The sequence below is a fragment of the Nostoc sp. DedQUE09 genome, assembly GCF_034530915.1.
GTDB lineage: Bacteria > Cyanobacteriota > Cyanobacteriia > Cyanobacteriales > Nostocaceae > Nostoc.
In genome coordinates this window covers 1-86,214 of record NZ_JAVRCE010000026.1, presented here as the reverse complement: position 1 = coordinate 86,214, position 86,214 = coordinate 1, and the positions used below count along the sequence as shown (strand labels likewise).

The following is an 86,214-nucleotide window of genomic DNA, read 5'->3' as shown; positions in this document are numbered from 1 at the left end:
AAGTTCCGAGTTCTAAAGCTGAAGTTCCGAGTTCTGAGGTCAAAGTTCCGAGTTCTAAAGCTGAAGTTCCGAGTTCTGAGGTCAAAGTTCCGAGTTCGGAGGTTAAAGTTTTGAGTTCTGAGGTCGAAGTAATAATCTTTCCTATCAACTCTCCAGTCCCCAATTCCGCTTCCTCACTCGCTACTCCTTACTTTCCACCCTCCATCTATTAATATGATCCAGGCAGAAGAATTTGTAGAAGCTGCGCGTAATCTTGGTTTTGGGTGGTACACCGGTGTACCCTGTTCTTTTCTCACGCCTTTTATTAACTACGTCATCAATGACGTTCAACTTAAATATATCTCCGCAGCCAATGAGGGAGATGCAGTAGCGATCGCAGCTGGAGCCGCAATTGCTGGAAAACCCGCAGTAGTGATGATGCAAAACTCTGGTTTGGGGAATGCAGTTAACCCGCTAACCTCCCTCACTTACATCTTTCGGATTCCACTGCTGCTGATTTGTACCTTGCGAGGCGATCGCGTGTTGCAAGATGAACCGCAACATCAATTAATGGGGCAAATCACAGAGAAATTGCTGCAAACAATGACTATACCTTGGGAATTTTTTCCCACAGATGCAGCACAAATAGAACCCGTTCTGCAAAGAGCCACAGCCTATATGCAACAAGAACGCTGTCCTTATGCTTTAATTATGCGTAAAGGAGCGATATCTTCGATGGGCTACGCCAACGCCCCTCATGCCCTCACTCGTTCTTCTATCCCCGAACGAGAAAATAGTAATAGCGCTCATATTCAGCAAAGCTTTTTTCGCGATCGCAAAGAACAACGCATTTCTCGCAGCGAAGCATTAGCTCGGATTGTGGAACTTACCGATCCAGAAAACACTATAGTAATTGCCACCACCGGATATACGGGACGCGAACTCTTTGCTAGTAAAGACAGCGCCAATCATCTTTATATGGTTGGGTCGATGGGTTGCGCTTCCTCAATGGGATTAGGATTATCCTTAGCACGGCCAGACCTCAAGGTAGTAGTAATTGATGGCGATGGGGCAGCATTAATGCGAATGGGTAATTTTGCTACCATCGGCACTTATGGCGGTGCTAACTTGACCCATATTCTTTTAGATAATGAAGTTCACGATTCCACAGGCGCACAAGCCACCGTTTCTGCGGGTATATCCTTTGCCAAGATTGCGGAAGCGTGCGGTTACGGCGTGACATTAGCCGGAGATGACCTAGCGATTTTAGATGCCTTATTTACCGCAGATAGCGACACTAGACCTAAATTCGCTCATCTGAAAATCCGTCCCGGAACTTTAGAAAAACTACCCAGACCCAACCTCACCCCGGAAGCAGTTTTACAACGCTTTATGAACCATATTGGTTCTAACTGGCAACTCCTAACTCCTAACTCCTAACTTTGGTAATGATTTTACTAAATCCCGGCCCCGTCAATTTGAGCGATCGCGTCAGAAATGCGCTGTTGCGTCCTGATTTGTGTCACCGTGAGGTGGAATTTTCCCAACTTCAAACCAGAATCCGCGAACAGCTACTTCAAGTTTATGGTCTTGGAAGCGGCTGGGCAGCAGTTCTCCTCACCGGTTCTGGAACCGCCGCAATGGAAGCGATGATTAGTAGTTTAGTACCCACAAACGGGAAATTACTAGTCATTGAAAACGGTGTATATGGCGAACGACTATCCAAAATCGCTAAAATTCACGGCATTGATTACATCACACTTTCCCATCCTTGGGATGCCGAAATAGATATCAACGCTTTAGTCAAACTCCTGGATGAAAACACCGACATCACCCACCTTGCTGTCGTCCATCACGAAACTACTACCGGTCGCCTAAATAATTTAGCGGAACTTGCACCAATTTGCCAAGAACACCGCATCAAACTATTAGTAGATGCAGTCAGCAGCTTTGGTGCTGAGGAATTAAATTTTGCAGATTGGGGAATCACCGCTTGCGCTGCGACAGCGAATAAATGTCTGCATGGTGTCCCCGGAGTGTCCTTTGTCATCCTGCAACGGGGTGCACTGCCATCAGTAGATGCAATTCCCCGCACCTTATATTTAGATTTAGCAACCTATTACCAGCAGCAAGAACGAGGCGGCACACCTTTTACCCAATCAGTACAGACATTTTATGCCTTAACAGAAGCTTTGCAAGAAATGACAGAAGCAGGAGGTTGGCGTGCCAGATACAGCCATTATAACCAACTTGCTACCTTAGTCAGAGACGGGTTAGCCTCAATCGGAATTAAACCCTTACTTCCTCTTGGCAGTTCATCCGTTGTCTTGAACGCCTATTACTTGCCAGACGGTTTCAGCTATGAAGAATTTCACGACCAACTGAAAGTACGAGATTATATAATTTATTCTGGACAGGGAAATTTAGCTCAATTAATCTTTCGAGTCTCGACAATGGGAGCCATTACCCAAGCCGACATGGAACGCTTTGTTGGCGTTGTTAAACAAATCATTGGTAATTCATAATATTCTCTCGTTCCCATATTTCAGATGGGAACGATGAACGAGGAATAATTACGAATTACGAATTACGAATTATTTTAACAAGGCATCAAACCATCAAATCTCCCTATTACTGCCATATCTTCTTCATCTAACTCCGCCGGAATCCCACTGCGAATCAATTCCGAAAAGTCTTCATTGGGAATCATCACAGTCAACGTGTACAAGCGAGTAGAACCAGTATTTTTAATCAAATGAGTACCAGTGGGAGGCACTAATAAACTATCTCCAGCTTTGATCGTAGCACTCTTGCCGTCACATATAGCGATCGCTTCCCCTTTGAGGACGAAAAACATTTCCACCGCCCACTGATGGCGATTTGGGGGTGTTTGCCCACCAACATCAAAAATTTCTATGCAGCAAGTCAAAGAAGTATTAGCATTTGTCGAATCGAAGATAATTGCTAATCGATTCGAGGCGTCGGGACTGATGCGATATACTTGGTAATCTTTGCTAGATTTGATAACCGGAATTACACAACGAGTAGCGTACATTTATTTATCCCCTCTGAAGTTATCGATGGGTATGAAAATTTCTAAAATCCGAGTCCTGAATATTAACTCCTCACTCTTGTACAGACGCGATTAATCGCGTCTCTTATCACTCCTCACCATTTTGCAGCGCTGTTAAAATTCCTTGCGAGTCAGTGACAAAACCAAAGCATTGTTTAACATTATATAATGTCGCCAGCCAACAAAATTCAGGAGAAGTTGTCGCGGTGCAGTCTTTAACCAATACGCAGTCATATCCTAAGAAGTTGGCATCACATAAGGTAGTTAGCACACATTGATCGGCATTAACACCAGCAAAAAATAATGTTGTCCTTCCCAAATTCCGCAAGATACTATCTAAAGGTGTATCCCAAAACCCACTCATGCGGTATTTATCCACACAAATATCTTCGGGTATCTGTTCTAGCTCGTCTACTACTGCCGCAGCCCAACTACCTGCCATAAGTACTCTAGCACCATTGCTTGGTAGTGGATCGCCCAATCCCACACCTTCCCCTGTGGGATTATAGACGTGGCGCGAATTAGCACTAATATTGAGCAAGTCGGGACGATTCCCCCAATTTACCCAAATGACTGGAACACCAACCTCACGCAGTTCGGGAAGTAAGTTGTTCAAAGGTTCAATAGGCTGACGCGTTGGAGTTACGTCTACACCGATATGCGCTAACCAGCCATCAGGGTGACAGAAGTCGTTTTGCATATCAATGACGAGGATAGCAGTCTTTGCCAAGTCTAGGCGCAGGGTTTTAGTTTCTGTTGATAAGATAACGGGTTGTGGGGTCTTTTGAGGACGAGTGATATCTGCGATCGCATCATTCACTGTCCACGCATTTGGCGCAACTCCCAATGTCCGTAATGGTAAATTCATAAAATTCCAGTACCCAACACCATTTTCTATTTTGTAACTTGAAATTCCAGTCAAAATACAATTACTTAATCAAGGTTAAATATGGTGAACTACCTACACTTACCCGTAAGGAAAGTATAGGCTTCCCAATTCATTGGGGATTAGTAGGAGTTTGCCCCTTATCGTCCCCTTAATTCAAGATGAATCTCTCACCGCAGGTATGGTATCTGGGGAATCAACCCAAAATCATCTCGACGCAAATCTTGCTGATAATTATAATGTTGCAGTTAATGTGTATTTGGCAACTCTTGTGTGGAACGGTATAAAGCGCGAAGTCGCAGTACTGAGGATGGATACGTCGTCCGCTCATTGGAAGGGTACTACTTGAGGATTATCATCTCAGCATAGACTTTTGTGATGGATATTTTGTAGTCCTGAGTAAAAGCTAATTAAATCAAACTTGACTATTTATGAATGAAGAAAACAATCAGAATAAAATAAACCAACAACCACCAGTAAGCGATTCTAGCAAAAAAGAAGATAAAAATCGCAGAAATTGGTGGATTGAAATTGTTTCAGTAGCGGCAGTATGTTATCTGATATTTAGCCTAGTTAGCCCAATATTTATCGAACAAGGAAAACAACCAAGAAAGATAGAAGCTCCCGATATTATACTCATTGCCATTGTTTTATTGTTCAACTCCGGTTTGCTCAATCGACTAGAGGATTTTGGAATTTCTAAAGATGGCGGGTTTACAGCTAAGTTTAAAGAATTAAAACAAGAGGTCAATGAACAGAAAAAACAAATCGATGAGCTTCAAGCCCAACAGCTAGAACAACTAGGAAAACAGCAGAAAAATTTAGAACAAACACAAGCTTTTATGTTTGGTTTTTTGCTTGCCAAGAAGGATTATGAGAAGATCGATCAGCTTTATAAGCATTCTAAAGCAAAGACGAGTTATGACTTTTATGTATCAAACAATGTAGGTGATGAGTTAAGACGGTTACGAGATTTTAAATTAATTAAGACGAACTCTGGTTATATCAGTGATGTGGTTCAAGCGAGTAATTATGGTAAAAACTCAATAGATTTGACTAAATATTTTCATGTTACAGATTTAGGCGAACAGTTTTTGTTAACCCGTGAAGCGCTACAGTCTAACAGCCAGCAAGAAATTAAAAATGCTCAGGAAACTCCAAAATGAATAGAGAGAGGCGATCGGTGTTAGCTTTAAGAGCGAAGCGTTGCATGAGAGCAATTCACTATGTCGTCAGCAGCAATTACCACCGTGATCAAAATGATGGAGTCTTTACCCGTTGAAGTACAAGATCGGATTGCAGAGCATCTGCGGGAATACATTGACGATCTACAAGATGAAATTAGATGGAATGAATCGTTCCAGAGAACACAATCAAAACTTATTGCTGCTGCCAAACAAGCTAAACAAGAAATTGCAGAGGGACAAGCCACTGCAATGAACTACGACCAGCTATGAAGTCAGCAGTACTTCCTTCCTTTTGGTTTGAGTATCGACAGTTGAGCAATGAAATTAGGCAAAGTGCCAGGAAAGCATATCGGCTTTGGGCAGAGAATCCATTTCACCCGTCTTTACATTTCAAGTGCATCAACAGTCAGGAGGGGATTTGGTCAGTAAGGGTAACACGAGGCTATCGAGCACTTGGAGTTTTGGAAGGAGATACAGTGACATGGTTTTGGATCGGTAGTCATGACAATTATGAGCGTTTCTTTGGGTGAGTCTGTATATTTAGTCCGATTTTTTTATGAGTTTACCCAAGAACAGCATCGCAAGTATAATCTGCCAGCCGATTCATGTTGATGAAGATCCTGATGAACCCAATGCTAGCTAACAAATCACTGCACCCGATCGCCTAGAAGTTATATCCTGGGTATTCAATATTATCTGCCACCAGTTATCTTGGTCGTTATGTCGTTGTGTGTATCTTTACATAGTGAGTACATTTCAAGATTGGTTCTGGGAAATCAAAGAGTGCGGACAAGGCCCTCATTACTATTTCAGTGCCACTTTTGCTCCGTCTGATGCTGAACGCCTTGCTGCTTTGCTGCGCCAGCATCCACTGTCAGGTTTTGAACGTTGCCACTTTGTTGGCAAATTAATCAATGCACCATGCGGAAATTCCAATACTCCAGGTTCTTACGATTTGTATGTTGACCAGAGAAACTATGCTGAAGTAGTGTCGGGTATACAAAGAGATGAACCTATAGTTACTGTTGCACACTATGTCTGGCAAATTATTGGTGTTTGCGATCGCAATTTTGGCATTGAGTCTGGTTATGGTGGGATAACTGGCACAGATAACCAAACTGACACCTCGCTGATTGTAGCGCTGGCGCAGTCACCAGAACTCACCTTAGTTGATTGGAGAGTCGTTTCTGGGGGAGACGGTTACGCATCGGTGTTTTTTAGAACTGGCACATCAGCCGCAGAATTGCTGGCTTACTTGCAGATGCAGCCAGAAAAGCCTGACTTTGTACAAATAGAAAAAGAGTTACGTTTAGCTTTATCAGATCCAGCATTGTCTAAAATTTATCGTTTGGGCGAGTGTAAAATCAATGGTTGGCAGCTAGAAGCGATCGTTTTGCATAATATTGAAAAAACCACAAGCTATGGTGGCGAAGGATGGGACATGACACCACACACCAGTGAGCTTTCTAAAGTCGCCCAAACTGTTAGCGATAAGTGCCAGATTCCGGGTTGTGCAGGGGGTGCTGCACACGCGCCAAATGACTTCTACACACTCATTGGTAGCCATCTTAGCTTTGGCTACCCGCGCCAAGAGGGGTAATTTTAAATTGGAATTTGAATCACAAATTCTGTACCCTCTCCCTGTACAGAATTAACATCTAAAGTACCGCCATGTTTTTCTACAATAATTTGCCGAGCGATCGCTAATCCTAATCCTGTACCTTTACCGACAGATTTAGTTGTAAATAAATGGTCAAAAATCTTTTGTTTGACTTCATCAGACATTCCCATCCCATTATCTTGAATGTAAATTAAAACATGATGTTTGTCTTCACTAAAACAAGTTTTAATCTCGATTTTATTATTAATGTCGTGAAAATTATGTCCAATATTGGACTCCTCTAGAGCATCAATGGCATTTGCCAATAAATTCATAAATACTTGATTCAGTTGACCAGGAAAACATTTGACTAAAGATATATCTCCGTATTTTTTTACAACTTTAATCTCTGGATGTAATTCTGATGCTTTTAAGCGATGCTTCAGAATCAAAACTGCACTGTCGATACCATCATGAATATTAAAAGCAACTTTGTTTTCTGTATCTGCTCTGGAAAAAGTTCGCAAACTATTGCTAATACTCCGAATTCGATCTATTCCTAATTTCATCGAAGAAATCATTTTTGGCAAATCTTCTCGGATATATTCTAGGTCAATTGCTACAATTTCTTCTTCAATTTCTACACCCGGATTTGGGAACTTTTCTTGATAAAGCTCGATGAGGTGAAACAAATCTTCAACCAAATCAACAGCAGGTTGGATATTACCTGCAATAAAGCCTACAGGATTGTTGATTTCGTGGGCTACACCTGCAACTAAATTACCTAATGCTGACATTTTCTCGTTTTGCACCAGTTGTAGTTGCATTTGTTTTAAATCTGTAAGTGAGTGTTCTAATTGTTGGGCATTCTCTTGCGATCGCTGATAAAGAGAAGCATTTTCTAAGGAAATGGCAGCTTGTGAACACAATAGATTTATTACTTGGAGTCTATCATGAGTGAATACTCCAGCAATGAGATTATTTTCTAAGTAAAGTATGCCGATTAACTTCCCTTGATGGAGAATAGGGGTACACAGCAAACTCTTGGGTTGTTGTCGGATAATGTAGGAGTCAGAGGTGAAGGAATTTTTCACAGTCGCATCATCAACTACCAATGTTTCTAAAGTGCGTTTGACATAGTTAATTGCGGTTAGAGGGATAGCTTGGCTAAACTCAATGGGAATAGATTGCAGAATAGTTGGCTCTTTCTGGAATGTTGCGATTGCTTCGATCGCCCAAATATTATCCTTGAGTAAAATTAAAACAGATTTTTTGGCTCCGGTATTCTCCATCACCACTTGCATTAATGTTGACAACAACTTTTCTAAATGAATTTCGCTAGATAGTGCTTGAGAGGCTTTGAGAACACTTGCTAAATCTAAAGCTTCGGAAATGCTGGTACTAGTGGATGAAATTGTCATACCAGCATTAAAAGTAGACAGAGGCATTTGATTATGGAGGGTAGATGCTATTTCTGTGGGATTGACGCGAATTGTTTCCCATTGGAGAATCGGTGCGAGTAATTGAGGATAACGTTTTTCTAAGTCATAAACTTTGGCTTTTGCGCCCCAACGAACATAGCAGTAGTAAGCGTTTGTCAGATATGTTTGGGCAATTTGTTCTTTACCCCATCCTAAATAAAATTTGGCGGCGAGTTCCTGAGCGAGAGCTTCTTCTTGGATATATTCGTTTTCTTTTGCTCCTTGAATGGCGCGATCGTACATTTCCATTGCTTGGATATATTCGCCAAGAATGCGATAGCGTTCAGCCTCTACTAGGTGAAACTTATGTAAATGATTCATCGGCGCATGATGCGCCCAATTCTGCATTTTTTCCTGATTGGTTGTAACCCGTTTTAAAATAAATGCTTGCTCATCTTCAGAAGCATTATAATACACGGCTAATTGGCTCAGAGAATCATAAAAATGAAATAAAGGAACAATAATACTGCCAATCAGACTATCTAAATAATTCAGTGCTATTTCAGCATTTTCAATCGCATGAGTATACTCACCAAATAAATAGCAAAGAATTAATTTATTAAAATACAATGAACAAATCATGCTTTTGTCATGACTTTGGTAATGAAGTGGTAACATGATTTCTTCATTGTAAGCGTCACCGATTAAACGGCAAGGATTTTCATTTTTTGAGAGCAAGTTAAGTACTACCTGCCGATACAGTTCATTTCTAAGTAACGATGGTTCTTGATGAAGTTGTGCAAGTGCTTGACTATAATTCGCTATTATTTGTAGTACACAAGATAATTCTTTACCAGCCAAATATGAATTCAAGCAATAAATAAATGCACAGTAACCAGCAAATTCTAAATCTCCTGTTTCTAGTCCGGTAGAATAGCCTAATTGGATAGGATGTAAAAGTTCTCTAACGTGATTTTTCCAAGAATTCAAAGAGCCATAAACAACTGCATAAGTCTTAGCTATGAATTCTTTAGCATTCAGTTTATCTAATAATCTGAGAGTCAGTTGACCGAATTGATAACCAGATTCAACATCTCCCAGAAAAGTATACAGAATCAGTCCATAACATGAATATCCATAGAGAGAATTAGCAGTATTTCCATACTTGAGGGATAAAATAACCTGTTTGAACAATATTAGGGGATAGAGTTCTGGGATAACTAAATAAGCAGCAGCAGCTATATTTGTCAATATATTCATAGCCGCTAACTTATCTGGCTCCGTCATTATTTTTAACTCTAGTAAGTCTTCAATGGATTTACCCTCTAAAGCTAATTGTGTCTCCTGTAGTCCACGAGAAATATCTTCTGGTTTTGGCTGTTCTGGTAGTTCTATGTCCAATAATTTGAGAACTTGGAGTCCCGTTTTTATCGCCTCCCACATTCTATTTTGTGCTACCTGAGATAATATTTTTGTTTCGTAGGCTTTGACTTGATCGCTCAGTGTTTTGCCATTTTCTAATATTACTTGTACTAATTGCTCCATTTGTTCAAAATTACCATTTAGATGAGCTAACTCGGCAGATGTCGAGTACAGTGCCAAAGCCAAATCATACTGATATTGCCAACAATCTTCTGTGAGTAACCTAATACCAAAATTTGTATATTCTATAGCGGCTTCATAAGCAGTCGAAATCTTCGCTTTATGACTTGCAGTTAGATTTAATTTTGCCAGTTCTTCTCGTTCTTCTGACTGAGTAACTAGTTCAACTCCCAAATTTAACTGATTAACTAATTTAAAGAGATATTCTTCGCGCTGTTCAAGGGAAATATTCTTCAAAATTAATCGTCCAATTTTGAGGTGTACTGTCTGTTTTTGGTCTTCGGGAATTAGAGAATAAGCAGCTTGTTGAACGCGATCGTGCAAAAACTTATAGGAACAGGAGCCAGAATCTAACATCCAAAAATCAGAAGCAATTAGAGATTCTCCTGACTCCTGTTGATAAAACTTGTAAACTTCAGTTGTGGGGATGACCAAACCTTCTTGCAAAGCTTTCCATAGGTCTGCTGCTGTCTCTGATAGAGATTTTTCATGGACAATTGCGAGAGTTGCTAAGTCAAACTGATTATCAATAGAAGCTGCAAGCTGCAAAACTTTTTGAGTTGCTTCTGGTAACTTCTGCAACTGAAGCACCATAAACTCTACCAAATCATCAGTAAATGCTAATGCTCTAACCTGAGCAATATCACATTGCCAATGACCCATATCAAAGTTATAGTTAATTAACTTCTCTTCGTGCAAAGATTTGAGAAATTGATTAGTGAATAATGGGTTTCCTTGAGTTTTCTGATATATTAAATCTGTGAGAGTTTGGGTAATTGCTAAGTCACATTTAAGAGTATCATTAATTAGATGATTTACATCTGTGCGATTAAGATTTGTTAATGCAATAGTATTAAGACAATCTCTAGATTTATTAATCTCTTCTAATGTCAATATTAACGGATGCCCTGGATAAACTTCATTATCCCGATAAGCACCAATCAATAACATATAGTGAATTTCAGCTTCATTCATCAGCAATTGTATCAACTTTAAAGATGCTGAATCGGCCCATTGTAAATCATCAAGAAACATCACTAAAGGATGCTCCTTGGTTGTGAAAACTTGGATAAATTTCTGAAACAGTAAATTGAAACGATTTTGTCCAGCAGTCCCTGGAAGTTCAGAGGCTGGCAGTTGTTGCCCAATAATTTTTTCTAGTTCGGGAATAACTTCGATAATTACCTGAGCATTTTCACCTAAAGCTGTTAAAATTGCGGCTTTCCATTGTTCAAGTTGAGCATCGCTTTCACTAAGTAATTGCCCCATTAAATCTCGAAATGCTTGTACAAAAGCTCCCAAGGGAATGTTGCGTTGGAATTGGTCATATTTCCCTTTGATAAAATAACCCCGTTGTCGCACAATGGGTTTATGGACTTCGTTAACAACGGCAGTTTTACCAATACCAGAGAAACCTGCTACTAAAATCATTTCTACCCCCCTTAGTCCCCCCTTGCTAAGGGGGTATTCTGGGGGGTGAGCTACTCTATCAAATGCTGCGAGTAAGCTTTCTACTTCTGCTTGCCGACCATAGAGCTTTTCTGGGATGATGAAGCGATCGCAAATATCTCGCACTCCTAACTCAAAAACATCAATCCTGCCAGTTTCTCGCCACTGACGCCAGCAAATTTCTAAGTCATACTTCAACCCCAATGCACTCTGATACCTATCTTCGGCATTTTTCGCCATCAGTTTGCTGATAATTTCAGACAGAATTGGGGGAATCTCAGGATTGAGACTATGTACCTGTGGAGGAAGCTTTGCTAAATGACAATATACCAACTCCATCGGTTCATCAGATTTGAAAGGTAACTCTCCGGTGAGGAGTTCAAAAAAGGTGACACCCAAGGAATAAAAGTCGCTGCGGTAGTCAATTCCCCGGTTCATTCGTCCGGTTTGTTCGGGAGAAAGGTATGCTAATGTCCCTTCTAGAATATTTGGATTAGTCAGAGTTTGCGTTTCTCTGGAAAGTAAGGAGGCGAGACTAAAATCGATCAGTCTTATATCTTTTGTGGTGGGGTTAATCAAAATATTGGCGGGTTTAATGTCTTTGTGAATCACCCGATTGTGATACAATCCATCAAGAATTGAGACAATTTGCAAAGCAATGTGAAAAAATGTCTGCAATCCATCAGCAGTTCTCCCCATCCCCTTATCTTCCCACCTGGCCATCTCTGCTTGGAGAGAAATGCCACCCAAATCTTCCATAACTAAGGCATAGCTGTTTTGATAGTTCTCTAGACTATAAGTTTTGATAATGCCATCAATATCTAGATTTTTCGCAATGGTGTACTGATTGCGGAATCGCACGAGTTCATAAAATGTGGGATACTCGCGCCGCAACAGTTTAATTACTACCGGCTTTTGATCTGATTCTCTAATACCACGATGCACTAGGGTTTTAGATCCCGAATAAATTAGTTCATGTATTTGATAACCGGTTAGCGCCACCATAGTTCTCTTTTCCCTACAAGGTTAATTTTTTCCTGTTTACATTGATTGTTCCTATTAATACAAATGTGCTTAAGGTTTGGGAAGACTATTTTGTAACAAGATATGAATGTGCAATCGCTAAATTCTTATTTACAGCATCAAAACTCTAGTAATTGACTACAAAACCACAAATAAAGGCAGATTTTGTGTATGCTCTGTGACTAAGTGCCTTAACAATACCTTTTCAGGAGTAAACATGGAACGCGCCATCTCTGCATTGGGAATTTTAGTTTTTCTCAGTATATGCTACGCCTTCTCTGTTAATCGTCGTGCGGTACGTTGGCGAATAGTGGCGTGGGGTTTGGGATTGGAGTTTGTGTTTGCACTAGTGATTCTTAAAACTGCTTGGGGTTTAAATGTGTTTAAATCTCTGGGAGATATTGTTGGTCAATTTTTAGCATTTTCTGATGTTGGTGCAAAATTTGTCTTTGGAGAAAATTTTAAAGATCATTTCTTTGCTTTCCAAGTGCTGCCGACAATTATCTTTTTCTCTGCTTTCATCAGCGTCTTGTATTACTACGGTATTTTACAGCGAGTCGTAAATGTGATGGCGTGGGTAATGATGAAAACGATGAAAACTTCGGGTTCTGAATCTTTATCCTGTGCAGGTAATATCTTTTTGGGGCCAACAGAGTCGGCGCTGATGGTAAAACCTTACATAGCGAGTATGACGCAATCGGAACTCCATGCCGTGATGACGGGTGGTTTTGCCACAATTGCGGCGGGAGTACTAGGAGCATATCTCTCCTTTGGCATCCCAGCAGAACACCTAATTGCTGCTTTTTTTATGACTGCTCCCACATCATTGGTGGTATCAAAATTACTTTACCCTGAAACAGAAATATCAGAGACGGCTGGTAAAGCAAAAGCATATATAGAAACTAATTATGTAAATGTAATTGATGCTGCTACTACCGGAGCAATTGACGGCGTGAAGCTAGCGGTTAATGTTGGGGTGATGATTATCGCCTTTTTGGGGTTATTAGCTGCCCTGAATGCACTTTTAGGATGGTTAGGGGCATTTGTGGGCTTACAGCAACTCTCATTACAGTGGATTTTGTCTTTTCTCATGGCTCCCGTGGCGTGGCTAATGGGCATACCTTGGGCTGATTGTCGGCAAGTTGGGGCTTTATTGGGTACAAAAACAATTCTCAATGAGTTTATTGCTTTTTTGGATTTGAAGGCACTAATTGAAAGTGGCAAAATCTCTCAACGTGCAGTAATTATTACAACTTACGCATTATGTAACTTTGCAAATATCGGTTCAATTGGCATTACCATTGGCGGCATTGCAGGGATAGCACCTAATCGGCAGCATGACTTAGCTCGCATGGGTGTAAGGTCGATGATTGGCGGATTGTTAGCGGGTTTTATTACCGCTTGTATTGCTGGGATGTTGATTTGAAAAATGTTAGAGAGACGCGATAAATCGCCGTCTCTACAGGGAATTTATCCATCAATTATTTATTGACAGACTACTATTCATCTGTAGAGTAGAACTGTTGGGCGTAAAAACGGGCATACCGTCCTTCCTGAGACAGGAGGGAGGTGTGAGTACCAGCTTCAACCACCTCTCCTTGTTCGATTACGAGAATGCAGTCAGCCCGACGAACGCTGCTCAAGCGATGGGCAATAATAAACACGGTACGGTTTTGCATCACTCGTTCTAGTGCTTCTTGAACTAGTGCTTCTGATTCAGAATCGAGGGCAGAGGTGGCCTCATCTAGGATGAGAATTCGCGGATCGTTGGCAACTGCTCTGGCGATCGCTAATCTTTGGCGTTGTCCTCCCGATAGGTTAACTCCACGTTCGCCCACCCAGGTATGATAACCCTGAGAAAACTGGGTGATAAAGGAGTGAGCGTTGGCAATCTTTGCTGCTTCCTGAATCGCTGCTAAATTTAATTCTTCTTGACCGTAACCGATATTTTCAGCGATCGTTCCCGAAAAAAGCGTAACATCTTGGGGAACAATGCCAATTTGATGGCGCAAGCTGGTAAGTGTGACATCACGGATATCAATATCGTCAACCAGAATTTGACCCCTCTGAGGGTCATAGAAACGAAGTAAAAGGTTAATTAACGTCGATTTGCCGGCTCCAGAAGAACCAACCAAGGCAATGACATCACCAGGAGAAGCGTTTAGGCAGAGATCCTTAAGCACTGGCTGGCTGGGATTGTAGGCGAAATCAACGTGACGATACTCTACCTTGCCCATAACTCGTGGCATTGCCTGAGCATTCGATTTTTCGCTGATACTAGGTTCTTTCGCCATCAGTTCAAAAATGCGTTCAACAGAAGCTTCGGTCTGTTTGTACTCGTTGTAATTGCTAATCAGCATGTCGATTGGCTGAATCAGTATAGCCACAGCAGCTAAGAAACTGATAAACCCTTGAGCTGTCAGCTGATTCTGAGAAATCTGCCATCCTCCTAATAAAAACAGCAGTATAATACTAACTGCTTCCAAAAAACCGACAACGGGAAACTGAATGGATTTGAGTTGTAGAGCGCGATACTTCGCTTGGCGATTGATTTCTGCTTCTTTATTGAATCGCTTCACTTCATATTCTTGGGCTGCAAAAGCTTGAACTACACGAATCCCGCTAAATACTTCAGTTAGCATCGCCGACAAATTGGAAACCTGGTTTTGGCTCTGGCGAGATAGCACAAGCAATCGCTGACCAAATTCCCCGATTAACCAAGCCATTAAAGGAGCCAAAATCAAACCCGCAAGAGTGAGCGGCCAATTCAAGTAGAGCATGTAAATGGGAATTGCAATTAACTGCAACAAATTGGAAAGAAACTGATGGGATAACTTGTCCACAATTTCGCCAACGCGATCAATATCTTCAGTTAGGCGATAAGTCAGGTCTCCTGTCTGTGTGGTTTCAAAGTAATCTAATCCAAGTTTGTGCAGGTGAGCATAAACCCGCTTACGCAAGTTTAAAACCATATTCAGGGCAGCAGCGATCATAAAGACATTCTGCCCGTATTGACAAAGCCCTCGAACCAAAAATACTAAAGTAGCCAGTCCGAGCCAGTAGGCAATCTGGTTTACATTTCCCTGGCCAAGATAAAAAGCGACCTGACCTGCTAAATAGGGCACTGCTAGGGTGAATAACACAAATCCTAGAATACAAGCCAATCCCCGAATTAACAGCGACCATTGGGGCCACAGATAAGGCAACAGTTGCCAGTAACTAGAGCGGACTTTCATAGGTAAGTAAGAATTCAGGAGTCAGAAGTTTGGAGTTTGGAGTCAGAATTCAGAATTTAGAATTCAGGAGTTACGAGCAAAGCCAGAAATGCTCCGCCTCCGGTCAGAATTGAGGTGTATTACGGCGTTAGCCTACCACACCATGTTACCCAACCGTGCCGACTCCTGAATTCTGACGTAATATTCTACTCAGTTTCTCCTAGAGAGTTTAGTAGAAAGCGGGCAATTCTCTCAGATGCGCCGGGTGGGCCAAATCGCTCAGGGCCATTTACTTTGCACTTAGCGAGGTAGTCTGAATCTTCTAAAGTTTCGACTACTCGTTTAGCTGCTTGCTTGAGAATCTCAGGGGTTGCTGGCTTAGTGCCGATGGTTTGAGCCGAAATGCCCGACAGCCGCGTTTGCGCTTCTGCAAATTGATAGGTAAATTGAGGGCCCTCTCCGGGAATCTGGATGATCGGTTTCCCCATCGCTACAGCTAAATCCACTGCCAACCCTGCCATGCCAATTACGAGGGTAGAGTAATACAAGATATCACTGAAGGCATCTGAGTAACATCTCACTTCTACAAGCGGTGATTCTTCAGCAGAAGTTCCTGGAGGAAAATAACTGAGTATGCCTTGATTCAGTTGCCAACCTTGACTTTTAGCAATGTCGTCTAATTGCTCCATCAAATTTGGTACTAAGGCGGCGCGAAACTGGAATCCTGATTCAGGCATCACTTTGGCGATTTCTACTACCAGTTGCAACTGCAAACTGAAATTTCGCGCGGCTTCCGGCATCCGCGATCCTGGTAAGAGTGCGATCGCAGGAATATCCGGTTTCAGGTACAAGTCTTTGCCAGTGGGGACAACGCGATCTAAAGCCGGAATCCCACCAAACCTAGCCTTAGCTATACCTTGCCGTTGGAGATCGGAAGCTGTATAGGAATCTCTAGTAAAAACTGCCAGACATCGAGAAGAATTAAGGTCGTGCCACAGCAGTGGATTGATACGCAATTGCCCTTCATAGAGGGCAGAAAGACAAGAGATAAACGAAACGAAGGGACGCTTTGTTAAGTAAGCAAATGTTTGGGAGACAAAATCCCCAGTAGACATAATTAAATCGCAGTTAGGAGCATACTGCAACACCGCTTGTAATTGTCGCCACGTTAACCCAATCAATCCCGATTGAAAATCTTTGAGCATATAGAGGCGCTTCATGTAAAAGAATCCGCCAGAGGGCATTGTTTGTGTGGGCCCAATTATGGGAATATCCAAGCTGCGGTAAGCTCTTCCTTCACCCACAATCGGCATTGCCGCCATCTCAAGAGAAGGACACAATTGGCGCAGGGTCTGAATAACATGAGAGGTATGGTTGTCCTCTCCGTGGCCGTTACTGATAAACAAGATTCGCTTAGAAGGCATCTTGGGGTTTGGATAAATCTAAAATGTTTGTTTGGTGAGATTTTTAACCTACATTGGGTGAGTAGGCTAAGAGATTGATAGTATTTTTACTATTGAGAGTTTGTAATTTTATAGACAAATCTACAAAGTTACTTTTTCTGTTGTAAACCGGAATGGAATTACTCCTAATCCCTGTTTTGCAGACGCTAATCTATCAGAGAATACAGTATTAGGAGTACAAGCGCTATGGGTGAATGGCACTAAGAAAAGCCCAATGGCTTATGTTGTCTTGTTCCCAGCCTGGAGGCTGAGAATGTATTTAAAAGAGCCTCTGTCTATTAGACTTCTTGGCATTTGTCGGGAAAAGGGGAATGGGAAAGGGGGAAAGGTTTGTTATTTTCCCTTTCCCCTTTAACCTTTACCCTTTTCCCCTCTCTTGCAAAAGTGCTTTTTGCAAGAGACTCCATGAGCTACGCTCACAAGGAACAATGAAAATGTCTTTTCCTCCTGCCTCACTTCGACTACGCTCAGTGGCCACCTGCCTTCTGCCTTATTTTCAAGGCAGGTCTATTGTCAAGCTATTGGAGACGGAGCCTTCCAGAATAGGTTCCCAGCCTCCAGGCTGGGAACCAGGCAAAGCAAGGGCAGTATTTTAGTGCTATTCCGCTATGGGTACATTGATCTGAGTTCAATTCCAATATGCAGTAATTGCTGCAACTTCTAGATTATGTAACTACTTGGCAAATATCGGTTAAATATTCTATTTTGTTAAAATTCAAATTCTTTGTAGATACTCAGGTGGCACGCGATCAACTAACCAAACACCATTAGCAGAACAATAGAAGATGTAACCTGCCTGATGCATTGCCGCAGTATTTACAGCAAAAACCACTGGTTTTCCATGTCTTGCACCAACAGTTTCTGCTGTTTCTATATCCTTTGATAAATGGACATGATGTCGCGACATTTTGCAAAGTCCTGTTTGCAGAATTGACTCTACAGATTTGTGTCCTGTGCCGTGATAAAGCTCATCTGGAGGAACTACAGCTTCTAGTTGTAAATCGACTTTTACACTATGTCCTTGGTTCGCACGAATAAGATTACCTGTAGAATCAAAAGAAAAGCGTTGCTTCTCGTTGGATTCAACTACCACCTGTAATTCTTGGCGGGTAATCGGAAACTTATTTTGAGCGCAAGCGGTAAGTAAGTCATCAACAGCAACCCAACCACCAGGAGCAAGTTTAATGCCAATAGCATCCGGTGTATGTCGCAGATATTTGCTGAGATATTTGCTGATTTTGACCAGTCGAGAATCACTCATTTGATTAAGTAGTCATTTGTCATTTGACTCTCGTGTTGCAGTTTGATTGTAGTTAATATATTTATACTACAGCTATAGTTTTTTGTAGCACATAATTTTTATTGATGGTTTTATTTGGTGTAAATTGACAGAATTTGTCTTCCGATCATAGCTAATGCCACTCCAACGATCGCAATGAGTGTCACCTTGCCGCCAGGAACAAGTGGTTGATTTGTGCTATCTGAGTTTTCACGTTGCTTCCAACTCATTAACGCCGGAATAATTCCACCTAAAACTGAAATACTAAATGTTCCAGTGTAATCTAGGGCAGTAAAAAAGATGCTGGGGTTAAGCGTTCCGAGAGTCATCGGCGGGAAAAGAACCAGGGAATAAAGGGGTAAGCGGCTAGAAAGTTGCCACTGTGTAGGTAGGAAAATATCTTTGAACAAATCCAGTAATCCGTACACAAATCCAATGAATGATGTGACGATCGCAAACTCTGAAAAAATGGATACTAGCACTCCTAACCATTGCCCCGCGCCACCTGCTCGGAGAATCTGTAGTGGATCAAAAATACTTGTACCATCAGAAGTGCTATGTAGAATATCGGGACTGACGCTTCCTAAAATTACGGCATTCCACGCTAAGAACATAATTAAAGGAATCACAGAACCAATAAAAATGGACTGACGAATTTTGCGGGCATCCCCTTCGAGTTGCGTCACAACTAGCGGCACAACGTTTTGGAAAAACAGCGCTACAGACATCACTGAAATGGCACTACCAAGGGCACTCCAGTTTTGAAATAATAGTTGGGCACTCTGAATATGCCTTCCTCCTATAAATAATAGTCCTAAGAAGGAAACGATGACAATTCCGACAAAGGCGCTGTTTAATTTCTCAATAAACTTTTCTCGCCCAAGATACATAATGCCACCAAATAAGAGCGTGAAAGTCGTTGTACCCACCCACGTAGGCAATATCTGCATACCCCAGACTTTTGCCGCCGCCGCTCCTAAAATCTCTCCACCTTCGGTGATGTATGCTACCAAGAGAGCATAGTGCATAAATAAATATGCACCGCCAGCAATACGCGCTCCCACCTTACCAAGGATCTTCTCAACAACTCCTAAAAAACCTATACTTGAAAGCCCTTCTGTTCGCATCGTGTTTAAGCTAACTTCTGCAACCAATAACCCCGAAACTAGAGCATAGAGCCAAACTGCAATGAGTCCAGATGTGGATGGTACAATCCCAGATGGCAGCGTAACGGCTGGTAGAGCGAGAATCCCAGCCCCAACGGTGGTTCCTGCAATCAATGCAGTACTTCCAAAGACACTACCCGGTTGATGATTGAGTTTTTTTCCATCAAATTCGAGATGAGAAAACAACCGAGTGACTTGCTCTGAATTTTTTAGAACGGTCTTTATGGGAACCATACTGAATATCCGTACCTAAACCAAATAATATTAACATATGTAAATATTATTCGTAAAAGCCCTGATATTCTTGGTTTCTCAAGCAGATTTTTTTGCTAAATAAGCGATCGCTCACATCAACCCCATTACCAGAAGTGCAATTGCAGTAACTATTTATACCAAATATTTATAAAATCAAACTAATAGATAAATTTATAGCTAGACTTATAGCTAATAGATAGATTTAAAAAATAACAGAGCTAGATGATGCAAATCACTGTTGAGGTATCTGAAAATTAATTGAAGAACTTTCTACTATAGTTTTAGCAGAATTTGATGCCCATACAAGATTTAAAGCAATGGCTGCAACTGGCAACCCAGAAGAAGGCTTAAGAATACTAGCTAAACTTGATGGTCTGACAGAATAGAGCTTATAGGGCGATTATGCAAACACTAACCGGAGGCGATCGCTCACATCAGCCCCATTAGCAAAAACGCGATATGAGAGTATGAATATAAAGCTTTTATCCTGCTATTAGTGTTGCTGTCTTACTCGTCGCGGTAAACCTCTTGACGATGCCCTACTTTCACAACACTAACTATTAATACATCATCAAAAATATTGTATATAACTCGGTAACTGCCGACTCGGATTCGATAACCATTGTCCGAATCTTCTAGCTTAACAACCCCATTAGGGCGGGGATTATCAGCTAGCTCGTCAATTTTTGTTTGTATCCTTGTCCGTACTTTTATAGGTAATTTTTTAAGTTGTTTAAATGCAGCATTAGAAAATTCAATTTTATATTGATTCACTAGCTAATTCTCGTTTAACTTGCTCCCAAGGAATAGTACCATTTTTGTTAATATCTTCCCGTCCTTCATGTAAAGCTTTAATATCCTCTTGGTCTTCTGCTTTACGAATATCTAAAAGTTCTATGACATCCTCTAAAGTATCTTCATAAGCTTGTTCTAATCGCTCATAAATAGCTTTGATTAAAGCTTGTTTTCTCGTTGTAGTTTCCATTTTTACCTCAATTCCAAAATATAGTGATTTTAGCTTCAATAAAGTTACTATAGCCTATCACTATAATTTTACTGTATCAGCCGATCCAATAGCCGTTTAACTGAATAAATGCCCAATTTGCATAGAAACTTTGCTGGGAATTTAACTTTTCAATCCAATCCCACAGAAAACAATTTACCAACTTGCGCCAAATCTACATTTCCACCGCTGATGATGACACCAACTCTCGCCTCTGGTGCTGTCACCACACCTTCGAGTAAGGCTGCTGCTGCGAGTACTCCGGTAGGTTCAACGACAATTTTCAGACGTTCCCACAAGAAAAACATGGTGCGAAGAATCGCTTCTTCCGATACCGTCACCATATCATCGACGTAATGCAGCACTAAGGGGAAAGTAATTTTACCAAGGCTGGGAGTCCGCGCACCATCAGCGATGGTATTAGGATTTTTGACAGTTTGCAGGGTTTTGGTGTGAAAAGAGCGGGTAGCATCGTCGGCAAGGGCTGGTTCTACGCCGATAACTTTACAATTGGGTAAAAGTGCTTTAGCTGCGATCGCACATCCTGAAAGTAATCCGCCACCGCCACAACAAACTAATAATAAGTCCAACTCACCAACTTCTTGAATCAGTTCTAAAGCAGTTGTTCCCTGTCCGGCGACTACATGGGGATGATCGTAAGGAGGGATGAGTGTCAAAGAGCGCTCATCTGCTAAATTTTGGGCTAATTCTTCTCGGTTTGTTTCTTGGCGATTGTATAAAATTATCTCTGCACCATAACCACGAGTAGCAGTTTGTTTCACAGCAGGTGCATCATCAGGCATGACAATAGTGGTGGGAATATTGAGTAATTGTCCAGCTAAAGCGATCGCTTGGGCATGATTTCCCGATGAATAGGTGAGAACGCCTGTTTGTTTTTGAGCTACCGATAGTTGGGCTAAGGCATTGTACGCACCTCTAAATTTAAATGCCCCCGTGCGTTGAAAGTTTTCGCACTTAAAGAATACTTGGCTATTGGTGCGATCGTTAACGATTCTAGAAGTCAGCACAGGTGTACGGTGAGCAATCCCCAAAATTCGCTCTTGTGCTGCCTGTAGGTCAGTTATAGTAACCAAATTGTGCTGTGGCATTGATGACGAGATTAAATATTCTTGCTCTTGTTTATATAGATACAGATTTTTATATTTGCGTCTAATATCCTGGATTGAAGTATACTCGTTTCAGGTAGATAGCATCATTTATTGTCTGTATAAAAATAGCTACAGCAAAATTATATATTGCTGTAGCTAAATTTATAAAACTTAAATTAATTAACCTACATTCGCCATTTTTTTAGCATGAATAAAACATCTGAAAGTCGGCAAAAAAAAACTGCTCTAATTACAGGAGCGGCTAGTGGGATAGGCTATCAATTAACCCAAATTTTTGCTCGTCATAGTTATAATCTGGTATTAGTAGATAAGAATGAAGAAAAACTTACTGAAATTATAGATGAATTCCCGCAAAAGTTTGGCATTTCTGTGAAAATTCTAGCTAAGGATTTATCTATCCCAACATCACCAGAAGAAATTTTCACAGAACTACAGCAAGCATCCATTAAGATTGATGTGCTGGTTAACAATGCTGGCTTTGGTACTTATGGAGCATTCAGCGAAACAGACCTCAGCATTGAACTGCAAATGCTCCAGGTAAATATGGTCAGCCTGACTCACTTAACAAAGCTATTTCTCAAGGATATGGTCGAGCAAGACTATGGAAAAATATTAAATGTCGCCTCAGCAGCTGCTTTTCAACCAGGGCCTCTAATGGCAGTTTATTTTGCTACTAAAGCTTATGTCTTATCATTTTCAGAAGCGATCGCTAATGAATTACAGGGTACAGGTGTTAGCGTGACTGTTCTTTGCCCAGGGCCAACAGCATCAGAATTTCAACAAACAGCAGCAATGGAAGATTCAAAGATTGCTAACGTTAGCAGAATGATGGATACAGCAACCGTTGCGAATATTGGTTATCGCGGCTTAATGAAGAACAAAACTGTTGTTGTTCCTGGTATGAGAAATAAGCTATTGACTGAAAGCGTTAGATTTACACCCAGAAATCTAGTAACAAAGGTTGTGAGAAGTATGCACGAACTCAAAAAAAATAGGTAGTTTGAGATCTGGCTTTTCACTCTTATTTAGCTTTCACATCGTAAGCTCCGCACCATAACTATACTCAGTTTAGTGTCGGAATATAAGACGATTAATTACGAAACGCCCTTAGCTCGACTTTATCCATTTTTTTCGCAACGCGATACTCCTGCGGAGTCAATACTTTTCGGTTAACGGGGAAAGGGGAAAGGGAAAAGGTTTGAATTCACCTTTCCCCCTTGCCCTTTAACCTTTTCCCAGGCAAAAAGAGAGATTGTTAGGCTTATCCGAAAAGCATTGCCTGCGGAGTCTTTGCACAATCGCTTAAGCTGAAACTTTTGTAGGGCAGTAGTTTTACTTTTTTAACTTCATCTATAATCTGTGACGTGGAAAAAGTATTTGCCAAAACGCTAGGGTTTTTGCCGGATAAAGAAAGCGAGTTCTTAATTTTGGAAAAAGTCGAGCTTAGAAAATGTTTGAAAAACTTTTTACTGTTTTTATGTTGTTAATGAATTTGGGTAGCTCTGTTTGGAGCGTGTATTGAAATAGGAGATGCAGATGGTAAGACTTTAAAAGAAATTATTTAAGTATTTCGCTTAACCTATGAATCATTTCGCCCCGTAAAGTTTCCTGAAGCCGAGCGGTAAATTTCTGTTGCATTTTACTCAACTGCATTTTGTTTTTCACTATACTTCCTAACAAATAAAGCTAATCTGCCTTCAAATTGTACTAACTGTGCGCTAAACCCTAATCCTATGGCACTCAAGCCGGAATTTGGAATCACGATTAGCTTAGTCCTTTTTGTTGAAGAGGTGTAAAATGGCTGACTATCGAATTTATGATTCTGATCGCAATGATCCTCTAGCAGTCTTTCAATACGATACTAAGATAACGGGCACACAGTTCAATAATCGTCTGCAAGGTACTAATTCTAGCAACCTTATCGTAGGAGGTGCGGGAAACGACACGCTTCTTGGTGGTAATGGAAATGATATCTTAATAGGCATAGGTAATTATAATGAAACAGGCAAAGATGTTTTAACAGGAGGCGGAGGAGTTGATATATATGTGGCTGGCGACGGTTACGCTAACTACTACAACAATCCTGCTGGAGATGCCATAATAACAGACTACAACTCGTCGGAAACTATCGTCATAAATGGTGATCGTGAGTTAACGTTTGTGGCTAAATCTGTTGCAAATGTTGGAACCTCATCTCCTGATCTGATAATATCTGCGCGCAATTTGTCTCAAGTTATTATTCAAGACTTTGGAAGTAGCAATAACCTAAATTTCTTTAATACAGACTACGCAGGGGAGAACGATCTTGGTGGTGTCTTTTTAGTGTAGATAAACTTCTTCCTTTCTGCATACGTGCAGGGTTATACTCAGTTCATTTGCGAAGAGGAAGATTTGCACGTGAGGCGAAAATTCAATCGCGATCGCCTATACTCTTTTTAAGAAAACCTGATTAGCAGATTCTTTATTATAAAAAATCTGCTAATCAGGTTTAGCCATTTGCAAAAATCGGTCAAGATTACGTCTAAGTAGGTGGGCGGGAAAATTTATAAGTATGTCATTGCGAGTGAAACGGAGTGTAACAAAGCAATCGCAAGAACTTTGACGATTTTACCTTTTGTGACCTACTTATTTAAGAGTTCTGGCGTGGAGAGAATGCGGCTTTCACCAATCTTATCAAATGCAGGTGTAGACCAGCGATCAACTACTTTACCTAGAATTGACATTTCTTGAACTAAGCGGTCAAATTTATCAGGGGTGAGAGATTGGGGGCCATCGGATAAAGCTTTTGCTGGATTGGGGTGAACTTCAATCATTAAAGCATCTGTACCAGCTGCGATCGCAGCCATTGCCATCGATGGCACATATTCAGACCTACCTGTACCGTGGCTAGGATCAATCATAATTGGTAAATGGGTAAGCGATCGCAATACCGGAAGCACCGATAAATCTAAAGTATTCCGGGCATATTTGCCATCAAAAGTTCTGATTCCCCGCTCACAAAGAATCACATTGGGATTTCCAGATGCCAAAATATATTCTGCTGCCATCAGCCACTCGTCAATTGTGGCAGACATTCCCCGCTTCAGTAGGACGGGTTTATCTTGAGCGCCTACCTTTTTCAGCAACGAGAAGTTGTGCATATTTCGCGCTCCGATTTGGATTATGTCAGCTGTTTTCGCCACTGCTGATAAATCCGCAGCATCCATCAGTTCTGTGACGATACCTAAACCTGTAGCTTCTCGCGCTGCTGCTAATAAATCTAAAGCGCTTTCACCATAACCTTGAAACGCATAAGGTGAAGTGCGGGGTTTGTAAGCTCCGCCACGTAGAAACTGCGCTCCTGCTGCCTTTACCCGCTTTGCTGTTTCGACAATCATCGCTTCATTTTCAACGGAACAAGGCCCGGCTACTACTACGATTGGATGATTTTCGCCGAAATAGATATCACCGTTAGGTGTTGGTACAACAACTTCGCTGGCTTCTCCATGTCGGAATTCTCGACTTACCCGTTTGAAAGGTTGTTGCACTCGTAATACTTGCTCAATCCAAGGGCTGAACTCTTGAACCTGTAATTTATCGATGCTAATGGTATCACCAATTAGCCCCAGCACAACTTTATGAGTGCCAACGCTTTTTTCTACCGTGACTCCCCAAGTCTCACTTACTTCTTGGCTGATGCGAGTAATTTCTTCAACAGGTGTACCGCTTTTAAGTATGATAATCATCTTTTTTTCCTTCCGTATAGTTTTTGGGTGTAATATATTGACCCCTCTCCAAACCTCTCCCCGAAACGGAGAGAGGCTTAAAAACCTTATTTTTTCATTGCTCCTCCCTCTCCTCGTAGGAGAGGGAGGCTGGGTGGGAGAGGTTCGTCTAGTGCAAAAATTCAGCAAGTTGTTCTAGTTTTGTCCAAGCCGCGCCGCTTTGCAGAATTTCCTTGGCAAGGGTAATACCTTTAACACAACCTGCTAAAACATCAGTTTCGCCATCAATGGCTTCACCAACTTGCAGTGCGAGGGCTGTATTTAAAGCGACTACATCTTGCTGCGCTTGAGTGCCTTTACCTTGGAGAACTGCCTTCAAGATTTCGGCATTTTCTTGGACATCGCCACCGCACAACGCCGCAGTCGGTGCAAAACTCAAACCAAGTTCTTGAGGATTGAGCGTTAGAGAACGCACTTTTTTATCCTGGAGTACAGCTAAATCAGTGACATCTGCTAAACCAGCTTCATCTAAACGTTCCCGTCCGTGAAGTGCGATCGCTTGCTGACATCCCAATTGGGATAAAGCTTGAACAATCTCCTCTAATAAAAGCGGATCGTTGACACCGATAATTTGCCCTGTCGGTCGCATGGGATTTACTAGCGGGCCGAGCAAGTTAAAAACAGTCCGCACCTTCAAAGTTTTTCGCAAAGTTGCGATCGCTTTGAGTGCAGGATGCCAACCTGGAGCAAACAAAAAGGTGATTCCGATTTCACCTACTGCGGCTTGCACTTTTTCTGGAGTAGCGTTGAGATTTATACCCAAAGCTTCCAGCACATCAGCCGAACCAGTCTTGCTAGATGCGGAACGATTGCCATGTTTGGCAACTTTTACCCCGGCGGCGGCGGCAACAAAGGCGACAGCAGTGGAAATATTAAAGGTTGAAGCGCCATCTCCACCAGTTCCGCAGGTGTCAATTAGAGTGCTGAGTGGTGAGTGCTGAGTGCTGAGTGGGGGACTTTGGGATTGTAAAACAGTGGCCATGCCGACTAATTCTTGGGCGGATACACCTTTAGCTTGAATTGCGGCTAAAATCGCTCCTGATAGAACATCAGGAATGGCATCTGTGAGCCAACCCTGCATCAGATCCGCAGCTTGGGGAACCGTCAATGATTGCCGATTCAACAACTGTTGCAATAAACCTGGCCAGTTGTATAACTCAGAAGGGATGGAGATTTTATCGGGTGGAGTTTGGGTTACAGCGATCATATTCATTGGTCATTCACGAAGGACAAATGACAAAGGACAAAGGACAAATGACAAGAAAATTAAGGAATTAGGACTTTGGCGACGGTTTGCACATCCTTGTCACCTCTGCCGGAACAATTAATGACGATGCGGGGATTGCCTTCTAACTGAGGACAAAGGGTTTCGAGATATGCGATCGCATGAGCAGTTTCTAAGGCTGGGATAATTCCTTCTAGTTGCGAAAGCCTTTGCAACGCTTCTAACGCTTGTTTATCGGTAACACTGTAATACTCAGCGCGACCAAGATCCTTTAAATAACTATGCTCAGGCCCAACGCCGGGATAATCTAATCCGGCACTAATTGAATGGGCTTCGATGACTTGACCATCATCATCTTGCAGTAAATAGCTCATTGCACCGTGCAATACACCTATCTTTCCTTTTGTCAAGGTAGCAGCGTGTTTTTCTGTATCTACACCTTCACCCGCCGCTTCGACTCCGATTAGGCGCACCGAAGGTTCATGGACAAATTCATTGAATAACCCGATCGCATTGGAACCTCCACCCACGCAAGCCAGTAGAATATCTGGTAATCCTCCCCATTTCTCCTGGGCTTGAGCGCGAGTTTCTATACCAATTACCGCGTGGAAGTCACGGACAATCATTGGGTAGGGATGAGGCCCGGCAACAGAACCCAGGATGTAATGGGTTGTTTCTACGTTTGTCACCCAATCCCGAATTGCTTCAGAAGTTGCATCCTTGAGAGTTCCCGTACCTGCCTCTACTGGACTAACTTCTGCTCCCATTAACTTCATGCGGAACACGTTCAGGGCTTGGCGTTCCATATCCTGAACGCCCATGTAAATCACACATTTCAAACCAAACCGCGCACATACAGTTGCAGTTGCTACGCCGTGTTGTCCTGCACCTGTCTCTGCAATAATCCGTTGCTTGCCCATACGTTTAGCTAGCAACACCTGAGCCAAAGCATTATTAATTTTGTGAGCGCCTGTATGATTTAAATCTTCGCGCTTCAAATAAATTTGCGGCCCTGTGCCATCTGGTCTAGCGTAGTTTGTTGTCAGGCGTTCAGCAAAATATAATGGGCTGGGTCGTCCCACATAATCGCGCAGTAAGTTTTGCAGTTCTGCTTGGAAACTCGCATCGTTGCTATATTGTTGAAACGCTGCTTCCAACTCACTTAATGCAGGCATTAAGGTTTCTGGGACGTATTTACCGCCGAATTTTCCAAACCTGCCCAAAGAATCTGGTTGAACAGTTGCAGTCTTAATTTCTTGTATGCTTACCACTGGTTAAAATCCTTTTATGTTCGAGTATTTTTTACTTTCTTTACGCCGTGTGTGACTTTCTGTCAAACCTAACCCCCAACCCCTTCCCTTCAAGGGAAGGGGAGTAAGAATCAAAGCCTCTCTCCCTGTGGGGGAGAGGAATGGAAGTGGGGTTCCAAGCGTCTCGTTCTAACTTTTGAGAACTTATGCTACTAAAATCTTCTTTGCGTATTCCTTTCGCGGGTTTCGTAGCTATAGCCCAGTTTTCTGTGATTCAAAACGTCTATAGGGCGCACCAAATCGCTAGAGTCAAAATTTGGTAATAGAGATAGTAAATCTCCTAATGGCGTAGCTTTGGGGGTAGACATACCGCCATCCCAAGGCCACATTAGGTCTTTAAGATTGTGTCCGTAAGCCTGACCATTAGCAGGATAAAAATCGCTACCTTGATGGCCGTTCTCTTGCCATTCAGCCCAGAGGCGGTCTGCGTTTGCATGATTCAACCAAAATACTGGGTCATAGGGCGAACTTGGTATATTGCTCATGGTACCTAGACCTTTAAACTTTACGGGTCTTGTGCTTGCGTCTATCTGTACTCCACCGACAAAACCATGAATATAGTTATGTAGGAATCCTCCTGGGGTGACTTTACCCTGCTCATCTACAGAGATAAATCCTTCCAAAGCGGGGCGAAATAGAGAATAGTTATTAAGACTCAGGGCACGCTCAATATCTTTTTTGGACACAGGGTAATCAGTCGCAGGAGGTGCTTGTAGAAAGCGAACAAGTGATGTACCTAATGATGTCCCAGTATCTTGGTCAATGTTTAATACTGGATTCATAACCCAGCCATTTGCAGCAGCAAAAGCTCCAGATTTTACAGGCCCGCCTGTAAAGTTTCCCTGATTTGGAATTTTGATGGTTACTCCTTGACCGTTAGAACCAAGAAAATCATCGTTAAAAATTACATCAAGTGCTTTGGGGTCAGTCCAATCCCAGTATGGCAGAGTAACAGTTGGGTCTACTGCTTGCAGTGCTTGTTCAAATCTGCGGATATATTCTCGATGCCAAGGGAAAAATGCGGCATTTTCATGAGCAAGTTCTTGGACGGAAGCATTGGAATGCCCTTTATGATTATGAATTAAGCGTGTTGCCCCTATATGTATAGCAACGAATTGGTCGTAAATACTGACCTTGCTACCTGCGGGAATTGTAGTTTTTAAGGTTTTGATAGCCTTGACGAAGGCTGTTTTCTCTGCTGATGTCAGGTCAGTTACGTTCTTTCTTACAGCTAAATGAGCGTATTGCCCTGGAAGATTATGATTCCAATGGTATTTGTATTGTCTGTGGTCAATGCGATCATTTGCAAAGACTGTAATAGCAAAGGTGCTAACTAGAAGTACGCTATAAATTAATATTTTGACAGATTTCAGCAGGGATTTCATTATCTTAATGGAAGCAGAGGGGCAGGGGGCAGAGGGGCGCTAGGTGTTGTATACAAGTCTGAAACAGTTTACTCACCTGGTTTTACCCCACCCTAACCCTCCCCTTATAAAGGGGAGGGAACTGGATTTCTTGTTTCCCCCCAATACATCGGGGGGATTAAGGGGGGTAATTCGACTTGTGTATACACCCTAAGTCTGCGGATGGATTTATCTCACCTCTTGAAGAGATGGACTTTCACGCAGACTTTCTGTAATGGCTGTTTTAAGTTCTTGGCATAGTTGTTCCAGAGCTTGCAGTCCCTCTGCTGGGCTACCTTCTGCTAATCTTTTAACGAAGGCACTACCAACAATCACCGCATCTGCACCCCATTCTTTTACTTGATGTGCTTGTTCTGGCCCTGAAATACCAAAACCAACGCCGATAGGTTTATCGGTGACGCTTCGCAAATCTGTTAATAAATACTTTACGCGGTCTTGGATTTGAGCGCGGACACCTGTAACGCCTGTGACACTCACCAGGTAGATAAAACCTTGAGATTGACGAGCGATCGCTTCAATTCTATCTCTAGAACTGGTAGGAGCTACGAGTAAAATTACCTCAATTCCGAAAGAGGCAGCAGTTTGGATTAATTCTTCTGCTTCTTCTAAGGGTAAGTCTGGTACTACTAATCCCTGCACTCCAGCAGTGGCAATTTGCGCCAAAAATGTCTTAATACCCCGGTGCAAAATGGGATTGTAGTAAGTAAATAGAATTATCGGCGCTTTTAGGCTAGGAATCACTACGTGTAACATCTCTAGCACTTGCTCTAATTTTGTGCCTTTTTGCAAAGCGCGGGTTGCTGCTGCTTGAATCACTGGCCCATCTGCCAGAGGATCGGAGTAGGGAACACCCAACTCGATGAAGTCAGCACCATTGCGATCTAAGATGCGTAAAGCCTCGGCAGTGGTTTCTAAATTAGGATCGCCTGCTGTGATAAAAGGGATTAAAGCACACTGTTGGCGATCGCGTAAAGTTTGAAAGGAATCAGAGATAGAAGTCATTCTGAAAAATAGTTAATGATTGGTTAATAGTTTTAGAATAATTTACACTTAGCAATTAGCGATGCCCATGCTAAATTTTTTGTTAACGAGTCTTTGATCCTCGTGAACGAGGCTTTTATCTCCGTTAACGAGTCTTTGATCCTCGTGAACGAGTCTTTTATCTCCGTTAACGAGTCTTTGATCCTCGTGAACGAGTCTTTTATCTCCGTTAACGAGTCTTTGATCCTCGTGAATGAGGCTTTTATCTCCGTTAACGAGTCTTTGATCCTCGTGAACGAGGCTTTTATCTCCGTTAACGAGTCTTTGAACTCCGTCGTCGAGTATCAAAGCTTCATTTTTGAGGTTTACCTCAGCACTCAAAATCTCAGCACTCAGCACTCAGCACTCAAAATCTCACGCACAGCTTGTTCGACATCGCTTTGTTTAACTAAAGACTCGCCAATCAAAACTGCACGCGCGCCAGCCTCAGCAACAAGAGATAAATCAGCAGGTGTATACAGTCCAGACTCGCTGACAACGGTGATATCTAAGCTTTGTAATTGTTGTTGACGCTCTGCTAAGAGTTGCTGTGTTGTTCCTAAATCAAGGGTAAAATCTTCTAAATTGCGATTGTTGATTCCTACTAAACTTAGGTTATCAAGCTTTAGCACTCGATCCAGTTCAGTTAAGGTATGGACTTCTACTAGCGCAGTCATGCCCAAATCGTGAATTACTTGCAAAAAATCTTGGAGTTCTCGATCTGATAAAATAGCTGCAATCAACAATACTGCATCTGCACCTGCTGTCCGTGCTAAATAAATTTGATAGCGGTCAATGATGAACTCCTTGCATAGTAAAGGTAATGCAACTTGTTGACGCACATTCCGCAGATTATCAAAACCGCCCTGAAAGAACTTTTCGTCAGTCAAGACTGATAGACAAGCTGCACCGCCTCGTTCATAAGCTTGAGCAACAGCAACTGGGTCAAAATCTGCGCGGATAATCCCACGGCTAGGCGATGCTTTTTTAACCTCGGCAATTAAGCTAGGTTGATTGGGGTTTTCTTGTAAAGCAGTCAAGAAATTTCGCACAGTCGGGGCTGTATTTAACTGTTGTCGCAAGGAAGCTAAAGGCAGTTCTTGCTGCATTTGTGCAACTTCTTGCCTTTTATACAACACAATTTCTTCAAGAATATGGCGGGGAAGGGCAACTTGGTTAGTCATAAAATGCTAGAGGGATTAGGGAGCAGTAGGGAGCAGCACTTCGGCTACGCTCAGTGACCGGGGAGCAGGGGAAAATAATTAATAACCAATGCCCAATGACTAATGACCAATGACTAATGACTCTTTGACTTGCGTATATGCACGCACCACATTTTTAATGATTTTCAGACCGACTTCTCCACCTAGAGTCATGATTGATTCTGGATGAAACTGAACGGCGGCGATGGGAAGTGTCTGATGTTCAATGCCCATAATTACGTCGTCATCAGAAATCGCTGTTACTTTGAGTTCTTTTGGCAAACGTTGCGGTAGGGCAAACAATGAGTGATATCTACCCACTGCAAAGGATTCCGGTAAGTTGTTGAAGGTGACAGAATTGGAATCGGTGACGAAAATCCGTGAAGATTTGCCATGTTGAGGATAGTTGAGAACTCCCAATTCGCCATCAAAAGCTTCAACGATGCCTTGCAGTCCTAGACAAACTCCAAAAATCGGAATTTGGCGATGCAGAAGCGCACCGACAGTCTCGGAAACTCCAAAATCACTTGGTCTACCAGGGCCAGGAGATAATACAACTAAGTCAGGGCGTTCTGTATCGAATAACGATTCCGAGAAACCATGACGCAGTGTAGTAACGCTTGCACCAGTTTGGCGAATGTAATTGGCTAGGGTATGAACAAATGAGTCTTCGTAGTCTATTAGTAAGATGCGTTTGCTAGATTTTACACCTGGAATCTGTTTACTTAATTTTAGAGAACCAGACTCATCAATTTTCTGACTCGTTTGCTTTACACGGCGAATCGTTTCAAATAAAGCAGCAGCTTTGGTAATTGTTTCTTGTTCTTCTGCTTGAGGTATGGAGTCATAAAGGACAGTAGCCCCAACTCGGACTTCGGCGATGCAATCTTTTAATCGAATTGTCCGCAGAATTAAGCCAGTATTTAAATTTCCGTTGAAATTTAAATAGCCGACTGCTCCACCATACCAACGTCGGGCGCTCTTTTCGTGCTGTTCAATAAAATCTATTGCTGCCCTTTTGGGTGCGCCGGTGACTGTAACCGCCCATGTATGCGAAAGAAAGGCATCTAAAGCATCGAATTGCGATCGCAGTGTACCCTCAACATGATCTACTGTATGTATCAGGTGGCTGTATAATTCAATCTGGCGACGACCAATGACTTGTACCGAACCAGGCTCGCAGATTCGAGATTTGTCATTGCGATCGACATCAGTACACATGGTCAACTCAGCTTCATCTTTGTGAGAGTTGAGTAACTGACGAATTTGCACCGCATCATCAAGAGCATCTTGTCCCCGGCTAATAGTGCCACTAATTGGACAAGTTTCTACCCGCCTACCTTCAACCCGCACAAACATTTCTGGAGATGCACCAATCAGATATTCGCCACCTAAATTAAAAATAAACCCATAAGGACTAGGATTTATTTCCTTTAAGGTATTAAATAGTTTGCTGGGTTCGTCTTCATAGCCTTCAAAAAAGTTTTGACTAGGAACAACTTCAAATAAATCGCCTCTGCGGAAATAATCGAGTGCGACCTCAACTTTTTTCGCATATTCGCCTACTTTATGGTCAGCAGTTTGATTTGGTAAAAGATGTTTGCCGCGATAATCTACAGACTCACCTGTTCTAGGAAGATTCTTGGTGTTGCCGTGCGCTGTTTTAAAATCATATTGTAAACGAAATGCACGTTGTTGATAGTAGTCAACAACAATCAATTCATCTGGCAAATAAAGCACCAAATCGCGCTGATCTGTAGGACGTTCCAGATGTTGGGTAATTGGTTCAAACTGAAAAACTAAGTCATAACCAAACGCACCATACAAGCCTAAATGCTCGTCTTCTTGGCTAGAAAAAGTATATAGAATTTCGCGGACAACTGTAAATGACGAAGGCTGTTTACTACGTTCTTCTTCAGTAAATAATTTTTCGGAAGGTTTAATAAAGCCTACAATACAGTTATCTTCTTGGGTAACGTTCTCAAGTTGTTCGGACTGGGATAGTCTCTTTAAAAAGAATGGCAAAAGTACTTGACCGCGTTCATTCAACGCTATCAAAGTGAAAGCATTATCCTGTGTAGTCAACTCTAATGGTGGATTGACAAATCCGATCGCCCATCTTTTGTATCTGCCTGGATATTCGTAGCTACTCCTTAGCAACCCTCCACGCTGAGAATTTAAATGGAACAGAATATCTTCCAGGGCAGTGTCCATCTTAACTTCAGTGATGGAACGAGAAATAGTGACACCACCAAGAGTATTGTAGGAACGTGAATCAAAAACCATGAGTAATTTCTCTAGAATATTTGTTAGTCAACCATTAATCATTATTAGTAGTTATTTTCAAACCTAGAAAGACTTAGATAATTTTCTATCAATCTAAGTCAACATATTCTTTTTAAAAGGTGTAATCAAAAACTTTTTGCTTCTTATTTAAGAATACTAGATATCAAGCAGATAATACATTGAATAATTTTTCGATTGGGTGTCAATTTATTCGCTTTTTATACCGCTTTTCTAGTACTTTTACTAACAACCATATTTAAAAAATCCGCCTCCCCCAAAAGTAGTAAATAATGTCATAAAATCTCTGCATTCCTACGCTAGGAGATGCTCCGCGTAGCTTGCTTCCCCGGAGGGGTACGGCAAGCCGCAGAGCATCTACTTCTGCGTTTAAAATTCCCCCCTCAATTCTCGCAACAGCGATATTGCTTGCTTATACAACAACAAATTCACCTCATGAACCTCGATTCTTTTTCCAATCCCTTTTAACAGCGTCAAAGTCAACTCTCCCCCTAAATGTTCGCGGAATTCAGTCAAACCCCGAAACAAACAATTAGGATCTTCCAATTGTGATAACTTATCAGCCAGTTCTGGCACATACAACGTGAAACCCAACGCTGATAAAGTATTTAATATCCGTTGCCACTCCGAACAATCCAGCAATCCTGCCAAATAAGAATAAGTGCTATCCAAAGCAATACCGATCGCAACTGCTTCGCCATGACGCAAACGATAATTTGTCAAATGCTCCAGTTTATGAGCCGCCCAATGTCCAAAATCCAGGGGACGAGACGAACCCATTTCAAAAGGATCGCCGCCATTGGCAATATGTTCTAAATGCAACTGAGCGCAACGATAGATAACCTGTTGCATAGCATCCATATCTCGCCGCTTCAAGGCTGTGGTGTGAGAGTGGATAAAATCAAAAAATCTAGCATCCTTAATCAGCGCCACTTTGACAGCTTCTGCGATTCCAGAACGCCAATCGCGATCGTCTAAAGTTGTCAAGAACGCAGAATCATTTATAACTGCATAAGGTGGCGCAAACGTGCCGAGAAAGTTCTTTTTACCAAAGGCATTGATGCCGTTTTTGACGCCAACCCCAGAATCGTTTTGCGCTAACACCGTTGTTGGAACCCGAATTAGACGAATTCCTCGGTGAGCAGTTGCGGCTGCATATCCGACTAAATCCAATACCGCCCCACCCCCGATCGCTAATATGTAAGAGTGGCGACATAATCCGGCAGCTTCAATCTGTTGCTGGATTTCCTCTACTAAAGTGCGATCGTTTTTAGCTGCTTCTCCCCCCGAAATTATCATCGGTTCGGCTGCGATCGCTAGTACTTCTGCATAAAACTTGGTATACGCGACTAATTGCTTTGCCAATTCAGGTTGATACTTTAATATTCCTCCGTCTACCACTGCAAATATTTTCTTCGGCTTTGTCTCCTCATCCGCACCAATCACTTGGGCTAAGGTAGGATTTTTCAACTCAAATAAATTTTGGGTGAAGTAAACTTCGTAGTCAAAAGTAACCGAAACACGTTGATGAATTAATCTACTTTTTTGCTTGATGTCAACTATCATATTTTTGCAGGTATATCTAAAAGTGCAGCACGATTCAAAGTTTCCAGGAATACCTCTACCGAGTGAGAACCATTTACCTTAACTTTGTTATTGATAACGAAGAACGGCACACTGTTGATGCCATTTAACCGAGCAAATGTTGATTCAGCAATAACTGCATCACTCACCACACGATCGTTTAATTGCAACTTTAATTCGCTAGCATTCATCTGATACGCTGTACCGATGGCAACAATAACGTCAAGATTTCCAATGTTCAAACCGTCTTCAAAGTAAGCTTGATAAATAGCTTCGACAACATCGTTTTTTACCTTTGCGGGTGCAAGTGCAATCAGTTGATGAGAAAGCTTAGTATTGACAGCCAAACGGATTTTGTCAAAATCTAGCTTAACCCCAGCCGCCTCACCTGCGTGTCGCGTATTATCAAATATCTGTTGTATTTCTTCCGCTTTCATACCTTTTCTATTTTGCATAAAGCTGCGGAATTCGTATCCTTCCGCAGGAATAGTATTGTCTAAAAGAAAAGGATGCCAGCGGATATGTACTTCTTGTTCTTGCCGTTGTGCCAGTGCATCAAACAGATGTTTTTTCCCAATTCTGCACCAAGGACAAACGGTATCGTGAAAGATGTCTATCAGCATATTTATATTTATTTAAATGCTAATATTTGTGTGCAGCTTTGGTTGAAAATCTCGTTGAATAGCAATTGTATTTAAAGGCTGTATAAAGCTGTTAATTTTCTCTTCAAAAAAGCTTTGCGCCTTTTCAAATTCTTGAATTAATGCATCTCTATCTTTCATCGCTACTAGTTTTGCTAAACGACTGTAAGTATCAGCTAAAAAACTAATCGCATCACATCTTTCTTCTGTAGCTAGCATGATATCCACACATAAGTGAGGGTTTTGGGAAAACAAACGTTTAACAATGTCAATTTCTTGACGGTAATTAGGGGTTGACATTGTTAAAGTCTGCTGTATATCAATTTTTGTTTGGGCTAAGAAAATACCAAGACTAAATCTACAGAAATGTTGCGTTGCTTGAACAATCACCATCATTTGATCGTGTTCTTCAGGCGTACAAAAAATTAACTCTCCACCTTGACTTTTAATCAAGTCTAAAAACCATTCAAATGAATCATCGTTTCGACCTGGACACACTACTACTTTTTGCCCGAAAAACGATTTGATATTTGGCCCAAACATTGGGTGTAAACCCATAACTGGGCCAGAATGGTGTTCCAGCATCGCCTGAGTTGGCTGAGTTTTGATGCTCGTGATGTCACACAAAGCTGTATTTGGAGCGAGGTATTTAGCTGCCCGCTTAATAACATCAACTGTATGTTCAATAGGAACACTGACTAAAACTAATTCTGTCTGACTTAATAGTTGTTCTGCGTATTCCCAATCTTCATATTCGAGGACGCTAACATTATTACCTACTAGCGAAAGTTGCTCCTTAAATAACTTTCCCATCCTACCGCGTCCACCGATGATGGTAATTTGTCGGGGAGTGACATGATTTGTTGCATATTTAGGAATTAAAGTAGCATGACAACTGTTTAGCACACCTGCCCAAACAGACTCAGGAATACCAGCTTGGGCGAGTAGAGGAGCGACATCAGCCAGTTGCTCATCTAGAGAAGGTTGTTCTGATGCTGCTAATAATGATATGCGATCGCTCAATAAGGCGATCAACCTTTGGTCAGTTTTTTTCAGCCGATCTGAATTTTTCATTTGTCATTAGTCTTTGAGATACGACGCGCATAAGGGGCAAGGTATGTACCAAAAGCTCTTGATCAACAAGTGATTCCTGAGAACTCAATTTGGGCAAGATATCCAAAGTCGTTGCTTCTTTGGCGATCGCATCATAAAATAACTCTTCATACCGATCTAGCGCTTGCTCAAAGGAGTAGTTTTCTACCGCAAATTTTCTTCCTTCACGCCCTAATTTTGCTGCTAGTTCCGGTTGATTATATAAATCTAATACCGCAGTGGCTAAAGCATCTGCTGACTCTGGCTTCACGATAATACCGCCGCCACTTTCTTGAATAGCCTTGGCAGCAGTACCAGTGGCAGGAACTGAACCGACAATTGGGCGACCACTGGCTAACAACAATGGTATTTTAGAAGGCATATTGAAGGAAATCACATTGCTCTTTTGCACAATCAACCCGACATCAGCAGCTGCTAACATTTGCGGTAGTTTTTCTCGCGGTTGCAATGGTAAAAGCAAAACGTTATCTGCACCACAAGCAAGACAATGTTTTTGCAACCTTTCGAGAGCTTGGGATTCGCCAGCTACGACAAAGACAATATCATTAATATGGCGCAAGCAAGCTGCTGCTTCTATTACTGTCTCCAAACCTTGCGTCAGAGCAATATTACCTGAATAAAGCACTACAAATTTACCATCGAGTTGATGGGTAGCTCTCCAATAGTTATTCTTTTTTGGTAAAGGGCGGATAAAATTTAGATTTACCCAATTTGGAATGCAGGCAATTTTATTAACAGGTACACCTTTATTTATTAAATTATCTACAAAGCCATTAGCAATCACACTAATGGTATGTGCTTTTCGGTAGGCAAATTTCTCTAAAGCTTCTAAAGCCAGAATCATCAACTTATTTTTAATTAGCCCAACACGCACAGCCGCTTCTGGCAGGATATCTTGTACATTCAGGACTACTGGACAGTTGTATAGCCAACTTATTAAAGTTGCAGGTAAGCAAACGAGTAACGGTGGCACTGTTAAAAGAATTAAATCAGGTCGCTCACCCTTGAGAGCTTGTGGCAAACTTGTAAAGACAAAGCTCAACTCTAGCAGTAGCCGATCTAGAAGGTTAGGTTTAGACTTAATCCGCAGGTAACTACGCTGAATTTTGACACCATTTTTCTCTTCAGTAACGTATAACTTACCCCGATAGCGATCGTAAATCTGACGCTGAGGATAGTTAGGCATACCTGTGATTACCCGCACTTGGTGCCCTCGCTTCACCAGCCCTTCTGCTAGTTCAGTCATCAAAGGTGCAATACCAATTGGTTCTGGATGATAGTTGTATGAATAAATCAGAATGTGCATTAACCGTTAATGTCCTGAAGATTTGTAGTAAGGACTTTAGTCCTTACTACGAACTTATTTACCTATTAATTTCAACTTGACTGACTACTAGCACTGTTTTTGCAGTTATTTCTCTAAACTGAAGACTGGCTTTTGTTGTCCACGTTTCCGCAATGCGATAGTAGTAGCCCCAAGTCCGAGCAATGCTAAACCCAATCCTGAGCTAGGTTCCGGTACTTGCCTTCTGCCCTCTACGTTTAACACTTGGACGCGACCTTGGAAGAAATCGCCCACATAAAGCTTGCCATCTTTGAGGGTTGTACCACCCGTCCAGTTAAATCTGCCTGGAGTGAGGTCAAGGGGATTGCCAAAAGGAGGGCCAGTTAATGCTGGAGGCGGTACAGGGTTGCCTGATGCATCTAGGGCTGGTTGACCGAAGGAAGTCAAGAAGTTACCGTTTTTATCAAACACCTGAACGCGGCTGTTGATAGAATCAGCTACATAAACATTCTCTTGCTCGTCTACTTCGATGCCAATTGGCTGAAGAAGCTGTCCAGGCCCGCTACCTGCTGAACCAAATGCCAACAGAGGATTACCATTTGGATCGAGTACTTGAACGCGGTTGTTATACTGGTCAGCTACAAAGATATTTCCACTAACGGGGGAAATTCTTACACCTGCTACACCTTGGAATTGCCCAGGTGCAGTGCCAAGAGCGCCACCAATGACACCAATTGGCTGTCCGTCTGGTGTGAATTTAAGGATTCTTTCGCCGTTAAAATCACCTACGTAAACGTTGCCAGTTTTGTCAAATGTCAAACCAGATGGGCCAAAGAAAATCCTATCATTTACACGAGGGGTAAAATCTCCGTTTGCAAAGGATCTAATAAAGTTACCCTGAGAATCGAATTGATTGATGCGGTTGTTGTAAACATCACCTGAATACAGATCCCCTGTTACGGGATTAAAGTCTACAGTTGTTGGCTCGTCAAACTGTCCAGGTCCTGTGCCACCGGAGCCAATTGCTCCAATATACTGACCGCTGGGACTAAATTTTTCAATTTTGTTACCGAGGTTGAAGTTAGGAGTGCCATCCGGGTTAACACCGCGTCCGTTAGCTATGAGGGTATTCCCTTGGCTATCTACCGCTATCCCTTGGGGAACAAACAGTTCTCCAGGGCCGAAACCAGGACTGCCGATACTTCTGTCGTAAGTTAATGTTACAGCCTTGGCTTGGGCTGCTGTTGCCAACACCATGAATCCAGCACCGAGAATGCCGATTGACAAATTTTTGACTAATCCCATGAGTTTGAAGTCCTGGTTGTATGAGTGTATACTCTTTCCTAGACTAATTTTGTTCCCACTCCCAGTTCGGGAACCCTAATATTCGGGCTGCTGCCTCTTGTTTGAAATGCAACTTTCTGTGTGAGGCAGCAGCCTATTCTATAACCATTACTTGACAGAGCCAAGGTTTTGAGGAATTAGACTATCTCTGCTTTGGGTAGCAATTCACCCAACTTGTCTTGGCGTTTGCGCTTGGCGAAAGCAGCAGTTGCGCCTACACTAGCAAGTGCTAGTAAGCCAACTACTGAACCAGATTCGGGGACTCTTTGTGTAACCAGACCATCCACCCGAACAACCTGCCCGTTTTCTGGGCCGACACCGCGATTGGTAATATAAATCTTGCCGTCAGGCCCAATATCAATTCCATCAGCCGAATCTAGCCCTTCACCTGCTGCAACGAGTGTTGTGCGAGTGCCATCAGGAGAAACTTGGATCAGAGATCCAGGTAGATTTGTGATGTCACCGTTTAACTGAGAGGTGTCACTGAACTGTAAGACCAGCAAATTGCCTTTCTCATCAAAAGTTAGGTCGGTGATGTGCGTAAACCCATCTAGAAAGACCTCTGGCTTATCATCCTTGCCGATGCGGAAAATCCGTGATTGATTTTCTGGATAAGGAAAACCCGTATATTCACCAACGTATAAAGCTCCATCGGGGCCAATTGCGCCACCTGTTGGTACTGATTGAACGGCTATTTTCCCTCCAGGAACCTGTTCTACTAGCCCTGGAAGCAACTCTACTAGGTCTGGAGGTAACTCTTGCCCTGGTGGCGCAGATGGCAACACTGAGGCGCTAAGGATTTTCTTAGGAATTGCGATCGCTTCAGAGCCACTGCCATCAAGTTTAATTTTGTAAGCAGCGTTTCCACCTCCATCAACGACATAAGCAGTATCGCCACCGATAGTCAGATCGTAGGGATTGGTAACTACATCTTGACCATCTGGATTGTTGGTAATTTCATACTTGCCAAAGTCAAAAATACTATTGAGAGAGCCGGTATTCAGGTCAACTTTGTATAGTTGTGCTAAGTTCGAGGCATTCAAAACTTTATCGGGCGCGGATGGCGGAAAAACTTTAAGTTGCGTTTCTGGGAGAGGGTATTTAGAACCAAGTTTAAGTGTTTCTTTATCGCGGTTTCCAGGATATCCAGCAAACCCAGTTAAAAGATAAGCATTTCCCAAAGAGTCAAATTGCAGGTCTTGAATACCAGCTCCTTGGTTGCCGGAGGGTTGTTCTGCGACAGACTGAAAGTTAGTAAGTAAACGCGTTTTGGTACCGTCTGGTGAGACTTTAACGAGTGAACCAGTATTGCCTGCACAAAGAGGCTGAAATATTGCACTTGGAGATGGCTGGCAATTCCCGTTTCCTCCTATACCTGGTTCTGCTATGTATAGACTTCCATCAGGGCCAAAGCTATTACCCCGTGCATTACTGATTCCATCGACAATTTTCGTTAGCGTTGCAGCTTGTACAGATGGCGTTCCACAAATAGCAGCAAAACAAAATGTCAGAGATGTAAGAGCAAATGATTTGAGTTTCATACCTTTCAAGGGAGATTAAGAGTTACTAATTTCGGGAAAGTTTTATGGTTTTAAAGAGAAGGAATTCTAGTCCCTGAAGAATGCAGGGTAAATGTCCTTGAGAGGCACTGATATTGGTTTGAAACTTTTTACTTGAGCGCCACAACTCTATCTATGAGAGGTTTAGAGTTTCTTTTCTTGTGCAACCAACCAACGCTGAAAGCGCCGATCGCTAATACACCTAAAGCAGAACTCGGTTCAGGGACAGACTTGATATTTTCAATTCTGAGAACTTGTCCAAGTCCAGGGCGATCGCCTCGATTGGTGACGTATACTGCACCATCAGAACCAATAGTCAAGGCGCTAGGCGACTCTAATCCATTCCCGCTCAGAAGAGTTGTGCGTGTCCCATCAGGAGCTATTTTGATGACAGAACCATCAAAATCACCCTTCCAAGCTGACTGATTGGCGTACTGCAAAGCATACAAATTGCCTTCAGTATCAAATTCCAAGTCTGTGAGTTGGGTAAAACCATCGGCATATACTGTTGGCTTACCATCAGCACCGATTTTATAGATTTTTGCTCCACCTTCAGGGAAGGGAAAACCTGTAAATTGGCTGACATAATAAGCGCCATCAGGGCCTTTGGTTACACTTGAGGGTACTGGTTGAGTTGCAAACTGCGATTGCACCACTTCACCTTGAGATGGAACCTGTGCTGGTTCATTAGATGGTGTACCGGAGGGTGGAAAGATGGGATTCGTCAAAATGTCTTCGGGGAAGGTGGTAATAGTTTGCAAATTACTAACGGCAGTATTGACGCTGAGTAAGTTGTTTGCACCTGCATCAGTTGCAACTAACTTATTGCCATCTATTAGGAAACCCAAGGGATTGCTACCAACATCACCACCATCGGGATTATTGGCGAGTTCATAGTTAGCTAAATCGGCAACACTTTTCCAGGTATTGGTATTAAAGTCGGCAGCGATAATTTTACCGAGGTCAGTGTTACCCAAATTGCGATCGCGAAAGGTTGGATTCGCCCCATACCCAATCAGAATATAAGGTTTACCTTGAGCATCAAATTTGATATCACGAGGGCCGGCGGCTCCAGTCCCATCTGGTAATGCTAAGGAAGAAAGTCCTGTAAGTATGCGTTCGGTTTTACCATTCTCAATTTTGGTAACTGCCCCACTTGTGCCATAGCATAAAGAATCACCTTGACCGCTTGCTGGTGGAACGCAACCTCCACTTCCCCCTATTCCCGCCTCTGTAACATAGAGATTACCATCAGGGCTAAAGCTCAAACCTCCAGCGTTATATAGACCGTCGGCGATTACTGAAAAGGATGCGGCTGAGGCAGCTTTGATCCCCGAAAAGGCGGCAACACAAAAAGTGAGTAAAGTAATGGTAAGTTTTTTCAGTTTCATGTTTTGTCCTTTGTCATTTGTCATTTGTCATTTGTTAGTTGACCAATGACCAATGACCAATGACTAATGACTATTAATTAGCGATTCTTGAATCTTTGGTAGATAGCTCATTCCTCGGTCAAATGATTTGAGGTTGCCAGCTTTGGCCTCGAGTAAACGTTTGATGTTCATGCTCTCAGCACCAAAGTCTTCAATCTGAAGTTTGCCGTGGGTGACAGTTCCATCTGTTTTCCAGAATGTGATTCGATGTAGGATGAAACCAGAGGCTTCTGGGTCAGCGAAAGCATAAGCGGTTGGAATCAGTAATGCTACAGAACGCTGATAATATTCGTAATCTGGATAAAAATGTTCTTGTTCAAGTAAGTAGTATTTACTCAAAGAATGAACTCGCACAGACACTTTTACTTTTTGGTCATATTCATCTTTGAATTCACCTGATTCAGCAGTGATCTCACCATTGGGTCGCAGTAAATGCGCCCACTCATCTACATTTTTTAGGTCTTTTAGGTATTCAATACCGATTTCAATTGGGGCATCGACATAAATGGTGTCTGTATCAATAAAGTGGCGTCCTTTGGCTGCTGAGGTCAAACCTACTTTGCGTTCCAAATTACCTTTGAGAGAACGACATTCAGAAGTGTGTACTGTATGAATTCCCTGCATAATCATCTGAGTTTGCCGTTTGGGATCGACAAAGCTCAACCAGTGAAAATACACACCTTTTTCATCTGTTCCAGGCTCGATATAATCTGTAGGAAACAGCAATACAGGGTAAACCTGAAAATATTTCTGATACTCTAATCCACAGTGCCACTCTATGCCATAGAAAAGTGGATTTTCTAATTTTTTAACATGATAATAGAGATTCTTGTGATAACCAGACGCAGTTCCCAGCCAGGTATCTTCGTCAATTTGCTCTTTCATCCGGCTATAAAGCGTCCATTCATCCAAGTTCTTTAAGCTGCAAAGGTATTCAAAAGCGCTCTCTGGTGAAGTAGCAATATATGCTGATGTAGCAAAGGTATTTTTTTCCATTTCTCACTCCTGAAGATAATAATAATTAGGCTGCGATCGCTTTAGTCTTGGTTCGCTTACTATTGTTGATTCGGTCTTCTGCTAATTGTCTAGCAGCGTCGTTAGTAGTAACTTCTTGCTGTTTCGCAATCTCAAAAATTGCTAATAGCGTGTCATAAATGTTATGCACTTGTTTGAAAGCTTTTTCTTCGTCATAACCAATCATTTCATTGTAAACATTGATTAGTCCTCCAGCATTAATTACATAATCAGGGCTGTAAAGAATCCCTTTTTTAGCAAGCATTTGACTATGTAATTGCTCATTCTCTAATTGATTATTAGCTGCACCAGCAATAATCGAAGCTTGCAGAAAAGGAATTGTATGACTATTAAGAATTCCGCCTAAAGCGCAAGGAGCAAAAATATCTACATCAAGTGAGTAAATTTCGGTTGGTTCTACAACAGTTGCGCCAAAAAGGCGTTTCACTTCTTCTGCTTTTACTGGATCTACATCACTAACAAAAAGCTGGGCATCGTGTTCATGTAAGTGACGGCAGAGATTTTTACCAACATTTCCTAAGCCTTGAACTGCAACTTTCATACCATCAAGTCTTTTACTCTGCCAACGAGATTCTACAGCAGCTTTAATTCCTAGAAAAACTCCTAGTGATGTTATGGGAGCAGGCCCACCAGATTTTTCTGATACGCCAACAACATATTTAGTTTCTTGACTGATTGTCCGTACATCATCAGGGGTAATATTGACATCTTGTCCGGTAATAAAACGCCCATTGAGACTGTTAACAAAACGTCCGTAAGCTCTCAACAAGTCATCTGTTTTATTTTCAGGATTAGCGATAATGACTGCTTTACCTCCACCAGCCGGAATGTTGGCACAAGCAGCTTTATATGTCATCCCACGACTCAGACGAAGTGCATCTTTTAAAGCAGCTTCTTCGTTGACATAAGGCAAGATTCTTGTAGCTCCCATTGCTGGGCCCAAAGTTGTGTCATGGATGGCAATAATTGCCTTAATTTCGGGATTTTTACCATGACAAAAAAGAACTTGTTCGTGACCCATTTCTCTAACAGTTTCAAATAGCAGCATTTTGACCTCTTGATATTGTTTAGGATTGGTTAGAGAAAGTAATGACCATTACAAAATGTAAATATATAGACACAAAACAACTCTCGAACATTAAGATTAGATGAAGTTAAGAAAAGACTTAGGGTTTAAAAATCAAAAATTCCAGTTGATTGGGTATAGTTATTTGGCTGGAATAAGGTTTTTGCAGCTTCTAAATTTATCCTTTGTCTTTTGTTGAATGGATTAATGCAAACTGGATTGTAAAGTCCAACTTGTTGAGATGTTTTAGTGTCTATAAAAATTGCAGGAAATTGCCAGGTTTTAAAATCAAACCATTGGGAATGAAACTTGCTTGGCTGCATTTTTAGCAGCACTTGATTTAATTCCTTGGGCTGCCAAACTTTTATTACGTCCACCAGAAGGTGCTGGGCGATCGGCGTCAATCACTACATCAATGAGAAAAGGAACATTTGATGCGATCGCTTGTTCTAACGCGGCTTCAATATCCGACTCTCTGACGACTACGATCGCTTCTGCTCCCATACCACGAGCAATCATGGCGAAGTTTGTGGGTGGGATTGTTGCATCTGCGCCCTTTAACCCTAAGATTTTCATCCCTTGATGGCACATGTTGTAACGCGCATCGTTAAGGACAATCCAGATTGCAGGAATTTTGTATTTCACGGCTGTGCTGATTTCGTTATTCATCAGCATTGCTCCATCGCCGACAATCCCTACAGCCTTGCTTTTGCTCGCCAGTGCTGCACCCAATACTCCTGTGACGGCGTGACCCATTGCGCCGACTCCGGTGCTGACTCGGTAACGATTGGCTTCGGAAAATTGGAGTAGATGAGTTGACCAAGTAAACGAGTTACCACACTCCGCCATGACTACGGCATCGCTATCTTCAACAATGATCTTTTGAATTGCTGCCATCAATACTTCTGGCCGCACTGGATAATCTACCTCTGGTGCAGGTTCGATTGCTTTGTGTTCTGGACGAGGTAGCAACATTGTGGAATCAGGAGCATCTGGTAATTGCTGCAACAACTCTTTTACAAAAGCTTTGATATCAGACCGAACTGCAAAAGTTTCAACGTGGGGATAGGCTACACCTGGCACTTCCGGGTCAATATCTACATGGACAAAACCTCCTTTTGGAACTAGCGCCGAACTCCAGAAAGAAGTCGGTTCGCCAAGGCGGGTTCCTAATACGAGTGTGCGTAGTGGAGGTTGTTCTTCCATATAAGTTAAGACGGAAGCATGACCGCCCAAACCTGTAACGCCCACAAACTGGGGATGATCTTCGGGGAAGATACCTTTACCACGGGGTGAGCACATGACGGCGGCTCCGGTTTTTTCAGCGAGTTCAAGGATTTCCTCTGCTGCGTCACGCGCACCGAAACCAACCCAGATGGCAAAGGGGCCAGATGATAATAACTCTACAGATTTAGCGATCGCTTCTTTGGAAGCTGTCATCGGAAATGGAGAAACATCTAGTTGAGGTAAAGCTATATTCTCAACTAAACTTGTCTGCACAGCAGTGGGAATGCTCAAATGAGCAACAAATCCGCCTGGTTGCGCCATAGCCAAAGCCAATTTACGAAAAATCTGCGGTAGTTGAGCCGCAGATTCAATCGTGATTGCATAGTTGAATAACGCTCCTGGGGTAAAAATTCCTCCGCTTGGCAATGTATAAGTGCTGGTTTCTTGAATAGCCCAACGTCCACGCTGCGGTGCTGAGGTGCAAGCTGACAGTAAAATTACCTTTGCACCTTCACCACGAGCCGCAAATAGTCCGGTGAGGGCGTTGGTGATCCCCGGGCCCGCTGTGGTAAAAACTACAGTGGGGCGATTATTGGCAAAGTATGCTTCGGTCGCTGCAAATGCGGCCCCGGCTTCATGGCGGAAGTTCAACACTTCGATGCTGCTATTGGATAGCGCACCCCAAAGGCTCGCCATTGCACCACCTGCAACACCAAAGGCGTAGCTTACTCCCAAATTTTCCAACATCTGAGCGATCGCATCGGCAACTGAGAGTGCTGGAGCTATTTCATCGTTTAAAAAAGCCTCAATCCCCCCATTCTTCTCTGATTCATCAAGCTGACGGGAGTCAGTCACAGATTCTACATATTTGTTCTCTGGAAGTTCCTTGTATGGCTCAGTAGTGATGAGAGGATTTGAACCAGTATAATTTTGACTCATTAGTTTAGTTTCACGTAATTAAAGTTACACAAAGGCTTTTTAGTTTACAATCACAGCTCTAGAAATATTTATTACAAACAACTCTGTTGTTTTTTGCAGCGATGAGCTAGCTTGGTCGAGAGTAGAAATGGCTGATCGCTGCTAATTGATGCTTGTGAGCGCATTACCAAAAAATTTTAAAAGCATACAACACTTAAGGCTGTGCTTCTTGTGACCAGAATAAAGGAGATGAAGACTGTTGTACAATCAAAAATCTTTTGGTGTAGATGTCAAATTTTTCGTTTCTATGGTGATGACCACAGTATTTAAGTAGATTGGTGGGGAAAAACTAAATTGTGTAAAGGTGCATAAACTGGCTACTAACCCGAAGTTAAGCGTTTCTCAGAATCTTTACAAAACTTAATATAGTTTGCTTTAATCGCACCGATCTAATTAATAAACGCCTGCCGAGGTACTTGATCGCTACAATAAAAACCTAATTTGCAATAAAAAATCTTTTGATGTAGGTGTCAATTCTTTCGCTTTTTTCGTGATTGTGCATTTACAACTTAGTCACCTGAAAGATTGATATTCTGTGTAGACGTAGTCCGCCGTAGGCATCGCAAAATTAGCACATTACCAAAGTTACAATAGGAAATCTTTTGATCTGGGTGTCAATTCTTTTGCCTTAGAACTTACACAACTTTTTATCTGAATTTAAGCATGAGGCGATTTAGCGGTCTTTATATTGCCAGCAAAAACTTTTTAAGTCAATTATTTGTAACGATAAAGACATTATTTGTTAACTTTTTATAGTTCCTTTGAGAGATGACAAAACATTCACCACGTAAATAAATTAAGAAAACCTGTTTTAAAACACGTAAACCATGAATATATACTTAGCACACGAATGCATACAGTATTCTTGAGTATAAAAAGCATCATAAGTACTTAGAAAAGCATACATTATATTGATATAAATGTACTTCTTACGACGGATGACTAAGCATATTCTTCTATAGTTAAATTCCTGAGAGACTAAGTTAAGATAAATTAAGAAAATAAGTTGATGAGTTAAAGTTTGTTCCTTTAAGCCAGGTTCAGCACTGCAAATTCATTTATGTTGAAAATCAAACGACTCTATACGAGTAGTTCGCCAAAGTCCTTGGTAGTGAAAATGTTAAAGGATAAAAATTTTTATACTTTAACCTTTCCCCAGTGGAAAACCAGGAGTTTGAGATTGTTGAACTCTTGTAGAGACGTAGTACTGCTACGTCTCTACAAGAGTTCTTGATAACGCATAATTAATTTGTTTGTAGAAATGTCTATGAATTAGTTCTGGTGCAAAGCGAGTTTAAATTTAAAATATCTTTTCTACCCATAGATTAAAAGTTCAAAACTTTAATCTAATAAGGTTGATTGGCTAATCTAGATTTTATTCGTCTCAATCTTAAGATTGCTATAAAAAGCTGCTTAAGTCCAGAATATGTTTTTAAAATATTTAGTTGTTTTAGGAATATTGGGTTCAACAATTTGCGTTTTATTGGTTAGTATGATAAGTTTTGTTAAGGTAATTAGTAATATTTCCTAGTAATATACTAACTAATTTCATTTTTTAACAGTCGAGCACTACACCAAAGATTTCAGTAAGTTATGATTATTAACTCATTAATGGACATGGTGCTGATTGATTACCAAGAGGAAGCATGAATATGAATTCTGGCGAATATACACTAGCTAGATCAAATAATCAATGGGCACTACAACCAGAAATAGAGATGAAGTTTGCTCACTTCCTAATAAATCACGCTGTAGATGCTGCCTTCTGTTTAGGAATAAACGCGCAGTTTCTTTACGTCAACGATGCCACTTGCCTGATGACTGAGTATTCCCGTGAGGAATTACTTTCTATGAGTCTACATGATATAGATGTAGATTTTTCGCTGCATGATTGGTCAGATATTAGCTCACAGGGTTCTCTTACATTTAAATCTCGCTATCGGACAAAAGGAGGTCGGATATTTCTGGTAGAAATATCCATGAACTATGTAAAACACCAAGATATGGAATTTAGCTGTGCCTTTGCTCGTGAGAAAACTGATGAAATAGTAGAATTAAGCGTACAAAAGTGGACTGATGGATTAAGAGATGCCAAAGATAATTTGCAACAAGAATTTTCTCAACTCAAAGACAAAGAAGTAGAACTAGAAACATCTCTTTCTTTACTTCGTTCTACTCTTGAGTCTACAGCCATTGGTATTGTTGCAGTTAACTTTGAGGGAGATATTCTGAGCTTGAATCAGAAATTTGTCGACATGTGGCAGATCCCAGAGTCCCTAATACTATCTAAGAAATGTCCTCGATGCAAAGCCTTTTTTGAGAACCAACTTAAAGATCCACAAACCTTTAGTCGGCTGATTTGGGAAGTCTCTAGTCAATCTGATTTCGAGAGCTATGACATTCTAGAGTTGAAAGATGGGAGAGTTTTCGCACACTATTCTAAACCTCACTTGCTTGAGGGCAAAATTATTGGGAGAGTGTGGAGTATTTGGGACATTACTGCATCGAAACAGACTGAAGAAGCATTACGACTGAACGCAACTAGATTTCGGACTTTAGCAGAAACCACAGATGCCAGCACTTTTCTGATTCAAGGCACGCGGCTTTGCTATATAAATCCGGCAGTAGAGCAACTCACTGGTTACACAAAAGAGGAACTACTAACAGGTTTTGATCTTCGCCGACTAATTAAGAGCAAAAAACCCAGGCAAGTACGTAAGCAGGATGAAGCCGCTGGCTTTGAATACCAGGAGATGAATATCTTAACAAAAAACGGCACGGAGCGCTGGCTAGCTTGTGCAGTTGCCAAGCTTGATGGAGGGCTGGATTTTGGAGGAAAACCAGTCGAACTAATTGCAGGTATCGATATTACCGATTACAAATATGCAGAACTAGGTCTGAACCAAGCTTTAGAACAAGCCAAACAACTTAGCGAACTTAGAGCGCGTTTTCTTGCTATGGTTTGCCATCAATTCCGAACCCCACTGAATATTGTTTCATTTTCTAATAGTTTACTTAAAGAAGAAGTAGACAAACGTACACAGAAGAAAATCCAACCATTACTCGATCACATTCAAAAAGCTACTGAACAATTGAGTCTGATGTTGGATGATATTTTGTTCTTTTCTAAGGCAGAATCAGCAAAATTAAATTTTGAACCAAAACCGCTTGAGTTAGTTCAGTTGTGTGAGGATTTAGTTGCACAAATGCAGATGAATCTTAGCCAAAACCCCATAAATTTTGTAAGTCAAGATAGCTCTCTAATAGCCTATATAGATAAAAAACTGTTAGAGCCGATTTTGAAGAATTTGCTTGATAACGCGATTAAGTATTCTCCCTCGAGTGAGGCAATTAATTTAGAACTATCTTGCAAAAATGAGAAATTAATTTTCCAAGTAAAAGATAGGGGGATAGGTATTTCAGCAGTAGATCAACAACGAATATTTGAGCCATTTTACCGTGGAAGTAATATCGACCATATACCTGGTACTGGACTAGGACTATCGATTCTTAAAACTCTTGTAGATTTACATCATGGTCAAGTTTCTGTAGAAAGTGAAGTTGATGTTGGCAGTACGTTTACTGTAATGCTGCCATTAATCAAATCAGAATTTAGCTGTTTTGAGTTATGAGTTTTGAAATGAAGATAGTTGTTAATTAAAAACTTAATAATCATAACTCTCGGAACGAGTTAATTAATTTCATTCCTATTTAGATACTCACCAAAGAGTCTAGTAATTAGCTCCTGCAAAAATTTATTGTAATAGAAAATTATGTATGAATCGTCTAAGAAAATTCTCGTCATTGAAGATGATAGCGTTACCCGCAATCTTTATTTAAAGGGTCTTGAGGCTAAGGGTTTTGATATGATAGGCGCTAAAAATGGTCGGGCTGGTATCCAACAAGCACAAAAAGATGTACCAGACTTAGTAATTTGCGATATCACAATGCCTGATATGGATGGTTATAACGTTTTAACTACACTACGCCAAGATCCTCTGACAGCAATTATTCCTTTCATTTTTCTGACTGGCAGTAGTACTAAAGCAGATGTTCGCAAAGCTATGGAATTGGGAGCAGATGATTATCTTACCAAACCCTCAACACTAGATGAATTGCTCAGAGCGATCGCTACTCGCTTGGAAAAGCAAGCTAATTTTCAGTACTGGTGTTCTATTAAATCCGAGAAAGCTCCAAAATCATCAGCATTTACAGATGATACTCCAGCGATCGCTGCCAGTGTTGCCGTCGCCTCTAATAAAGAAGCCAATATTCCTCCTAAGTCAATCTTTCCCAGCATTCCCCAATTAAAAGAAGTTTTCGACTTTATCGAAGCCCATTATCATGAAGGAATTACTTTATGTGATGTGGCTGTTGCTGTTGGTTACTCATCAGCTTACTTAACTAACCGAGTAAAGGAGACAAGTGGAGAGACTGTAAACTGCTGGATTGTCAAACGCCGGATGGCGCAAGCTTGTTTTTTACTCCAAAATAATAATGAGACAGTCGAGAAGATAGCGAAAGCATTGGGCTATCAGGATGTGTCTCATTTCTCCCGTCAGTTTCGCCAACATCATGGTTTACCTCCGCAAGCTTGGCGCAGAGAGCATCAGCTTGTATCGCAAAAACAGGTGAAACTGTGGTGAAAGTGGATTTCAAACAAATAGTTGTGTAAACTCATATATTAAATCCACCCTACCTTTACGTAACATGGCTGGATCTAATCTTTCTGTAGTGTTACAAGTCATCAAGATAACTAACCGTTGCTGCATCTGAATACCAGAGTCATCAATTACACTCTGATACAAAGTGCCATCCAGCAAACTCAGAATGTGTTCTGTTTTATTATTGTATTGCGCTACCTCCGAAGCACGATTTTGCGCTAGATTATCAGCTTCATTAATAACGATACAAATACGCTCTATGTAAGTCGGGGGGACAAAATTAGCGATCGCATCATGATCTAAAATAAAAATTACATACCCTAAAGGTACAAGAATTTCTTTTGCTACTGCCTGTGTCCAGACTGTTTTACCAGTACCTGGCTGTCCATGTACAACAACCGCTAACTGGTTTTGATTCAGAATCGCTTGCTGTACAGAATCAGTAAAGTTTTGGATATCTGCGGGAAATGTCCGAATGTTAAATTGACTATGAACTTTGCCTACACGACTTTGATATCCACTCAGCATCACTGCTAAGTCGTAAGTTGCTTTGTTAATTAGTGGCGCGAGATTTTTCGCCATTAAACTATATTGTCGTCGCCCGCGATCGTAGGGATCAATTTGCAACCAAATGTCATACTTAGACCAGTAAGCGTAAACAGTATTAATAACGTCTAGGCGTTCCCAGCTAACAAATTTATCTATAGGAAAGTAAAAATCTCTTTCTGAGAAATACTGGGTAATAATATCAGGATTACCCAACACACCTAAAACTCGCAGTACAGTAATTTCTTGCAGTCGATTCAGAACATAATCAATCGGAATACTACTACGACTGACAATTTGGACTATAGGCGTTTCCGTACTCAAAACATCTTTGTAGCGATGATCTGGTGATTGAGGATCTGGCGTGATGTAATTCCAAAACTTCTCAACTTCGTAACGGGTATTATCAGATACAACACTTAATAAATTAGCCCACCAAGCATAATTGTTTCGTCCTAAAACATCAGCAACATTACTCACTAAATTCAAACTTTTTTGACTTAATTCGTGGGAGTCACTGTACAATAGTTGCCACAAAAACCCCCAGTCTAATTCTCGATTAAACGGTCGCCAACCGTAAGCAAGTAAGCTTTGCCGAGTATTATTTGTAGGAGTGCCTTCATTGCTTCTAAAATAGTCAAAATCCATATTTATCGGTTATGCAGCGTTAATTAAGTTATTTTGTGTTAAGTAGGAAGTTTTTAAAATTTTTTCTCGTAATATCAGCTAATTGCGTACAAATGGTAATTATATTTCCACTGTAGTGTCGAGGAAGTCTTTTTAATCTAACTCATTACTTTTGTATTATACTGTATTACAAGATAACTACTTATGTCAACTTTTTTGACAAACCAATTGGTAAGTGAGTGTTTAGTTTTAGCGATTGATGTAACTGCACTAGTTATCCGTCTGTAGATGAGGACTGATACCGTTTCGTTTTAAGATTAGACTTCTTGGCATTTGTCGGGGAAAAGGGGAAGGGTAAAAGGGTAAAAAACTTAAAATCCTTTCCCTTTAACCTTTTCCCTAAGAGTGCAAAAATATATTTTTGCAAGAGACTCCATGAGCTGCGCTCACAAGGAACAATAAAAATGATCTTGGAACGATTTTGCGTTGTTTCAGCCTCTATTTTCAAGGCAGGTCTATTGATACAGATTCTTGCAGGGGGAGCAGGGGGAGCAAGAATAGTGATTTGTATCAATAATTTCGTGAAATGGTATGACCCCTCTTTTGTTACTTTTGGCAAAGAATAATCTGCGATCCTTGCCCAGAATTAATTTTACCCATAGAGCTTCCTTTGAAGGTTTCTGTTGAGTTTGCGATCGTTAATCTCTTGACTAAATCTGAGTTTCATCATTTAGCTGCAATTTTTATCTGCCCAGAGTAACAAAAAAGGGATGACAGCGTATTTCAAATTGACGAAATACACAAGCTAGTCTCAAAGCCAGGTACAAAGCTTGTTTTACTTCTGTTAGCGCAGCGGGGCGTAGCCCATTCTGAATTCTGACTCCTGAATTCTGCTGTATATCATGTCCGTGGAATTGCCCAGCAGAATTCCCGACATCCCAAAAATAAAATTTTCGCCCTTTTGTCATAAATCCAAAAGGGCGAAAATTTTGAGTGCAATTTCCCTCTTTTCTCTTCCTCTGCGCCTCTGCGCCTCTGCGGTTCAATTTTCATGCTGATTCTTTCGTACAGAGGCTAAAATGCGGCAATATTAACCTTACAACTATATCAATAAGCAAAAACTCCATAGATGCTTGAACACTAAAGATAGCCATCTATGGTATAGAAATGTATAGAATCTTGTAAAGATATAAAATATAGTCGTTAAATGCACACATTTCTCGCTTCTTCCTCAATGCAGCTGTCTGTACCACCAAATCACTTTCAGCCTATGAAGATTGTCGCACTGGGGGACAGCTTAATTTATGGATTCGGCGACCCGGAAAAAGGAGGCTGGATTGAGCAACTACGGCGATGGTGGATGTTGCCGGATAGTGCCGGTCATATTCTTTATAATTTAGGGGTAAGAGGCGATCGCACGCAACAAGTAGCCCAAAGGCTAGAAGTTGAATTTCGCCACCGGGGTGAATTGCGAAATCGTGTCCCCGACTTGATTATTTTATCCGTAGGCGTAAATGACTCAGCCCGATTGGCGCGTCCCGATGGTCGAAGTTACACAGATTTTACATTGTTTGAAAAAGAAATTGCGTCTTTGCTAGATTTAGCACAACAACTGTGTCCTGTGTTATTCGTGGGCATGGTGCCAGTGAATGAAGCCAAGATGCCATTTTTAGATTGTTTTTACTACAATCATGCCGACCAGTACCGCTACAAAGAAGCAACTCGCATTGCTTGCAGCAAACGGCAGATTCCCTATTTGGATATTTTTGAGCAATGGATGGAACGCGGTGAAAGTTGGCGGCTAAAACGCTTGAGTGAAGATGGACTTCATCCTAATACACTAGGTTATCAAGCTTTGTTAGAAGATGTAATCAATTGGAATGCCATACCTTCTTTACGTTCGCGCAGCGTGTCGCAGACAGACGCTACGCGAACAATGGACTTTGCTAATACAGCTTACCATTCTCAATTTGATTATCACCTAAAATCATCCTAATAATATAGATGTATTGGTGTTTTAGGGATAGCCAATATTCTCGTATTGGCCATCCTCGCAAAAGCACCACAATTTTCCTAATTTTTTAATGAAGCGAGTCAAAATATATTTATAAAAACTCTAATTTCTCTATATTATCCATTACTCCTAACTCCTAACTCCTAACTCAGCACTCAGCACTCAGCACTCAGCACTCCTATGACGCCAACTTTATTTGGTCGCTGGCAAACTCGATTATTATTACTGGCAACTGTCGGCGTACTCGTATCTTTGCCATTTGCAATAGGTTGGATTGGCCCTGGTACTAACTCGGTTTATTTTTGGATACTTGCTTATGTCGCCATTTTTGGCTTAGGTTGGGATGTACTTTATGACTATCTACAAAAATCCCGTTGGGATAGAGATTGGCCCGCAGCTTATCAACTCTTAGCTGGTATATGGGAATTAATATTTATATTTTTTGGAGTCAAAGTATTTGGCTTATTGCCAATACCTTTACCGAAAGAAGAACTTTCGCCAGGAGCTTTTTTATTGCACTATAGCATCGTGTGGCTAGCAGTTTTTATTAGTTCCCAAAGCCTGATGCGAATTATCTTCCCTCGTTGGCGTTTTCGGGGTGGAGAGTGGTTGTAAAATCTGACTTTTTACGGTATCTGGAAAACCTCTCTCTAAGTCTCTCTCCTTTTAGGAGAGAGACTTTAAATTTTCCCCCTTCCCGCGACGTGTTGGGGGTTAGAGCGTTAGGTTTTTTGTGCGCTTTTCCACATAACGTGAAAAGTCAGCTGTAAAATCTAAAATTATCAAAACTAGGTTAATTAAAAATTACTGTAATTTTCAGGTAATTAAATCGTAGGGTAGGGACACACAAATGTACGTTCCTACAGTCGATTGTGCCAATAGATGAGGTTATAAATAAATACAGTTCAGATCAGCCCAAAACCCTAATGTAGAGACGCGATTTATCGCGTCTTGAAAGACCAATTATTTACACCAATAACCCTTAACTGAACCGTATTGGGTTATAAATCGCAAATTAACAAATTATAAAAAATTATATATGGCGGTTTTAGTTTGGATGCAATATGTTGTATTGACGTACAGTCGTGTACGTTTTTAAGAACAAAATGACTTTGGAAACCAAAGCAACGCATTACCTGTTGTATCTCATCAAATTACAAACAGCTATTTTTTCTGTTTACAAAATTGGCATTTGTGCTGATGTAGTAGTCATATATGAGTAAAACAGGACAAACTTTAGAATCTGGAGAGATTCTTCAATGCAGAGACGTAAATTAAGGAAGTGCAATGTCAAATTTTGATCTGGTTATTCGGCTATTTCTACAACTCACAGTTATTTTAACCACTTGTCGCATTGTCACGATTATAGGACGCCGCTATCTTGGTCAAACCGATGTTGTTTGCGAAATGATCGCAGGTGTAATGCTAGGGCCATCACTTTTAGGATTGATTGCACCAGATTTTCAGCAATGGCTATTTCCTAAACTTCCTATCATCACTGCTGTCGGACTCAAGATACCCAATCCATCGATGTCGATTTTATATGCTATTAGCCAGATTGGGTTGGCAATTTATATGTTTTTGATTGGTTTAGAGTTTAATACCAAACTCTTAAAACATCATATTAAAAGTGCAAGTTTACTATCTGCGGCTGGGATTATCACTCCTTTTATTTTAGGAGCGATCGCATCTTTTTGGTTTTATCATAATGGCGATTTTTTTCAACCAAAAGTTATGCCTTGGTCAGCCGCTTTGTATCTGGGTGCATCGATGACAATTACGGCTTTTCCAATGTTAGCTCGTATTCTTTACGAACGCGGTCTGACACAAACTCGCTTTGGTACTTTGGCTTTAGGTGCAGCATCGGTAGATGATGCAGTTGCTTGGTGTTTGTTGGCGATTGTGCTTGCTAGCGTGAAAAATTCTCTAAGCATTGCCATATTAGCGATTGGTGGTGGCATTTGCTATGTGCTATTTGCGATTTTTCTCGGTCAACCTCTACTGAAAGAATTCACACGCATGACAAAACGCGAAGGTGTGAACAGACAAACCCTGACTTTAATGTTGATAATTTTGATGTTTTGTGCATGGTTTACCGATGTTACAGGTATCTATGCAATATTCGGTGCTTTTGTGTTGGGAGCAGTGACACCACGCGGAGAATTTGCTCAACAAATTCGCCAATATACGGAATTTTTAACTACTTCTTTTTTGTTACCGATCTTTTTTGTTTTCTCTGGATTAAATACTCAAATTGGATTGGTAAACACACCTACTTTATGGGGAGTGACGCTATTAATTATTGCGATCGCAATTCTCGGTAAAGGTGTTGCTTGTATGTTAGCTGCAAAATTAACAGGGGGAAATTGGCGTGAATCTGCAACTATTGGCGCTTTAATGAATGCTCGTGGTTTGATGGAGTTAATCATCCTCAATATTGGTCTAGAACAGGGTATAATTACCCCAACTTTATTCACTATAATGGTTATTATGGCAGTCATTACTACCCTGATGGCATCACCACTGATTGCCTTCTTGTTGCACGGTACAAGCTATGAAAAATCTTCTTCTTAAGCAAAATTAAATATTAGATTCATTAAGTATCTAGTACTTTATCAAGCTAGTAATGAAAAGTTTGTAGTAAGGGCTTTAGTGCTGAGGAAATTAAGGACTAAAGTCCTTACTACTAACTTGCTTATCCATAACGGCTGCGACTGCATCGTAACAATAATTAATATAACAAGGAAGCACAAATTATTCTTGGTTGTATCTAACAAGCTTGACATTTTCTAGTATTTTAAAGAATTATCCTAGGGAAACCAGATAGTTAATTTTGAGGAAACCATGCACATAGTTATTCTCGTTCTGGTTGAGGTGCTGATTGTTATTGGACTTTCACGGCTAGTAGGGCTAGCATTCCGTTCTATTAAGCAACCGCTAGTAATTGGTGAAATTGTCGCCGGAATTATGCTCGGCCCATCTTTATTTGGTTTAGTTGCTCCCCATCTAGCAGTTAGCTTGTTTCCACCAGAAACTTTTCCTTTTCTGAATGTTTTGTCTCAGGTGGGACTAATATTTTTCATGTTTCTGATCGGGCTAGAACTAAATCCCAAATATCTCGGCGGCCAATTAGAAGTAGCAGTTTTAACTTCTCATGTCAGCATTTTGGTGCCGTTTTCTCTAGGAACATTGCTAGCGGTGATACTTTATCCCCTAGTTTCTAATGCAAGTGTATCATTCACCGCTTTTGCTTTATTTTTAGGGGCAGCGATGTCGATTACTGCTTTTCCTGTGTTGGCGCGAATCATTACTGAAAACAATTTACAAGGAACGCGTTTAGGAACGTTGGCGTTAACTTGTGCAGCAGTGGATGATGTCACAGCTTGGTGTCTGTTGGCAGTTGCGATCGCAGTTGCGCGAACTGGTGACTTTGCTGGTGCTGTACCCACAATTATCGCCAGTATAGTTTATATCGGCTTGATGTTGACCGCAGGTCGTTGGTTCCTGCAACGCCTTGCCAAACACTACCTCCGCGCGGGACGACTCAGCCAATTACTGCTAGCTGGGATTTATATGGCAGTAGTTGCGTCGGCGCTAATCACCGAACTAATTGGGATTCACTTAATTTTTGGAGCATTTTTGCTGGGAGCAGCCATGCCCAAAAATGAAGATTTAGTGCGAGAATTGGCAATAAAAACGGAAGATTTTGTCCTAATTTTCTTGCTGCCCATATTTTTTGCCTACAGTGGCTTAAAAACGCAGATTGGGTTGCTCAACCGTCCCGAATTGTGGCTTTTGTGTGGGTTGGTTTTAGCTGTAGCGATCGCAGGCAAGTATGTTGGTACTTATGTAGCAGCTCGTGTCAGTGGCGTTAGTAAACGGGAAGCCTCAGCACTTGGTTGGTTAATGAATACGCGCGGTTTAACCGAACTGATAGTGCTAAACATTGGTTTAGAGTTAGGGGTAATTTCCCCCTTAATATTTACCATGCTGGTAATTATGGCATTGGTAACTACCTTCATGACCTCGCCATTGCTGGAATGGACATATCCGAAAAAGCTGATCAGGTTAGATGTGGTGGAACCGGAGTTAGAAGCACAAACAGCTACCAGCGCTACTGATGCCGAAACTTTGATTCGTCCCTACCGAATTTTGGTGCCAGTGGCGAATCCGAGTACCCAAAAAGGCTTGGTACAGTTGGCAGCAAACATTGCCCTCAACTTCCGATATCCTGCTGTTGTTAACCCTCTGAGCTTGATTGAATTTGAAGAAGATTACGCCTTTGAAAGTACACCAGTTGAAGCAGACCGATTAATTGCCCAGCGCCGCCAGCAACTAGAAGAATTGATTAATACTCTCGAACCAGTAGAAATACGCTCTCACGTGCATCCCATCATTCGCATATCTAGTAATGTCGCACGGGAAACTGCACAGATTGCCGCACTCAAACAAGTTGATCTAATTCTTGTGGGATGGCATCGCCCAGCTTTTATTAGCAACCACTTAGGTGGAAGAGTTGGTCAAATGCTCACTACTGCGCCAGTCGATGTTGCAGTGTTTGTGGATAGAGGAAGCGATCGCTTAGAAAGCTTGTTGGTGCCTTATTCGGCAAATATTCATGATGATTTGGCATTAACACTAGCTCTGAGACTGCTAATTAACCGTGAAACTTGTATATTACAGGTTTTGCAGGTTGTATCCGAAAATCACCTCAAAGATGAATTGAGTTACGAGTTAAATACGATGATGGAGCAATTACCGAGTAGTGTACGCGATCGCATCGAAATCAAAATTGTCCAAGCTCCAGATCCAATCCAAGCTGTAGTCGAAGCCTCAAAAAATGTAGACCTAACAATTGCAGGCACTAGCCGTACTTGGGGTATCGAGCGTCAAACATTGGGAAGATATACAGATCAACTAGCCATTCAATGTTCCTCTTCCCTGCTAATCGCTCGCCGTTACAGTCAAGTCACCGCTCATCTGGCTTCCATGCTTCCTGATGTTAGTAGTCAAGAGCCAACATTGAGGAACTGAGAACATGAATCATTTCAACTTGAAATCTTTGGCTTTTTACGGAGTAGCAATAAGTTCGGTGCTACTGTTGTTTAAAACTGTCAGTGTGTACGGAGAAAACAATCTCAAGGCTCCTTTGCCAGTTAACGGTCGCTATCGGCTAACCCTAGCGGAGAATTTGCCTAACTGTGAAAAATCGGATACTCTGACGTTAAACATTGAGCAGTCAGGTATTTACTTAAATGCCTCTGTATTACCGGCAAACGCTAACGCCGACACTGACGAAAAGCACTCTCTGGCAGGCATCTTCAGAAATCAACAATTAAATTTATCTGGAAAAGTTGGTAAATCAATACTTTGTAATATTCCTCGTCCCCAAAACGATCCTCTGAACTCAGTCACAATTCAAATGCAACTTGTGGATCAAGGTAATATGACAGGTCAATTAACCGTAAAGGGCATTCCACAAACTCTGAAATTTACTGCTGTGCCCCAAAAAGCTAATTGAATTGGGGGATTGGTAGAGAGGCGATTCATCGCGTCTACGGGATTGGAAGCGCGAAGTAAACAGCAATGTGAGCGCATTGTATGGGTTTTATGGAGCAAATAAACAGAATGGATCAGGGACTAAAAACTAAGCAATTTTATCAATGGGGCAAGCAGCTATTTAGCATCAGTATATTAGGCTTTTATGCAGCGATCGCCCTCGAAACTTTCACCACTGCTGCTACACCAGGGGCAAAGCTGAATAATTGGCGTTTTTCTCCTAAGACACAGCAACTCGAAATCACCCTTTCAGCAGGCACAACCCCTCGTTATTTCTACTTAGCTCAACCCTCTCGTTTGGTTGTAGATTTACCGAATACTAAGTTAGGCAAAGTTACCACCCAACAAAATTATTCTGGAGCAATCAAAAGCATTCGTATTTCTCAGCTAAACGCAAACGATACACGTATTGTCTTAGATTTAGCAGCAGGGGCTGTTTTTAATCCCAAAAAGGTACAATTGCAACCCGTTTCCCGAAAAAATTCCACTCGCTGGGTGTTACGTCCGGTTATTTCTGGTAAAACTACTGCTGTAAAACCAGGAAAGTCGGCACCTTCAGCCAAAAAACAACCTCAAACACTCCAAAAGCCGCCTAGTAACCTACCCGTAACTACTAACCCACAATCTCCCTTACTCACAGTTCCGCCTCCATCCAATGAACTGCCCTCAACAATTACTACTAACTCAGGGCAGCCTTTTGTCACCGTACCTCCTTTAAATCCAAATCCATCCTCTCCCTCTCAACAACCTGCTTTGAGTCTTCCCCCTCCTTCTTTCCCAAATCAACCCGGCAATTTAAATAACATTCCTCCTTTCGGGGTGTCGGAATTTCCTGTTCCAACAATCCCCAACGATCCCGAACCCCAGGTAATCGAGTTTGGTCAACCTTTACCCAAAACTAAATAAAAATTGGGAATTGGGCATGGAGAAGAGGCAGGGAAGCAGGGGAGTAGAGGAGCAGGGGAGCAGAGGGGCAGAGGGGAAAAACTTACTGCCACTTCTCCCCTGCTATGCCCTATGCCCTAATAAATGAATTACCTTTTTCCAACTAACTCCTTCACCTTGTTGATGATGCTCACTGGATCGATACCTTGATATGGGTACTGTTCCCACAAACCGCCGCAACCTTCTTTATGAGTTCCAAGATGGGCATATTTGGGAGTCAAACCCCGCTCTAGTAGCCAAGAACCGAAACGACTACCTAAGCCAGTGCGACGGTTGAAGGCTTCTACTACAAGCACAAAAGGAGCGTTACCAACTTTGGTAATTATTTCTTCATCAATGGTGTTCAAAGTTGGTTTATTAATCAAACCAATGTCTAGCCCTTCTTGCTTCAGACGCTCTACAGCATCAACGGCACGGTAGAGAGCATCACCAAAACTGATGATGTAGCCTTGCGTCCCTTCTCGTATAACCTCATCTTTACCAGGAATAAATTTGTAACCATTTCCAAAGAAGTCATTGCCGTTGCTGTCCTGAATATTGGGCACTTTGGAACGAGTGGAGAAAATAAACCGCAGTCCAGGCTCAAAAAACACAGCTTCTACACAAGCTGTCATTTGATTATTATCTGCCGGAAAGTACAACTGTGTTGGGTAGCCATCATCCAAGCCATTGTCGGCAAACATATTATTTATACCAAAGTGGCAGCTGTTATCTGCCATGTCATCTATACCCGCATGGGAAAAATGACACAGAACATTGGAATAGTTCAGCCGTGCCATCGTGATTTCTGAGATACACATTTCTAAGAAGGCGCTGAAGGTCGCAAAAATACCTTGCTTGCCCTCGTCCATCCCGAATCCAGCCGCAGCAGAGAAGTTGCTCCGTTCCATGATGCCGGAGGAAATAAATATTTCTGGGTATGTTTCATGAATTTTCTTCAAACCGCAAGAGCCTTCTAGATCGCTATCAATGACCTTAACTTTTTCTTTACGCTCCGCTTCACTCATGCGACTGAGGACGCCCACCACGGCTTCACCAAACACACTACGGTTAGCGCCCCATTTGTCACCAGAACCCAGAAATGTATATGTTTGTTTGGGTTTCTCAATATTTTTAAGGTATTCCACAGCCGCAGTTTGTCCGCGAGATTCTAGATACTTAAGTGCTAAATCTACAGAAATGACATCATGACCATGAATGGAACCTTCTAAACCTTCAATACCAGGACACATCGGGCGTTTATTGATAATAGCGATCGCTCCGGGAGTATTTACAGCTTCGCAAATACGATGGTATAAATCGTCTAAGTCTTCCCCGTCTCCCTGAAGTACTTTCAAACCGTGGCCTTCTAGGGTTTTGGCGACATTAAAACCAGGTAAATATTTAGAAGGATGTCCGGCGATCGTTACATCGTTGTCATCAATGAGCAGCTTGACGTTGAGATGTTGAGCAACAGCCAAGCGAGCAGCTTCGGCATCGTTGCCTTCTTGCTGCGATCCATCAGAACCGAGACAGAAAACAGCTTTGCCTGGATTCGCCATTGCCACACCATTGATGTAAGGCCAAATATGGCCCAAGCGCCCAGAACTAAATTTCACACCAGGAGTTAGTTTTAGTTCGGGGTGTCCCGGTAAATTGGAATGTGCTTGCCGATAGCGTAAAAGTTGCTCGGCAGGTAAATCACCATGCAACGTTGCCATCAGATATTGAGTGGCGACTCGATGTCCAGCTTCATCAAAGAAAATCGGCACAAATTGCTCCGATGCTCCCCGGAAAAAAGCATCAAGGATTATCACCTCTGGCACAGTATCATAAGGCCCACCAGTATGGCCACCCACTCCGCTAGCAGCACCAGTCGCTGTAAAAAAGACGATCGCATCCCGGCAGAGTTGAATATTCGCTTTGAGAGCCTCTCGCTGTTGGGCGGTAAGGCTGGAATTTGCTGGATTGAGCGCTAAAAATTGGTAAGCACCGAGATCAATCGGAAATTGGGTATTAATAGTAGTCATGGTTTATTGATTGAATAAAAAACAATTTGAACAGACGGGATGCGCGATCGCATTACAAAAAAATTGTTAAAACCCCGATGGGTAACAATTATCCAAGCTCAAGCTAACCACTCGGAACCTTTGTGGAACCGTGTGATTTCATCAAATGCCAAAATCAATACATGCAATTGTGCATGAATGTGCTTGAATTCAATTGAAGTTACGGATTACCGTACAAAAACTTGTATATCAATAAGTATAAACTCACAAACGTGCAATTTCAAGTTCAAAAACGCATTTTCAGGAAAATTAATTATGCTAACTGCTGAACGACGACAATTCATCTTAGAAATACTGCGTCGTGATAAAAAGGTACTTTCGACAGAGCTTAGTGCTGTTCTGAAGGTTTCTGAGGATACGATTCGCCGGGATTTGCGAGAACTGGCAGAAACGGGACTATTGCAACGCGTTCATGGGGGAGCGCTCCTCAAATCTCCAGCCACTGCTAGTTATGCCGATCGCCAAAAGCAAGCGCCAAAAGAAAAGGAAGCGATCGCTCGCACAGCAGCAAAATTAGTTTGTACAGGACAAGTGGTGATTTTAGATGGAGGTACAACAACTCTCCAAGTAACCCGTCATTTACCTTTAGATTTGCACGCAACAGTGATCACAAATAGTCCACCAATAGCAGTTGCTTTAGCAGAACATCCCCATATAGAGGTTGTGATGTTAGGTGGACAACTCTACAAAAAAGCCTTGGTGAACGTGGGTACTGTCACAATTGAGACATTACGGATGATTCGTGCAGATTTGTGCATGTTAGGGGTTTGCAGTTTGCATCCAGAGGTTGGGATTAGTGTACCTAACCTAGACGAAGCCCACGTCAAACGAGCGATGATTGCTGGATCGGCTGAGGTAGTAGGATTAGTGACAGCAGAAAAATTAGACACGGCTGCTCCTTATCTAGTGGAGTCTATTCATGCCCTGACTTACTTAGTAACAGCACCCACGGTATCTAATAATATGCTGAGTGCTTACAAAGCTTTAGGTTTGACCATTATACGTGACGAGTACGAGTGATCTGATTTTGAAGATGCGATCGCTAGGGATTGGGGAGCAGGGGAGATGTGGCAGTTAGTTTATCCCCTCTGCCCCTCGGTCACTGAGCGTAGCCGTTGGCGTGGTTACTGAGCGTAGTCGAAGTGCAGCCTCTCGTAGAGAAGTGCTGCCCCCCGCCCCTCTGCCTCTCATGCCCAATGCCCAAATCTAAAATCTATCCGTTTCTTGGGGTGTTCCAACTGCTCCCGGTTGAGCGTTAAAGAAGTTTTGAGCAGCTTCATTCTGATATATACATCTAATATCAGGTTTGTCACTGTCCAAGTTACCTGTGAAACCAAAGGTGTTCAGGCGATTTTTGCAATCTCTTACCTGATCGTTAGTCACCAGCTTACGTTGCTCTAAAAGCGCCCAGTTATTTTGTCGGAGAACGCATCCAGGACGCATAGTGGGCTGGGAAACATAGACATTAAAGGGGCTGAGAGTAACGAACAATCTAGCGTCCATTACCATTGCACTGGCTCCATACTGCACACAAATTTCCGGGTTTGGTGCTTTGGTGTCAATGAAGTCACGGGAAGCCACATTTGCTGGGGACAACGTGGCTGTAGAACTAAAAGCAATGCCAATCCCAATTCCTAAAATCAACACCCCTCCCATAATTGCGATGGTGGTGAAGTTAAATAGAGGGGATTGGAAAATAGAGGGTTTAGAAGTAGTAGCCGATCTACCAGTAGATTTACGTCTCATTGTTGCTTAATCACCTTCACGCCGATTTGGGAGGGAGTGGTCTAAAGTTTTTTCTCCCTCTTTCAGTATGCCTATTCTTGACTATAATTGCCTGTGACTTTCCCTGCGCTCTTCTTGCTAAATGAGAAAAATACGAGTTTATCCAAATATCGGGACAAAATTTTAATACTTTTAATTGTTATCAGATATAGCTAATTTACTTTTCACAATTGAGCTAGTCAGAAAGCTTAAACTATCTAACTTTTGTTGTTAATTTCCAATTTTTAGGATGAGATATTTTTGTCACCCCTAGCAATTGATACGTAAAACAATGTAAATTAAAACTTAATGAAATTTTAACAAGTAATTAAAAGCACGTGACATTTCAAAGAGCGCTACCTTTGGGCAAGAGATTCAAAACTTCGCAACTTAAAATCTTTATAGCTGATAGTCTGACTATTTTTTGGGGAGACTGGTTAGATTTACGCGTGAGAATCCTACCAGTTGCTGCATCAGGCTTAATATCCCCGCTCATATATATTCTAGCTTTTGGCTTGGGTTTGGGTAGTTCCATCAAACCCGGTTCAGGAATTAGTGGCAACTATGACAACTATTTGGAATTTATATTACCGGGAATGGTGGCGCTGTCGTCGATGACGGTTAGCTTTGCTGGAACGACATTTTCAATTTGTGGAGACAGACTATTTACCAAAACCTTTGAGGAATTGTTGTTAACTCCCATAAATCCTTTAGCGTTGTACATGGGTAAAATGCTGGCGGGAGTCGTGCGGGGTTTGATGACTTCCGGTTCCGTGATTTTGGTAGCGCTGCTGTTTAGTGGAAACTGGAATTTTCTCAACCCACTGTTTTTACTGTTAGTGGTGCTGAATTGTGCGGTATTTGCTGGATTAGGGGTGATTGTAGGGTTGAGTGTGCGATCGCTCGAATCAGTCGGACTCTACAATAACTTTATCATTATCCCCATGTCGTTCTTAGGAGCGACTTTCTTTGACCCTGCTACATTACCAGCGGCTCTCAAAGTTTTAGTTTACCTGCTGCCACTAACCTACGCCAGCATTGGATTGCGTGCAGTTGCCAATCTACCCTTGTCTCAGTTTCCTTGGTACAGCATACCGATTTTGTTGGCGATCGTGATCGCTCTTTCTCTCTGGGGTGGTTATAAATTTGCTCATCAACAAGATTAAAGCGTTCCTTACAACCTGTGCTTTAACTGTTGAATTTTCTGTAAAACTTTTTCCCGATGCTGCGTTACCTTGATCCATCGGGGTAGCCGACTGGCAAGACTGCCATTGTGCCAGCCTAATGGCTCATCTGGCAAGTGTTCTCGCAACTTTGATTGAACATAGCTTTCCAGGAAGTTCAAATGTGCCTCATTATAAGCCCATAGTACCTGACCGCAACAAGAGATTTGGAGCCACAGGGGCAAGCCAAAAAAATGCTCTAATATTTCATAGCTGGAATTTCTTTTATTCCCATAATTGTTCTGCCACAGTAGCAATGCGGCTTTTCGATTGCCATCCTTTGGTTGTTGTTTTGTATAGCTACAGTGATGACAGGTAATTCTTTTGATGGAACAGAGACTTGATTGCTCAGAGTTTAGAGTCAATATCTTAGCAATGCGCTCGCATTGGGGACAACGTACTAAAATTTCTTGCTCAAAATCAGAAAGTCGTTTGCCATAGTCTCTAAATCTTATAACCATTTCATCTCAAACCTGCTATGTAGCGTCCCATTAAGACACCAATTAACCAATTAATTATTTATGTTTCACATATTGTCTAATCTGTCAATGTATAAGTGATAATTTGGATTTTTTATAAAGATTGCGTGAAATTACTAGTTATCATGATAAAGCATTACAAGAATTGCTTTATAAATCAACCTATGAGTATATATCAACTCAGTGAGCAAAAACACATTAACCACTATCTATCTAGCAGATAGATAGCAGTTTCAAAGTGAGTTTTTGCTGTTTGATTTAAACCATGCGGTATAGTATTCTGCGAATCAATATCCAAAGGACACAAATATGACTAGAATTGCCACAAAAATAGCCTTATCTGTTCTCGGAGCAGCAGGAATTAGTTTTTTGTCTTCGACACCAGCAAGAGCCGTCATCTTTGTAGAACCCATTGTGACGACTAAAAATCAAGAAGTATTCGAGGCAAAAAAACCAAGAACCCTTACAGGGTTTCTACCAGGGGAAGTAATAGAATATGGTGTTCCAGATGTAGCTAATAACTTTGTAAATGCTACCGGATACGATATAAAAAGCTTGGTCTTTGATTTAAAAACACTGTCCTATAGTAATCCGAATTCTAATCCAGCATTTGATAATGAACCAGTGCAGTGGGGAGATGTTAATGGAGATGGGAAGATTGGTAACTCTGCTGACCCCGATCTAAAGGATATTTTTACAGACATTACCATTGCTGGTAGTACTATCACTTTTAGTGGTGGCGTCATCCCAAACGGAACCCTGTTTTACAATCCATTCGCTAGCCTGCCTAATCTAGCGCCAGGTGCTGGAATCATTCCACCAATTCCAGCAGACCAAGAAGATAAAGATGGGCCGATCAGAGTGGCTTCTTATTACACAGCATCTGTTCCTGAATCAACTAACCTTTTAGGTGTACTGGTTTTTGGCGCTTTAGGCGTAGCTTTAAAACTAAAGCGATCGCTCTGTTAAAGAAAGTAGGGAGCAGGGGGCAGGGAGATGAGGGAGATGAGGGGGCAAAAAGACAAGGAGATAAACAAAACTCCTAACTCTTAACTCCTAACTCAGCACGGGCTAAACGCCCCGCTTCCGCTAACAGCACTCAGCACTCCTAACGCCCTCATTCTGTAATTAACTCCCGATACACTGTCATTGTTTCCTGATGGACACGGGCAACACTCAGCCTCTCTAGGTTTTTCTTTGCCCGCTGTTTCCACTCTTGCAGCATCTCGGCACTACTCAGTAGTTGCACTAAAACCTCAGCTAAAGCATGACTATCTTTTGCTGGCACTAAAAGACCTGCTCGCCCGTTGTCTAAAGCTTCAGGAATCCCGTCTATCTGAGTGCCGACGATCGCAGTTCCAGTTTCTCTAGCTTCCGAAAGTACCAAAGGGCAAGGGTCACGGTGGGAAGCCAGCACAAATATGTCGCAAGATATCAAATAGCGTTGAGGTTCTGGTTGGAAGCCTTCAAAATGAATACGTTCTTTTACAGAAGTTGCTTCTGCCTGCGCCTCAAATAGCTGTTTATCAGGGCCATTTCCTACCAAATAAAGATGGGCTTGGGGAAAATCTGAGGCAATTTGTTCAAAGGCAGCAATTAACTCAGCAATTCCCTTGCGTTGATACATCCCGGCTACAGTGGCGATCGCTGGATGTTGTAATGGTAAAGGTAGATAATCTTGTATTTGTCGGGTGCGGGGACTGCCTAAAGTACCGTTACATACCACCCGCAACTTGTGTTCTGGAATACCGCGCCTAATCATAGAATCTTGCACAGCTTTACTAACAGCAATTACTCTGTCAGCTAAACCCATCAACAGGCTGGCACGTTGAAATTCGTTGTGGACTGTAGAAACTAAAGCATATTTGCGTCCCTTGAAAATGCGTGCTAATATTACCCCCGTCATCATGTGAGCATGAACAATATCCGGCTGAAATTCAGCTGCGATCGCTCGGTAACGTATAGCTGCTTTAATCGTATTTATTGGCTTTCTGCTTTGGTTCAAGTGGTAATGTTTGACACCACAAAGCTCTAGTAAAGCCTCGTATTCTCCACCAGCAGAAACAACTGCTACCTCATAACCAGATTTTGCCTGTAGACAAGCCAGATCCACAGCCACATTCACAATACCGTTACCTATTTCTTGAACGTGGTTCAAAATATGTATGATTCGCATAATCTTTGAGATGTATATAAAAAATAAAGATAAGTAACCGAGTATAAATCAACCAACATAATGGTTGAGGTCTTTAGCGACAACTCAAAAGTAGTCAGTAGTGCGTAAAATTAACCACTTTCTCCTGACTAAGAGCGCTTATTACCAGTTACTTAGCTTAAAGACTTATTCAGTAACGGCTCGATAAATCGGGGTAAAACTTCAAAATTTTGAAGACTGAATCTGTTATCTCAAATTTTATATTTCCCAATACCTAGTATCGAAACTCTAGTACAGCACACCAGCCAAACCAGAGAATAAAAGCTTTTTTAAAATACTGGTTTATGACAACAGCATTTTGCTTGATGATCAAGAAGGTAATTAACGGTAACAAATAATTCATTATTACTGTTAATAATTGTGTGAAAGCCAGTAATGATAAAGCTTCAGTCAGTTTTAGTTAAACTCATAACCTGAGTTTGAGGTGACAAAATGACAACCTTACATACTCCACACTTCTAATCAATACCACCTCATATACACATAACCTGGTCTGATGGCAACATATAATTTTTGCAATCGGGTACTTCTACAGAAGTTAAAGTCTTTGGTTATTATTCTTTTTACACCTTGGGGACTTTAAATAATTTCACTGCGACAAATCTGGTAGTTGGTAGTAACGTAACGTCCTCGTCTAGCGTTCAGAGTTTGACTGAGCGCTCACAGGCAAGTCCACCGGTGGGACAGAATCTAATTCTAAATTCTGAAGACTAGCGCTTTGATTCTGGGCATTTTGCCAGACATCATAGTAAAAATCAATCAATACAAGTTTACGAACCTGAGAATTGTTTCCCTGAGAGCGGCGTGATGAAATAGCAGTTAGCAAAAACTTCCAAGACCGAGGAGAAAGTATCGATGGATCTATCATTGAAAGAAAACTCTTGAGATTTTTTTGCTTCAATGCGACTAAAATCCAATGGAGTTTCAGGTAATTTTTTATATCCTGAAAGACGGGAATCTTTGAGCGATGTTGCTCATTTACCAAAGCGTAAATTTTTTCCTTCATTAAAATATTTGTCGCCAACCGCCGAGACAAAGAAAACTTTTGATTATAAGCACCCGGCCAGATAGTGCGGTAAGCAAGACACTGGTTGAAGAAAATAGCATCGCCAAACTGAGCAATCCGAATCCAGGAATCGATGTCATCACAGTTAGCATCGAGTGTGGAGTCCCAACCGCCACTTTGCAGGAAAGCATCACGTCGACAAGCTACTTGTACAGGTGTGCCAAAGGGTACAAGCTCTAAAAGCATCCCGTAGTGAATATCGGCTTGGGGGATATAAAAAGCTAAACCAGGGCCAACTTGGGGAGTGCGACTAAGTTCAACTTCATTGCCATCCACCTGAGCCGCCACACAAGAGCAGATTACAGCTTCCGAACGAAGTGCGATCGCTTTTGCCATCTCTTCTATGCAGTTAGGTGCTAAATAGTCGTCATCATCTAAAAACTTAATCCAGTCGCCGCTAGCTTTGGCAACTCCAGCATTTACCGTTGCTGCATGACCTTGGTTTACTTCGTTACGATGATAAACAACCTTGTCCCCTAAGCTTTTGAGATAGGTTTGGGTGTCATCAGAAGAACAATCATCAGCAACAACCACCTCGCACTCGATTGTTTGGTTACGAGCGGAATCAATTGCTCTTTTCAGCAAATTCAAGCGATTATAGGTACTGATGACGATGCTAAATTTCATAAATTTTTCCTTTGTAGTACGGCATTTTGCAATATAGCTTTGATCTTTAGGCTGTTGTATCAGTACAATTATCAATCCTAACAAGTAGACTGAAATAGGATTATCGATTTATCATTGATGATCGTGAGTTTTTTTAAGCAGACAGAAAGACTATGAACGCTCAAGAGATTATCCGCTCCATTGAAGCGGAACAGATAAAGTCAAATCTGCCCGACATTTATGTGGGCGACACTGTAAAAGTGGGAGTGAAAATCAAAGAAGGCGAAAAATACCGCGTGCAACCCTACGAGGGGGTTGTGATTGCCAAGCGCAATGGCGGCATCAACGAAACTATTACAGTTCGTAAGGTTTTTCAAGGCGTGGGCGTTGAGCGGGTATTTCTGTTGCATTCTCCCCGGATTGACAGCATTAAGGTGTTACGTCGCGGGAAAGTCCGCCGTGCTAAACTATATTATCTCCGCGATCGCGTAGGTAAGGCAACCAGAATCAAGCAACGGTTTGACCGCCCTTTGTGATTCGTCCTTCAATCATTATGGGAGAAATCTCAAGCTGCAAGCGGCATTTGCCGCTGACTTGTTTTCCCGACAAAATTAAGGTATGATATAAATCGCGTATTGCGTTAAACTGAAATTTAGTTCAGCGCAATCACTGAATCAAAAACAGCTTGTGCGCTCTTAGTTCAGTTGGTAGAACGCAGGTCTCCAAAACCTGATGTCGGGGGTTCAAGTCCTCCAGGGCGCGCTCAAGAGCAAAAAAACAAAGCCCGAAATAATTACGCAGCTGTTAATATGGCAGTTAGCGCTAATAATTTCGGGTAAACTTATTGTATTTGCAGTTGTTTTGCTTCCAGTAAGTGAAACAGAGTCGAAACTGCAAACCTAGATGACAATTAAACAGGATCTAGTATAAGAAACGGGGGATAACGGTCGTGGCCAAAAAAAGTGAAGCAGAATTGCCAGAAACCACAAATGGGTTTAGCTTTGGCAACTTCATACAGGGAACCAAAGAAGAACTTGAAAAAGTAGTTTGGCCCAGTCGCAAACAAATAGTGAGCGAATCCGCTGCTGTGTTGTTAATGGTGGCACTCTCCGCATCTTTGATATACTTGGTCGATGGATTGTTTGCTTGGGCAGCAAAACAGGTGTTCTAATGAGTTTTGCAACAGATGAACCACGCAACTCAATGTTGCAGCCAGAAGAAACAGCAGAAGCAGCAGAAGCGGCGTCAAAAGAAGCACGCTGGTATGCAGTACAAGTAGCTTCCGGCTGTGAGAAGCGTGTAAAGACTAACTTAGAGCAACGCATTCAAACTTTTGATGTCGCTGACAAAATTATCCAGGTAGAAATTCCGCAGACGCCAGCGGTGAAAATCCGCAAAGATGGCAGTCGCCAGCATACAGAAGAAAAAGTTTTCCCTGGTTATGTGCTGGTACGGATGATGATGGATGATGATACTTGGCAGGTGGTACGCAACACCTCTCATGTAATTAACTTTGTCGGTTCAGAACAAAAACGTGGTAGCAGCAAGGGTCGCGGTCATGTCAACCCGATACCACTGAGTTCTTCAGAAGTTGAACGTATATTCAAACAAACCAGCGAACAAGAAGCTGTTGTCAAAATTGACATGGCTACTGGTGATAAGATAATGGTGCTTTCTGGTCCATTTAAAGACTTTGAAGGCGAGGTAATTGAAGTCTCTCCAGAACGGAGTAAACTTAAAGCCTTGCTCTCAATTTTCGGCAGGGATACACCAGTAGAATTGGAATTTAATCAGGTAGAGAAACAGAGTTAAATACAAATGGCGAAGAAAGTAGTGGCGGTCATTAAACTGGCCCTGAATGCTGGAAAAGCCAACCCAGCACCGCCAGTTGGTCCCGCCTTGGGTCAACATGGTGTCAACATCATGATGTTTTGTAAAGAGTACAACGCCAAAACAGCAGACCAAGCTGGAATGGTGATACCTGTAGAAATTTCGGTTTTTGAAGACCGGAGTTTTACATTCGTACTCAAGACGCCACCCGCATCAGTACTGATTCGGAAGGCGGCGAAAGTTGAAAAAGGCTCGAATGAACCCAACAAAAAGAAGGTTGGGTCAATAACCAAAGCACAATTGCAAGAAATAGCCCAAACCAAACTCCCCGACCTCAATGCCAACGACATAGACGCGGCAATGAAGATTGTGGCAGGAACGGCTAAAAATATGGGCGTAACAGTTACGGATTAGTCATTGGTCATTGGTCATTAGTCATTAGAAAAAATCAACAAATCACAAATGACAAAGGACAAATGACATAGACGCCTTAGCGGCTTCCCGCAGGGTAGGACAAATAACTAAAAATTATCGGGGGAGAGGCGAGGCTTCGGAATTACCCCAGGAGAAAAAATGCCAAAAATATCGCGTCGTTTGCAGGGTCTGCAAGCAAAAGTAGAAGATAAGGATTATCATCCCCTAGAGGCTTTAGCCCTCCTTAAAGACACAGCAACAGCTAAATTTACCGAAGCTGCTGAAGCGCATATCCGGTTGGGAATTGACCCCAAGTATACAGACCAACAGTTGCGGACAACGGTAGCACTGCCCAAAGGTACAGGACAAATCGTCCGCGTGGCGGTGATAGCCAGAGGCGAAAAGGTAAACGAAGCCAGCAGTGCTGGTGCTGATTTAGTTGGGTCAGAAGAACTGATTGACGAAATCCAAAAAGGTAGAATGGATTTTGACAAGCTGATTGCTACACCCGATGTGATGCCACAAGTGGCAAAACTGGGTAAGTTGCTTGGGCCGCGTGGTTTGATGCCATCGCCCAAGGGTGGAACCGTAACATTTGACTTAGCAGGTGCGATCGCAGAATTCAAAGCAGGTAAATTAGAATTCCGGGCCGATCGAACTGGTATTGTGCATGTTATGTTTGGTAAGACAACCTTCTCGCCTGAAGATTTGTTAGTCAACCTGAAGGCATTACAGGAGACAATTGACCGTAACCGTCCTTCAGGAGCTAAAGGTCGTTATTGGCGCACATTTTATGTGTCAGCCACTATGGGGCCATCAATTAAAGTTGATATCAGTGCCCTAAGAGATTTGAAACTGAGCCAAGCAAGTTAATTTTTAGTCATTAGTCATTTGTAAAGGCAAAGGACAAATGACATAGACGCGCCAGCGCCTACTCTACGAGAACGCCAAAGGCGAACCCGCAGGGTAGGACAAATGACTAAATTAAATAAGCAAAGCCGGAGACAGCAGGTGCTAATAACTTAATATCCTGCCGAGGTTAAAACTCTAATTGTCAGAATTACCACCCATAAAGGTGTAATAACTATGGCATCAAGAGTCTTACTACTTAACCCCGGCTATATTAGCTGGGGTTTGTTGTTTGGGTTCAGGTTGAGAAAAAACGTACAAAAGGGCACTTCCCCGATTGTTTTAAGGAGGTGAGATTGGAATGGGTAGAACACTAGAAAATAAAAAAGAGATAGTAGCTGACCTCAAAGAAACTTTGAGTGAGTCAACTCTGGCCCTGGTAATAGAGTATCAGGGACTAACTGTTGCTGAAATTAGTGATTTACGGCGGCGGCTGCGTCCCAGCGGTACTGTTTGTAAGGTGACGAAGAACACCCTAATGGGCATTGCCATTAAAGATGATGAAAAATGGCAACCTATGTCCGAATTGCTAAATGGTTCTTCCGCCTTTTTGCTGGTAAAAGAAGATTTTTCATCGGCAATTAAGGCATACCAAGAATTCCAAAAAGTCACCAAGAAGACAGAACTTCGCGGTGGTGTACTAGAAGGTCGCCTACTCAAAGAACCTGATGTCAAGGTACTAGGAGACTTGCCATCTAAGGAACAACTCATCGCACAAATTGCTGGGGCTATCAATTCCTTGGCTACCAAGATTGCTGTGGGTATCAACGAAGTTCCTGGTTCACTGGCTCGTGCTTTACAGGCTGTGGCCGACCAAGAACAAAGTGGTGGTAGTACTGAAACTGCTGCTGTACAAGATAGCGGCACCGAAAGCACTGCTGAAGGTGATAGTAGCACTGAAACTGCTGCTGAATAGACTTCGTGGTTCATCAGTCAAAAGTCAAAAGTCTATAGTTAAAGACTAATGACCCATGACAAATAAATAATCAAAATTACAGGAGTTATATCAATGTCTGCTACAACCGATAACATTTTAGAACAACTAAAAACTCTTTCTTTGCTGGAAGCTTCTGAGTTAGTCAAGCAAATTGAAGAAGCTTTTGGTGTAAGTGCTGCTGCACCTGTTGGCGTAGCGTTTGCAGGGCCTGGTGCTGCTGCTGCTCCTGCTGAAGAAGCTGTTGAGCAAACTGAGTTTGAAGTCATTCTCGAATCAGTCCCAGCTGATAAGAAGATTGCCGTACTGAAAATTGTCCGCGAATTGACCGGTTTGGGTCTCAAAGAAGCTAAAGACTTGGTAGAAGCTGCGCCCAAGGCAGTTAAAGAAGGTGTTGCTAAGGATGCCGCTGAAGATGCTAAGAAGCGCATCGAAGAAGCTGGCGGTAAGGTGACTGTTAAGTAGTCACAACTCTATTACCACTTTTTTATTAAGGAGTCTAACTTAGGCTCCTTTTTTTATCGTAGAATCTTATGTTGCAGATAAAAATAGTATTAAGTATTACAACGCTAATTTGTTGTTAAAAAAGCAAGGGTTAGATTAAGTTGGGTTGATTTGCTTTCTTACCCATTGACGAAATGCCCTAAGCGTTGGGCTTCTACCTAAAGTTAGGCTTTGTTCGACAAACCGGGGAATTTCTTCAACAGTGGGCAAGTTGGGAAAAATAGAACTAATTTCAGACTCAATGTATTTGCCATCCTGAAGAATATTAATTTGTAGCTTGCCATTTTCATATCGCCACAGTTCAGGAACTCGCAATGCTTCGTAAGCATCTAGTTGAGTTTTGGAAGTAACATCAACTTCAATTGCAAGGTCAGGTGGCGGGTCAACCCTCAAGTCTATTGGCTCTTTACCAATCATTTGAGCATGATTTTGAATGTAGAAAGAGTCATCAGGCTCTACACCAAAAGCCATATCTTCACGCTTGAAAGTGGTTGAGCCAAATGTTTCACAGTCAATTTCTAACTCTTCCAAAAGAATTTTTACCAAATCTCCAATGATAACTTTGGCTTTCTCATGCTTTGGTAACGGCATTCTCATCTCCAAAGTTCCCTGGGTGTAAGCCAATCGAGTGGCTCGATGGTCGCCAAGTTCTTCTAAAATTGCCTCAAATTCTTGCCAGCTAACATCGTGGAGTATTACTCTATGTCCCGGCGGAACACTTAATTGTTGCAATTGAAGTGTTACCATTATTTACCATTTAAATTTCAGGTTTAGATTGTAGAAGCCAAGATGTAACTATCGTAGCAAAAAATAATATTTAACTATCAAACTTTTGATTGATGATATGTGCAAAAACGAAGTTTTGTTATTTTAGCAAGTTTTTAGGGAAAACTATAACTGTAGCTTCTCTATTAGAACAAGATCGAGAAATAGTTATGGATTTAAATGGATTAATTTGGACTAAAAACGTAACACCTATAGATGGTGAAATTTGGGCTTATGAAAACATAGATACTATATATCCAGATTTAAAGATTTTTGCTTTACATTGGAGAAATTTAAAAGGTAGAGACGAAAACAATGCCAGATACCCACTAGAAGCAGAATTGATGATTTTAAGACAACATGGAAAAGTAACGCATATTGTTCAAATGCTGAACAATCAACTTTATCGCGACACAAATGCTAAAGATGAATTTAATATTTATCGTATTGTGCAGGTAGTTTGGATGACCGATAATTGGGAGCATCCTCCAGAAAATGACAAAGTATTTGATTGTTCCATTCATTTTCCTCAATCTGGGAAAGCAATAAAATTGGAAAATATACAAAAATTACAAACGCGTTGGGGTAAAGAAGGATTAGCGTTTCAACAGCACGTCCAAAGCGTATTAAATATTTATTAACAAAAAGCCTTACATTTAAAAGTGCAGGGCTTTCAGGTTCCTGTTTATGGCTGTATCATAATAGGCACCGCACTTTTTTCAGAACCAATAATTACAAGCTTAGAATTATTAGATTGAGCTAGCTTTTCTGTGGCTTCAATCGCTCGTAATTGTAGTACTTGGTTACTAAGTCCATTTGAGAGAATTTTTTGGGAATCAGCTATACCTTGCGCTTCAATCAGCTTTCGTTCTGCCTCTTGACGCTCTTTCTCTAAAACAAATTTCATCTGCTGATTTTCTTGCTCTGTCTTGAGTTTGTTTTGAATTGCAGCTTGTAGAGTATCAGGCATTTTGATGTTTCTTAAAAGAGCTTCCTCAACGATGAAACCCAAAGCTGGTATCTCTTGGGTGAGTTGCTGGTCAATTTTTTGGGCGATTTCTTGGCGTTTGGTAGAGTAAATAGCATTGGCTGGATAGTTTGCCGTTATGGCGCGGACAGTAGAGCGGAATCTGGAAATTACCAGTTGTTTTTCATCAGTTCCAATTGTTTTATAGACTGTAGCTGCCTTTTGCGGATCGAGCTTGTACTGAAGACTGACATCAAGATTTAGGCTCAAACCTTCTTGGGATGTTGCATCTACATTTTCTTTTATGTCCTTAATGCGAGTAGAAAAATTTAGCACCTTACTAAAGGGGTTAAGCAAGTGGACACCAGGATTAAGAGTAGTTTCGGAAACCTCACCAAAGAAATTGACGATACCGACATTACCAGGTGGGACAATCACCAAAAGCCGAGAAAAAGAATTCAGTACTGCAATACTGCCAATCAATATCATAATTCCACGTATTGCTAAACGCGACCTTTCACTAGATATCCTATCTGTATTGAGGTAAACGAGAATTGCAATTAGGCTAGTTACAAGAGATACTATAAAGCCCATTAGTTTTTTCTGTGTAGTTAAGACGAATGTACTTAATCACATAATTCCCAAATGCTTTTATAAAACTAATACCATTTCACACAAGTTAGAGATTTACAAATCCTTTTACAGATTAAAAAAGATTCCCGACTTTTCTCAAAAGTCAGGAATCTCAGCCTTGGAGCAATGCCTACGGCAGGCATCGCCTACGCTACTCTACAATTAATTCAAAATTAAAAATTACTTGCCGTTACCGTTACCACCATTGCCATTGCTGTGAATGACACGTTCGGCAAGCTTTTCTGGTACTTCTTGGAGATGGTCATATTCCCAGTGGAAGGAACCAACGCCCAAGGTGAGCGATCGCAGCTCTACAATAAAGTTTTGCATCTCTGCTTGTGGCAAGTATGCAGAGACATTATCCCAGCCTTGCCAATCGTTTTTACCCTCATAGCCTAAAATTTGCCCCCGTCTGCCACTCAATAGTTGCAACACTTTGGAAGTAAATTCGCTCGGTGTAGTCACTTCCACCCGCAAAATCGGTTCCAACAGGGTAGGTTCGGCTTGGGGTATCCCCGTTTGCATTGCCAATCGCGCAGCTTGCTTAAAGGCTTGTTCGGAACTATCAACGTTGTGGTATGAACCATTAGTCAAAGTTACCGCCAAATCTACTAGCGGGAAGCCCAAAGGCCCGTGTGTCAAAAATTCTCGCACGCCCATTTCTACGCCGGGGATGTACTGTTTAGGAACTACGCCACCGACAATAGTTTCATTAAAGTTAAAACCTGTACCGCGTGGTAGGGGTTTGATGTCGAGAAAAACATCACCAAACTGTCCGTGACCACCGCTTTGGTGTTTGTAGCGCCCATGAACTGAAGCCACTGTTTTGCGGATGGTTTCTTTGTAAGGCACTTGCGGCAAGTGGGTTGTCATCGGCAAGTTATATTTGCGGCGCAGTTTGTCTAGGGCGACTTGTAAATGAATCTCGCCTTGACCCCAAAGAATAACTTCGTGGGTATCGCCGTGTTGTTCCCAAGCAAGTGAGCAGTCTTCTTCTAATAACTTGGTAATAGCACTGCTGAGTTTAACTTCATCGTTGCGCTTTTCTGGTGTAATAGCGAGGGCATACACTGGTTCCAACTCTACAGCTTTGGGTAATTTTATTGCCGACTGCTGTTCTGTGGAGATTGTATCGCCTGTCTTGATTCCTTCTAAACGGCTCAATGCAACAATTTCACCAGCACTAACTTGGTTAACTGACTGCTGTTGTTGTCCCATGAGGCGGTAAATTCCACCAGTGCGAATGCCATTGAGGACGATACCATCAGTTAATTTGCCCCGCCAAACACGCACTAGAGAGAGTTTGCCACCTTGGGGAGTGTAGTAAGTTTTTAATACCTGCGCTAAAGCTGTATCACCTTTTATGTTTTTTAAACGACGTTCTGCTGTGGTTTCTGGTTCGGGGGCTTCCCGTAACAAAGCTTCTAATAGAGGTCTAACACCATAATCTTGTTCTGCCACACCAAAGAAAACGGGCACTACCAAATCTGCCCCTAATTCCATTTTTAAATCTTTGAGGATTTCCTCTTGCGATGGTTCGATGTCTTCTAAAAGTTCTTCAAGTAAATGGTCGTCAAAATTTGCTAGGGCTTCGAGCATTTCTGCCCGTGCTGTATGTTCTTCTTCTTTTAAACTTTCGGGGAAGGGAATGGGATCGGCAGGTGCGCCTGGATGATATTGATATGCCTGTTCGCTCACCATATCGATAAAGCCGGTGAGTTCTTCCCCGTTCATGATGGGATATTGATGCGCTACCAGGGGACGGCTAGATACTGCTTTCAGGGCGTGCAATGTTTCTAGAACGTGAATATTTGCCCGATCCATTTTGTTGACGAAGACGAGATGGGGAATTTCCCAATCGTCTAGGAATTTAAATAGAGGGGCAAGGGTGAGGACTCGTTCGCGGATGGGTTCGCAAACTACAATTGCTGCATCGACTCCGATTAAAGCATTGTACGTTTCTTGAGCAAATTCTACGCTTCCCGGACAATCAATAAAGGTGAAGCGAATGCCATTATACTCAGTGCTAGCGGCGCTGACTTCTACACTCATGTGGCGATCGCGCGACTCGGCTGCACTATCTCCCACTGTATTGCTGTCTTTAACACTCCCTTTGCGAGAAATTGCCCCTGTGACAAATAACAAGCTTTCTAGTAAAGTGGTCTTTCCACTTAAATAAGGCCCGACAATTGCAACGTTCCGCGAACCCGATTTTACTTTTTCGTTCATAAAACCTCCCTTGCGGTAAGTCTTTTATAACCGCATGATTCTGTATATATCGAGGGATAAAAAATGGTTCTCTGGAGTCAAAATTACCCCTTCTTTAATTCGTTATTATCCTCCCTTTAATTGAAAGTTAAAAAAATTGTAGCCTGTCGTAAGATTTAGCTTAAGAAAAATTAAGTATCACAAATTTTTATACCGAATCAAAAACTTTTGTAAAAAACTTTTTATCAAGTAAATTTAACTGAAAGTGTTGCGAGTCAGAAAATCAATGAGATTATCATTCTTTAAATATCGCATGGCAGGGTTAGTAAGTTTGATGCTGCTTGTTAGCATTTCCTTCCCCTCTCTTGCTCTATCTCCTTCTGTCGCCTCAAAACTGGCACAATCTAATCCTAAAACTGCTGTAGAGTGGTTAAACCAAGGTTTACAAGCAATTCAAGCGGGAAGGGTACAAGATGCGATCGCTGCTTTTAAACAAGCAACTCAGTTAGATCCGACATTGGCACCAGCGCATTATAATTTAGGACTAGCATTCCGACAAACGGGACAATTACAACCCTCTGCGGATGCATTTTATCGAGCGACGCAAGCCGATCCGAAATTTGCTCCAGCTTTTGCTAATTTAGGCGGAGCGTTGTTAGAAGGCAATAATTTAAAGTTAGCTAACGATTATTTGCAACGCGCCTTAGAACTCGATCCCAAACTCGGATTTGCCCACTATAACTTGGGGTTAGTACAAGAACAGCAACGAGATTGTGAGCGAGCGATCGCATCTTTTAAAAAAGCTGTACAGTATAGCAAAAACGCACCAGAACCTCCTTACCATATAGGGATGTGTTATCTCCAACAAGGTAAACTCGATCAAGCAAGAAGTGCATTTTATCAGGCATTAAAAATTAATCCCAAGTATCCAGAAGCTTACTACAATCTCGGCTCAATTTTTTTTCAACAAAGTAAATTACAAGAGGCATTAGAGGCTTTTAGAAAATCAGCCGAAGCTAACTCTAACTATCCCAACGCTTATTATGGTGCTGGGTTAGTTTTTATGCAGTTACAGCAATATGGCGATGCAGTACAAGTATTGCAATTTGCTAGAGATTTATACAATGCTCAAAAAAATCCCCAATGGGCGAAAAATGCCGAGCAATTGTTGCAACAAGCACAAAATTTAAATTACCAACCTCGCTGAGGCGCAAAAACTTAATATTGCATAACATAAAACTATTGGGTTGACTCGCTGGTGTTGTCTGAACTTGTCCCGATTGGAAAAATGTACATGCAAAAGCGCCAGAAAAGTCGATTTTTATTTAGCGATCGCTGGCTTGATCGGCAATCAATTGTTCGCAACATGGAAGCCTTTCAAGACTTAATTGTGATTGTTTTGTGTTTTGGTTTGTTCGCCGTCATGCTAATCCAATTGTGGGGGATAGCTATCGCCCTCACGCAGCCACTAGACTATAAACATGTGACTGCAAAAATACTATTTGTGTTGATTTTAGTGGAGTTATTTCGACTATTAATGGTCTATTTGCAAGAACATAGTATCTCTGTGGGAGTAGCAGTTGAGGTAACAATTGTATCTCTACTGCGAGAGGTAGTAGTTCACGGAGCGCTGGAAATTTCTTGGGTTAATACGCTTGCAATTTGTGGTTTGTTATTTGTTTTGGGTGGACTACTCGTGGTATGCGCTAAAACGCCACACATGGATTGTATGAGCGCTAACACTAAGTTCTGTCCGGTTGTGTATAGGGGAGGTAGAGAACGGCAAAACGAGCTGGAATTACAGTATTCACGTCAATGTGATGAGAATCAACCGCTTGGATAAATTGTTATGAAAATGGGGAGTGGGAGAGACGTGATTAATCGCGTCTGTACTGGGGAGTGGGGAAAAGTATTTTTCCTACTCCCCACTCCTTTGTGTAAGGCTGTATCAGGAAATTATTTTTGCAAGGTACTTCCGACGTATTGAAATATACTCTTTTTGGAAGATGAATCCCTCTTTAAGGGTGAATATAACGTTAATTAGAAATGATAAAAGAGGTTCCACTAATGGCTACAAATACAGGTAATGGACAATCTCAAACAGCGATTAGCGACTTGGAGTATGATTTTGTCACCGTTTTGCACAACAAGGCTGAAGCTGTTAAAGCTTACGATACCTACATCAAAGATGCAGAACAAGTAGGTTCTCAACCTTGTGTAGAGTTGTTCCAAAAATTGCGACAATCTGATATTGAACACGCACAAGAGATTCGCCAACATCTACAACAAGTGCTGCAACACGGTAAGATGTAACCCAGGTTTTGAATTCGTAAGCGTAAGCCCATCGTAGACATCGCTTCTGGTTTAGCTAAAACAAAAAGAGGCGATGTCTAAAGTAGGCTATGACGCTCTCTACAAAACGCTAAAAACGTAGCTTGCTTGTCTGAAAGAGTACGCGGACTCGCTAACGCTTCTCTACGAGGCGCTGCGCGTAGCTTACTTCTCCGTTCGCGTAGCGTTCCGCAGGAAAGGAGTACGCTATCGGCGTTACACTTGCTGATTAAATTAGAGGCAAGCACTGCCTACTATTAGATAGACTAATTGTAGGCTGCTTGCTCTACTTGCGCCACCGTTAAATCGAGAGCCACTGCCACTTGCTCTACACTCAATCCCAATGCCAACAATCGGGGAATAGCTTCTAACTTAGCTTCCTGGCGACCTTCCTGGCGACCTTCCTGGCGACCTTCCTGGCGACCTTCCTGGCGACCTTCCTGGCGACCTTCTTCTAAGCCGTCTTCCTTGATTGATTGATACATACGTGTTTTTTTGAATTCGTCGTCTATACCCAACATTTCTGCTAACTCCTCTCGGCTTAACCGGGTAAATTTGTACAACAGAATAGTCTTTATCAATTCTACAATTTGCTTGCTGGTAGATTCATCTGCCAGTTGTTGCCTTGCTTGTAAAATCAATTCTCTACCTTTGTCGACGGCTGTCTCTTCTCTTTCGATAATTAATTTAACGATCGCAACTTGAAGTGAGTTCTCCCTCGTATCTAATTCATCTAGATAAATGCGTTGCACTTGTGAACTGTCTAGCAGCAGCTGATACGGTAGCCGATCGTTTGGATCTAAACTTCGTTGCGGGTAGATGACAACTGCACGCCAAAAATTGACTGATTCGTTTTGACGTAAGTAAAGGAAGATTTCGGCAAAGAAGCGTCTATAAAAATTTGCGTCTAATTGAAACTGAACTTCAACAAAGTAAAGTGGTTGGTTTGTGGTTTCACTTGTAGGGATGAATACCCCATCAATCCTAAAAGCAGTTTCTTTTAGCTCAACTGAAACAAATTGATATGCGTTGACATTGGCAGTCGTATCGCCAATTATCGCAAAAAATATGCTAGGAAAGGCTTGAAATAAGCTATAAAATATTTTGTCAGTTTGCACCTAGATTTAGTTAAGCGAACATTGGATATTGAAAGTCTATCAAAAAGAGTGTAAACGCGTCTGTTTCAATATAAAAAAGCAGATAGGAATAACCATCTGCTTTAATAAAAAATTCATTCTCTAATTTACATAGATACCAATTGATTCACTGGAGCAATCCCAGCCAAATCTAAAATTGGCGCGATCGCATCTTCACGTTTCACCGCCATCATGTGAACCCCTTGACACAATTGCCGCGCTATCTGCACTTGCTCGGCGGCAATTTTTATCCCTTCCTCAAAAGGGTCTTTGGCTTTTGCCAATCTATCAATAATATGTTGGGGAATATCTACACCCGGAACACATCTATTAATAAACTGGGCATTTTTTGCTGATTTCAACAGAAATATTCCTGCCAAAATTGGTTTTTTATAACCAGCAGCAATCGTATCCATAAACTTTTCTAGCCGCTCAAAATCGGTAATCAACTGACTTTGAAAAAACTGCGCTCCAGCTTCGATTTTGCGTTCAAATCGACTTTGTAAACCCGACCAACTTTTACATTGCGGATCTACCGCTGCACCAACAAATAAATCTAACGCTCCATCAGTCAAGGGTTTTTCATTGCAATCAACACCTTGATTCATCTTCCGAATCAGTTGCAGCAGTCGCACAGCTTCTAAGTCAAACACTGCTTTAGCATCTGGATGATCGCCTGCTTTTACTGGGTCGCCAGTCAAAGCTAAAATGTTATTTATGCCTAAAGCATGAGCGCCCATCAAATCAGCTTGTAAACCGATGCGGTTGCGATCGCGGCAAGCAATTTGACAAATCGGCTCTATGCCATTCTGTGACAAAATCACCGACGCCATTAACGAAGACATCCTTAACACAGCGCGGCTACCATCAGTTACATTGACGGCATGAACTCTCCCCTTAAGAGTCGCCGCCATTTGAATCATGTGCGCTGGATCTCCTCCCTTCGGCGGTGCTACTTCGGCAGTAACTAGAAATTCACCTGCTTGTACAGCTCTGCGAAAGTAATTCAAGCCTGTGGGGCTATGGGTGTGATGCATAAAATTAAGACTTTCAATTTCTTAAATGGTATAACAAATCACACCTAAAGGGGAAAACTTATAGAGGAAGAGAGTAGCCTAAAGCAGTTTTGACTTGTGATAAAGTTTGATTTGCGATCGCTCTAGCTTTTTCCCCTCCATCCCGCAACACAGACTCTAAATAGCTTTTATCCGCCGTTATCGAGTAATATTTTTCTTGGATTGGTTTCAAAGACTCAATAATTGTGTCTGTCAACAATGGCTTGAACTGTCCCCAGCCCATATCCTGACACTCAACTGCCACATCTTCCTTTTTCTTCCCAGCAAGCAATGTATAGAGTGTTAACAAATTATTACACTCTGGACGCGCCGGATCGTCAAAAGTCAGACCACGAATCGGATCGGTTTTACAGCGCTTAATCTTGTATTGAATCTGTTCCGGTGAATCTAGCAAACTGATCCGGCTCAAATCGGAAGGATCGGACTTCGACATTTTGCGTGTACCATCTGCTAAACTCATCACTCTTGCCCCTTCCTTACGAATCAAAGGGTCTGGTAACTTCAAAACTGGTTGTTCTGGTTTACCAAACTGGTGATTTAACCGAGCTGCAATATCCCGTGTCAATTCCAAATGTTGCTTTTGGTCTTCACCTACTGGCACTTTATCGGCTTGGTAAAGCAAAATATCTGCTGCCATCAGCACAGGGTAATCCAATAAGCCTGCACTCACATTTTCTGCTTGTTTAACAGCCTTTTCTTTGAACTGGATCATATCTTGCAGCCAGTTTAGAGGTGTAATGCAGTTGAGCAACCAAGTGAGTTCGCTGTGAGCTGAAACGTGAGATTGTACAAAGATAGTGGAGTGATTTAAATCAAGACCACAAGCTAGATAAAGAGCAGCAAGAGTGTAGGTATCAGCTGCCAACTGTTTTGGGTCGTGTGGCACTGTAATCGCGTGCAAATCAGCGACAAAAAGATAATTTTCGTATTCGCTCTGACCTTCTACCCAGTTGCGAATGGCTCCCAAGTAGTTACCTAGATGGTAATTGCCGGTTGGTTGAACTCCAGAAAGAACACGTTGCTTGCCCATAAATATCAACTTAGTTATCTCAAATCCGCGCTATGTCAAGTGGCGATGTCTGGCGACAAATTGCTTGCGCCTACGCAAAACTCATTTAATTTTGACATTTTCCAGGTCAACTCGCCGTTGTGAGATAAGAGATTTTAACTCAACTCCGAGTGCTATAGAAACTCTTCAAGGAAAACGATAACTTAGGGACTTGCAAAAAATAAATTATCCCAAATTATTTCTAGATTTGTAGGGGCGCAAGGTCTTGCATTGGTGTCAACTTAAGCCGAAAACTATATCAGACAGGCGTTTTGCAAATCCCTCACGCCCTCATCCCCTAACCCCTTCTCCAAGGGAGAAGGAGAATTGAATGTCTAACTCCCCTCTCCCTTGGGGAGCTACCGTGTATACACAAGTCAAATTACCCCCCTTAATCCCCCCTTGGAAAGCAGGGCTGTTTCATTCCCTAAAAGTCCTTAATTTACAAGCGTATCAGTCAA

Annotated in this window: 71 protein-coding genes, 1 tRNA gene, 1 pseudogene and 1 other annotated feature; of the genes and pseudogenes, 33 read left to right on the top strand and 40 right to left on the bottom strand. The window is 41.8% G+C overall.

Annotated elements, in window-relative coordinates:
* Window positions 1–213 precede the first annotated feature (213 nt).
* Entirely contained in the window at window positions 214–1,419 is a 1,206-nt protein-coding gene (gene aepY / locus RMY27_RS17950) for a phosphonopyruvate decarboxylase (RefSeq protein ID WP_322665449.1), read from the top strand.
* Window positions 1,420–1,427: 8 nt separating this feature from the next.
* A complete protein-coding gene (locus RMY27_RS17945; RefSeq protein WP_322665448.1) occupies window positions 1,428–2,504 on the top strand; it encodes a 2-aminoethylphosphonate aminotransferase in 1,077 nt (358 codons plus the stop codon).
* A gap of 74 nt (window positions 2,505–2,578) precedes the next feature.
* On the opposite strand, the gene RMY27_RS17940 is transcribed toward RMY27_RS17945, so the two are convergent.
* Together RMY27_RS17940 and RMY27_RS17935 are read right to left on the bottom strand one after the other, a co-directional pair.
* Entirely contained in the window at window positions 2,579–3,034 is a 456-nt protein-coding gene (locus tag RMY27_RS17940) for a cupin domain-containing protein (RefSeq protein WP_322665447.1), read from the bottom strand.
* Between the two features lie 106 nt (window positions 3,035–3,140).
* On the bottom strand, window positions 3,141–3,920 hold the full coding sequence (locus RMY27_RS17935) for a cysteine hydrolase family protein (protein ID WP_322665445.1): 780 nt from the start codon (window positions 3,918–3,920) through the stop codon (window positions 3,141–3,143).
* Window positions 3,921–4,369: 449 nt separating this feature from the next.
* On the opposite strand from RMY27_RS17935, the gene RMY27_RS17930 reads away from it, so the two are divergent.
* The 4 genes from RMY27_RS17930 to RMY27_RS17915 all read left to right on the top strand — a co-directional run bounded on the left by RMY27_RS17930 (window position 4,370) and on the right by RMY27_RS17915 (window position 6,725).
* Window positions 4,370–5,104, top strand: a complete 735-nt coding sequence (locus RMY27_RS17930) for a hypothetical protein (RefSeq protein ID WP_322665443.1) — start codon at window positions 4,370–4,372, stop codon at window positions 5,102–5,104.
* A gap of 60 nt (window positions 5,105–5,164) precedes the next feature.
* Window positions 5,165–5,395: a hypothetical protein gene (locus RMY27_RS17925; protein WP_322665442.1), complete on the top strand. Its 231-nt coding sequence runs from the start codon at window positions 5,165–5,167 to the stop codon at window positions 5,393–5,395.
* Entirely contained in the window at window positions 5,392–5,655 is a 264-nt protein-coding gene (locus tag RMY27_RS17920; RefSeq protein WP_322665440.1) for a hypothetical protein, read from the top strand. Before RMY27_RS17925 ends, RMY27_RS17920 begins: the two co-directional genes overlap by 4 nt.
* A 215-nt stretch (window positions 5,656–5,870) precedes the next feature.
* On the top strand, window positions 5,871–6,725 hold the full coding sequence (locus RMY27_RS17915) for a hypothetical protein (RefSeq protein ID WP_322665438.1): 855 nt from the start codon (window positions 5,871–5,873) through the stop codon (window positions 6,723–6,725).
* A gap of 2 nt (window positions 6,726–6,727) precedes the next feature.
* Here RMY27_RS17915 and RMY27_RS17910 read toward each other — a convergent pair whose 3' ends face one another.
* Window positions 6,728–12,202, bottom strand: a complete 5,475-nt coding sequence (locus RMY27_RS17910) for an AAA family ATPase (protein WP_322665436.1) — start codon at window positions 12,200–12,202, stop codon at window positions 6,728–6,730.
* A 235-nt stretch (window positions 12,203–12,437) separates the two neighbouring features.
* On the opposite strand from RMY27_RS17910, the gene RMY27_RS17905 reads away from it, so the two are divergent.
* Window positions 12,438–13,646 carry a NupC/NupG family nucleoside CNT transporter gene (locus tag RMY27_RS17905; protein ID WP_322665435.1) on the top strand — a complete coding sequence of 403 codons (1,209 nt, stop codon included), beginning with the start codon at window positions 12,438–12,440 and terminating at the stop codon, window positions 13,644–13,646.
* A gap of 73 nt (window positions 13,647–13,719) precedes the next feature.
* Here the strand turns inward: RMY27_RS17905 and RMY27_RS17900 are convergent, their stop codons facing one another.
* The 4 genes from RMY27_RS17900 to RMY27_RS17885 all read right to left on the bottom strand — a co-directional run bounded on the left by RMY27_RS17900 (window position 13,720) and on the right by RMY27_RS17885 (window position 19,577).
* Window positions 13,720–15,456 carry an ABC transporter ATP-binding protein gene (locus tag RMY27_RS17900; RefSeq protein ID WP_322665434.1) on the bottom strand — a complete coding sequence of 579 codons (1,737 nt, stop codon included), beginning with the start codon at window positions 15,454–15,456 and terminating at the stop codon, window positions 13,720–13,722.
* Between the two features lie 185 nt (window positions 15,457–15,641).
* Window positions 15,642–16,859 carry a lipid-A-disaccharide synthase-related protein gene (locus RMY27_RS17895; RefSeq protein ID WP_322665433.1) on the bottom strand — a complete coding sequence of 406 codons (1,218 nt, stop codon included), beginning with the start codon at window positions 16,857–16,859 and terminating at the stop codon, window positions 15,642–15,644.
* A gap of 754 nt (window positions 16,860–17,613) precedes the next feature.
* Window positions 17,614–18,159, bottom strand: a complete 546-nt coding sequence (locus tag RMY27_RS17890) for an RNA 2'-phosphotransferase (protein ID WP_322665431.1) — start codon at window positions 18,157–18,159, stop codon at window positions 17,614–17,616.
* A 110-nt stretch (window positions 18,160–18,269) separates the two neighbouring features.
* A complete protein-coding gene (locus RMY27_RS17885; RefSeq protein ID WP_322665430.1) occupies window positions 18,270–19,577 on the bottom strand; it encodes an amino acid permease in 1,308 nt (435 codons plus the stop codon).
* Between the two features lie 272 nt (window positions 19,578–19,849).
* Here RMY27_RS17885 and RMY27_RS17880 point away from each other — a divergent pair.
* Window positions 19,850–19,984 (top strand): annotated as a pseudogene (locus RMY27_RS17880) (toxin-antitoxin system HicB family antitoxin); the annotation flags it as partial.
* Window positions 19,985–20,105: 121 nt separating this feature from the next.
* On the opposite strand, the gene RMY27_RS17875 reads toward RMY27_RS17880, so the two are convergent.
* From RMY27_RS17875 to RMY27_RS17865, 3 genes are all read right to left on the bottom strand, one after another.
* Window positions 20,106–20,372, bottom strand: a complete 267-nt coding sequence (locus RMY27_RS17875; RefSeq protein WP_322665429.1) for a type II toxin-antitoxin system RelE/ParE family toxin — start codon at window positions 20,370–20,372, stop codon at window positions 20,106–20,108.
* Complete coding sequence (locus RMY27_RS17870; protein ID WP_322665428.1) at window positions 20,359–20,583, bottom strand: hypothetical protein; 225 nt, start codon at window positions 20,581–20,583, stop codon at window positions 20,359–20,361. The genes RMY27_RS17875 and RMY27_RS17870 overlap by 14 nt, the downstream gene beginning before the upstream one ends.
* 149 nt (window positions 20,584–20,732) lie before the next feature.
* On the bottom strand, window positions 20,733–21,710 hold the full coding sequence (locus RMY27_RS17865) for a threo-3-hydroxy-L-aspartate ammonia-lyase (RefSeq protein WP_322665427.1): 978 nt from the start codon (window positions 21,708–21,710) through the stop codon (window positions 20,733–20,735).
* Window positions 21,711–21,917: 207 nt separating this feature from the next.
* Here RMY27_RS17865 and RMY27_RS17860 point away from each other — a divergent pair, with 207 nt between their 5' ends.
* Window positions 21,918–22,730 carry an SDR family oxidoreductase gene (locus tag RMY27_RS17860; RefSeq protein WP_322665425.1) on the top strand — a complete coding sequence of 271 codons (813 nt, stop codon included), beginning with the start codon at window positions 21,918–21,920 and terminating at the stop codon, window positions 22,728–22,730.
* Window positions 22,731–23,528: 798 nt separating this feature from the next.
* Window positions 23,529–24,059 carry a hypothetical protein gene (locus RMY27_RS17855; RefSeq protein ID WP_322665423.1) on the top strand — a complete coding sequence of 177 codons (531 nt, stop codon included), beginning with the start codon at window positions 23,529–23,531 and terminating at the stop codon, window positions 24,057–24,059.
* 293 nt (window positions 24,060–24,352) lie between these two features.
* Here RMY27_RS17855 and aroF read toward each other — a convergent pair whose 3' ends face one another.
* The 17 genes from aroF to scyA all read right to left on the bottom strand — a co-directional run bounded on the left by aroF (window position 24,353) and on the right by scyA (window position 47,203).
* Window positions 24,353–25,456: a 3-deoxy-7-phosphoheptulonate synthase gene (gene aroF / locus RMY27_RS17850; protein ID WP_322665421.1), complete on the bottom strand. Its 1,104-nt coding sequence runs from the start codon at window positions 25,454–25,456 to the stop codon at window positions 24,353–24,355.
* A gap of 148 nt (window positions 25,457–25,604) precedes the next feature.
* A complete protein-coding gene (trpD, locus tag RMY27_RS17845; RefSeq protein WP_322665478.1) occupies window positions 25,605–26,702 on the bottom strand; it encodes an anthranilate phosphoribosyltransferase in 1,098 nt (365 codons plus the stop codon).
* 59 nt (window positions 26,703–26,761) lie between these two features.
* Window positions 26,762–27,991 carry a tryptophan synthase subunit beta gene (trpB, locus tag RMY27_RS17840; RefSeq protein WP_322665420.1) on the bottom strand — a complete coding sequence of 410 codons (1,230 nt, stop codon included), beginning with the start codon at window positions 27,989–27,991 and terminating at the stop codon, window positions 26,762–26,764.
* A gap of 191 nt (window positions 27,992–28,182) precedes the next feature.
* Window positions 28,183–29,415: a tyrosinase family protein gene (locus RMY27_RS17835; RefSeq protein WP_322665419.1), complete on the bottom strand. Its 1,233-nt coding sequence runs from the start codon at window positions 29,413–29,415 to the stop codon at window positions 28,183–28,185.
* A gap of 207 nt (window positions 29,416–29,622) precedes the next feature.
* The gene (gene trpA, locus RMY27_RS17830; RefSeq protein ID WP_322665417.1) at window positions 29,623–30,456 is read right to left on the bottom strand and encodes a tryptophan synthase subunit alpha; all 834 of its coding nucleotides are present in this window, start codon (window positions 30,454–30,456) and stop codon (window positions 29,623–29,625) included.
* 371 nt (window positions 30,457–30,827) lie between these two features.
* A complete protein-coding gene (trpC, locus tag RMY27_RS17825; protein ID WP_322665415.1) occupies window positions 30,828–31,658 on the bottom strand; it encodes an indole-3-glycerol phosphate synthase TrpC in 831 nt (276 codons plus the stop codon).
* 99 nt (window positions 31,659–31,757) lie between these two features.
* Window positions 31,758–33,962: an anthranilate synthase gene (locus tag RMY27_RS17820; protein WP_322665413.1), complete on the bottom strand. Its 2,205-nt coding sequence runs from the start codon at window positions 33,960–33,962 to the stop codon at window positions 31,758–31,760.
* A 387-nt stretch (window positions 33,963–34,349) separates the two neighbouring features.
* Window positions 34,350–35,546 (bottom strand): 3-dehydroquinate synthase, encoded by a 1,197-nt coding sequence (locus tag RMY27_RS17815; protein WP_322665411.1) that lies wholly within the window; start codon window positions 35,544–35,546, stop codon window positions 34,350–34,352.
* A complete protein-coding gene (locus RMY27_RS17810) occupies window positions 35,543–36,187 on the bottom strand; it encodes a DsbA family oxidoreductase (protein WP_322665409.1) in 645 nt (214 codons plus the stop codon). Before RMY27_RS17810 ends, RMY27_RS17815 begins: the two co-directional genes overlap by 4 nt.
* Window positions 36,188–36,199: 12 nt before the next feature.
* Window positions 36,200–37,279: a bifunctional chorismate mutase/prephenate dehydrogenase gene (tyrA, locus tag RMY27_RS17805; RefSeq protein WP_322665407.1), complete on the bottom strand. Its 1,080-nt coding sequence runs from the start codon at window positions 37,277–37,279 to the stop codon at window positions 36,200–36,202.
* Window positions 37,248–38,624, bottom strand: coding sequence for a glycosyltransferase family 4 protein (locus RMY27_RS17800; protein ID WP_322665405.1), 1,377 nt, complete (start codon window positions 38,622–38,624; stop codon window positions 37,248–37,250). Before RMY27_RS17800 ends, tyrA begins: the two co-directional genes overlap by 32 nt.
* Before the next feature lie 105 nt (window positions 38,625–38,729).
* Window positions 38,730–39,908 (bottom strand): scytonemin biosynthesis PEP-CTERM protein ScyF, encoded by a 1,179-nt coding sequence (scyF, locus tag RMY27_RS17795; protein WP_322665404.1) that lies wholly within the window; start codon window positions 39,906–39,908, stop codon window positions 38,730–38,732.
* A 176-nt stretch (window positions 39,909–40,084) separates the two neighbouring features.
* Window positions 40,085–41,488: a ScyD/ScyE family protein gene (locus RMY27_RS17790; RefSeq protein ID WP_322665402.1), complete on the bottom strand. Its 1,404-nt coding sequence runs from the start codon at window positions 41,486–41,488 to the stop codon at window positions 40,085–40,087.
* A gap of 128 nt (window positions 41,489–41,616) precedes the next feature.
* Complete coding sequence (locus tag RMY27_RS17785) at window positions 41,617–42,897, bottom strand: ScyD/ScyE family protein (RefSeq protein WP_322665477.1); 1,281 nt, start codon at window positions 42,895–42,897, stop codon at window positions 41,617–41,619.
* A 63-nt stretch (window positions 42,898–42,960) separates the two neighbouring features.
* Complete coding sequence (gene scyC, locus RMY27_RS17780; protein WP_322665400.1) at window positions 42,961–43,932, bottom strand: scytonemin biosynthesis cyclase/decarboxylase ScyC; 972 nt, start codon at window positions 43,930–43,932, stop codon at window positions 42,961–42,963.
* 25 nt (window positions 43,933–43,957) lie between these two features.
* A complete protein-coding gene (gene scyB / locus RMY27_RS17775; RefSeq protein WP_322665398.1) occupies window positions 43,958–45,019 on the bottom strand; it encodes a tryptophan dehydrogenase ScyB in 1,062 nt (353 codons plus the stop codon).
* Between the two features lie 306 nt (window positions 45,020–45,325).
* Window positions 45,326–47,203 (bottom strand): scytonemin biosynthesis protein ScyA, encoded by a 1,878-nt coding sequence (scyA, locus tag RMY27_RS17770; RefSeq protein ID WP_322665396.1) that lies wholly within the window; start codon window positions 47,201–47,203, stop codon window positions 45,326–45,328.
* A 1,691-nt stretch (window positions 47,204–48,894) separates the two neighbouring features.
* Between scyA and RMY27_RS17765 the strand changes: the two genes are divergently transcribed.
* Window positions 48,895–50,874: a scytonemin biosynthesis sensor histidine kinase gene (locus tag RMY27_RS17765; RefSeq protein ID WP_322665394.1), complete on the top strand. Its 1,980-nt coding sequence runs from the start codon at window positions 48,895–48,897 to the stop codon at window positions 50,872–50,874.
* A gap of 141 nt (window positions 50,875–51,015) precedes the next feature.
* The gene (locus RMY27_RS17760; RefSeq protein WP_322665393.1) at window positions 51,016–51,888 is read left to right on the top strand and encodes a response regulator transcription factor; all 873 of its coding nucleotides are present in this window, start codon (window positions 51,016–51,018) and stop codon (window positions 51,886–51,888) included.
* 9 nt (window positions 51,889–51,897) lie between these two features.
* Here the strand turns inward: RMY27_RS17760 and RMY27_RS17755 are convergent, their stop codons facing one another.
* Both RMY27_RS17755 and RMY27_RS17750 read right to left on the bottom strand, forming a co-directional pair.
* Window positions 51,898–53,100, bottom strand: a complete 1,203-nt coding sequence (locus tag RMY27_RS17755) for an AAA family ATPase (RefSeq protein WP_322665391.1) — start codon at window positions 53,098–53,100, stop codon at window positions 51,898–51,900.
* Between the two features lie 722 nt (window positions 53,101–53,822).
* Complete coding sequence (locus tag RMY27_RS17750) at window positions 53,823–54,047, bottom strand: hypothetical protein (RefSeq protein WP_322665389.1); 225 nt, start codon at window positions 54,045–54,047, stop codon at window positions 53,823–53,825.
* Between the two features lie 239 nt (window positions 54,048–54,286).
* Here RMY27_RS17750 and RMY27_RS17745 point away from each other — a divergent pair, with 239 nt between their 5' ends.
* The 6 genes from RMY27_RS17745 to RMY27_RS17720 all read left to right on the top strand — a co-directional run bounded on the left by RMY27_RS17745 (window position 54,287) and on the right by RMY27_RS17720 (window position 61,558).
* A complete protein-coding gene (locus RMY27_RS17745; protein WP_322665387.1) occupies window positions 54,287–55,075 on the top strand; it encodes a GDSL-type esterase/lipase family protein in 789 nt (262 codons plus the stop codon).
* 198 nt (window positions 55,076–55,273) lie between these two features.
* The gene (locus RMY27_RS17740) at window positions 55,274–55,708 is read left to right on the top strand and encodes a hypothetical protein (protein WP_322665385.1); all 435 of its coding nucleotides are present in this window, start codon (window positions 55,274–55,276) and stop codon (window positions 55,706–55,708) included.
* Window positions 55,709–56,380: 672 nt separating this feature from the next.
* Window positions 56,381–57,667 carry a cation:proton antiporter gene (locus tag RMY27_RS17735; RefSeq protein ID WP_322665383.1) on the top strand — a complete coding sequence of 429 codons (1,287 nt, stop codon included), beginning with the start codon at window positions 56,381–56,383 and terminating at the stop codon, window positions 57,665–57,667.
* Window positions 57,668–57,937: 270 nt separating this feature from the next.
* Entirely contained in the window at window positions 57,938–60,127 is a 2,190-nt protein-coding gene (locus tag RMY27_RS17730; RefSeq protein ID WP_322665382.1) for a cation:proton antiporter, read from the top strand.
* A gap of 4 nt (window positions 60,128–60,131) precedes the next feature.
* Window positions 60,132–60,614, top strand: coding sequence for a hypothetical protein (locus RMY27_RS17725; RefSeq protein ID WP_322665380.1), 483 nt, complete (start codon window positions 60,132–60,134; stop codon window positions 60,612–60,614).
* Between the two features lie 107 nt (window positions 60,615–60,721).
* Window positions 60,722–61,558 carry an AMIN domain-containing protein gene (locus RMY27_RS17720; protein ID WP_322665378.1) on the top strand — a complete coding sequence of 279 codons (837 nt, stop codon included), beginning with the start codon at window positions 60,722–60,724 and terminating at the stop codon, window positions 61,556–61,558.
* Window positions 61,559–61,686: 128 nt separating this feature from the next.
* On the opposite strand, the gene RMY27_RS17715 is transcribed toward RMY27_RS17720, so the two are convergent.
* Entirely contained in the window at window positions 61,687–63,606 is a 1,920-nt protein-coding gene (locus RMY27_RS17715) for a transketolase C-terminal domain-containing protein (RefSeq protein ID WP_322665376.1), read from the bottom strand.
* Window positions 63,607–63,900: 294 nt separating this feature from the next.
* Here RMY27_RS17715 and RMY27_RS17710 point away from each other — a divergent pair, with 294 nt between their 5' ends.
* Window positions 63,901–64,665, top strand: a complete 765-nt coding sequence (locus tag RMY27_RS17710) for a DeoR/GlpR family DNA-binding transcription regulator (RefSeq protein ID WP_104906232.1) — start codon at window positions 63,901–63,903, stop codon at window positions 64,663–64,665.
* A gap of 186 nt (window positions 64,666–64,851) precedes the next feature.
* Here RMY27_RS17710 and RMY27_RS17705 read toward each other — a convergent pair whose 3' ends face one another.
* Complete coding sequence (locus tag RMY27_RS17705; protein ID WP_322665373.1) at window positions 64,852–65,391, bottom strand: DUF3172 domain-containing protein; 540 nt, start codon at window positions 65,389–65,391, stop codon at window positions 64,852–64,854.
* A 356-nt stretch (window positions 65,392–65,747) separates the two neighbouring features.
* On the opposite strand from RMY27_RS17705, the gene RMY27_RS17700 reads away from it, so the two are divergent.
* The gene (locus RMY27_RS17700) at window positions 65,748–66,575 is read left to right on the top strand and encodes an ABC transporter permease (protein ID WP_322665371.1); all 828 of its coding nucleotides are present in this window, start codon (window positions 65,748–65,750) and stop codon (window positions 66,573–66,575) included.
* Window positions 66,576–66,583: 8 nt separating this feature from the next.
* Here RMY27_RS17700 and RMY27_RS17695 read toward each other — a convergent pair whose 3' ends face one another.
* Window positions 66,584–67,093, bottom strand: coding sequence for a hypothetical protein (locus RMY27_RS17695; RefSeq protein ID WP_322665369.1), 510 nt, complete (start codon window positions 67,091–67,093; stop codon window positions 66,584–66,586).
* Between the two features lie 327 nt (window positions 67,094–67,420).
* Between RMY27_RS17695 and RMY27_RS17690 the strand changes: the two genes are divergently transcribed.
* Window positions 67,421–68,080 carry a hypothetical protein gene (locus RMY27_RS17690; protein WP_322665367.1) on the top strand — a complete coding sequence of 220 codons (660 nt, stop codon included), beginning with the start codon at window positions 67,421–67,423 and terminating at the stop codon, window positions 68,078–68,080.
* Between the two features lie 148 nt (window positions 68,081–68,228).
* Here the strand turns inward: RMY27_RS17690 and RMY27_RS17685 are convergent, their stop codons facing one another.
* Window positions 68,229–69,287, bottom strand: coding sequence for a glycosyltransferase (locus tag RMY27_RS17685; RefSeq protein ID WP_322665365.1), 1,059 nt, complete (start codon window positions 69,285–69,287; stop codon window positions 68,229–68,231).
* A 673-nt stretch (window positions 69,288–69,960) separates the two neighbouring features.
* The gene (locus RMY27_RS17680) at window positions 69,961–71,019 is read right to left on the bottom strand and encodes a glycosyltransferase family 2 protein (RefSeq protein ID WP_322665363.1); all 1,059 of its coding nucleotides are present in this window, start codon (window positions 71,017–71,019) and stop codon (window positions 69,961–69,963) included.
* Window positions 71,020–71,171: 152 nt separating this feature from the next.
* Here RMY27_RS17680 and rplS point away from each other — a divergent pair, with 152 nt between their 5' ends.
* From rplS to rplL, 8 genes are all read left to right on the top strand, one after another.
* The gene (rplS, locus tag RMY27_RS17675) at window positions 71,172–71,534 is read left to right on the top strand and encodes a 50S ribosomal protein L19 (protein WP_094348921.1); all 363 of its coding nucleotides are present in this window, start codon (window positions 71,172–71,174) and stop codon (window positions 71,532–71,534) included.
* Window positions 71,535–71,687: 153 nt separating this feature from the next.
* Window positions 71,688–71,760, top strand: a tRNA-Trp gene (locus tag RMY27_RS17670).
* A gap of 187 nt (window positions 71,761–71,947) precedes the next feature.
* Window positions 71,948–72,169 carry a preprotein translocase subunit SecE gene (gene secE / locus RMY27_RS17665; RefSeq protein ID WP_099102704.1) on the top strand — a complete coding sequence of 74 codons (222 nt, stop codon included), beginning with the start codon at window positions 71,948–71,950 and terminating at the stop codon, window positions 72,167–72,169.
* Window positions 72,169–72,810, top strand: a complete 642-nt coding sequence (gene nusG / locus RMY27_RS17660) for a transcription termination/antitermination protein NusG (RefSeq protein ID WP_322665362.1) — start codon at window positions 72,169–72,171, stop codon at window positions 72,808–72,810. The genes secE and nusG overlap by 1 nt, the downstream gene beginning before the upstream one ends.
* A gap of 6 nt (window positions 72,811–72,816) precedes the next feature.
* Complete coding sequence (gene rplK, locus RMY27_RS17655) at window positions 72,817–73,242, top strand: 50S ribosomal protein L11 (RefSeq protein WP_094348918.1); 426 nt, start codon at window positions 72,817–72,819, stop codon at window positions 73,240–73,242.
* Between the two features lie 159 nt (window positions 73,243–73,401).
* Entirely contained in the window at window positions 73,402–74,115 is a 714-nt protein-coding gene (gene rplA, locus RMY27_RS17650) for a 50S ribosomal protein L1 (RefSeq protein ID WP_289799609.1), read from the top strand.
* Window positions 74,116–74,222: 107 nt separating this feature from the next.
* Window positions 74,223–74,390, top strand: a sequence feature (ribosomal protein L10 leader region).
* 62 nt (window positions 74,391–74,452) lie between these two features.
* Window positions 74,453–75,067: a 50S ribosomal protein L10 gene (gene rplJ / locus RMY27_RS17645; protein ID WP_322665359.1), complete on the top strand. Its 615-nt coding sequence runs from the start codon at window positions 74,453–74,455 to the stop codon at window positions 75,065–75,067.
* 93 nt (window positions 75,068–75,160) lie between these two features.
* Entirely contained in the window at window positions 75,161–75,550 is a 390-nt protein-coding gene (gene rplL / locus RMY27_RS17640; protein ID WP_322665357.1) for a 50S ribosomal protein L7/L12, read from the top strand.
* 135 nt (window positions 75,551–75,685) lie between these two features.
* Here the strand turns inward: rplL and RMY27_RS17635 are convergent, their stop codons facing one another.
* The gene (locus tag RMY27_RS17635; protein WP_322665355.1) at window positions 75,686–76,336 is read right to left on the bottom strand and encodes a Uma2 family endonuclease; all 651 of its coding nucleotides are present in this window, start codon (window positions 76,334–76,336) and stop codon (window positions 75,686–75,688) included.
* 188 nt (window positions 76,337–76,524) lie between these two features.
* Between RMY27_RS17635 and RMY27_RS17630 the strand changes: the two genes are divergently transcribed.
* Complete coding sequence (locus RMY27_RS17630; protein ID WP_322665353.1) at window positions 76,525–76,995, top strand: hypothetical protein; 471 nt, start codon at window positions 76,525–76,527, stop codon at window positions 76,993–76,995.
* A 44-nt stretch (window positions 76,996–77,039) separates the two neighbouring features.
* Here the strand turns inward: RMY27_RS17630 and RMY27_RS17625 are convergent, their stop codons facing one another.
* Both RMY27_RS17625 and RMY27_RS17620 read right to left on the bottom strand, forming a co-directional pair.
* Window positions 77,040–77,915: a prohibitin family protein gene (locus tag RMY27_RS17625; RefSeq protein WP_322665352.1), complete on the bottom strand. Its 876-nt coding sequence runs from the start codon at window positions 77,913–77,915 to the stop codon at window positions 77,040–77,042.
* Between the two features lie 219 nt (window positions 77,916–78,134).
* Window positions 78,135–80,183, bottom strand: a complete 2,049-nt coding sequence (locus RMY27_RS17620) for an elongation factor G (RefSeq protein WP_322665350.1) — start codon at window positions 80,181–80,183, stop codon at window positions 78,135–78,137.
* Between the two features lie 265 nt (window positions 80,184–80,448).
* On the opposite strand from RMY27_RS17620, the gene RMY27_RS17615 reads away from it, so the two are divergent.
* From RMY27_RS17615 to RMY27_RS17605, 3 genes are all read left to right on the top strand, one after another.
* Window positions 80,449–81,369, top strand: coding sequence for a tetratricopeptide repeat protein (locus RMY27_RS17615; RefSeq protein WP_322665348.1), 921 nt, complete (start codon window positions 80,449–80,451; stop codon window positions 81,367–81,369).
* An 81-nt stretch (window positions 81,370–81,450) separates the two neighbouring features.
* Window positions 81,451–82,005 (top strand): phosphate-starvation-inducible PsiE family protein, encoded by a 555-nt coding sequence (locus tag RMY27_RS17610; protein WP_322665475.1) that lies wholly within the window; start codon window positions 81,451–81,453, stop codon window positions 82,003–82,005.
* Window positions 82,006–82,229: 224 nt separating this feature from the next.
* On the top strand, window positions 82,230–82,475 hold the full coding sequence (locus tag RMY27_RS17605) for a hypothetical protein (RefSeq protein ID WP_190960961.1): 246 nt from the start codon (window positions 82,230–82,232) through the stop codon (window positions 82,473–82,475).
* Between the two features lie 284 nt (window positions 82,476–82,759).
* Here the strand turns inward: RMY27_RS17605 and RMY27_RS17600 are convergent, their stop codons facing one another.
* The 3 genes from RMY27_RS17600 to trpS form a co-directional block, all read right to left on the bottom strand.
* Window positions 82,760–83,611 carry an Rpn family recombination-promoting nuclease/putative transposase gene (locus RMY27_RS17600; RefSeq protein WP_322665346.1) on the bottom strand — a complete coding sequence of 284 codons (852 nt, stop codon included), beginning with the start codon at window positions 83,609–83,611 and terminating at the stop codon, window positions 82,760–82,762.
* Window positions 83,612–83,736: 125 nt separating this feature from the next.
* The gene (locus tag RMY27_RS17595) at window positions 83,737–84,666 is read right to left on the bottom strand and encodes a methylenetetrahydrofolate reductase (RefSeq protein WP_322665344.1); all 930 of its coding nucleotides are present in this window, start codon (window positions 84,664–84,666) and stop codon (window positions 83,737–83,739) included.
* A 58-nt stretch (window positions 84,667–84,724) separates the two neighbouring features.
* Window positions 84,725–85,735 (bottom strand): tryptophan--tRNA ligase, encoded by a 1,011-nt coding sequence (gene trpS / locus RMY27_RS17590; protein WP_322665342.1) that lies wholly within the window; start codon window positions 85,733–85,735, stop codon window positions 84,725–84,727.
* Between the last annotated feature and the right edge of the window lie 479 nt (window positions 85,736–86,214).

Bases quoted from the DNA above. Each gene is read 5' to 3' on its own strand.
- scyA (WP_322665396.1), bottom strand. From the start codon at position 47,203: ATGAGTCAAAATTATACTGGTTCAAATCCTCTCATCACTACTGAGCCA.
- RMY27_RS17755 (WP_322665391.1), bottom strand. From the start codon at position 53,100: ATGGATTTTGACTATTTTAGAAGCAATGAAGGCACTCCTACAAATAAT.
- RMY27_RS17835 (WP_322665419.1), bottom strand. From the start codon at position 29,415: ATGAAATCCCTGCTGAAATCTGTCAAAATATTAATTTATAGCGTACTT.
- RMY27_RS17760 (WP_322665393.1), top strand. From the start codon at position 51,016: ATGTATGAATCGTCTAAGAAAATTCTCGTCATTGAAGATGATAGCGTT.
- RMY27_RS17620 (WP_322665350.1), bottom strand. From the start codon at position 80,183: ATGAACGAAAAAGTAAAATCGGGTTCGCGGAACGTTGCAATTGTCGGG.
- rplA (WP_289799609.1), top strand. From the start codon at position 73,402: ATGCCAAAAATATCGCGTCGTTTGCAGGGTCTGCAAGCAAAAGTAGAA.
- RMY27_RS17630 (WP_322665353.1), top strand. From the start codon at position 76,525: ATGGATTTAAATGGATTAATTTGGACTAAAAACGTAACACCTATAGAT.
- RMY27_RS17690 (WP_322665367.1), top strand. From the start codon at position 67,421: ATGACTAGAATTGCCACAAAAATAGCCTTATCTGTTCTCGGAGCAGCA.
- trpS (WP_322665342.1), bottom strand. From the start codon at position 85,735: ATGGGCAAGCAACGTGTTCTTTCTGGAGTTCAACCAACCGGCAATTAC.
- rplS (WP_094348921.1), top strand. From the start codon at position 71,172: ATGAACGCTCAAGAGATTATCCGCTCCATTGAAGCGGAACAGATAAAG.
- RMY27_RS17695 (WP_322665369.1), bottom strand. From the start codon at position 67,093: ATGGTTATAAGATTTAGAGACTATGGCAAACGACTTTCTGATTTTGAG.
- RMY27_RS17750 (WP_322665389.1), bottom strand. From the start codon at position 54,047: ATGACAAAAGGGCGAAAATTTTATTTTTGGGATGTCGGGAATTCTGCT.
- RMY27_RS17790 (WP_322665402.1), bottom strand. From the start codon at position 41,488: ATGAAACTCAAATCATTTGCTCTTACATCTCTGACATTTTGTTTTGCT.
- RMY27_RS17595 (WP_322665344.1), bottom strand. From the start codon at position 84,666: ATGCATCACACCCATAGCCCCACAGGCTTGAATTACTTTCGCAGAGCT.
- RMY27_RS17710 (WP_104906232.1), top strand. From the start codon at position 63,901: ATGCTAACTGCTGAACGACGACAATTCATCTTAGAAATACTGCGTCGT.
- RMY27_RS17705 (WP_322665373.1), bottom strand. From the start codon at position 65,391: ATGAGACGTAAATCTACTGGTAGATCGGCTACTACTTCTAAACCCTCT.
- rplK (WP_094348918.1), top strand. From the start codon at position 72,817: ATGGCGAAGAAAGTAGTGGCGGTCATTAAACTGGCCCTGAATGCTGGA.
- RMY27_RS17615 (WP_322665348.1), top strand. From the start codon at position 80,449: ATGAGATTATCATTCTTTAAATATCGCATGGCAGGGTTAGTAAGTTTG.
- RMY27_RS17730 (WP_322665382.1), top strand. From the start codon at position 57,938: ATGCACATAGTTATTCTCGTTCTGGTTGAGGTGCTGATTGTTATTGGA.
- trpC (WP_322665415.1), bottom strand. From the start codon at position 31,658: ATGACTAACCAAGTTGCCCTTCCCCGCCATATTCTTGAAGAAATTGTG.
- RMY27_RS17785 (WP_322665477.1), bottom strand. From the start codon at position 42,897: ATGAAACTGAAAAAACTTACCATTACTTTACTCACTTTTTGTGTTGCC.
- RMY27_RS17905 (WP_322665435.1), top strand. From the start codon at position 12,438: ATGGAACGCGCCATCTCTGCATTGGGAATTTTAGTTTTTCTCAGTATA.
- RMY27_RS17890 (WP_322665431.1), bottom strand. From the start codon at position 18,159: ATGAGTGATTCTCGACTGGTCAAAATCAGCAAATATCTCAGCAAATAT.
- RMY27_RS17900 (WP_322665434.1), bottom strand. From the start codon at position 15,456: ATGAAAGTCCGCTCTAGTTACTGGCAACTGTTGCCTTATCTGTGGCCC.
- tyrA (WP_322665407.1), bottom strand. From the start codon at position 37,279: ATGAAAAATTCAGATCGGCTGAAAAAAACTGACCAAAGGTTGATCGCC.
- RMY27_RS17895 (WP_322665433.1), bottom strand. From the start codon at position 16,859: ATGCCTTCTAAGCGAATCTTGTTTATCAGTAACGGCCACGGAGAGGAC.
- RMY27_RS17815 (WP_322665411.1), bottom strand. From the start codon at position 35,546: ATGATAGTTGACATCAAGCAAAAAAGTAGATTAATTCATCAACGTGTT.
- RMY27_RS17715 (WP_322665376.1), bottom strand. From the start codon at position 63,606: ATGACTACTATTAATACCCAATTTCCGATTGATCTCGGTGCTTACCAA.
- RMY27_RS17765 (WP_322665394.1), top strand. From the start codon at position 48,895: ATGAATTCTGGCGAATATACACTAGCTAGATCAAATAATCAATGGGCA.
- RMY27_RS17865 (WP_322665427.1), bottom strand. From the start codon at position 21,710: ATGCCACAGCACAATTTGGTTACTATAACTGACCTACAGGCAGCACAA.
- RMY27_RS17635 (WP_322665355.1), bottom strand. From the start codon at position 76,336: ATGGTAACACTTCAATTGCAACAATTAAGTGTTCCGCCGGGACATAGA.
- RMY27_RS17925 (WP_322665442.1), top strand. From the start codon at position 5,165: ATGTCGTCAGCAGCAATTACCACCGTGATCAAAATGATGGAGTCTTTA.
- scyF (WP_322665404.1), bottom strand. From the start codon at position 39,908: ATGGGATTAGTCAAAAATTTGTCAATCGGCATTCTCGGTGCTGGATTC.
- RMY27_RS17940 (WP_322665447.1), bottom strand. From the start codon at position 3,034: ATGTACGCTACTCGTTGTGTAATTCCGGTTATCAAATCTAGCAAAGAT.
- RMY27_RS17625 (WP_322665352.1), bottom strand. From the start codon at position 77,915: ATGGGCTTTATAGTATCTCTTGTAACTAGCCTAATTGCAATTCTCGTT.
- trpA (WP_322665417.1), bottom strand. From the start codon at position 30,456: ATGACTTCTATCTCTGATTCCTTTCAAACTTTACGCGATCGCCAACAG.
- RMY27_RS17735 (WP_322665383.1), top strand. From the start codon at position 56,381: ATGTCAAATTTTGATCTGGTTATTCGGCTATTTCTACAACTCACAGTT.
- RMY27_RS17725 (WP_322665380.1), top strand. From the start codon at position 60,132: ATGAATCATTTCAACTTGAAATCTTTGGCTTTTTACGGAGTAGCAATA.
- RMY27_RS17945 (WP_322665448.1), top strand. From the start codon at position 1,428: ATGATTTTACTAAATCCCGGCCCCGTCAATTTGAGCGATCGCGTCAGA.
- RMY27_RS17860 (WP_322665425.1), top strand. From the start codon at position 21,918: ATGAATAAAACATCTGAAAGTCGGCAAAAAAAAACTGCTCTAATTACA.
- RMY27_RS17720 (WP_322665378.1), top strand. From the start codon at position 60,722: ATGGATCAGGGACTAAAAACTAAGCAATTTTATCAATGGGGCAAGCAG.
- RMY27_RS17820 (WP_322665413.1), bottom strand. From the start codon at position 33,962: ATGGTTTTTGATTCACGTTCCTACAATACTCTTGGTGGTGTCACTATT.
- aroF (WP_322665421.1), bottom strand. From the start codon at position 25,456: ATGATTATCATACTTAAAAGCGGTACACCTGTTGAAGAAATTACTCGC.
- RMY27_RS17855 (WP_322665423.1), top strand. From the start codon at position 23,529: ATGGCTGACTATCGAATTTATGATTCTGATCGCAATGATCCTCTAGCA.
- RMY27_RS17810 (WP_322665409.1), bottom strand. From the start codon at position 36,187: ATGCTGATAGACATCTTTCACGATACCGTTTGTCCTTGGTGCAGAATT.
- rplJ (WP_322665359.1), top strand. From the start codon at position 74,453: ATGGGTAGAACACTAGAAAATAAAAAAGAGATAGTAGCTGACCTCAAA.
- trpD (WP_322665478.1), bottom strand. From the start codon at position 26,702: ATGATCGCTGTAACCCAAACTCCACCCGATAAAATCTCCATCCCTTCT.
- RMY27_RS17800 (WP_322665405.1), bottom strand. From the start codon at position 38,624: ATGCACATTCTGATTTATTCATACAACTATCATCCAGAACCAATTGGT.
- aepY (WP_322665449.1), top strand. From the start codon at position 214: ATGATCCAGGCAGAAGAATTTGTAGAAGCTGCGCGTAATCTTGGTTTT.
- rplL (WP_322665357.1), top strand. From the start codon at position 75,161: ATGTCTGCTACAACCGATAACATTTTAGAACAACTAAAAACTCTTTCT.
- RMY27_RS17935 (WP_322665445.1), bottom strand. From the start codon at position 3,920: ATGAATTTACCATTACGGACATTGGGAGTTGCGCCAAATGCGTGGACA.
- RMY27_RS17870 (WP_322665428.1), bottom strand. From the start codon at position 20,583: ATGGAAACTACAACGAGAAAACAAGCTTTAATCAAAGCTATTTATGAG.
- scyC (WP_322665400.1), bottom strand. From the start codon at position 43,932: ATGGAAAAAAATACCTTTGCTACATCAGCATATATTGCTACTTCACCA.
- RMY27_RS17610 (WP_322665475.1), top strand. From the start codon at position 81,451: ATGTACATGCAAAAGCGCCAGAAAAGTCGATTTTTATTTAGCGATCGC.
- RMY27_RS17605 (WP_190960961.1), top strand. From the start codon at position 82,230: ATGGCTACAAATACAGGTAATGGACAATCTCAAACAGCGATTAGCGAC.
- scyB (WP_322665398.1), bottom strand. From the start codon at position 45,019: ATGCTGCTATTTGAAACTGTTAGAGAAATGGGTCACGAACAAGTTCTT.
- RMY27_RS17920 (WP_322665440.1), top strand. From the start codon at position 5,392: ATGAAGTCAGCAGTACTTCCTTCCTTTTGGTTTGAGTATCGACAGTTG.
- RMY27_RS17680 (WP_322665363.1), bottom strand. From the start codon at position 71,019: ATGAAATTTAGCATCGTCATCAGTACCTATAATCGCTTGAATTTGCTG.
- RMY27_RS17745 (WP_322665387.1), top strand. From the start codon at position 54,287: ATGCACACATTTCTCGCTTCTTCCTCAATGCAGCTGTCTGTACCACCA.
- RMY27_RS17740 (WP_322665385.1), top strand. From the start codon at position 55,274: ATGACGCCAACTTTATTTGGTCGCTGGCAAACTCGATTATTATTACTG.
- nusG (WP_322665362.1), top strand. From the start codon at position 72,169: ATGAGTTTTGCAACAGATGAACCACGCAACTCAATGTTGCAGCCAGAA.
- RMY27_RS17910 (WP_322665436.1), bottom strand. From the start codon at position 12,202: ATGGTGGCGCTAACCGGTTATCAAATACATGAACTAATTTATTCGGGA.
- RMY27_RS17930 (WP_322665443.1), top strand. From the start codon at position 4,370: ATGAATGAAGAAAACAATCAGAATAAAATAAACCAACAACCACCAGTA.
- RMY27_RS17885 (WP_322665430.1), bottom strand. From the start codon at position 19,577: ATGGTTCCCATAAAGACCGTTCTAAAAAATTCAGAGCAAGTCACTCGG.
- RMY27_RS17685 (WP_322665365.1), bottom strand. From the start codon at position 69,287: ATGCGAATCATACATATTTTGAACCACGTTCAAGAAATAGGTAACGGT.